Annotated in this window: 82 protein-coding genes, 2 tRNA genes and 3 rRNA genes (2 of these 87 running past the window's edge); 32 read left to right on the top strand and 55 right to left on the bottom strand. The window is 63.7% G+C overall.

Annotated features, from left to right (window positions below):
- Positions 1-433 carry the 5' portion of a thiopurine S-methyltransferase gene (tmpT, locus tag CLAM6_RS03165; protein ID WP_242007732.1) on the bottom strand. The gene continues 239 nt to the left of window position 1, outside the view, so only the first 433 of its 672 coding nucleotides appear in the window; the start codon lies at positions 431-433; its stop codon lies off the left edge, out of view.
- 40 nt (positions 434-473) lie between these two features.
- The gene (locus CLAM6_RS03160; protein ID WP_082388145.1) at positions 474-1172 is read right to left on the bottom strand and encodes a TIGR04211 family SH3 domain-containing protein; all 699 of its coding nucleotides are present in this window, start codon (positions 1170-1172) and stop codon (positions 474-476) included.
- A gap of 834 nt (positions 1173-2006) precedes the next feature.
- Between CLAM6_RS03160 and miaB the strand changes: the two genes are divergently transcribed.
- The 6 genes from miaB to CLAM6_RS03130 all read left to right on the top strand — a co-directional run bounded on the left by miaB (position 2007) and on the right by CLAM6_RS03130 (position 9058).
- Entirely contained in the window at positions 2007-3356 is a 1350-nt protein-coding gene (gene miaB, locus CLAM6_RS03155) for a tRNA (N6-isopentenyl adenosine(37)-C2)-methylthiotransferase MiaB (protein ID WP_153635137.1), read from the top strand.
- Positions 3357-3629: 273 nt separating this feature from the next.
- A complete protein-coding gene (locus tag CLAM6_RS03150) occupies positions 3630-4739 on the top strand; it encodes a PhoH family protein (RefSeq protein WP_153635136.1) in 1110 nt (369 codons plus the stop codon).
- Positions 4736-5545, top strand: a complete 810-nt coding sequence (ybeY, locus tag CLAM6_RS03145; protein ID WP_153635135.1) for an rRNA maturation RNase YbeY — start codon at positions 4736-4738, stop codon at positions 5543-5545. The genes CLAM6_RS03150 and ybeY overlap by 4 nt, the downstream gene beginning before the upstream one ends.
- Positions 5546-5673: 128 nt before the next feature.
- Positions 5674-6582, top strand: coding sequence for an HlyC/CorC family transporter (locus tag CLAM6_RS03140; protein WP_052384764.1), 909 nt, complete (start codon positions 5674-5676; stop codon positions 6580-6582).
- Positions 6583-6668: 86 nt separating this feature from the next.
- Positions 6669-8186 carry an apolipoprotein N-acyltransferase gene (gene lnt, locus CLAM6_RS03135; protein WP_054555146.1) on the top strand — a complete coding sequence of 506 codons (1518 nt, stop codon included), beginning with the start codon at positions 6669-6671 and terminating at the stop codon, positions 8184-8186.
- 119 nt (positions 8187-8305) lie between these two features.
- Positions 8306-9058, top strand: a complete 753-nt coding sequence (locus CLAM6_RS03130) for a YdcF family protein (protein WP_043335281.1) — start codon at positions 8306-8308, stop codon at positions 9056-9058.
- Between the two features lie 117 nt (positions 9059-9175).
- Here CLAM6_RS03130 and CLAM6_RS03125 read toward each other — a convergent pair whose 3' ends face one another.
- Both CLAM6_RS03125 and CLAM6_RS03120 read right to left on the bottom strand, forming a co-directional pair.
- Positions 9176-10399 (bottom strand): tetratricopeptide repeat protein, encoded by a 1224-nt coding sequence (locus tag CLAM6_RS03125; protein WP_153635134.1) that lies wholly within the window; start codon positions 10397-10399, stop codon positions 9176-9178.
- On the bottom strand, positions 10399-11079 hold the full coding sequence (locus CLAM6_RS03120) for a zinc ribbon-containing protein (protein ID WP_324691608.1): 681 nt from the start codon (positions 11077-11079) through the stop codon (positions 10399-10401). Before CLAM6_RS03120 ends, CLAM6_RS03125 begins: the two co-directional genes overlap by 1 nt.
- Positions 11080-11398: 319 nt before the next feature.
- Between CLAM6_RS03120 and leuS the strand changes: the two genes are divergently transcribed.
- From leuS to holA, 3 genes are all read left to right on the top strand, one after another.
- Complete coding sequence (gene leuS / locus CLAM6_RS03115) at positions 11399-13999, top strand: leucine--tRNA ligase (RefSeq protein WP_153635133.1); 2601 nt, start codon at positions 11399-11401, stop codon at positions 13997-13999.
- 185 nt (positions 14000-14184) lie between these two features.
- Positions 14185-14730, top strand: coding sequence for an LPS-assembly lipoprotein LptE (locus CLAM6_RS03110; RefSeq protein ID WP_153635132.1), 546 nt, complete (start codon positions 14185-14187; stop codon positions 14728-14730).
- Positions 14731-15052: 322 nt separating this feature from the next.
- Positions 15053-16111 carry a DNA polymerase III subunit delta gene (gene holA / locus CLAM6_RS03105; protein ID WP_153635131.1) on the top strand — a complete coding sequence of 353 codons (1059 nt, stop codon included), beginning with the start codon at positions 15053-15055 and terminating at the stop codon, positions 16109-16111.
- Positions 16112-16311: 200 nt separating this feature from the next.
- Here the strand turns inward: holA and CLAM6_RS03100 are convergent, their stop codons facing one another.
- The 3 genes from CLAM6_RS03100 to fadB all read right to left on the bottom strand — a co-directional run bounded on the left by CLAM6_RS03100 (position 16312) and on the right by fadB (position 20871).
- Positions 16312-17244 carry an amidohydrolase family protein gene (locus tag CLAM6_RS03100; protein ID WP_107335475.1) on the bottom strand — a complete coding sequence of 311 codons (933 nt, stop codon included), beginning with the start codon at positions 17242-17244 and terminating at the stop codon, positions 16312-16314.
- 204 nt (positions 17245-17448) lie between these two features.
- The gene (fadA, locus tag CLAM6_RS03095; protein ID WP_043335293.1) at positions 17449-18627 is read right to left on the bottom strand and encodes an acetyl-CoA C-acyltransferase FadA; all 1179 of its coding nucleotides are present in this window, start codon (positions 18625-18627) and stop codon (positions 17449-17451) included.
- A gap of 93 nt (positions 18628-18720) precedes the next feature.
- Entirely contained in the window at positions 18721-20871 is a 2151-nt protein-coding gene (gene fadB / locus CLAM6_RS03090) for a fatty acid oxidation complex subunit alpha FadB (protein WP_153635130.1), read from the bottom strand.
- 425 nt (positions 20872-21296) lie between these two features.
- Between fadB and CLAM6_RS03085 the strand changes: the two genes are divergently transcribed.
- Together CLAM6_RS03085 and slyA are read left to right on the top strand one after the other, a co-directional pair.
- Positions 21297-22409: a DUF5924 family protein gene (locus tag CLAM6_RS03085; RefSeq protein ID WP_043335301.1), complete on the top strand. Its 1113-nt coding sequence runs from the start codon at positions 21297-21299 to the stop codon at positions 22407-22409.
- Positions 22410-22626: 217 nt separating this feature from the next.
- On the top strand, positions 22627-23073 hold the full coding sequence (slyA, locus tag CLAM6_RS03080) for a transcriptional regulator SlyA (RefSeq protein WP_043335305.1): 447 nt from the start codon (positions 22627-22629) through the stop codon (positions 23071-23073).
- A gap of 141 nt (positions 23074-23214) precedes the next feature.
- Here the strand turns inward: slyA and CLAM6_RS03075 are convergent, their stop codons facing one another.
- Entirely contained in the window at positions 23215-23763 is a 549-nt protein-coding gene (locus CLAM6_RS03075) for a hypothetical protein (RefSeq protein ID WP_054555152.1), read from the bottom strand.
- A gap of 209 nt (positions 23764-23972) precedes the next feature.
- Here CLAM6_RS03075 and CLAM6_RS03070 point away from each other — a divergent pair, with 209 nt between their 5' ends.
- Positions 23973-24425: a universal stress protein gene (locus CLAM6_RS03070; protein WP_043335309.1), complete on the top strand. Its 453-nt coding sequence runs from the start codon at positions 23973-23975 to the stop codon at positions 24423-24425.
- A gap of 167 nt (positions 24426-24592) precedes the next feature.
- Here CLAM6_RS03070 and CLAM6_RS03065 read toward each other — a convergent pair whose 3' ends face one another.
- Positions 24593-26530: an ATP-binding cassette domain-containing protein gene (locus CLAM6_RS03065; protein WP_107335478.1), complete on the bottom strand. Its 1938-nt coding sequence runs from the start codon at positions 26528-26530 to the stop codon at positions 24593-24595.
- Between the two features lie 326 nt (positions 26531-26856).
- Here CLAM6_RS03065 and CLAM6_RS03060 point away from each other — a divergent pair, with 326 nt between their 5' ends.
- Positions 26857-27807 carry a TatD family hydrolase gene (locus CLAM6_RS03060; protein ID WP_153635129.1) on the top strand — a complete coding sequence of 317 codons (951 nt, stop codon included), beginning with the start codon at positions 26857-26859 and terminating at the stop codon, positions 27805-27807.
- 48 nt (positions 27808-27855) lie between these two features.
- A complete protein-coding gene (locus CLAM6_RS03055) occupies positions 27856-28422 on the top strand; it encodes a hypothetical protein (protein WP_225347560.1) in 567 nt (188 codons plus the stop codon).
- Between the two features lie 91 nt (positions 28423-28513).
- Here CLAM6_RS03055 and CLAM6_RS03050 read toward each other — a convergent pair whose 3' ends face one another.
- From CLAM6_RS03050 to CLAM6_RS03030, 5 genes are all read right to left on the bottom strand, one after another.
- The gene (locus CLAM6_RS03050) at positions 28514-30196 is read right to left on the bottom strand and encodes a DEAD/DEAH box helicase (protein WP_153635128.1); all 1683 of its coding nucleotides are present in this window, start codon (positions 30194-30196) and stop codon (positions 28514-28516) included.
- 216 nt (positions 30197-30412) lie between these two features.
- The gene (locus tag CLAM6_RS03045) at positions 30413-30949 is read right to left on the bottom strand and encodes an HPP family protein (RefSeq protein WP_043335366.1); all 537 of its coding nucleotides are present in this window, start codon (positions 30947-30949) and stop codon (positions 30413-30415) included.
- A gap of 113 nt (positions 30950-31062) precedes the next feature.
- Positions 31063-32871, bottom strand: coding sequence for an ABC transporter permease (locus CLAM6_RS03040; RefSeq protein WP_240548692.1), 1809 nt, complete (start codon positions 32869-32871; stop codon positions 31063-31065).
- Positions 32872-33012: 141 nt separating this feature from the next.
- Complete coding sequence (locus CLAM6_RS03035) at positions 33013-34059, bottom strand: Fe(3+) ABC transporter substrate-binding protein (protein WP_225347558.1); 1047 nt, start codon at positions 34057-34059, stop codon at positions 33013-33015.
- A gap of 236 nt (positions 34060-34295) precedes the next feature.
- Positions 34296-34868, bottom strand: a complete 573-nt coding sequence (locus CLAM6_RS03030; protein ID WP_242007731.1) for an elongation factor P hydroxylase — start codon at positions 34866-34868, stop codon at positions 34296-34298.
- A 378-nt stretch (positions 34869-35246) separates the two neighbouring features.
- Here CLAM6_RS03030 and CLAM6_RS03025 point away from each other — a divergent pair, with 378 nt between their 5' ends.
- Together CLAM6_RS03025 and CLAM6_RS03020 are read left to right on the top strand one after the other, a co-directional pair.
- A complete protein-coding gene (locus CLAM6_RS03025) occupies positions 35247-36686 on the top strand; it encodes an MATE family efflux transporter (RefSeq protein ID WP_242007797.1) in 1440 nt (479 codons plus the stop codon).
- A 317-nt stretch (positions 36687-37003) separates the two neighbouring features.
- Positions 37004-37738, top strand: coding sequence for a hypothetical protein (locus CLAM6_RS03020; RefSeq protein ID WP_052384769.1), 735 nt, complete (start codon positions 37004-37006; stop codon positions 37736-37738).
- A 41-nt stretch (positions 37739-37779) separates the two neighbouring features.
- On the opposite strand, the gene tusA is transcribed toward CLAM6_RS03020, so the two are convergent.
- Positions 37780-38025 (bottom strand): sulfurtransferase TusA, encoded by a 246-nt coding sequence (tusA, locus tag CLAM6_RS03015; protein ID WP_054555155.1) that lies wholly within the window; start codon positions 38023-38025, stop codon positions 37780-37782.
- A gap of 62 nt (positions 38026-38087) precedes the next feature.
- Here tusA and CLAM6_RS03010 point away from each other — a divergent pair, with 62 nt between their 5' ends.
- The gene (locus tag CLAM6_RS03010) at positions 38088-38372 is read left to right on the top strand and encodes an antibiotic biosynthesis monooxygenase family protein (protein WP_043335322.1); all 285 of its coding nucleotides are present in this window, start codon (positions 38088-38090) and stop codon (positions 38370-38372) included.
- 124 nt (positions 38373-38496) lie between these two features.
- On the opposite strand, the gene rlmM is transcribed toward CLAM6_RS03010, so the two are convergent.
- The 15 genes from rlmM to CLAM6_RS02935 form a co-directional block, all read right to left on the bottom strand.
- Positions 38497-39570: a 23S rRNA (cytidine(2498)-2'-O)-methyltransferase RlmM gene (gene rlmM / locus CLAM6_RS03005; protein WP_131431318.1), complete on the bottom strand. Its 1074-nt coding sequence runs from the start codon at positions 39568-39570 to the stop codon at positions 38497-38499.
- A gap of 210 nt (positions 39571-39780) precedes the next feature.
- Positions 39781-39896: ribosomal RNA gene (gene rrf / locus CLAM6_RS03000) — 5S ribosomal RNA — on the bottom strand.
- 136 nt (positions 39897-40032) lie between these two features.
- A 23S ribosomal RNA gene (locus tag CLAM6_RS02995) occupies positions 40033-42918 on the bottom strand.
- 232 nt (positions 42919-43150) lie between these two features.
- Positions 43151-43226 (bottom strand) — tRNA-Ala (locus CLAM6_RS02990).
- Positions 43227-43265: 39 nt separating this feature from the next.
- A tRNA-Ile gene (locus CLAM6_RS02985) sits at positions 43266-43342 on the bottom strand.
- Positions 43343-43418: 76 nt separating this feature from the next.
- Positions 43419-44959: ribosomal RNA gene (locus tag CLAM6_RS02980) — 16S ribosomal RNA — on the bottom strand.
- Together the 16S, 23S and 5S rRNA genes with 2 tRNA genes alongside form the textbook arrangement of a ribosomal RNA operon.
- Positions 44960-45442: 483 nt before the next feature.
- Positions 45443-47347 (bottom strand): M48 family metallopeptidase, encoded by a 1905-nt coding sequence (locus tag CLAM6_RS02975; protein ID WP_153635126.1) that lies wholly within the window; start codon positions 47345-47347, stop codon positions 45443-45445.
- A gap of 70 nt (positions 47348-47417) precedes the next feature.
- Complete coding sequence (locus tag CLAM6_RS02970) at positions 47418-48011, bottom strand: LemA family protein (RefSeq protein ID WP_054555402.1); 594 nt, start codon at positions 48009-48011, stop codon at positions 47418-47420.
- 186 nt (positions 48012-48197) lie between these two features.
- Complete coding sequence (locus CLAM6_RS02965; protein WP_153635125.1) at positions 48198-49856, bottom strand: bifunctional 2-methylcitrate dehydratase/aconitate hydratase; 1659 nt, start codon at positions 49854-49856, stop codon at positions 48198-48200.
- Between the two features lie 205 nt (positions 49857-50061).
- Positions 50062-51315, bottom strand: a complete 1254-nt coding sequence (gene prpF / locus CLAM6_RS02960; RefSeq protein WP_153635124.1) for a 2-methylaconitate cis-trans isomerase PrpF — start codon at positions 51313-51315, stop codon at positions 50062-50064.
- A complete protein-coding gene (acnD, locus tag CLAM6_RS02955; protein WP_153636765.1) occupies positions 51312-54014 on the bottom strand; it encodes a Fe/S-dependent 2-methylisocitrate dehydratase AcnD in 2703 nt (900 codons plus the stop codon). Before acnD ends, prpF begins: the two co-directional genes overlap by 4 nt.
- 67 nt (positions 54015-54081) lie before the next feature.
- Positions 54082-55224: a bifunctional 2-methylcitrate synthase/citrate synthase gene (prpC, locus tag CLAM6_RS02950; protein WP_153635123.1), complete on the bottom strand. Its 1143-nt coding sequence runs from the start codon at positions 55222-55224 to the stop codon at positions 54082-54084.
- Between the two features lie 182 nt (positions 55225-55406).
- Positions 55407-56318: a methylisocitrate lyase gene (gene prpB, locus CLAM6_RS02945; RefSeq protein ID WP_043333964.1), complete on the bottom strand. Its 912-nt coding sequence runs from the start codon at positions 56316-56318 to the stop codon at positions 55407-55409.
- Between the two features lie 73 nt (positions 56319-56391).
- Complete coding sequence (locus CLAM6_RS02940) at positions 56392-57171, bottom strand: GntR family transcriptional regulator (RefSeq protein ID WP_043333965.1); 780 nt, start codon at positions 57169-57171, stop codon at positions 56392-56394.
- 370 nt (positions 57172-57541) lie between these two features.
- Entirely contained in the window at positions 57542-58414 is an 873-nt protein-coding gene (locus CLAM6_RS02935) for an alpha/beta fold hydrolase (RefSeq protein ID WP_153635122.1), read from the bottom strand.
- Positions 58415-58657: 243 nt separating this feature from the next.
- Here CLAM6_RS02935 and pabB point away from each other — a divergent pair, with 243 nt between their 5' ends.
- Both pabB and CLAM6_RS02925 read left to right on the top strand, forming a co-directional pair.
- Positions 58658-60109 carry an aminodeoxychorismate synthase component I gene (pabB, locus tag CLAM6_RS02930; protein WP_153635121.1) on the top strand — a complete coding sequence of 484 codons (1452 nt, stop codon included), beginning with the start codon at positions 58658-58660 and terminating at the stop codon, positions 60107-60109.
- 215 nt (positions 60110-60324) lie between these two features.
- On the top strand, positions 60325-60951 hold the full coding sequence (locus CLAM6_RS02925; protein WP_054555396.1) for a phosphoadenosine phosphosulfate reductase domain-containing protein: 627 nt from the start codon (positions 60325-60327) through the stop codon (positions 60949-60951).
- 121 nt (positions 60952-61072) lie between these two features.
- Here CLAM6_RS02925 and cysB read toward each other — a convergent pair whose 3' ends face one another.
- Positions 61073-62044: an HTH-type transcriptional regulator CysB gene (gene cysB / locus CLAM6_RS02920; RefSeq protein ID WP_043333969.1), complete on the bottom strand. Its 972-nt coding sequence runs from the start codon at positions 62042-62044 to the stop codon at positions 61073-61075.
- Positions 62045-62220: 176 nt separating this feature from the next.
- Here cysB and CLAM6_RS02915 point away from each other — a divergent pair, with 176 nt between their 5' ends.
- Together CLAM6_RS02915 and trxA are read left to right on the top strand one after the other, a co-directional pair.
- Complete coding sequence (locus CLAM6_RS02915) at positions 62221-62997, top strand: sulfite exporter TauE/SafE family protein (protein ID WP_043333970.1); 777 nt, start codon at positions 62221-62223, stop codon at positions 62995-62997.
- Between the two features lie 250 nt (positions 62998-63247).
- Complete coding sequence (gene trxA, locus CLAM6_RS02910) at positions 63248-63571, top strand: thioredoxin (RefSeq protein ID WP_043333971.1); 324 nt, start codon at positions 63248-63250, stop codon at positions 63569-63571.
- A 134-nt stretch (positions 63572-63705) separates the two neighbouring features.
- Here trxA and CLAM6_RS02905 read toward each other — a convergent pair whose 3' ends face one another.
- The 5 genes from CLAM6_RS02905 to CLAM6_RS02885 all read right to left on the bottom strand — a co-directional run bounded on the left by CLAM6_RS02905 (position 63706) and on the right by CLAM6_RS02885 (position 71093).
- Positions 63706-64926 carry an AI-2E family transporter gene (locus tag CLAM6_RS02905; protein ID WP_225347551.1) on the bottom strand — a complete coding sequence of 407 codons (1221 nt, stop codon included), beginning with the start codon at positions 64924-64926 and terminating at the stop codon, positions 63706-63708.
- Positions 64927-65307: 381 nt separating this feature from the next.
- Complete coding sequence (locus CLAM6_RS02900; protein ID WP_153635120.1) at positions 65308-67119, bottom strand: acyl-CoA dehydrogenase C-terminal domain-containing protein; 1812 nt, start codon at positions 67117-67119, stop codon at positions 65308-65310.
- A gap of 453 nt (positions 67120-67572) precedes the next feature.
- A complete protein-coding gene (locus tag CLAM6_RS02895; RefSeq protein ID WP_153635119.1) occupies positions 67573-68337 on the bottom strand; it encodes an SDR family NAD(P)-dependent oxidoreductase in 765 nt (254 codons plus the stop codon).
- 155 nt (positions 68338-68492) lie between these two features.
- Positions 68493-70157: an AMP-binding protein gene (locus tag CLAM6_RS02890; protein ID WP_153635118.1), complete on the bottom strand. Its 1665-nt coding sequence runs from the start codon at positions 70155-70157 to the stop codon at positions 68493-68495.
- Between the two features lie 315 nt (positions 70158-70472).
- Positions 70473-71093: a TetR/AcrR family transcriptional regulator gene (locus CLAM6_RS02885; RefSeq protein WP_153635117.1), complete on the bottom strand. Its 621-nt coding sequence runs from the start codon at positions 71091-71093 to the stop codon at positions 70473-70475.
- 117 nt (positions 71094-71210) lie between these two features.
- On the opposite strand from CLAM6_RS02885, the gene CLAM6_RS02880 reads away from it, so the two are divergent.
- Positions 71211-72431, top strand: a complete 1221-nt coding sequence (locus CLAM6_RS02880; protein ID WP_153635116.1) for an acetyl-CoA C-acyltransferase — start codon at positions 71211-71213, stop codon at positions 72429-72431.
- Between the two features lie 145 nt (positions 72432-72576).
- On the opposite strand, the gene pstB is transcribed toward CLAM6_RS02880, so the two are convergent.
- The 5 genes from pstB to CLAM6_RS02855 form a co-directional block, all read right to left on the bottom strand.
- On the bottom strand, positions 72577-73419 hold the full coding sequence (pstB, locus tag CLAM6_RS02875) for a phosphate ABC transporter ATP-binding protein PstB (protein WP_153635115.1): 843 nt from the start codon (positions 73417-73419) through the stop codon (positions 72577-72579).
- 81 nt (positions 73420-73500) lie between these two features.
- A complete protein-coding gene (gene pstA, locus CLAM6_RS02870) occupies positions 73501-74667 on the bottom strand; it encodes a phosphate ABC transporter permease PstA (RefSeq protein WP_043333976.1) in 1167 nt (388 codons plus the stop codon).
- Positions 74668-74681: 14 nt separating this feature from the next.
- A complete protein-coding gene (pstC, locus tag CLAM6_RS02865) occupies positions 74682-75938 on the bottom strand; it encodes a phosphate ABC transporter permease subunit PstC (protein ID WP_043333977.1) in 1257 nt (418 codons plus the stop codon).
- Positions 75939-76066: 128 nt separating this feature from the next.
- Entirely contained in the window at positions 76067-77083 is a 1017-nt protein-coding gene (locus tag CLAM6_RS02860) for a substrate-binding domain-containing protein (RefSeq protein ID WP_043333978.1), read from the bottom strand.
- 112 nt (positions 77084-77195) lie between these two features.
- The gene (locus tag CLAM6_RS02855; RefSeq protein ID WP_153635114.1) at positions 77196-78413 is read right to left on the bottom strand and encodes a Bcr/CflA family multidrug efflux MFS transporter; all 1218 of its coding nucleotides are present in this window, start codon (positions 78411-78413) and stop codon (positions 77196-77198) included.
- A 324-nt stretch (positions 78414-78737) separates the two neighbouring features.
- Between CLAM6_RS02855 and tal the strand changes: the two genes are divergently transcribed.
- On the top strand, positions 78738-79676 hold the full coding sequence (gene tal, locus CLAM6_RS02850) for a transaldolase (protein WP_043333980.1): 939 nt from the start codon (positions 78738-78740) through the stop codon (positions 79674-79676).
- A gap of 151 nt (positions 79677-79827) precedes the next feature.
- On the opposite strand, the gene CLAM6_RS02845 is transcribed toward tal, so the two are convergent.
- The 6 genes from CLAM6_RS02845 to CLAM6_RS02820 form a co-directional block, all read right to left on the bottom strand.
- Positions 79828-80382, bottom strand: coding sequence for an STAS domain-containing protein (locus tag CLAM6_RS02845; protein WP_043333981.1), 555 nt, complete (start codon positions 80380-80382; stop codon positions 79828-79830).
- The gene (locus CLAM6_RS02840; RefSeq protein ID WP_043333982.1) at positions 80375-81526 is read right to left on the bottom strand and encodes a PP2C family protein-serine/threonine phosphatase; all 1152 of its coding nucleotides are present in this window, start codon (positions 81524-81526) and stop codon (positions 80375-80377) included. Before CLAM6_RS02840 ends, CLAM6_RS02845 begins: the two co-directional genes overlap by 8 nt.
- Before the next feature lie 115 nt (positions 81527-81641).
- Positions 81642-82403: an MlaA family lipoprotein gene (locus tag CLAM6_RS02835; RefSeq protein ID WP_107335497.1), complete on the bottom strand. Its 762-nt coding sequence runs from the start codon at positions 82401-82403 to the stop codon at positions 81642-81644.
- A 135-nt stretch (positions 82404-82538) separates the two neighbouring features.
- Positions 82539-83723: a beta-ketoacyl-ACP synthase III gene (locus CLAM6_RS02830; protein ID WP_153636764.1), complete on the bottom strand. Its 1185-nt coding sequence runs from the start codon at positions 83721-83723 to the stop codon at positions 82539-82541.
- A 383-nt stretch (positions 83724-84106) separates the two neighbouring features.
- On the bottom strand, positions 84107-88273 hold the full coding sequence (gene hrpA / locus CLAM6_RS02825; protein ID WP_153635113.1) for an ATP-dependent RNA helicase HrpA: 4167 nt from the start codon (positions 88271-88273) through the stop codon (positions 84107-84109).
- A 232-nt stretch (positions 88274-88505) separates the two neighbouring features.
- Complete coding sequence (locus CLAM6_RS02820; protein WP_153635112.1) at positions 88506-90266, bottom strand: AMP-binding protein; 1761 nt, start codon at positions 90264-90266, stop codon at positions 88506-88508.
- A gap of 520 nt (positions 90267-90786) precedes the next feature.
- On the opposite strand from CLAM6_RS02820, the gene cysK reads away from it, so the two are divergent.
- Positions 90787-91752, top strand: a complete 966-nt coding sequence (gene cysK / locus CLAM6_RS02815; protein ID WP_153635111.1) for a cysteine synthase A — start codon at positions 90787-90789, stop codon at positions 91750-91752.
- A 136-nt stretch (positions 91753-91888) separates the two neighbouring features.
- On the opposite strand, the gene CLAM6_RS02810 is transcribed toward cysK, so the two are convergent.
- Genes CLAM6_RS02810 through CLAM6_RS02800 form a run of 3 tightly spaced genes read right to left on the bottom strand, consistent with a single transcriptional unit; the run spans position 91889 to position 95507 of the window.
- Positions 91889-92782: a class II glutamine amidotransferase gene (locus CLAM6_RS02810; protein WP_153635110.1), complete on the bottom strand. Its 894-nt coding sequence runs from the start codon at positions 92780-92782 to the stop codon at positions 91889-91891.
- The gene (locus CLAM6_RS02805; RefSeq protein WP_153635109.1) at positions 92775-94922 is read right to left on the bottom strand and encodes a VWA domain-containing protein; all 2148 of its coding nucleotides are present in this window, start codon (positions 94920-94922) and stop codon (positions 92775-92777) included. The genes CLAM6_RS02810 and CLAM6_RS02805 overlap by 8 nt, the downstream gene beginning before the upstream one ends.
- Positions 94923-94982: 60 nt before the next feature.
- On the bottom strand, positions 94983-95507 hold the full coding sequence (locus CLAM6_RS02800; protein WP_153635108.1) for a hypothetical protein: 525 nt from the start codon (positions 95505-95507) through the stop codon (positions 94983-94985).
- A gap of 267 nt (positions 95508-95774) precedes the next feature.
- Between CLAM6_RS02800 and CLAM6_RS02795 the strand changes: the two genes are divergently transcribed.
- Positions 95775-97895, top strand: a complete 2121-nt coding sequence (locus CLAM6_RS02795) for a S9 family peptidase (RefSeq protein WP_242007730.1) — start codon at positions 95775-95777, stop codon at positions 97893-97895.
- A gap of 163 nt (positions 97896-98058) precedes the next feature.
- Here CLAM6_RS02795 and CLAM6_RS02790 read toward each other — a convergent pair whose 3' ends face one another.
- From CLAM6_RS02790 to CLAM6_RS02775, 4 genes are all read right to left on the bottom strand, one after another.
- Complete coding sequence (locus CLAM6_RS02790) at positions 98059-99585, bottom strand: catalase (RefSeq protein WP_153635106.1); 1527 nt, start codon at positions 99583-99585, stop codon at positions 98059-98061.
- Positions 99586-100035: 450 nt separating this feature from the next.
- A complete protein-coding gene (katE, locus tag CLAM6_RS02785; protein WP_153635105.1) occupies positions 100036-102282 on the bottom strand; it encodes a catalase HPII in 2247 nt (748 codons plus the stop codon).
- 318 nt (positions 102283-102600) lie between these two features.
- Positions 102601-102846: a GlsB/YeaQ/YmgE family stress response membrane protein gene (locus tag CLAM6_RS02780; RefSeq protein WP_043333988.1), complete on the bottom strand. Its 246-nt coding sequence runs from the start codon at positions 102844-102846 to the stop codon at positions 102601-102603.
- A gap of 97 nt (positions 102847-102943) precedes the next feature.
- The gene (locus CLAM6_RS02775) at positions 102944-103549 is read right to left on the bottom strand and encodes a DUF924 family protein (RefSeq protein WP_153635104.1); all 606 of its coding nucleotides are present in this window, start codon (positions 103547-103549) and stop codon (positions 102944-102946) included.
- Positions 103550-103839: 290 nt separating this feature from the next.
- Here CLAM6_RS02775 and CLAM6_RS02770 point away from each other — a divergent pair, with 290 nt between their 5' ends.
- The 7 genes from CLAM6_RS02770 to CLAM6_RS02740 all read left to right on the top strand — a co-directional run bounded on the left by CLAM6_RS02770 (position 103840) and on the right by CLAM6_RS02740 (position 114857).
- Positions 103840-105567: an alkaline phosphatase D family protein gene (locus CLAM6_RS02770; protein WP_172978613.1), complete on the top strand. Its 1728-nt coding sequence runs from the start codon at positions 103840-103842 to the stop codon at positions 105565-105567.
- Positions 105568-105969: 402 nt separating this feature from the next.
- A complete protein-coding gene (locus tag CLAM6_RS02765) occupies positions 105970-107565 on the top strand; it encodes a solute:sodium symporter family transporter (protein ID WP_043333990.1) in 1596 nt (531 codons plus the stop codon).
- A 515-nt stretch (positions 107566-108080) separates the two neighbouring features.
- Positions 108081-109673 carry a solute:sodium symporter family transporter gene (locus tag CLAM6_RS02760; protein WP_153635103.1) on the top strand — a complete coding sequence of 531 codons (1593 nt, stop codon included), beginning with the start codon at positions 108081-108083 and terminating at the stop codon, positions 109671-109673.
- Between the two features lie 252 nt (positions 109674-109925).
- Entirely contained in the window at positions 109926-110717 is a 792-nt protein-coding gene (locus tag CLAM6_RS02755) for a DUF2927 domain-containing protein (protein ID WP_172978612.1), read from the top strand.
- 144 nt (positions 110718-110861) lie between these two features.
- On the top strand, positions 110862-112067 hold the full coding sequence (locus tag CLAM6_RS02750; RefSeq protein WP_153636762.1) for an MFS transporter: 1206 nt from the start codon (positions 110862-110864) through the stop codon (positions 112065-112067).
- A 115-nt stretch (positions 112068-112182) separates the two neighbouring features.
- Positions 112183-113670: a YcjX family protein gene (locus CLAM6_RS02745; protein ID WP_242007729.1), complete on the top strand. Its 1488-nt coding sequence runs from the start codon at positions 112183-112185 to the stop codon at positions 113668-113670.
- The gene (locus tag CLAM6_RS02740) at positions 113667-114857 is read left to right on the top strand and encodes a TIGR01620 family protein (protein ID WP_153635101.1); all 1191 of its coding nucleotides are present in this window, start codon (positions 113667-113669) and stop codon (positions 114855-114857) included. Before CLAM6_RS02745 ends, CLAM6_RS02740 begins: the two co-directional genes overlap by 4 nt.
- Positions 114858-114988: 131 nt before the next feature.
- Here the strand turns inward: CLAM6_RS02740 and CLAM6_RS02735 are convergent, their stop codons facing one another.
- A protein-coding gene (locus CLAM6_RS02735) for an oxidoreductase (protein WP_153635100.1) crosses the window boundary here: on the bottom strand, positions 114989-115343 show its final stretch. It continues 797 nt past the right edge of the window; only the last 355 of its 1152 coding nucleotides appear in the window; the start codon falls outside the window, past its right edge; the stop codon is at positions 114989-114991.

Here is a 115343-nt window from a genome sequence, read left to right as displayed (position 1 = left end):
GGGTGGCCGGCGGCAAGGCGATCAGCGCGGCGCGATCATAGAAGGCGTCGAGATGATCGACATGGTCGATATGGAAGTGGAAGAAGTCTCCGCACCACAGCTCGACCATGCCCTGGCGGAAGCATTCGAAGTGCTCCAGCCGATAGCGCGAGACATCCCCGGCGCCTTCGGCGACGAACTGCTCGCAGGCCTGACGTGCAAGCTCGATGCCCAGCACCGGATAGCCCTGCGCCGCCAGCCAGCGCATGTCGAGACTCTTGCCACACAACGGCACCAGCACCTTGGCGCCCGCCGCAATCTCAAGCCGCGGCCACCAGCGCTCCAGCGCCGAATGCGTGGCGGGCAGATGAAAGCCGATCCGCCCTTCCTGCCATCGCGCCAGCCAGGGGTCACTGGCCGGCGTCGCGTCCATCGTCGTGTCTTGTGCCGACATGAGCTGGCGCACTCCCTCTGCTATCGGTTACCGGGATGCCTTACAGGAAGCCGTGACGCTTCTTCTTGCGACGCGGCAGGTGCGGCACGATCAGGCCGACCAGCAGGCCGACACCCGCCACGCCACCGCCGTACATGAAGTAGCGCATCAGCAGGTCCTGCTTCTTGGTATCGAGCTTGGTTTCCATGTCCTGCATCTTGCTACGCGCCTGGGCAAGCTCGGCTGACTGGCTGTTGCTGGCCTGCTCAAGCTCCTCGATGCGCGCCTGACGCGTCTCGAGGCCGGTCTTCATGTCCTCGACACGGGTTTCCCACTCTTCATTGATGCCATCGAGCTTGGCAGTCAATTCCTTGACCCTGGCGCTCAGCTCGGGCACCCGGGCATTGACGCTCTGGGTGTCCTGCAGGTCAGCGGAGGGAATCCACACCACGTCGCCGCTGGCAGTGCGGATCTTGCTGTAGTCATTCTGGACCTCGAGCAGCTCGACCGGCTGGCCGGCTTCCACCGTGCCCACGATGCGGTAGCCATCCGTCGGGCCACTGCGCACGAAGGTGGTGAGGTCATCGGCGACCCAGCGGTCGGTGGCCGCATTGGCCAGCGGTGCGCCCAGCAGCAGGCTGCCGGCGACGCCAGCCCCCAGCACCACACGGCGCAGTGAGCGCGCAAGCGTCGAACACGGCGATCGGGGTGACAGGAGACCGAAAGATGAAGGGGTGCTGGTAATGGAGAATCGCGTCATATCGTGTTCTTCATGGCTGTCTAAGGGCGTAAGCCGACCGTGTCAGGCGTGTGGGCACGAGGAGCAAGCGCGCTGAATCCTGCGTCCCCACATGCCGTACATGATCGACCGCTTTTGGGCGAAGGAAGGCTCGCCCTGTCTGCCCATGCGGTGTCTGCCAGGTTGCGCAATGCAAGGCGTCCTGCCTGGCATCGCTGTCGCGCTTGGACGTACGGTAACGAAATTGCCGCGAGAAAAATCCGAGACTGTCATTTCAGTGTCTTCAGACATCCACACTTTCTGTGGATAAGTCTTGGGACAACCTCAAAGGGGCAGGTCTGCGCACGGCGAAATGCCTGCCCCGCCAACAAATCGATCAAATTTTAACCAGCTCAGGCAGCCGGGCTATCGGCATGAAAACCTCAACAAATCAAGCCATTGACAGCCTGATGTGCGTTGCGCAACACCTGCCTGATAACTATGAAACATGCCAAGCCCCTGTTGTAGCGTCAGGGCATGCGCGGGCTTTCTCGTGAGGATACCACAGCCACCATCAGGCTGAACCGGTGGTTGGCAGGCATCCTCCTCATTGCTGACAGCGATGCGACAGGGCTGGCCGCATGGCCGGCAGACTCCTATACTGTGCCGTCCCGATTTTGGCCTCGACCCGATCAGCGTGCCGCTTGGCACAGTATCGTCGCGCCCTCGATTCCCGGCCAGCCATCGGCGCCGGGGCTCATTCATTACAAGTCGCGCCCGCTTCTCCTGACCGCTGACGCTGCCCGCCGCCACCATGTGCCCGGGCGCGAGGCGCACGAAGCCCGGGCGCGCAGCTCAGAGCGTTCACACAAGGCAATGGCGAAGAAACTCTTCATCAAGACTCACGGCTGCCAGATGAACGAGTATGACTCCGCGCGCATGGCGGATCTGCTCGGCGAATCGCATCAGATGGAAGTCACCAGCGACGAATCCGAAGCAGACGTCATCCTGCTCAACACCTGCTCCATCCGCGAGAAGGCGCAGGAGAAGGTGTTCCACCAGCTGGGACGCTGGAAGAAGCTCAAGGAAAAGAACCCGGAGCTGGTGATCGGCGTTGGCGGCTGCGTGGCCAGTCAGGAAGGCGACAACCTGCGCAAGCGTGCCCCGCATGTGGACATGGTGTTCGGCCCGCAGACCCTGCACCGCGTGCCGAAGATGCTCGACACCCGCCGCGACAGCCTCAAGCAGATTTCCGTGGTCGACGTGACCTTCCCCGAGATCGAGAAGTTCGACAATCTGCCCGCGCCCAAGAGCGACGGTGCCAGCGCCTTCGTCTCGGTGATGGAAGGCTGCTCCAAGTACTGCACCTTCTGCGTGGTGCCCTACACCCGCGGTGAGGAAGTCTCGCGTCCCTTCGAGAAGGTGATGGATGAAGTCATCCACCTGGCCGACCAGGGCGTGCGCGAGATCAACCTGCTGGGCCAGAACGTCAACGCCTACGCCGGTCTCAACCAGCTGGGCGAGGAGATCGACCTCGCCGAGCTGATCAGCTGCGTGGCGCAGGTCGAGGGCATCGACCGCATCCGCTTCACCACCTCGCATCCGCTGGAGTTCAAGGACTCGCTGATCGAGGCCTTCGGTGAGATCCCGGAGCTGGTCAGCCATCTGCATCTGCCGGTGCAGTCGGGCTCCAACCGCATTCTGGCGGCAATGAAGCGCGGCCACGAGCGTGACCTCTACATCGACAAGCTCGAACGCATCCGCGCGCTGCGTCCGGACATCAGCTTCTCCTCCGACTTCATCGTCGGCTTCCCGGGCGAGACCGACCAGGACTTCATGGACACCATGGACCTGATCGGCCAGATCGGCTTCGATCACTCCTTCAGCTTCATCTACTCCGCGCGTCCGGGCACCCCGGCGGCGAATCTGGAAGATGACACTCTGGAAGAGGTGAAGAAGGAGCGCCTGCTCATCCTGCAGGAGCGCATCAACCAGCAGGCGATGCAGATCGGTCGCAAGATGGTCGGCACCACCCAGCGCATCCTGGTCTCCGGCTTCTCGCCACGTGACCCGGGCCTGCTGTCCGGGCGCACCGAGAACAACCGGGTGGTCAACTTCCGCGCCGCCAACCCGACCGAGCTGATCGGCTACCTGGTGGATGTCGAGATCACCGAGGCCTACCCCAACTCGCTGCGCGGTGAGCTCAGCTCGCCCTACCGCTATTGATCGCTCGTCGCTCACGACATTGACGAGGCGCCATCAGCCCCCACTATCAAGCAGATAGCCACGCTGGCCGTACAGGACAATTGCCCTGTACGGCCATCGCGCATTAAGCTCTCTTGAGACTTCGGCAACGCGTCACCATTGACACTGAAATGGCGCCGTCATGCGCCGTGGCGGGTAGAGCGCCCCGTGCATCACGCGCGTGCATCCGCCATCGCGGCTGCCCCTCATCGCCAAGCATCATCGTCACTCATCACTATCAGGATATTCGACGCCTTGAGCCACCAGTCACAGCAAGCCAATCGCATTCTCAACATGACGCTTGAGCCGGCAGACCCGCAGCGTCTGGCCAGCCTGACCGGCCAGCGCGACGAGCATCTCAAGCTGATCGAATCCCGGCTCGGTGTCACCCTGCGCAACCGCGGCAACGACTTCCAGGTCGCAGGCCCCGCGGCCGCCGTGAAGGCGACCGCCAACGTGCTGGAGCATCTGTATCGCGAGACCGGCGCCGGCGAAGTCGATGCCGAGACCGTTCATCTGTTCCTGCAGGAATCCGGCGTCGAGGCGCTGGTCGAGGCCGCCGAAGACCAGGGCGCCACCTACGGTGATGTGGTGATCCGCACGCCCAAGGTGCTGGTGCGCCCGCGCGGCTTCAATCAGCAGGGCTATGTCACCGAGATGCGCAACCACGACATCAACTTCGGCATCGGCCCGGCCGGTACCGGCAAGACCTATCTTGCCGTCGCCGCTGCCGTGGAAGCGCTCAACAACAACGAAGTGCGACGCATCCTGCTGGTGCGTCCGGCGGTCGAGGCCGGCGAGAAGCTCGGCTTCCTGCCGGGAGACCTCGCCCAGAAGATCGACCCCTACCTGCGCCCGCTCTACGACGCCCTGTACGAGATGCTCGGCTTCGAGCACGTCAACAAGATGATCGAGCGCCAGATCATCGAGATCGCGCCGCTGGCCTACATGCGCGGCCGGACGCTCAACAACGCCTACATCATTCTCGATGAGTCCCAGAACACCACGCGCGAGCAGATGAAGATGTTCCTGACGCGCATCGGTTTCGGCTCCACCGCCGTCATCACCGGTGACGTCTCGCAGGTCGACCTGCCACGTGGCACCCAGTCAGGCCTGGCGCACGTGATGGAGGTCCTCAAGGACACGCCGGGGATCAGCATCACGCGCTTCCTGGCCAAGGACGTCGTGCGTCACCCGCTGGTGCAGCGCATCGTCGAGGCCTACGACACCTTCGAAGCCGCGGAAGAGCAGCAGGAAGGTGAGCGTCGCGAGCAGCGTCAGGCCGAGCGCGAAGCCCGCATGGCGGCCCTGAATGCCCAGAGCAACGTGCCGCCTGCCAGCACCCCGACGGGAGGTAGCCAGTGAGCGAAGCCCCTGCGGTCGTCGTGGACCTGCAACTGGCCATCGGCGAGAGTGAATTCGATGGCCAGCCGCTGCCGGCCAGCCATCAGCTGGAAGCCTGGGTGGCGGCTGCGCTGCTGGCCGCCGCGGAAGATGGCGCGCTGGAGCGCGATGCCAGCGCCGCCGCGGCGCCGTACGAGCTGACCGTGCGTCTGGTGGAAGAAGCCGAGAGTCAGGGCCTCAATCGCGATTATCGCGGCAAGGACTCCCCGACCAACGTGCTGTCCTTCCCGCATGAGCCGCTGGATCTCGATGACTTCGACCTGCCGCCGGAACTGGCCGCGCGCTTCGCCGAGGAAGGCGATGACGACAGCCTGCCGCTTGCGGGCATGCCGGAGAGCGATCTGGATGCCGGCGAAGAGGAAGGTCTCGACGGTCACAACAGCGACGATGTCATGCTGGCGTCAGACGCCATGAGCGAAGCTGATGAGGCAGACGCCACTGACGCCGTGTCTTCTGGCTTCTCGACTTCTGCCCTCGGCTCTGCGGCTCCCGAGACCGCGGCTGAGCAGGCTCTTGATGAACAAGCTCTCGATGAGCAGCGCTTTCTGGGCGACCTGATCATCAGCGTGCATGTCGTCGCCCGCGAAGCGCGGGAACAGGGCAAGTCGCTGGAAAATCATTTCGCCCACATGCTGGTCCATGGCACCTTGCACTTGCTCGGCTATGACCATATCGAGGACGATGAAGCCGAACGCATGGAAGCGCTCGAGCGTCATGTGCTGGCAGGGCTCGGCATCGCCGACCCCTACCGGGAAGAGAATCACTGATGCCGGCGCCCCTGCGCATCGGCAGCACCCGCCGTCGGGCGACTCGGGGCTTGTCCCCGGGTCGCTCGGCTGCCCCGATACCACCACGACGATGGGGTATCGCCACCGAGGAAAAGAGAAACTAACGCATGAGCGAAGACCGATCGGGAAGCCAATCGAAAACCTGGCTCGATAAGCTGTTCGGCGCCTTCTCAAGCGACACCGACGAACCCAGCTCCCGTAGCGAGCTGCTCCAGTTTCTGGCTGAGGTAGGCCCACGCCTCAACCTCGATCAGGACGCCATCGCCATCATCGAAGGCGCGCTGGAAATCAGCGACCAGCAGGTGCGCGAGGTGATGATCCCCCGCTCCCAGGTGCAGGCCATTCAGGTCGATCAGCGCCCGGAGGAGTACCTGCCGCTGATTCTCGAATCGGCTCACTCCCGCTATCCCGTCATCGACGAGAACCTCGACGAGGTGCTCGGCATCCTGCTGGCCAAGGACCTGCTGCCGCTGATTCTGCAAAATGACAGCGAGCGCAAGCGCTTCGATCTGCGCGAAGCGATCCGTCCGGCGATGTTCATCCCCGAATCCAAGCGCCTCAACAGCCTGCTCAAGGAATTCCGCGAGACCCGCAATCACATGGCGGTGGTCATCGACGAGTACGGCGGCACGGCAGGCCTTGTCACCATTGAGGATATCCTCGAGCAGATCGTCGGGGATATCGAGGATGAGCACGACACCGATGAGGATGAGGACATCCGCGAGCTGGGCGATGGTCAATTCGCCGTCAGCGCGCTGACCACCATCGATGACTTCAACGAGCATTTCGATACCGACTTCTCCGATGAGGAATTCGACACCATCGGCGGTCTGATGATTCAGCGCTTCGGTCACATGCCGCGCCGTCAGGAATCCACCGATTTCGCCGGCTGGCGTTTCACGGTGCTCAATGCGGACAATCGTCGCATTCGTCAGGTACAGGTATGCCGTCTGGAAGATGCCACCGGTGACGCGCCGCCCTCGGCCGAGCATCGTGCGCACATCAGCGGCGAGTGATTCATGGCCTGATCACAGGCTGACCCGATAGAGGACAATGCCAGACACATCCGCCGATGTGTCTGGCATTTTACAAGGAGAGCGGCATGTCAGATTCCCCCCGCGCGAGGAGCTTCCCGGGCGCCTCGTTGCTGGCCAATGTACTGGCGATCATTGCCGGGGTACTGGTCACCCTGAGCTTTGCCCCCTTCGAGCAGTGGTGGCTGGGCCCGATCGGCGCAGGCCTGCTCTACGGGGCGCTGCGCATGGAAGGCGGTGGCTTCCTGCGCGCCTGGTGGTTCGGGGTCGGCCTGTTCGGCAGCGGAGCCAGCTGGGTCTACGTCTCGATCCATGATTATGGCTATACCGGCATGCCGCTGGCGGTGCTGCTGACGATGCTGTTCGTGGCTTGCATGGCGCTGTTCCCGATGCTGTGGATGGGCCTGTGGCAGCGCTTCTGCTCACGCAAGCTCGATGTGCTGTCATTCGCTGCGGTGTTCGTGCTCAGCGAGCTGTTCCGCACCTGGGCCTTCACCGGCTTCCCGTGGCTGCTGCTGGGCAACAGTGCCGTGGGCTCGCCGCTGGCCAGCTGGGTGCCGGTGCTTGGCGTCTACGGTATCTCGCTGATCATCGCGCTGTCCGGGGCGTTGCTGTGGAATCTGGCGCTGCGCCGCCGCTGGTGGGCCATCGCGCCGCTGCTCGTGCTGTGGAGCGCGGGTCTGCTGCTGCCGACCGGCTGGACACAGTCCGGCGGCCAGCCGGCACGCGTCGCCCTGCTGCAAGGCAACCTGCCGCAGTTGATCAAGTGGAGTGCTGAAGGTCAGCGCCGTGCGGCCAATACCTACGCCGCGATGACGCGCGCCGTGCAGGACGATGCCGACCTGATCGTCTGGCCGGAGACGGCACTGCCGATGCTGCGCGACCAGGCCGAGCCCTTCCTCGAGCGCATCCAGGCAACTCTGCCGCCCAAGACAGGTCTGATTACCGGGATCGTCGAGCGTGACGCCGACAATCGCTTCTACAACAGCGTGATTCCCATCGATGACCCGTCGGCCCAGTATCGCAAGGAGCATCTGGTGCCCTTCGGCGAGTATGTGCCGCTGGAAAGCTGGTTGCGGGGCATCATCGGCTTTTTGGACCTGCCGATGTCGAGCATGCAGTCAGGCGACAGCCAGCAGCCGCCACTGATGGTCAGCGGTCTGCGTATCGGCGTGGCGATCTGCTATGAGATCGTCTATCCGGAGCTGGTCCGCCAGCGCGCCTTGAGCTCTACCGTGCTGCTGACCGTCTCCAATGACACCTGGTTCGGTCACTCCATCGGCCCGCTGCAGCACCTGCAGATGGCTCAGCTGCGCGCGCTGGAAAATGGCCGCTATCTGCTGCGGGCCACCAGCAATGGCGTCACGGCGATCATCTCGCCGCAGGGTGAGATCATCGCCCAGGCACCCCAGTTCGAGGAGGCCACCGTCACTGGCGATATCCGTCTGCAACTGGGCATGACGCCCTGGATGCACTACGGCCTGCTGCCGGTGTGGATCCTGATCGCGCTGCTGCTGGCGCCGGGCCTTGTGCTGGGCATCAACGAATGCCTCAAGTCGCGCCGTCAACGCCCGCAGGACGCCTGAGGGCCAGAACGTCTGAGGGCCAGAACGTGTGAGTCCCCAGGGCCTCAGACGCTTGAACGCTCAACCTTACCCGTTGCCGGGCCGATGCCCGGCACTGCCTCTGCACAAGCGAGACCACAATGGGCATCACCGAGTTACTCGGCATCATCAAGGACCTGGTATTGCCGCCCGGCGGGCCTCTCCTGCTGCTGTTTCTGGCCATGCTCGTTCTCAAGCGCTGGCCGGGCCTGGCACGCGCCATGATGGTCGTGGCCATCCTGGGCATGTGGCTGCTGTCCTCGCCGGTCGTCTCCACGCGTCTGATGTCAGGGCTGGAGCGCATTCAGCCCAGTGAACCGGCAGAGTGGATCCAGGCGCAGGCCGTGGTGGTGCTTTCCGGCGGACGCTACTACGACGCCCCGGAACTGCAGGGCCGCGATCGCATCAATGGCGAGACGCTCAGCCGCCTGGACGAAGGCGTCCGCGTGGCCCGCAACGCGGAGCTGCCGATTCTGCTCACCGGTGGCAAGGTATCGTCCTCCGATGACGGCACCCTCGCCGAGCTGATGCAGCGCTCGCTGATCGATGAATTCGACTACCCGGCGCGCTGGCTGGAGAACCGCAGCGAGAACACCCAGCAGAATGCGCTCTTCACCCGCGAGATGCTCGAGCAGGACGACATCAACAAGATCGTGCTGGTGACCAGCGCCTGGCACATGCCGCGCGCGATGCGCAATTTCCAGAACCAGGGCTTCCGCACCATCATCCCGGCGCCGGTGGGCTACACCACGGTCTCCGGGCTGGGCATCGATGCCTGGATCCCCAACAGCTCCGCGCTGACCCAGTCACGCTGGGCACTGCATGAATGGATCGGCTGGCTGGTGGGTCGCTAGACCCGACAGCGCTGTTGGCAAGACAGCGAAGGACTGCTGGCAAGACACACGAAGGGCTGCCCATGGGCAGCCCTTCGTGTGTCTATATAACCCGTTCATCGGGAGCTTATCGCAGGATTACGCTAAGTCGTCGCTGTCACGCATCCAGCTGGCCTCCTTGAGCCATGGCCCCAGCTGGCGGAGCTGGAAGGCGCGATCACGCGTCCACTCGTCACTGCCGACATGCGCCGTGCCGCCAGGCGCTTCTCCCAGCACGTCGTCCGGGAACTTCAGGCTGTCGCGGCCCTTGATCTGCAGCGAGTAACACCGGTCGTGGCTGACCAGGCTTTCGCGCAGGTAGCGCCACACGCATTCCTTCATGAACCACTGATCGATATTCGGCGTCTCGACATGCTGTGGCTGCCACTGGGCCAGCAATGTCTCGAGTGGCGGCAGGACTCCGGCCACCCCGCCCCACAGCCCCGCCAGTACCAGATCGGTATGACTCCACCAGTCACGCATGACATGGAAGAAGCGCCCGGAGGTCAGCCACATCTGCACCGCGCGCACTTCGCGCAGGCTGATGACGCTGTCGCAGTCGCGAACCACGAAGTAACCCACCGTCGGGTCATCGGCGACCGCGAAGCGCCAACACAGCCGCTGTCTCAGGGTGTCACTGGAGGGACGCTCGATCAGCTCGGCGTCCAGTTCCCGCGCCAGGGCCAGGAAATCATCGGGCACGCTGTCATCGTGATAGAGCCGAACCCGCCACCCCGGATACAGCACCGGCGCCAACAGCAGGTTATGCAGCATGCCGTTCAAATAGCGCGGCCCCTTGCCCCAGAGGCCAAAGGACAGCACACGCGTCTTGCCGGCGGCGACTGCCGAGGGGGATTCAGCGGGCAGCCGCCAGCCCTTCGCCAACGCCAGGCCCCCATGCTGCTCGTCCTTGAGCGCCAGGGCGCGACTGCCATGCTCGCGTGCCTCGTCATGGCGCTTGAGTCTGGCCGCGCTGCTGGCCAGCGAGTCGAACAGCACCGGATTGAGACAGCCTCGTGCGGCCAATGCCTCACCGGCCGCCAGCGAGCCGGCGGCATCATTGGCGCGCGACAGACACACTACCTGATTGAGCGCGATCTCTTCATCGGCCGGACACTCCACATTCCCCTGGGCCAGAACCTGGCTGGCCGAGCGATAATCCGCGAGCAGAAACAGGTAATAGGAGATCTGCTTGAAGAGGCCCGCCTCACGTGGACGCGGGCGCTGGTTGAAGTGCTCGATCAGCTGTTGCAACGCCTTGTGGCGCTGCCCGGCGCTCCAGGTGGCATGCGCCGGGGCGAACCAGTCTGACGGTGTCGCCATCAGCCCTGATCACTCTCATCGGCCGCGGGAGGCTGACGAGTGACGGGCGGCGCGCCACGCGAGAAGAAGCGATGTCCACAGGCATGGCAGGGTTCCAGCACGCTGGGCCGCGTGAGCGTGGTGGTCGACTCACAGTGCACGCAATGCAATAGCCCCGGCGCGATGACCTCGCCGCTGGTGTAGTCGGCGCGCGCGGCCTCGAGGTCTTCCTCGAAGTGGGCGCGGTCCACCACGGTGCGGTCCGCGATCGACATCAGCGCGGAACTGACACTGCGCGACAGCACCGAGAGATCGATCCCCAGCCAGCTGGCGATCCCTTCTCCACCGGTCGCTAGATGGCGGCGGAATTCGCGCATGTCACGCTCGACCCAGGCACGCAGCAGCGCCAGCTCGTCGAGCGTGAATTCCTCGACCTCGGCCTCGAACTTGACCGCCTCATCCAGCTCGGCCTTGAGGCCATCCCACGACAGCTCACCACTGCTGTCTTCCAGCCGCGTCAGGATTCGCCCATAGGCATCGCCGAGACGCCCTTCACCTTCGCCCTGCGGCTGACTGGAGGCTGAGCGCGAGGGCATCGGCGTATCTTCAAAGCCACTGTCGTGCGAGGACGTGGCAGCCGTATCACGATCCGTGGCGCTGATCGGCTCATGGGGATCGCGGGGTTCACGTGGTTGGCTCATGGACTCTCCTTGTGTCTTCACCTTCTCCCGTACTGCGGGAGGGCATGGCGCTCTACCTTCAGCATGGTGGCGTTGGCGTTGCGACACAAGCCACACTCTTCCACTCCCTGACACGCATCAAGCGCGTGGCACTGGCAGCATGAAGCGCATTCGCCTGGCGCCACAGCACTCGCCTCCCCTACCTGAGTCCTGGCGTCTGGGGTAGACTTGACCCCATCGCAGACAGCGGCGGCCCATCCCGATGTGACCGCCCACCTCTTCACGCCCTGCCTGTCCCTGGTGACGGGTAGCGGCCAATGCCAAGGTAGTGACGGACCCGATGGATTCACAGGATACTTCTCAACAGTACGCTCCCGATCAGATCGAACAGGCTGCCCAGCAGTACTGGGAGAAAAATCAGTGTTTCAAGGCGGTGGAAGATGCCAACCGCGAGAAGTTCTACTGCCTGTCGATGTTCCCCTACCCCAGCGGCAAGCTGCACATGGGTCACGTGCGCAACTACACCATCGGTGACGTGATCTCGCGCTTCCAGCGCATGCAGGGCAAGAACGTCATGCAGCCGATGGGCTGGGACGCCTTCGGCCTGCCGGCGGAAAACGCCGCGATGAAGAACAACGTCGCGCCGGGCAAGTGGACCCACGAGAACATCGCCTACATGCGCGATCAGCTCAAGGCGCTGGGCTTCGCCTACGACTGGAGCCGTGAGTTCGCCACCTGCGACCTGGAATACTATCGCTGGGAGCAGTGGTTCTTCGCCAAGCTGGTCGAGAAGGGTGTCGTCTACAAGAAGAGTTCCATCGTCAACTGGGACCCGGCGGACCAGACCGTGCTCGCCAATGAGCAGGTCATCGACGGCCGTGGCTGGCGTTCCGGCGCGCTGATCGAGCGCAAGGAAATCCCGCAGTGGTTCCTGCGCATCACCGATTACGCCGAAGAGCTGCTGGCCGACCTCGACAAGGTCGAGTGGCCGGAGCAGGTCAAGACCATGCAGCGCAACTGGATCGGCAAGTCGCGCGGTGTCGAGCTGAGCTTCGGCCTCGATGCCAAGGCCAGCCAGGTGCAGGAATCCCTGACCGTCTTCACCACCCGTCCGGACACCCTGATGGGCGTGACCTACGTCGGCGTCGCCGCCGCTCACCCGCTGGCCAAGGCCGCGGCGGAGCACAATGCGGAGCTTGCCGAGTTCAACGCCGAGTGCGCGCGTGGCGGCACCAGCGAAGCCGACATGGCGACCATGGAAAAACGCGGCATGGATACCGGCTTCAAGGCCATCCACCCGCTGACCGGCCGTGAAGTGCCGGTCTTCGTCGCCAACTTCGTGCTGATGGAATACGGCACCGGTGCCGTGATGGCCGTGCCGGCCCACGACGAGCGTGACCACGAATTCGCCACCAAGTACGACCTGCCGATCGAAGCCGTGATCGCCGATGCCGACGGCAATGCGCCCGACGTCAGCGAAGCCGCCTTCACCGAGCACGGTGTGCTGATCAACTCCGGTGACTTCAATGGCCTCGACTTCGAGAGCGCCTTCGATGCCATCGCCGCGCGTCTGGTCGAGCAGGGCCGTGGTGAGGTCAAGACCAACTTCCGTCTGCGCGACTGGGGCGTCTCCCGTCAGCGCTACTGGGGCGCGCCGATTCCGGTCAAGAATGGCCCGAACGGTGAATCCATCCCGCTGACCGACGACGAACTGCCGGTCGCTCTGCCGCTGGAAGTCGAATTCGACGCCTCTGGTGGCTCGCCGATCAAGAAGATGCCGTCTTTCAGTGACCTGGGCGATGGCTGGCAGCGCGAGACCGATACCTTCGACACCTTCATGGAGTCCTCCTGGTACTACGCGCGCTTCTGCTGTGCGGACAACGCCGATGCCATGCTGGACGAGCGCGCCAACTACTGGCTGCCGGTCGATTACTACATCGGTGGCATCGAGCACGCCATCCTGCACCTGCTCTACTCGCGCTTCTTCCACAAGCTGATGCGTGACTTCGGCCTGGTCGACAGCGACGAGCCGTTCAAGCAGCTGCTGACCCAGGGCATGGTGATCGCGGACACCTACTACCGCATCAACGCCAAGGGCGGCCGCGACTGGTTCAACCCGTTGGATGTGGACGTCGAGACCGACGACAAGGGCCGAGCCATCAAGGCCGTACTGAAGTCCGATGGTCTGCCGGTGGAAATCGGTGGCACCGAGAAGATGTCCAAGTCCAAGAACAATGGCGTGGACCCGCAGTCGATGATCGACCGCTTCGGTGCCGACACCGTGCGCCTGTTCATGATGTTCGCCGCGCCGCCGGAGCAGTCGCTGGAATGGTCCGATTCCGGTGTCGAGGGCGCACACCGCTTCGTCAAGCGCGTCTGGCGTCTGGTCCACGAGCATGTCGCCGCCGGCACTCCGGGCGCGCTGGACGTGACTGCCCTGAACGATGATCAGAAGGCGCTGCGTCGCAAGACACACGAGACCATCGCCAAGTGCAGCGATGACATCGGCCGCCGCACCACCTTCAACACCGCCATCGCGGCCGTGATGGAGCTGGTCAACGCCATCAGCCGCTTCGAGGACACCTCAGAGCAGGGTCTGGCCGTCAGCCGTGAAGCCGTCGAGGCCTGCGTGCTGCTGCTGTCGCCGATCATCCCGCATGCCAGCCACTCGCTGTGGGCGACACTGGGCCACGACGAAGCCGTGATCGACGCCAGCTGGCCGGCCGCCGATGCCGAGGCGATGAAGAAGGACAGCATCGAACTGGTCGTGCAGGTCAACGGCAAGCTGCGTGCGCGTCTGTCCTTCGCCGCCGATGCCGATCGCGACGCCATCGAAGCCGCGGCGCTGGCAGATGCCAATGTCACCAAGCACACCGATGGCAAGACGGTGCGCAAGGTGATCGTGGTGCCGGGCAAGCTGGTCAATATCGTCGCCAACTGATAGCGACTCGACCAGACCGAGCAAGATACCGGCGGCCCGAGTCGCCGGTCCCGTCAGAGACCGACAGGCACCTGGAAGGATGTCGGTCTCTGACGGCCATATTCCGTGCGCTGCGTGATGCTGACAGGCACCACGCAGCGCTCTCGCAAGATATTCATGACACTCGTTCATGACAGGAGGTCACGGTGACGCAAGCGAAGTCTTCCAGTGTTTCAGCAGACACATCAGAGCATGCATCCCGCGGCCTCGGCCGCCGTCGTGTGCTGGCCGCCCTCGGCGTCGGCCTGGCGCTGACACTGAGCGGCTGCGGCTTCCAGCTGCGCGGCGTGAACGATGCGCCGATGGCCATCACCGAGCTGGACGTCCAGGCACCGATCACCAAGACCCACGACGCCCTGCGCGACGCCCTCGAGCGTGCCGACGTCCAGTTGAGCGACAGCGCCCCGCTGACCCTCAACCTGGGCAAGGTTCGTGAGAACGTGCAGCAGATCACCTACGGCGATGCCGGCAGCATCAAACGTGAACTGACCTATCGCCTGACCTACTCGCTGCAGCGCAAGTCCGATGGGGCCTATCTGGCCAATCAGCAGGAGCTGCAGGCCAGCAGCCTCTACTACACCAACGATGACGACCTGCTCAACACCGATGACCTGCGTGAGCGCGCGGCCAGGGAAGTCAATCGTGACCTGAGCCGTCAGTTGCTGGAGCGCCTGCGCGCGATCAAGCCCTGAGCTCCACGCTCCCGCACTGAGGCGCCCCGTTCGTAAGTCATGAATCGTGATCCATGAGTGCTGAAAGGCCAGACGATTGACGACAAGACGATTGACGACAGGCGAAGCCGGGAGAAGTGGAAGGAAGCAGGCAGCAGTTGGTAGAGATTGGAAATCGCAACGTTCGCCAGGCACGGCTCCACGATATCGGGCAACCGATCATCATGGGGCCGTGCCTGTTCAGGGCCACCATCACGCCGGGGCTAGCACCCTGCTCGTGACTGGCCGCCCGAGCCTTTAGGCGCACTTGCCCACCAGACCCGCGCAGTATCGAAGGACATTCATGAAGGTCTATCCCGACAAGCTCGACGAGCAGCTCAACAAGCGCCTGTCTCCCGTCTACATCGTGGCCGGTGATGAGCCGCTGATTCACCAGGAAAGCTGCGACGCCATCCGGCGTGCGGCGCGCGCTGCCAGTGTCGAGGAGCGCGAGGTACTGCATGTCGAGAACGGCTTTCAGTGGGGCCGTTTGACCGAGTCTGCCGCCAGCATGTCTCTGTTCGCCTCGCGCAAGCTGATCGAGCTGCGCATGGGCACCCAGAGTGCCGGCCAGGAAGGCAGCAAGGTCCTCAAGGCCTACGCCGAGCGCATCGAGAAGGATGGCGACATCCTGCTGATCACCGCAGCGCGCCTCGACCGCAAGGTGCAGCAGACGGCGTGGTTCAAGGCATTGGAGAAGGTCGGCGTCTTCATCGCGGTGTGGCCGGTGGACCATTCCCGCCTCGGCTTCTGGATTCGCGATCGCGCCCGTCGTCACGGCCTCGAGCTGAATCAGGACGCCGCTCGCCTGCTGGCCGAGCGCATCGAGGGCAATCTGCTGGCCGCGGATCAGGAGCTGCAGAAGCTGGCGCTGCTGCACCCGCCGGGCGCACGCCTGGATGGCAATGCCATCGTCCAGGGCGTCGAGGACAATGCCCGCTATGATGTCTTCACGCTGGCCGATGCGTGTCTGAAGGGGGAAGTCGAGCGCAGTGGCCGCATCGTGCTCGGGCTGCGGGGAGAAGGCGTCGAGCCGCCGGTGATCCTGTGGGCACTGACCCGCGAGCTGCGTACCCTGCTCTCGCTGCGCCAGCACCTCGATCAAGGCCAGAGCTTCGAGCATGCCTGCAAGGCGCAGAAGCCGATGATCTTCGACAAGCGTCGCCCCTTCTATCAACAGGCGCTCAACCGTCTGCCCCACAAGCGCCTGCACAAGCTGCTGCTGTTCTCGCAGCGACTCGACATGGCGATCAAGGGGGGGATGACGCTGCCCATCTGGGACGGGATGGTCGATCTCGCCCTGACACTCGCCGGCGGACGCGGCCCACTGGCCGAACTGCCTCACGCCTACAAGGTGGTGTGATTCAGGCACCCGGGAGAACGCATGCAGACTTCCTCCAGCACGCTTGTCTTTCCCCCTGCTCCCCTCTTGTCTTTCTTCGCCAATCATCAAGACGCCCCCACCAGCAGGCTGATGGGGGCGTCTTGTCATTCGGCTTATGCGGCTTATACAAGTGATGCCGCGTCACTCAATTGCGCCCTGCAAGCGTGGCAACTCTTCGCTCAGTGCGCCGCATCCGCCTTGGACTTCACGAACGCCTTGTAGCCATAAAGCTTGCGCGGATTGTCGCGGAAGATCTTCTCGCGCATCTCGCGCTCCGGCAACCAGCGCTGCATCAGCTCGGCCAGGGTGTCCTCTTCCGGCATCTCGACGCCGATATAGGGATGCGGCCAGTCACTGCCCCACACCACGCGCTCCGGATTGGCCGCCACCAGCGCCCGCACCAGCGCCGTGACATCGGAGTAAGGCAAGCGACCACGCGTGGTCAGTCGGTAAGGCGCCGACAGCTTGACCCAGGTGCGCCCCTGCTTGAGCAGTCGACAAAGCGCGGCAAAGCCGGGACATTCAGGGCCACGCGTGGCCGCCAGATGGCCCATGTGGTCGATCACCACCGGCACCGGCAAGCTGCCGAGGCGCGCTTCCATGTCACGGAAGGTCGAGACATCGATCAGACATTCCAGGTGCCACTTGAAGCGTGCCAGACGATCCGCCAGCAGCACCACATCACGCCAGCGCAACCCACCGGCGAAGATCAGGTTGAGGCGAACGCCACAGACTCCAAGCTCGGAGAGCCGCTCAAGCTCGGCATCACTGATGTCGGGGGTGACAACCGCCACGCCACGGTAATCCAGCCCACGCTCACGACAGCTCTGCAAACTGTCGCACAGCAGGCGATTGTCGTAGCCATAGACACTGGGCTGTATCAGCACGCCATGGCTGGCACCCAATGCATGATGCATCTCGAGTGCTTCATTGAGCCCCACGGGGGCCGGGTCATAGGTTCTGTCCGCCGCCAATGGGTAACGCACCGGGTCACCAAACAGGTGAAGGTGACAATCAATACTGCCCGCCGGCAACCGGAAGGTCAGGGGGTGTGGCAAGGGTCTGGGCGGCGTGGCGCGCGGCAGATCCTGCTCGACATGATTCCAGTCCATCGATGCGACTCCCTCGCGTAACCTCAATCATCAAGCCCGGGGCGACGTCACGCTCGATCGCCCACTGCCACGATACTGCGCCGCCCCTCTCGTTTCCAGACAAAAGCCTGCCGACGAAAAAGCGGCATGTCCGAAGACATGCCGCTTGAGGTATCAGGCGAGGCCTGATCGCTTATCGAAGACGCTGACCAAAGGCGCTGACGCTCAGTCGAGGCGCTCGAACACGGTCGCGACGCCCTGGCCCATGCCGATGCACATGGTCGCCAGACCCAGGCGCGTGTTCTGCTGCTTCATGACGTTGAGCAGCGTGGTGCAGATACGCGAACCGGAGCAACCCAGCGGATGGCCCAGCGCGATGGCGCCGCCGTTGAGGTTGACCGCCGTATCGACACGCTCCAGCAGGCCAAGGTCCTTGAGTACCGGAATCGACTGCGCCGCGAAGGCCTCATTCAGTTCGACGGTCTGGATGTCCTCGATGGTCAGGCCTGCCGCCTTGAGCGCCTGCTTGGAGGCCGGCACCGGCCCGTAGCCCATGATGGAGGCGTCACAGCCTGCCACGCCAGTGGACAGCACACGAGCGATGGGCTTGAGGCCCAGCGCTTCGGCGCGCTCGGCGCTCATCACCGCCATGCCCGAGGCGCCCACCGACAGCGCGGAGGAGGTACCCGCCGTCACGCTGCCGCCCTTGGGATCGAACACCGGCTTGAGGTTGCCCATGGATTCCATGCTGGCATCGCCACGGATGACCTCATCGCGAGTCACCATCACGCGACGCCCCTCGGCATCATGGCCCTCGACGCCGATGATCTCGTCATCAAAGCGACCTTCATCAGCGGCGGCCTGGGCACGCTGATGAGAGCGCACACCGAACTCATCCTGCTGCTCACGACTCACGCCATGCATCTTGCCGAGCAGTTCCGCGGTCAGGCCCATCATCATCGCCGCCTTGGCCGCATGCTTGCTGGCCGCCGGGTTGACGTCGACCCCGTGTGCCATCGGCACGTGCTCCATGTGCTCGACACCGCCGATGATATAGAAGTCGCCCATGCCGGCCTTGATGTTGGCGGTGGCGATATGCAGGGCGCTCATCGAGGAACCACACAGGCGGTTGACCGTCTGCGCCGGTACGGTGCGCGGAATGCCGGTCATGATGGCGGCATTGCGCGCGATGTTCATGGACTGCTCCAGGGTCTGGTTGACGCAGCCCCAGATGATGTCGTCGACCTCGGCCGGCACCAGGCCGGGATTACGATCGAACAGCGCCTGCATCACCGCGGCGGACAGATTCTCGGCGCGCACGTGCCGGAAGGCGCCGTTCTTGGCCTTGGCCATGGCGGTACGCACGCCATCGACGATTACCACATCTCTTGGATTCAGATTCATTGTCTGGCTCCCTCATGGCCCTCGCTGTCGCGAGAGCCGAAAATTCTGGTCGGATAGTGCTGGCGGCCACTCGGGCGCTCAGCCATCAAAGGCTCAGGAGTAGAAGGCTTCACCACGCTTGGCGCGCTCGCGCAGCGCCTCGGTCGGGCGATACAGCGGCCCCAGCTCATCGGCCAGGCTGTCGGCCAGCGCGACGAACTCGGCCACGCCCATGGCATCGACATAGCGCAGAGCGCCACCACGGAACGGCGGGAAACCGATGCCGTAGATCAAGGCCATGTCGGCCTCGGCCGGGCTGCCGACGATGTCGTCTTCCAGGCAGCGGATGGTTTCCATGCACAGCGGCACCATCATGCGCGCGATGATGTCTTCATCGGAGAACTCGCGCGTCTCGCTGACGACCTGGGCCACCAGCGCCTGAGCCTCATCATCCGCCAGCTTCTTCGGCTTGCCCTTGCGGTCTTCCTCGTAGCGGTAGAAGCCCAGATCGTTCTTCTGGCCGAGGCGCTTGTTGTCGTACATCACCTGGATGGCGGTCTTGCCGTCTCGCGCCATGCGGTCCGGGAAGCCTTCCGCCATCACGGCATTGGCGTGCACCGCGGTATCCATGCCGACCACATCCAGCAGGTAGGCCGGGCCCATCGGCCAGCCGAACTTCTCCATCACCTTGTCGACGCGCTGATAGTCGGCGCCCTTCTCGACCAGCAGGCTGAAGCCACCGAAGTAGGGGAACAACACGCGGTTGACCAGAAAGCCCGGGCAGTCGTTGACGACGATCGGCGTCTTGCCCATCTGGCGGGCATAGGCGACGGTCGCGGCGATGGCCGCATCGCTGGACTTCTCGCCACGGATGACCTCGACCAGCGGCATGCGGTGCACCGGGTTGAAGAAGTGCATGCCGCAGAAGTTCTCGGGACGCTTGAGCGACTCGGCCAGCCGCGTGATGGAGATGGTCGAGGTGTTGGAGGTCAGGATGGCGTCCTCGGCGACGTTGTCCTCGAGCTCGGCCAGCACCGAGGCCTTGACCTTGGGATTCTCGACCACCGCCTCGACGACCAGGTCCACATTGCCGAAGTCACCGTAGGACAGCGTCGGGCGGATGTTGGACAGGCCCTGCGCCATCTTCTCGGTGGTCAGCTTGCCGCGCTCGACACCCTTGCCGAACAGCTTGCGAGCCTCCTTCAGGCCCAGTTCGATGGCCTCGCCGTTGATGTCCTTCATCAGGATCGGCGTGCCCTTGCTGGCGCTCTGATAGGCGATGCCGCCGCCCATGATGCCGGCCCCCAGCACGGCGGCCTGCTTGATCTCGCTGGCCTGCTTCTCGTAACCCTTGGCCTTCTTCTTGACCACCTGATCGTTCATGAACAGGCCGACCAGATTGAAGGCCACGTCGGTCAGCGCCATCCTGGCGAAGGTCTTGGCCTCGATGGCCTGGGCACGCTCACGCGATTCCCCCGCGCCCTTCTGGATGACCTTGATGGCCTCCACCGGCGCCGGATAGTGCGGACCGGCCTTGCCGGCCACGAAGCCCTTGGCGGTCTCGAAGGCCATCATCTGCTCGATGGCATTGAGCTTGAGCGGCGAGGTCTTCTCGAGACGACGCGCCTGATAGTCCAGCTCGCCGGCATTGGCACGCGCCAGAATGTCGAGTGCCGCCGCGTCCAGCTCGGCCACCGGCAGGACGGCATCGACGGCGCCCACTGCCAGCGCCTTGTCGGCACGGTTCTCGGTGCCACCACAGATCCACTCGATGGCGTTGTCCGCCCCGATCAGGCGCGGCAGGCGTACACAGCCCGCCCAGCCCGGGATGATGCCGAGCTTGGTTTCCGGCAGGCCGATCTTGGCGCTGTCAGCCATGACCCGGAAATCGGTGGTCAGGGTGATCTCGCAGCCGCCGCCCAGCGCCAGCCCATTGATGGCAGTGACTGTGGGGAACGGCAGGTCCTCGATGGCGTTGAAGATGCCATGGATGTTCATGTTCATGTCGATGAGGAAGGCTTCATCCTTCTCGAACATCTGATGGAACTCGGTGATGTCGGCACCGACCACGAACGCCTCCTTGGCGGAGCGGATGACCAGCCCCTTGAGATCGGCCGTCGCCTTGATGGCCTCGACCGCCTCTCCCAGCTCCTTGAGTACGTAGCTGGCCAGCTTGTTGACCGATTCGCCTTCAAGGTCGAGGGTCAACAGGGCGATGGCGTCCTGATTGGCCTCGACGGTTAGCGTTTTGCCTGAATAGATCATCCACGGATCTCCACAAGAGAAAGAGGTGAAGGGGCTGCCCGGCGCTCGAGGGTCACTGCCATTTGGCGTTGACCATGAGGGCGCTGGCAACCGGCCTCGCCGGACTCGCCGCTGGCAGAGGCACCGCACGAGAGTCATCTCTCATCACAGCGCTTCATACAAGCGTTTGAATACAGCCAGCTTGGGCCAGTGACGGACAAAGATCAAGCCTGCGGACATTAGCGAAAGGTCGGGGGTCACGGGGCGTCTGTATACTGGCCCGGGCTGACTGGCGCACGCTATCGACAGCCGATGTAGGCAAAGATCGACGCTACACCGCGCAAGGCAGCCGCGTTACCCTGAACGCTTTCCCAACCCGCAGGCTGGCCGCGACACCTCCTCGCGCGCCAGCAGGCTTTCAAAGGCCTCATCGATATCATGCTTTCATGAGCAGCACTCTCACCGCCCTGTATCTGCGCCTGACCGGCCTTGTCGAACGCACCAAGCGCTGGCACTGGCTATGGCCGCCCATCGGCTTCGCCGCCGGCATCTGCAGTTTCTTCCTCGTCAATCGTCAGCAATGGCTGGGCGGCATGCTGGCGCTGGGCATGATGCTGGCCTGGTTGATCCTGATCGCCGAAGGCCTGTGGAGCCGTCTGCGCCGCCATCGCGGCCAGAATGCCCTGCCCCGCAAGCTGGCGACCTTCGTGGCCCAGCTGATCCAGCAGGAGACACTGTGTTTCACCTTGCCGTTCTTCCTGGCGACCACCGACTGGGCCAGCGGCCAGGCGGGCTTCACGTTGCTGCTGTGCGGCGCGACCCTGCTGTCGATTCTCGACCCCTTCTACTACCGGCTGGCCGAGCGCCATCGCTGGCTGTACTTCGGCTTCCACGCCCTGTGCGTGTTCGTGGTGGTACTGGTCACCCTGCCCCTGCTGCTGGAACTGACCACGGGCGAGAGCCTGCTGGCCGCCTGTGCCGCCATGAGCCTGTTCGCGCTGCCCAGCGTCGCCAACCTGCGCATCGCACGTGGGGTGGTCGGCGGTCTGGCGATGATCGGCATCAGCGTGATGCTCGGGGTAGGCGCATGGGGGGCACGCGCCTGGATTCCGCCCGCCACGCTGTGGATCAATGCCAGCAGCCTGTCGCCGGACTTCGATACCGCGGCGCGCGCACCGCGTGGCGAGATGCAGCTGACGCCTGCGCAACTCTCCGCCCGAGGCCTCTACGCCTTCACGGCCATCCGCGCGCCGCGCGGCCTGTCGGAGAAGGTCTATCACGTCTGGCGGCATGACGGCGAAGTCGTCGATCGCATCGCCCTGAACATCAATGGCGGGCGCAGCGAAGGCTACCGCGCCTGGACGCACAAGACCGCCTTCCCGCAGGGCAGCGAGGGCGAGTGGCGCATCGATGTCGAGACGATGAACGGACAGCGCATCGGCAGTCTGCGCTTCGTGGTCAGCGATGATCCGCAGCAGGCCACCCTGGCCGACAGCACCATCAGCCAGCCACCCGGCATCCCCGGCTGGCGTATCACCAACCTGATTCCGGGTTTGTGACAGTCGCCATCATGAGTCACTTTGCAAGCGGGAACGCTGAGTTACTCGACCTTGGACGTAAAATTCGTTCGCAGGCTTGTAATTATCCAGACTGCCTAGCATGCTGATGTGAAGGGCGGCGCGCGCAAGGAATCAGTCTCATTCAGGTTTGAGTGATGCCGGACGCGCGCCAATGACAAAAGCCCCTTCACATTTGCACTCAGCGGACGACCTATCCATGCATGAAGATATCGGACTCAAGCTTTCCCGCCTGCCGCGCCTGTGGCGCGCCATTCTGGACCAGCGACTGTCCCCACTAGGGCTGACCCAGACTCGCTGGATGACGCTGGTACACCTGTGGCGCATGGGCGATGGTCAGCCCCAATGTGATCTGGCTCGCTCCATCGGTATCGAAGCCCCGTCGCTGGTTCGCACCCTGGACCAACTGACCGAACAGGGCCTGGTCGAGCGCCGTGCCTGCGAGGAAGACCGCCGCACCAAGCGCATCTTCCTGACCCGCAAGGCGCTGCCACTGATCGAGAAGATCGATGCCATCGCCGAGCAGACTCGCATCGAGATGCTCGAGGGCCTGAGCGAGGCGCAGGTCGATCAATTCTGTGAATGCCTGCGCGTCATGGAGCGCAATGGCCTGGAAATCTCCGAGAAGGTGCCGGAGAGCGCCTGAGCCTATACGCCGACCGGAAGTGGCCGGCCGCGCCAGCAGGACATGAACGCAAGCGAGACATGAACGCAAGCGAGACATGAAAAAGCCCCCATCGAGTGACTCGATGGGGGCTTTTTTCTGCAGGCGGGCAGGCTGCGCGTGTCAGGCGTCCGGCATCTTCGGCTCGGTGCCCACCAGCGGTCGACGCTTGTGCGAGATAGGCGCCTTGTCGATCAACAACGCATGCAAGGCCTCGAATTCGCGCCGCCAGTCGTGGCAGCTCTCCACATCCAGACTCTCGCCCCACCACAGCGTCAGGCCGGAGAGCGACGACTCCAGCATCAGGGCATCCTCCGGCAGCGTGCGCGTGAAGCGCAGCAGCGCCGCGGCGACATCAGGGTCATCCGCCAGGCGACTCTCTTCGCGCCAGCGATAGCCCGGCACCGCCTCACGCAGGGCATCACTGGCCCATTCATCCTGCACCAGAATGAAGGGCGTGACATCGCGCTCGGTCGGCCAGGGGCGGCGGTAACCGACGATGCCCTTGGGCGCGTCAGAAAGCGCCGGCGCCTTGAGATCCACCCGCATGCCATCGGCGATCACCGCCTTGCGGACCAGTGAAGTGCGCGTCTCGCGTTTGCTGGGGCGTAACCAGGTCAGCGGCGACAGCATCGCCAGCACGACAAAAATGATGATCAGCGCAGTCGTCATCGTCTATCCAACGGTTGTCTATTCAAGGGTTTCATCAAGCAGGACGTGGCGTGAAAGCGCAAGATAGGCTATGCAGCCCCGCAGTGTTGCGTATCACGCACTGCCATTACGTTGATGTAAGTCATTGTGTTCAAGGGGGCGGCAAGCCTAGCATGGAAGCAGGTGCACGACGCCACTCGAATGGCCAACCTCTGCGGGAGGACCTCAGGATGAGCAACGAATACAAGCATGTACTGGTCGCTGTCGACCTGACCAAGGATTCCCATCTGGTGCTGGAGCGGGCACTGCCGATCGCCAAGCGCAACGGCGCCAAGATTTCCATCATCCATACGCTGGAACCGTTGGGTTTTGCCTATGGCGGTGATATCCCGATGGATCTGACCAGCATCCAGGACCAGCTGGATTCCCACGCCCGTGAACGGCTCGGCGAGATCGCCTCCCCTCATGATATCGCCGCCGAAGACCAGTACGTGGTGGTCGGCATGCCGGACAGCGAGATTCATCGCTTCGCGGCCGAACACGACGTGGACCTGATCGTGGTCGGCTCGCATGGTCGACATGGCTTTGCGCTGCTGCTGGGCTCCACCTCCACGGGTGTCCTGCACGGTGCCCAGTGCGACGTGCTGGCGGTGCGCGTCGGCGCGGATGACAGCGAGGAATGATGACGGCCGGCTAGACGACACCTCATGCCAGACGACACCTCACGTCGATGACATGTGAGGGACGACAAGAGGGCTGCCCATGGGCAGCCCTCTTGTGTGTTCAGCTGACGGGCTTTCTGCACCGCACGGTCATCAAGCATCGTCACTCATGACCGTCACTTGCGGCTTCAGCCTTCCTGCATGGCTTCAAGTTCCATCCAGCGTTCCATCGTCTCTTCCAGCACCTGCTGCTTGTGGCTGAGCTTCTCCAGCGTGTTCTTCACCGCCTTGGCATCCCCGGTGTAGAACTCCGGCGCCGCGATCTCGGCTTCCAGCGTCGCGATCTCCGCTTCCAGCTTCTCGATGGTCGCCGGAATCAGGTCCAGCTCGCGCTGGAACTTGTAGGGCAGCTTGACCTTCTTGTTGGCCTGCTGCGCCTGGGCGGCCTCACGCTTGCGGCGCTCGTCTTCTGCCTGGGCATCACGACGGTGCTTTTCCTCACGCTCACGCTCGACTTCCCACGGTGCCGGCGGCAGATGCCCGCCCTGACGTATCCAGTCACTGTAGCCCCCGACATACGGCTTGACGACCCCGTCGCCCTCGAAGGCGAGGATGTTGGTGACCACGTTGTCCATGAAGGCACGGTCGTGGGAAACCAGCAGCACGGTGCCGTCGAAGTCGAGCAACAGCTCCTCGAGCAGCTCCAGCGTCTCGACATCCAGGTCGTTGGTCGGCTCATCGAGCACCAGCACGTTGGCTGGCATGGTGAACAGACGCGCCAGCAGCAGACGGTTGGACTCGCCCCCTGACAGGGAGCGAACCGGCTGACGCGCGCGGTCCGGCGTGAACAGGAAGTTCTGCAGGTAGCTCATCACGTGCATGTCACGCCCGCCGACCGTGACACGGTCGCTGCCGCGCGCCACGTTGTCGTAGACGGTGGCTTCCATGTCGAGGCCCTTGCGCAGCTGATCGAAGTAGGCGATCTGCAGCTTGGTGCCTTCGATGCGCTTGCCTTCGCTGGCTTCCAGCTGACCTAGCAGAATGTGCAGCAGCGTGGTCTTGCCCGCGCCGTTGCGCCCCAGCAGGCCGACCTTGTCACCGCGCTGGATCTCGACGCTCAAGTCACGGATGACCCACTGCTCCTGCGCCTCGTCGTAGCGATAGCTGACGTTCTCCAGCTCCACGACCCGCTTGCCGCTGCGCTCGGCGGAGTCGACGGCGATACGCGCACGGCCCTGCACTTCACGCCGCTGGCCACGCTCGGCACGCATCTTCTCTAGCGCACGCACACGGCCTTCATTGCGGGTACGACGCGCCTTGACCCCCTGGCGGATCCAGGTCTCTTCCTGGGCCAGTTTCTTGTCGAACTCGGAGTTCTCCTTGGCCTCGACATCCATCTCGTGCTGCTTCTGGGCCTGGTAGGCCGCGTAATCGCCCGGGTAACGCCCGAGACGGCCACGGTCCAGCTCCAGAATCTGGGTCGCGAGGCGCTTCAGGAAGGCCCTGTCGTGGGTGATGAACAGCACGGCGCCTGAGAAGGCCGCGACCTGCTCTTCCAGCCAGGCGATGGTATCGAGATCCAGATGGTTGGTCGGCTCATCGAGCAGCAGCAAGTCCGGGTCGGAGACCAGCGCACGCGCCAGTGCGACACGACGGCGCCAGCCGCCGGACAGGTCTTCCATCATGGTGTCTTCCGGCAGGCCCAGGCGGGTCAGCACGGTATCGATACGCTGCTGGAACTGCCAGCCATCGACGCTTTCCAGCGCGACCTGCACATGCTCGAGACGCTTGAGGTCCGGCTCGGGGTCGCTGATCAGGTGATGATATTCCGCCAGCAGCGCGCCCGCCTTCGGCAGGCCTTCAGCGACGATATCGAAGATGGTGCGTCCTTCGGCGGCCGGCAAGTCCTGCGAGAGCACGCCGATCTTGAGGCCCGGTGCCTTCCACAGCTCACCGGCATCGGCCTGGAATTCGCCGGTGATCAGCTTGAGCAGGGTCGACTTGCCGGTGCCGTTGCGGCCGACGAGCGCCAGACGCTCGCCGCGCTCGACGACAAGGTCCGCGCCGTTGAGCAAGACGTGATGGCCATAGGCCAGCTGAAGATTTTCCAGTCGTAACAATGCCATGTGCAGCAGCAACTCGTGACGGGTCCACGGCCGGGAAGGCCACGGAGGAAGTGGGAGTCAGGCGGACAGGCCGCCGCCAGCGACGCGCGCCGGAGAATGCTGCCATTCTACCCGAGGCGCAGCGTGCAGGCGATGGAAGACGCCGCAAGGGCTGAAAGACGCCGGCGCCTTGGGTAGAATGGCCGACCGCTTGAAATCACGTCACGTGCCCTGCACTGCCAAGACCCGCCTGGCATGCAGCGCTATCGAGTGCCAGGCCGACGGGCTGTCGCCCGGCCTTGCGCTGTCACGTGTCTTCTCCCTCACCGCGATCCCAAGGGTGTCCGATGTCCGCGCTTCCCCCGCATGCCGATCCTGCCTCCCTGCCTTACTATGATAGCGAGCGGCTGTCCGACGAGACGCTTGCCGCCTTGTGTGACGACCTTGAACTCGGCGAGGCCGATATCGCGGCCGCGCTGACGCTGCTGGCACCGGAGCTGCGTTTCGCCAGCCCCTCTGCGCTGGTCGACATCGGCGTCAACCTGACGCATGAGAGCTACGCGCGCGACATCGAGGGCACCTTGCTGCGAGCACGCGCGGCGGGCGTCAGCCAGCAGATCCTGACCGGCACCAGCCTGGATGGCTCGCGTGAGGCCCAGGCGCTGGCGGCACGCTATCGTGGCCTTTCTGCCACCGCCGGCGTGCATCCACATGATGCCAGCCAGTGGAACGACGGTGTCGAACGCGGCATCCGGGAGCTACTGGCGCAGCCGGAGGTCGTCGCGGTGGGGGAATGTGGCCTCGACTTCAATCGCAACTTCTCGACGCCCGCCGAACAGGCCCGAGCGTTCGAAGCGCAGCTGACGCTGGCCGCCGAGACAGGCCTGCCGCTGTTTCTGCATGAACGTGACGCCGGTCGCCAGATGCTCGAGATGCTCAAGCACTGGCGCGACGATATCAGTCACGCCGTCGTGCACTGCTTCACCGGTGAGCGCGAGACGCTCTACGGCTATCTGGATATCGATCTGCACATCGGCCTGACCGGCTGGCTGTGTGATGAGCGCCGAGGCGAACACCTGCGCAGCCTGTGCCGCGAGATTCCCCTCGAACGCCTGATGCTGGAAACCGATTGCCCCTATCTGGTACCGCGCAATCTGCCCGCCAAGCTCAAGGGGCGGCGTCATGAACCCTCTCTGCTGGTGTGGATCATGGCGGAGGTCGCGGCGCTGCGTGGTATCGACATGGAAGAACTCGCAGAGGCCACCAGCGCTACTGCCACACGCTTCTTCCGCCTGTAATCGGCATCAACGACTTTCCCTGCACGCTTCCCTGCTCTGGACATCACCATGCACGAATATGAACCCGAAACAGGGGACTTCCCCGCCTTCATCGCCGTCGAGACCGGCGAGGACTCCAGTCTGCCGCTGGCCATCGCCTGGGCGCTGCCCGATGGCCAGATGAAGCATGTGCTGATCCAGCCGGATGACGAATGGCTGGATGGCGAGATGCTGGAGCTGGGCGACTACAGCCTGGACGACCTGCGCAGCTTCGGCGTCAGCCCCCTCGATGTGCTCAAGGAGCTGGAGCAGGACTACTACCAGACCACGCTCTATACCACCGGCGTCATGGATGACGAGCAGGCACTGGCCCGCCTGTTCGACGCCTACAACATGGACCCGTTCATCGAGTTCGCGCCGGCGGAAGGCCTCTACCCTGAGCTTGCCCCGGGTGACTGGGCGCGCGAGCGCAACAACATGCTGTTCGAACAGGGCCTGCAGCCCTTCCGCCCGGACAACGAGGTGCTGGTGATGCTGGCCATCCATACCCGCCTGCGCGGTGATGGCGTGCGTGGCGAGCAAGACATCCAGGGCACTGGCCCGGATTACGAGATCGACTGGGAAGAAGACGTCTGATCAGTCGCTACCGCTCCTGACACGCAAACGCCCCGACAACCTTGCGGTTGTCGGGGCGTTTCTGTTCAAGCCTTGGCCTCTACGACGCGGCTCAGCCGTTGGAGCGGCCGCCACCGTTGCCACCGCTGGAGCGATTGCGGCCACCACGCGAGCGGCGACGCGGGCGCTCATCATTGCTTGGCGCATTCGGCGCACGGTTGCCGTTCACCTCCGGCTGCGGCGCGACGCGATTGCCATCGACTTCACGCTGCACCGGTGCACGGTTGCCGCGGTTGTCATCATCGACACGCGCGGTCTGCTGAGGCTGACCACCAGTGCGCTGACCACCCGAGCGCGCGCCGCCAGAACGCTGACCTTCAGAGCGCTGCCCGCCAGAACGCTGGCCGCCATTGCCACGACCTTCACCAGCAGGCTTGCCGCCAGTGCGCTGGCCGCCAGAACGCTGGCCGCCATTGCCACGGCCTTCACCGGCAGGCTTGCTGCCAGTACGCTGGCCACCAGAACGCTGGCCGCCATTGCCACGGCCTTCAGCGGCAGGCTTGCCGCCAGTGCGTTGGCCGCCAGAGCGCTGGCCACCACGCGGCTGACGCGGTTCACGTTCCGGCTCGACATCGACTTCCGGCACGAAACCTTCCACTTCGACGCGCTTGAGCTTGCCCTTGAGCAGACGCTCGATGCCGCCGAGTTCCTTGCGCTCATCGCTGGAGACCAGCGAGATGGCACGCCCACTGGCGCCGGCACGGCCGGTACGTCCGATGCGGTGCACGTAGTCTTCCGGCACGTTGGGCAGTTCGTAGTTGACGACCTGCGGCAGCTGCTCGATATCCAGACCACGCGCCGCGATGTCCGTCGCGACCAGCACGCGCACTTCGCCGTTCTTGAAGCCGGCCAGTGCCTTGGTACGCGCATTCTGGCTCTTGTTGCCGTGAATCGCCGCGGCACTGATGCCGGACTTCTCGAGCTTGGTCGCCAGACGGTTGGCACCGTGCTTGGTACGGGTGAAGACCAGCACCTGGTGCCAGTTTTCCTTGATGATCAAGTGCTTGAGCAGCGAAGGCTTGTGGCTCTTCTCCACGGTGTGGATATGCTGCTCGACCTTTTCGGCCGTGGTGTTGCGCGGGCTGGCTTCCACCGCCACCGGGTCATTCAGCAGCTTGTTGGCCATGCCGCGAATCTCATCGGAGAAGGTCGCGGAGAACAGCAACGTCTGGCGCTTGGTCGGCAGCAGCTTGAGCAGACGGCGGATGTCGTGGATGAAGCCCATGTCCAGCATGCGGTCCGCTTCATCCAGCACCAGCGTCTCGAGATCGGAGAAATCGATGGCCTTCTGGGAGTGCAGGTCCAGCAGGCGGCCCGGCGTGGCGGTCAGGATCTCGACGCCAGAGGACAGGCGGCTGATCTGCGGGTTGATCTTCACGCCACCGAATACCACGGCATTGCGCAGCTTCAGGTGACGAGAATAGGCAGTGACGTTCTCGTCGATCTGCGCGGCCAGTTCACGCGTAGGCGTGACGATCAGGGCCTTGATCTTGCGGGCACCCGCGGGAGCGCTCTGTGAGAGGCGCTCGACCAGCGGCAGGGCAAAACCGGCGGTCTTGCCGGTACCGGTGCGCGCGGCAGCCATCACATCACGGCCTTCCAGCACGGCAGGAATCGCACCTGCCTGGACGGGAGACGGCGTGGAATAGCCCATCTCGGCGATCGCTTTCAGGACAGGAGCGGACAGCCCCAGGGAGGCAAACGCCGGGACGGAATTGGCAGTAGTCTCAGTCATCAATATCTCTTCGGCTGACCGGCCACGTGCTGGTCGATCATTAAGGAATGGCGCCTGGCCGGGCACGTGCCGGGAGAGGGAGCGAGGCGTATCAGGCGCAGAGAAGAAAGAGTCGGTCAGAGGGACCTCATCAGGCTGCTGCCAGTCGCTCGCGTCAGGCGATGGCCCAGTCTACCATCTTCCGCCGTCGCCTGCAGAAACGCGCATCCGATGGGCTCAATGCCAGTGCAGCGGATAGCGACGATGACGCGCCAGATTGTTGATCAACACCGCCAGCACCAGCATCGCCAAGCAGCCAAGCCCCACCGGCAACAGGGCGTACCAGTAGCCCAGCTCGTGCAGCGGCTGACCGCCGATCACCGCGATCAAGGCCGTGGCGCCGCCCGGCGGGTGCAGGGTGTGCGTCAGCTGCATGACCAGCAGCGCCACCGAGACCGCCATGGCCGCCGCCAGCCAGCCATCGCCCAGCCAGTGATAGCAGGCGACACCGACCAGTGCCGACAGCATGTTGCCGCCCAGTACATTGCGCGGCTGGGCCAGCGGACTGTGCGGCGCGCCGTAGAGCAGCACCGAGGTCGCGCCGAAGGACCCCACCAGCAACAGCGAGCTGACCGCCAGATAGTGCGAGGACAGCCAGCCGATCAGCGCCATGCCCAGAAAGGCCCCGAGCCATGACCACAGGGCATCGGCAACATGCGGCCTGCCCCGCTTCAGGGGGCCACCACGCATCTTGGCTACGTAAGGCTTGAGCATCGTGCGAACCATCTCCGGCGTTGTCCTGTCAGTGTCGAGCGCTGCACCCTAGGCGATCTCCACACGAGGAACAACTCTCATATGGCAATAAGCTGATGCCGACGCTGTCTTCATCATGACTCGCTGCGCGAGGCCACGATGGTGCGCGAGATCACGATCACCGGCAGGATGCCGACCACCACGATCACCAGCGCCGGCAACGCCGCCTGCTCGAGCATTTCATCCGAGGCGTACTGATAGACGTGGGTGGCGAGCGTATCGAAGTTGAAGGGCCGCAGCAGCAAGGTGGCCGGCAGCTCCTTCATGGCATCGACGAAGACCACCAGCGCCGCGGTCAGCAAGCCGGGGCGGATCAAGGGCAGGTGCACCCGGCGCAGTGTCGAGAAGGTGTTCTCGCCCAGCGAACGCGCCGCCATGTCCATCGAGGGCGTGACCTTGTCGAGGCTCGATTCGATGGAACCCGCGGCGATGGCAAGGAAGCGCACCACATAGGCAATGATGATCGCGCCCATCGTCCCCGTCAGCAGCAGGCCGCTGGAGAACCCGAAGTTGGCGCGCAGGAAGCTGTCCAGCGCATTGTCGAAACCCGACAGCGGCACCAGCACGCCCAGCCCCAGCACGGCGCCCGGCATGGCATAGCCGAGACTCGAGAGCTTGAGCGCCTGCTGTACGCTGGCGGTGCGATCCAGCCGCTTGGCGTAGGCCAGCAGCACCCCGATGATCAGCGTCAACACGGCAGCACTCACCGACAGCATCAGGCTATTGAGCGCGTAACCGGCGAAGTCCGGCGTCCACGACTCCTCGAAGTAGCGAATGGCATGCCGCGTCAGCAGCCCCACCGGCAACAGGAAGCCGAACAGCAGCGGCAGCAGGCAGGCCAGTGTCGCCAGTCCGGCGCGCCAGCCATGCAGGGTCGGACGACGATAGCGACGATAGCGATCGCCCTTGCCGAACTGACGCTGCCGGCGCCGGGCATGCCGTTCCAGCCAGATCAGCGTGACCACGAAGATCATCAGACACAGCGCGATCTGGGCCGCACCGCGCAGGCTGCCCATGTTGAGCCACACATTGAAGATGCCGGCGGTCAGCGAACGCACCGCGAAGTAATCGACGGTGCCGAAATCATTGAGCGCCTCCATCATCGCCAGCGCCAGACCGACGGCGATCGCCGGGCGTGCACTGGGCAACGCCACGCGCCAGAAGCTCTGCCAGCCATTGCAGCCCAGGGTGCGGCTGGCATCGCGCAATGACGGTGATTGATCGAGAAATGCCGAGCGCGCCAGCATGAAGACATACGGAAACAGCACCAGCGACAGCATCAGGATGGCGCCACCCAGACTGCGTATCTCGGGGAAGTAGTAATCCTGCGGCGAGTCCCAGCCGAACAGCGCACGCAGCGCGCCCTGGAAGGGCCCGGCATACTCGAAGACATCGGTGTAGATGTAGGCGATGACGTTGGCGGGAATCGCGAACGGCAGCAGCAATGACCACTCGAAGGTGCGCCGCAGCGGGAACTGATACATGGTGGTCAGCCACGCCGACACCACGCCCATGCTGCCGCTGAGCACCGCCACACCGGCCACCAGCGCCAGACTCGTCATGACGTAGTCAGGCAGCACGGTGGAGACGAGGTGCGGCCAGATGCCGTCACCGGCCTGATCACTGCCATCATCGCCGAACAACGCCAGCCAGATGACGGCCAGCACCGGCATCACCACCAGCGCGGCGACCCCCCAGGCCGTCGCGAACCACCCCATGTGCGTGCCCAGGCGCCGCTGACGGCGTCTTATCGCCGCGTCTTCGGCGCCTGACGTGCTGTGAGTCGCGCGCTCCAGGGCGAGCTCCGTCGCGCTGGTTGCCGTGCAGGCTTCCTCTTCAAGGCTCGCACCTCGCTTTGCCAACAGCCGCTTGCCTTGCGTCATCTGTTCTTCCTCACTGACCTGCCAACTGCAATTGCGTCTATTTTACATTGTTCACTCAAACGAAGAGGGGCTGTCGCATCGCGACAGCCCCTCTTCGTTCACGACATCCCACCCGATGGCTTACGCCAGCGGTGAGTGCCGTTACTGGTTGAAGCCGACTTCATTGACCATCTGAGCAGCACGCTTGCGGTATTTGGCGACCTCGGTCAGCGAGAGGTCATCCTGCTTGAACTCGCCCCAGGACGTCAGCAGCTCCGAGCTTTCGGCAGCCGGGTTGGCCGGGTACTCGAAATTGACCTCGGCATACATGTGCTGGGCGGTCTTCTCGGTCAAGAAGCGCATCAGCTTGAGCGCATTCTCTTCGTGCGGCGCGTACTTGGTCATCGCCATGCCGGAGATGTTCATGTGCGTGCCGACACCGTTCTGGTCCGGGAACTCGATGCGTGCCTTCTCGGCCCACGGACGCTGCTCGTCATTGTCGAGCATCTTGCCGTAGTAGTAGCTGTTGCCGATGGCCACGTCACAGACGTTGTCACGAATCGCCTTGATCTGATCGCGGTCCCCGCCCTGCGGCTTGCGCGCCAGGTTGTCCTTGAAGCCTTCCAGCCATTCGCGGGTCGCTTCCTCGCCGTTGTGGGCGATACGCGAGGCGATCAATGCCACGTTGTAGGGGTGATCACCGGCACGCGAACAGACACGGCCCTTGAGGCTCGGGTCCGCCAGGTCGTCATAGCTTGCGACCTGACCGGCCTCGAGACGCTCGACGCTGGTGTAGAGCACGCGGGCACGGGTGGTGATACCGAACCACTGGTTGTCAGGACCGTGATACTGCTCGGGCAGGTTGGCTTCGATGACGTCGTCATTGACGCTCTTGACCAGCTCTTCGTCGACCAGCTCCTGCAGGCGACCGATATCCACCGTCAGCAGGACGTCAGCAGGCGTGTTGCGACCCTCACGCTTGAGGCGCTCGGCCAGACCCTGCTTGGCGAATACCACGTTGACCTTGACGCCGGTCTCCTCGGTGAACTCCTTGAGGAACGGCTCGATCAGATAGGCCTGACGATAGGAGTAGACGTTCACCTCTTCCTGGGCTTGCGCCGGCATGGCCGTGACAGCCGTCACGCCGACCAGCGCACTCAACAACAGCTTGCGAGCGGAGGATGCAGAAATCATGGATACAGCAGTCATCGAATACCCCTGTTCAAGGTGTCCTGCCCTGACGAGGACTGCCATGAGCAGACCTGCAGGCCAGTAAAAGCGGAACCATTGTGTCAATGCGAATCATTCTAATCACAAAGCCCTGACACCTGCAACGTGAGTGCAACGCTGATTTGCAGATAATGCAATCCCGCTCAGGGAGGTGAGTTCCGGGAGGCACGCCCAGCGGGCGACGCCACTGCCGGCTGGCATGCTCAGACAAGGCATCACGCCAGCCGGCCGTCCTCCCCCACCGCAGGCAACAGGGGCCTGGCATGGGCGATGGCCTGCTCAAGCGGCATCCCCTGCTGCCAGACACCGGCGAGTGCGTGGCGGAAGGCAGCGGCGCGGGCGGGCAGGCCGCGCTGCTCGACATCGGCGGCGCGCTGCATCACACGTTGCGCGAAGGCGTCTCGATCCACCTCCAGCTCAAGATTGTCGACGCTGACATGAAACGGCTTGCCCACCGCCCGGTGAAACAGCAGCTCCAGCGCTTGCGGCGCGACCTCGACACTCTCGAAGGCGCGCTGCTGCTCGGCGTCGCGACCATCCGGCGCATACCAGTAGCCGTAATCTTCCTCGAGCCGCCGTCTGGCGCCTGCGATGCACCAATGACTGATCTCATGCAGCGCGCTGGAAAAGAAGCCACGTGCCAGATAGAGGCGGTGATAGCCAAGCTCTGATTCCGGGACATGCCTGCCTTCCCCCTGCATGCCGGCCGGAAGGTACAGCGGCTCTTCGGGATCACAGCGCAGCAAGGTGTTGAAGGTGTCGCCGAACAGGCCGTCGAACAACGCCATCAAGGTGGCGAGGTCATGCGCACGACGGGGGCTCCCGCAGGCGGAATCAGAGGAAAGGACGGCAGGTAGGGACTCATGGGACGACACGGCAATTCTCGGCAAGCGCTGGCAGTGTGTGGGCATTCGATGGCGACAGGAAAACCTGCTCTGTCGGATGGCTCATTGTACGTGGCTAGCGTATAGCGCGTCATTTCAGCTGACAGTGTCGCTCACAGCCGTGATAATTCATCAGCTTGCGTTCATGAAACCTGCTTATCTGCTAGGATGGCGCGCCAAGCAAGAATGATTCTCGATTACTAGCAGGAGCCTGCCGTGCCCCCCGCCGATTCATCCACCCCCTCCAAGCCTCAGACGGCCCCCGGTTCTCCGCCTCCGCCACTGATTCCCCGCGTCAGAGCGGAAACCTCACGCCTGCTGACCCTGGCGCTGCCGATCTGTGGCGCGCAGCTGGCTCAGGCAGGCATGAGTGCCGTGGACGTGTTGATGACGGGGCGTTCCTCGGCCACGGACCTGGCAGCCGTGTCGGTGGGCTCAAGCCTGTGGGTGCCTCTGCTGCTGCTGATGGCGGGCACCCTGATGGGTCTGACGCCGGTGGTCGCGCAATTGATGGGGGGCAATCGCAGCGGTGAGGTGCGAGGCAACGTGCATCAATCGCTGTGGATCTCGCTGGTGCTCGGCAGCCTGTCCGGGCTTGCGCTGTGGTATCTGGCCGCGCCGATCTTCACCCTGATGGAGGTGCCTGAGGCCGTGGCCGAGCAGGCGACCCTCTACCTGATGGCCATCGCCTGGGGCATGCCGGGTGCCGCCTTCTATCAGGTCCTGCGCGCCTACTCGGACGGCATGAACCATACCCGCCCGGCACTGATCATCAGCCTGATCGGCCTGATATCGAACATCCCGCTCAATTACGTGCTGATCTACGGGTCTGCGGGCGTGGATGACCTGCTGGGGATCACCCTGCCGGGACTGTTGGGCGACATCCCCGCCATGGGCGCCGCCGGCTGCGGTATCGCCACTGGCCTGGCGATGTGGATCATGTGCCTGAGCATGTTCGCCTACACGCGTTACAGCAGCGCATATCGCGCCGTGGCGCTGTGGTGCCAACCCAGCGCTCCCCATTTCAAGCAGATGGGCGAACTGCTCAAGGTCGGCCTGCCGATCGGGATCGCGATCTTCTTCGAGGTCACGCTGTTCACGGTCATCGCCCTGTTCGTGGCCAGCTTCGGCGAGATCAAGGTCGCGGCCCACCAGGTCGCGCTCAACTTCACCTCGCTGCTGTTCATGCTGCCGCTGTCGATGGCGATGGCCCTGACCGTGCGCGTCGGTCACACCATCGGCCGTGGCGACATGCGCGAAGCACGCTTCGTGGCCTGGAATGGCGTGGCCTTCTCGTTGGTGGTGGCGCTGGTGAATGACATCGTGATCTGGGTACTGGCCGAGCCGGCCGTGGCGCTCTACACCAGCAACCTCAAGGTCCAGGCCCTGGCCATGTCACTGATCACCCTGGCGATGCTCTATCAGGTCTCGGATTCCCTGCAGGTCGCCATGGCAGGCGCACTGCGCGGCTTCAAGGACACACGCATCATCATGCTGATCACCATGTTCGCCTACTGGGTGGTCGGGCTAGGAGGCGGACACCTGCTGGGTGTCGGCAGTGAGGCCTTCCCGATCTCGCCCTGGTCCATCGAGCAGATGGGCGTCTATGGCTACTGGATCGGCATGGTGGCCGGTCTGACCGTGGCGGCGCTGCTGCTCGGCTGGCGCCTGTGGATCATCGCGCGCCGTGGCGTGCGTGACGAGGCAATGGCGAGTCAGTGACGCCTGGCGGATAGCGCCTGCATCTCAGCCTGCATCCCAACAGGAAGCTCGGCCTGGATACTGGGCTGACAGCTGCCTGAAACGCCTTGATGAGCAAGCCCCGCGACACCCGACAGGGTGACGCGGGGCTTTTGCGTTTAAACACGAAAAAGCTGATAGACGGTCATTTCGTCCAAGGAGGGGTTACCGTCAAGGCTCTGGCTGTGCTAATGGTTATTCAAGGCAGTGCTCTCTCGCTGACGACACACATGGCAGAAGCGAGAGAACGCACCAGCACACGCCGAGGACGATCGACAAGCTGCTGAGGAGGGTTCGTCATGGGCGTACCAGTATCTTCCCCCCGCTCCGCCAAGGTCATCGACCTGAGTGTCATGCGTGACAGGATGCGTGCACGACGTCGTATTCTCCGGCTGGCGCCGGAACACGACGGGTTGGAAATGCTCTACCAGCTCGACAGCGATCCGGACAGCTATTACAGCATTCCGGTACTGGCCTGGGGGCTGCGCGAGGATGGTGAAGTCGTCGGCATGGTGCCGTGGATGGAGGGACTGATGCCCTGCCACGAGCTGGAAGACCCGCAGCAGGGGCATTTCGTCGGCTATCGCGACCCGGAAACCGACGAAGTCTTCATGCTGGCGCCTGACCACAAGGTGTTCGAGCTCGAACATGCCGCGGCCTATTACGACTATGAAGTCTCGGACAAGACGACGCTGCTGCAGCAACTGCCGGACACGCTGGGTACCCACGCGCTGTGCATGACCAACGGCGAGACACAGTGGCAGCTCAAGCAGGTCTTCGGCTGGCGTCTCTACAGCGATGGCAACATCGAGGCCTTGCTGGTCGATGAGGCTCGCGTCACCCAGACACCCGTGCTGGCCGGCGACGACTGCCTGTACCCGGGGCGCAGTCGGCATGATGTGGTCTATTTCTTCCAGCGCGCCATCGCCAATCAGATACGCGAGCAGGACCCGGCGACGCTGGAGGCTCTCGCGCTGATGATGACTGGCGAGAGCGACCAGGTCTGCGTCGAGGTCCATGACCGCGAAGCCTGAGGGCCAGTCTTGGCCAACGACTCAGCGGCTGCGGATGGAGCTCAACTGATGCGGATGTAATACAGGAACTGTTCCGGCGTCTCGTGGCTCAGTTCCAGGGTGTGGCCGAGAAAGGCGCAGAACTTGGGCACATCACGGGTGGTGGCAGGGTCGGTCGCCACCACCCGCAACAGATCACCCGAGGCAAGCTCACGCACCTTGTTGTGCAGCATCATGATGGGTTCCGGGCAATACAGGCCACTGGTTTCCAGTTCGGCATCGGCCTCGGGCAATGTGATATCGGTCATCGAAGACTCCTGACAATCCTGCCGCCCTGGCTGGCGGCACGTACAAAAAAGGGGAGACAGGCATGATCAAGGTTCTGATCGAACGGCATATCATGCCGGGACTGGAACAGGATTACGAACAGGCCTCGCGTGAAGTCGTACGCGAGGCCACGCATGTCCCGGGCTTCATCTCAGGCGAGAATCTGATGGAAACCGGCCGCGCGGGTCACCGCATCCTGATCACCTCATGGCGCGATGCACGAGCATGGCAGGAATGGTCGGTCAGTCCGGCCAGAGATCGCATGATGGCGCGCCTGGCGCCCATGCTATCCCAACCGGAGCGGATAATCCTGCTGGAGCATACCTGAGCGCGCCTCTCCGGCGAGCGAAGGCATCAGACGCCCCCATACAAGAACCCCACGGCCTGGGCAGGCCGTGGGGTTCTTGTATGGGGCATGTGCCACTCGTGCATGCTGATTGAGCAACAGCCAATCAGTGCGTGATGCGCACGTGCACAGTGACCTCTTCACGGTCGTGATACAGATGACGACAGCGAATCTCGGCACCGACGTTGGAACGCTCGAGACTGGCGGCCAGATAGTCGAGGCAGCGAGAGACTTCCTTCCAGCGCTGCTTCATCGGCAGCTTGAGGTTGAAGACGGCCTCGTTGCACCAGCGCTTCTTCAGCCAGCGCTCGACCATCTCGGTCACACGAATCGGCTTGTCGACGATATCGCAGACCAGCCAATCCAGGCGCAGCGGTGGCTCCCAGGTGAAGCCATCTTCCTTGAGATGCTCGACCTGCCCTGTCGCCATCAGGTCCTTGTTCATCGGGCCATTGTCGATCGCGAACACGAACATGCCCTTCTCGACAAGCTGGAAGGTCCAGCCACCCGGGGCGGCACCAAGATCCGCTGCCTGCATGCCAGTGGCGATGCGACGCTCCCACTGATCGCGCGGCACGAATTCGTGCCACGCCTCTTCCAGCTTGAGCGTGGAGCGGCTGGGCGCACGACTCGGCGAACGCAGGTGACGAATGCCATTGGCATATTCGCTGCGGTTGCCCGGGAAGCTCATGCCCAGCTGGACTTCATCGCCATCCGTCCAGAAGACATGCAACGCCCGACCACCGGCCTTGCGGCGCAGGGCGCCCCGCTTCTTGAGCGCGGACTCCAGCGGGCGACCGACGGCCTTGCCCAGCCCCGACAGCGCCTTGCCATCATTGGTATCCGGCATCTCGTGGCGGATCTCCTCGAAGCTCCAGCCGGCGTCGACCACCTGCTGCAGAATCGGCGAGACACGATTCTCCCGCGACATGCCGACCAGCGGCTCCAGTGCCACCAGTGTCTGACGAGCGAAGACCAACGCCTGTAGCGGCATGTCACGATGCAGGGCGTTGGCGGGCTCATCACCCGTCACCACATAACGCACGAAGCCACTGTCGCGTGCCGCAATCGGATAACCCGGCGTGCCGATATACGCCGCTTTCTCGCTGACTTCTGCGGCCAGGTCGGCCTCGAAGCCAGGGCGGCAATACAGCAACAGTTCTTGAGGTTGCATCATCATCTCCAATACAGAAGGCTGGGGAGTCTAGCTTCTCGCCGCTGCCTTCTACAAGCGTGCATGTACGTGATGGGGCTGTGACAACGCTCAGGCCGTCGTCATGGGCGCAGCAGACGCCTCACGAAGCGCGTACGTCTCTTGCTTTGCGCAACTTTTCTCACCACAAAGAGAACCGCCCCTGCAGCAAGGCTACAGGGGCGGTTCAGTATAAGTGCCTGACGATGACCTACTCTCACATGGAGAAACTCCACACTACCATCGGCGCTAAGCGGTTTCACTTCCGAGTTCGGCATGGGATCGGGTGGTTCACGCTCGCTATGGTCGTCAGGCGAAACGGTGGCATCTTGCGATGCCTGAGTCCCGAGGCTTGTGGCCTCGTGACTCGCAATATGAATCATGCTGACCGATATGTCTCGATCCTGTCGCAATCCCGGCGTTTGCCGAAGCAAACCCCTTGGGTGTTATATGGTCAAGCCTCACGGGCAATTAGTACTGGTTAGCTCAACACATTGCTGTGCTTCCACACCCAGCCTATCAACCTTGTAGTCTTCAAGGGCCCTTCAGGAGGCGCAAGGCCTCAGGGAAGTCTCATCTTGAAGGGGGCTTCCCGCTTAGATGCTTTCAGCGGTTATCCCGTCCGAACGTAGCTACCGGGCAATGCCATTGGCATGACAACCCGAACACCAGAGGTTCGTCCACTCCGGTCCTCTCGTACTAGGAGCAGCTCTTCTCAAACTTCCGACGCCCACGGCAGATAGGGACCGAACTGTCTCACGACGTTCTAAACCCAGCTCGCGTACCACTTTAAATGGCGAACAGCCATACCCTTGGGACCGACTTCAGCCCCAGGATGTGATGAGCCGACATCGAGGTGCCAAACACCGCCGTCGATGTGAACTCTTGGGCGGTATCAGCCTGTTATCCCCGGAGTACCTTTTATCCGTTGAGCGATGGCCCTTCCATACAGAACCACCGGATCACTAGAACCTACTTTCGTACCTGCTCGACGTGTCTGTCTCGCAGTCAAGCACCCTTATGCTCTTGCACTCAATGCACGATTTCCAACCGTGCTGAGGGTACCTTCGTGCTCCTCCGTTACTCTTTAGGAGGAGACCGCCCCAGTCAAACTACCCACCATACACTGTCCTCGATCCGGATAACGGACCTGAGTTAGAACGCCAATGATGTCAGGCTGGTATTTCAAGGTTGGCTCCACCGCATCTGGCGACGTGGTTTCAAAGCCTCCCAGCTATCCTACACAGACAACATCAGCATCCAGTGTAAAGCTATAGTAAAGGTTCACGGGGTCTTTCCGTCTAGCCGCGGGTACACAGCATCTTCACTGCGATTTCAATTTCACTGAGTCTCGGGTGGAGACAGCGTGGCCATCATTACGCCATTCGTGCAGGTCGGAACTTACCCGACAAGGAATTTCGCTACCTTAGGACCGTTATAGTTACGGCCGCCGTTTACCGGGGCTTCGATCAAGAGCTTCGCGTGAGCTAACCCCATCAATTAACCTTCCGGCACCGGGCAGGCGTCACACCCTATACGTCCGCTTGCGCGTTTGCAGAGTGCTGTGTTTTTAATAAACAGTTGCAGCCACCTGGTATCTTCGACCGGTAAGAGCTTACGGAGCAAGTCCTTCACTCGAACCGGTGCACCTTCTCCCGAAGTTACGGTGCCATTTTGCCTAGTTCCTTCACCCGAGTTCTCTCAAGCGCCTTGGTATTCTCTACCTGACCACCTGTGTCGGTTTGGGGTACGGTCGCATGTGATCTGAAGCTTAGAGGCTTTTCCTGGAAGCGTGGCATCAATGACTTCCTGACCGTGGTCAGTTCGTCTCGCATCTCGACCTCAGAGGAACCGGATTTGCCTGATTCCTCGGCCTACATGCTTTCACCAGGACAACCAACGCCTGGCTCACCTAGCCTTCTTCGTCCCCCCATCGCAACCACATCCGGTACGGGAATATTAACCCGTTTCCCATCGACTACGCGTTTCCGCCTCGCCTTAGGGGCCGACTCACTCTGCTCCGATTAACGTAGAACAGAAAACCTTGGTCTTCCGGCGGGGGAGTTTTTCACTCCCCTTATCGTTACTCATGTCAGCATTCGCACTCGTGATACCTCCAGCAGACTTCTCAATCCACCTTCATTGGCTTACACGACGCTCCTCTACCGCTCATCCAGAGGATGAACCCGTAGCTTCGGTACCTGATTTAGCCCCGTTATATCTTCCGCGCAGGCCGACTCGACTAGTGAGCTATTACGCTTTCTTTAAAGGATGGCTGCTTCTAAGCCAACCTCCTAGCTGTCTGAGCCTTCCCACATCGTTTCCCACTTAATCAGGATTTTGGGACCTTAGCTGACGGTCTGGGTTGTTTCCCTTTTCACAACGGACGTTAGCACCCGCTGTGTGTCTCCCACGCTGCACTCACTGGTATTCGGAGTTTGCCTCGGGTTGGTAAGTCGGGATGACCCCCTAGCCGAAACAGTGCTCTACCCCCAGCGGTGATACGTGAGGCGCTACCTAAATAGCTTTCGAGGAGAACCAGCTATCTCCGGGCTTGATTAGCCTTTCACTCCGATCCACAGCTCATCCCAGCATTTTTCAACATACTTGGGTTCGGGCCTCCAATTGATGTTACTCAATCTTCACCCTGGCCATGGATAGATCGCCCGGTTTCGGGTCTATACCCTGCGACTGGTCGCCCAGTTAAGACTCGGTTTCCCTACGCCTCCCCTATACGGTTAAGCTCGCCACAGAATATAAGTCGCTGACCCATTATACAAAAGGTACGCGGTCACACCACGAAGGTGCTCCCACTGCTTGTACGCATACGGTTTCAGGATCTATTTCACTCCCCTCGCCGGGGTTCTTTTCGCCTTTCCCTCACGGTACTGGTTCACTATCGGTCAGCCAGGAGTATTTAGCCTTGGAGGATGGTCCCCCCATGTTCAGTCAAGGTTTCTCGTGCCCCGACCTACTCGATTTCACGTGACTCAGACTTCGACTACGGGACTATCACCCTGTATCGTCAAGCTTCCCAGCTTGTTCGTCTGTCAGTTGTCACGCTTAAGGGCTGGTCCCCGTTCGCTCGCCGCTACTTGGGGAATCTCGGTTGATTTCTTTTCCTCCGGGTACTTAGATGTTTCAGTTCCCCGGGTTTGCCTCTATAGGTTATGTATTGGCCTATAGATACTCACCTGATGGTGAGTGGGTTTCCCCATTCGGAAATCGTTGGGTCGCAGGGTATTTGCCACCTCGCCAACGCTTATCGCAGGCTATCACGTCCTTCATCGCCTCTGGCTGCCAAGGCATCCACCGTATGCGCTTAATCGCTTGACCATATAACCCCAAGGGGTCTGTCAAGGATTACGAATCTGTCGGACCTCTCCGACATATCGTTTGATAGACATGCGCTTGGCGCACATATCTATCGTCAGCATGATTCACATTGTTAAAGAGCGGCTGTTCAGAGAACAGTGAGAAGTCACACAACCTTCACGAGGAAGGCGATATGCTTGTCACTGTGGACTGTGCAGCGTTATCAGGTAGTAGAAGCTGAACCGGACTTTCATGGTGGAGCCAAGCGGGATCGAACCGCTGACCTCCTGCGTGCAAGGCAGGCGCTCTCCCAGCTGAGCTATGGCCCCAAAGTCGGCAAAACCGTGTCGACAAAAGCATGAAGCTTTTGGTGGGTCTGGGCAGATTTGAACTGCCGACCTCACCCTTATCAGGGGTGCGCTCTAACCAACTGAGCTACAGACCCGACACTACTACTCGATAAACTAACTTGATCAGGTAATTCGTTGTGAGCACTTGCCGCGAGCAGTAGACAGTGTCGATAAGGAGGTGATCCAGCCCCAGGTTCCCCTAGGGCTACCTTGTTACGACTTCACCCCAGTCATGAACCACACCGTGGTGATCGCCCTCCCGAAGGTTAGGCTAACCACTTCTGGTGCAGTCCACTCCCATGGTGTGACGGGCGGTGTGTACAAGGCCCGGGAACGTATTCACCGTGGCATTCTGATCCACGATTACTAGCGATTCCGACTTCATGGAGTCGAGTTGCAGACTCCAATCCGGACTGAGGCAAGCTTTATGGGATTGGCTCCACTTCGCAGTATTGCAACCCTTTGTACTTGCCATTGTAGCACGTGTGTAGCCCTACCCGTAAGGGCCATGATGACTTGACGTCGTCCCCACCTTCCTCCGGTTTGTCACCGGCAGTCTCCTTAGAGTTCCCGACATTACTCGCTGGCAAATAAGGATAGGGGTTGCGCTCGTTACGGGACTTAACCCAACATTTCACAACACGAGCTGACGACAGCCATGCAGCACCTGTCTCAGAGTTCCCGAAGGCACCAATCCATCTCTGGAAAGTCCTCTGGATGTCAAGGGTAGGTAAGGTTCTTCGCGTTGCATCGAATTAAACCACATGCTCCACCGCTTGTGCGGGCCCCCGTCAATTCATTTGAGTTTTAACCTTGCGGCCGTACTCCCCAGGCGGTCAACTTATTGCGTTAGCTGCGCCACTAAGTCCTCAAGGGACCCAACGGCTAGTTGACATCGTTTACGGCGTGGACTACCAGGGTATCTAATCCTGTTTGCTACCCACGCTTTCGCACCTCAGTGTCAGTGTCAGTCCAGAAGGCCGCCTTCGCCACTGGTATTCCTCCCGATCTCTACGCATTTCACCGCTACACCGGGAATTCTACCTTCCTCTCCTGCACTCTAGCCAAGCAGTTCCAGATGCCGTTCCCAGGTTGAGCCCGGGGCTTTCACACCTGGCTGACTTAGCCACCTACGCGCGCTTTACGCCCAGTAATTCCGATTAACGCTTGCACCCTCCGTATTACCGCGGCTGCTGGCACGGAGTTAGCCGGTGCTTCTTCTGCGAGTGATGTCTTTCCTCGAGAGTATTAATCCCAAGGCGTTCTTCCTCGCTGAAAGTGCTTTACAACCCGAAGGCCTTCTTCACACACGCGGCATGGCTGGATCAGGCTTTCGCCCATTGTCCAATATTCCCCACTGCTGCCTCCCGTAGGAGTCTGGGCCGTGTCTCAGTCCCAGTGTGGCTGATCATCCTCTCAGACCAGCTACGGATCGTCGCCTTGGTGAGCCATTACCTCACCAACAAGCTAATCCGACATGGGCTCATCCGATAGCGCAAGGTCCGAAGATCCCCTGCTTTCTCCCGTAGGACGTATGCGGTATTAGCCTGAGTTTCCCCAGGTTGTCCCCCACTATCGGGCAGATTCCCATGCATTACTCACCCGTCCGCCGCTCGACGCCTCCTAGCAAGCTAGGATCGTTTCCGCTCGACTTGCATGTGTTAAGCCTGCCGCCAGCGTTCAATCTGAGCCATGATCAAACTCTTCAGTTGAAAGCTTGATAGTCTGTTAAGCAGACCAAACTTGGTTCAGAGTCAAACTTCTCGTGAGAGGCTTGCTCCGATATTTGGTGACCTTGTCACCACTCATCGGCAAGCGCTCACACGAATTACCTGATCAAATTTTTAAAGAGCGTCGCTGTTAAGCGAGGAGGCATATTCTACCCGGAACGCTTGAGAAGTCAAGCACTTGATGATGAGTCAGTCGACTGCCTCTAAGCATCATCAAGCGGTGAGGAGCGTTGCTCGATCACCTGTTCCGTAAGGAGTGCGGCGCATTCTAGCGAATCGCCCGGGATTGTCAATCGATGATTTCGAAGCGGACTTCAAAAACATCAAGCAAAACAATCACCTGCAAACCTCTTTCACCGCTGGCAACGCCATGCGTCCCCAGCAGCGGATGCGTACTTTACGCAGGAATCGGCTTGATGGCAAGGGCTTTTTGACGCAAAAAACAGCCACTCGCCTGATCGATACTCAGACCGCCTTGCCGTCCGCGGGTCGTGACACTGGGCGCGCCTGCCAGCCACCACGCGAATGCGACTGTGCCTCAAGCGCCGCTTCCAGGCGCGCCTCCGGCAGCTGCATGACGCGAGCCAACAGTGTCAGCAGGGCCACCTCCTCATCGGCCAGCGTCTGGTCGGCATGCACTACCTGGGCAAGCGCCGTGAACCAGCGCTGCTTGTCCATCGGGCGCAGGTGAGCCAGCTGCGTGAGATGACGGCAGCGCAGCGCAGGATTATCCCCATCCGGCTGCGACTGCGGATACGCAAGCGCCAGACCAAGTTCCGCACTGGCGTCCAGGAAGATGTTCTCGCGCAGCGCTTCATCGTCGATGAGTCCGACCATCAGCATGAGCCAATGCTGACAGGCCGGCTGGCATTGCTGCAGGGCCAGCGAGTCACTCTTGCGATCGATTCGCGGGTCCAGTGATTCCAGCAGCAACTGCCACAGACACCAGATGAACATGTCCTGCGGAGGTGTCTGCGCCTTGAGCATGCGATGCGCGCGCTCATCCGCTTCCCGCCAGCGCGGTATCAACCGGTTGAGCAAGGGGATCCACTCGACCCGCGGCAAGGACTCGAGCTTGCGCCGCGCCTCGCGCACGCGTTTGCCATCCAGCCAGTCATGCTGACGCTCAAGCTCGGTGAGCCAGACCCCACGCCGGGTGAGCTCCGAAGGCGCGATCATCGCCACCACCAGCTGCGGGCAGAGAAAGCGCGACAGCGTCAGGTTCTCGAGCTCACCCCGGGAACGCGACAGCTCGCCCATGACGGCCGCGCCGGCGATACCCGCCATGACCCCGCCAACCACTTCTGCCCCGATGGGCCCCTGCTGCTCGAAGGTATGCACCGGTTGCTGGCGCGCGCTCAGATATTGCCTGTCCCAACGGGGTTCCAGGCGCTTGATGCGTTCATCCAGCGGCGGATGCGAGTCGAACCAGCCCGTCAGCCATGGCGGACGCGCTTCGACGAAGAAGAGATGGTTGTAGGTCATGGCGCGCGGATGCTGGATACGCCCCTGCCAGCCCATGCCACCGATACGCTTGAGGGCCGAGGCGATGCCATCCGGGAAACGCGTCAGGCGCACTGCACTGGCATCGGCGAGATATTCGCGTGAGCGCGCGACCCCGCGCTGCAACAGCCTGCCGCCCAGCCCGCCGAGACTGCCGAGCAACCACAGCGCCACACCGACCAGCATCAGCTGTGGCATGCCGCCTTTCCTGTCGGAACCGGAGGAGCGCGCCCTGCCCAACACGAAGCCGATGCGCCCCGCCCCCATCAGGAAGCGCCCCGCCTCGGAGAGAAACACCAGGCCGTGGACCGCACTCGCCAGACGCAGGTTGAGGCGGATATCGCCATTGGCGATATGGGCGAACTCGTGAGCGACCACGCCCTGCAGCTCGTTGCGATCCAGCTGCTCCAACGCCCCGCGACTCAGCGCGATCACCGCATCATGGGGCCGATAGCCCGCCGCGAAGGCATTGATCATCGCCTCATGCGGCAGCAGGAACAGCTGCGGCGTGGGCAGATTGGCGGCGATCGCCATTTCTTCCACGACATTCAGTGCCCGCCGCTCGCGCGAGTCCTGGGTCTCGACATCCACCAGCTTGCCACCCAGGCGTGCGGCCACGACCGCACCGCCCTGCTGCAGGCGCCGCAGCTCACGCGCCGCGACCAGTGCATTGCACAGGAAGATGATGCTCGCCACTGGCCAGACATATTCAAACGTCGTGGCGGCCGGGCGCCCCAGGAAACTGCTGATCGCGACATGCACCACGGCGCCGGCGGCAAGAGACACCACCAGCGACATGGCCGTGAAGGCCAGCAGCAATAGCCGCGTACGACGCCGCGCACTGTCCTGCTCATGATAGAAATTCATTCGCGCTCGCCATCTACACAGTGAGGGTCACAGCGCAAGGCCGCTGCGAGAGAAGCATCAGCCGGTCGACTCACGAGAAGCTGACATCCGGCGCCTGGCGGATCTTCACGCTGTCATCGAAGGCCAGCAGGCCTGCATCACTGCGATGACCGAAGGTCGGCGCGAACACCACCTGCGGGAAGCTCTGGCGATAGACGTTGTAGTCGGTGACGGCATCGTTGTAGGCCTGACGCGCGAAGGCGACGCGGTTCTCGGTGGCGGTCAGCTCTTCCATCAGATCGCTCATGGTCTGGTCCGCCTTGAGCTCCGGGTAGGCCTCGACCACCACATCCAGCTTGCCCAGGCTCGCCGCCAGCCCCTGCTCGGCACCGGCCAGGCTAGCCAGCTTGTCCATGCTGCCGGGATGCGCCGCTGCGGCATTCAAGGCGGCCATCGCCTTGTTGCGGGCATTGATCACTTCTTCCAGGGTGCCACGCTCATGGCTCAGATAGCCCTTGGCCGTCTCGACCAGATTGGGAATCAGGTCATAGCGCCGCTTGAGCTGCACCTCTATCTGCGCGAAGGCATTCTCGAAGCGCGCCTTGAGACTGACCAGCTTGTTGTAGATCGAGATCACGTAGATGACGATCAGCGCGATGGCGCCCAGCAGCAGAAATGTTTTCATGATGAGTCCCTTGTGATGAAGCCTTTGCAATGAAGGCCCGGCAGGCGTTGTCCCGCTCTCCGGCGAGTCTTTGCAAGCGCCCCTGTCGATCTTCCTGTGCAATCCGCTTCCAGTTTACCCATACCGGATGACGGCACCAGTCAATTGGATGACTGATTGCCAACGGGGCATCATGCGGCCGGCACCTCACGGCACCCAATGCGCCATGAACTCGTGCACCGGCAGTGCTTCGAGTCGCTCGTGATCGCCCAGCAACGCCATCAAGGTGTCGCACCGCGAGGGCGGGAAGCAGGTGGCCAGATTGGCCCGACACTTGTCCTCGAGCGGGACGAGTGACTCTTCACGCCGCCGACGATGTCCCAGCGGGTATTCCACCGTCACCTGCTCGGTGGCACTGCCATCGCAAAAGACCACCCGCAGGGCATTGGCGATCGAGCGCTTGTCGGCTTCCAGATACTCGCGGGTGAAGCGCGCCTCTTCCTTGACGACCATCCTGTCTCGCAGCCGGTCGATCTCCGGGTGAGCGGCATGGAAGCCATCTTCATAGTGGTCCGCTTTCAACTCGCCGAAGATCAGCGGCACCGCGACCATGTATTGCAGGCAGTGATCGCGGTCCGCCGCATTGGCGAGCGCGCCCTGCTTGGAGATGATGCGGATCGCCGATTCGTGGGTGGTGATCTCGATGCGCTCGATCTCCTCGAGCCGGTCGCGCACCTCGGGATGGAGCTGGACGGCCGCCTCGGCGGCGGTCTGGGCATGGAATTCGGCCGGGAAGGAGACCTTGAAGAGCACGTTCTCCATCACGTAGCTGCCCAGAGGGCGCGCCAGTGTCAGGTGCCGTTCGTCTTCAGGCTTGAGCGCGAGATCGCTATTGCCGTGACTGAAGGAGACATCATTGAAGCCCCACTGCGGCGCGCTGAGGGCACCGGGGACGCCCATCTCACCACGCAGGGCGATGTCCGCCAGCCGCACCCCGCGTGAAGTGGCGTCCCCCGCCGCCCAGCTCTTGCGCGAGCCCGCATTGGGCGCATGACGATAGGTGCGCAGACTCTGGCCATCGACGAAGGCGTGCGACAGCGCCGACAGCAACTGCTCGCGATTCGCCCCCATCAAGCGCGCCGTCACGGCGGTGGTCGCCACCTTGACCAGCATGACATGGTCGAGCCCGACGCGATTGAAGCTGTTGTCCAGCGCCAGCACGCCCTGGATCTCGTGGGCCATCACCATGCTCTCCAGCACATCGCGCATCACCAGGGGTGGCTTGCCCTGTGCGACACGCTGACGCGAGAGGTGATCCGCCACCGCCAGAATGCCGCCGAGATTGTCCGAGGGATGCCCCCACTCCGCCGCCAGCCAGGTGTCGTTGTAATCCAGCCAGCGAATGGTGCAGCCGATATCCCACGCCGCCTTGACGGGATCGAGACTGAAGGCGGTGCCGGGCACCCGCGCACCATGCGGCACCACGGTCTCGGCCACCAGCGGGCCAAGATGCTTGGTGCATTCCGGGAAGCGCAGCGCCAGGATGCCGCAGCCGAGGGTATCCAACAGACACAGACGAGCGGTGTCCATCGCCTCTGCCGAGGGACCTGAGCGCACGCTCTTGCCGGCCAGGCCATCCGTATCCGTATCCGTATCCACATTCGCGACATGAGGATCATCGCAATACCCCAGCAAATAGTCGGCGATCTGCTGCAGCTCCGGGTCATAGTCTGGGCGCTGGTTGGCGCTGGCCTGATTGGTACTGGCTTGATTGGTGCTGGCCTGGTTGGTACTGGCCTGACTTGTACTGGCTTGAGTGGCGCTGAGACGGCTGTCGCCCGTCTGATCAGAGGATGGCGTGCTCATGTGTGACCTCCTGTCGTGGATCGTCTTTGCTCGCATGCATCTCCCGCGATGCCGGCACATCCCACGAAATACCTGTGTCCGCACCACAGATACACAAAAGCCGGCCCTCTGCACTTGCATGCCAGGCCGGCTTTCATCGGTATGCCGCAAGAGGGATATCAAGAGGGATATATTGACAGTAGACCATCGCCTGCCAATACCGGCGCTAGCGCATCAAGGTCTCCGCCGGCACCCGCACCCAGCCTTCCATCAGGATACGCGCGCTGCGACTCATCACGGCCTCACTGACGGTCCACTCGCCCTCGCCTTGCTGGCCCTGACCCGAGGGTGACTGACGATGGGCACTCGCACCGACCCTGAGCGTGCCGGAGGGATGCCCGAAGCACACCGAGTCACGCGCGCTGCCAGTCTGCTCGGCTTCGGCCTCGGCCCCGCCACCGGCGGCAAGATTGACCAGCGTGCCGGGTACCGCAGCCGCCGCGGCGATGGCGACGGCCGCGGTTCCCATCATGGCGTGATGCAGCTTGCCCATCGATACGGCGCGAATCAGCACGTCGATCTCGTCGGCCTTGATCTCGCGACCACTGGAGACGACGTGATCCACCGGCGGCGCCACGAAGGCGACCTTGGGGGTGTGCTGACGTCTGGCGGCCTCGCCCAGCTCCTGGATCAGCCCCATGCGCAGTGCGCCGTGGGCGCGCAATGTCTCGAGGCGCGCGAGGGCCTCGCCGTCTGCATTGATCGCTTCCTGCAGCTCGGTGCCCTGATAGCCGAGATCGCGGGCAGCGACGAAGATGGTCGGGATGCCGGCATTGATCAGGGTCGCCTGGATCCGCCCGCCCGCGACCACCGATTCCGGCACTTCCAGCGTATCGACCACATTGCCGGTGGGGAACATGCTGCCCTCGCCAGCGGCGGGGTCGCGGAAGGCGACCGCCACTTCGGCGGCCGGGAAGGTCACGCCATCCAGGGCGAAGTCACCGCTTTCCTGGACGCGCCCCTCGCACATCGGCACCCGAGCGATGATGGTCTTGGCGATGTTGGCCTGCCAGATGCGCACCTCGGCGATGCCATCACGCGGCAGGCGCTCGGCCGGCACCAGGCCCTTCTCGATGGCGAAGGGCCCGACCGCCGCCGAGAGATTGCCGCAGTTGCCGCTCCAATCGACGAAGGGCGAGTCGATGGAGACCTGACCGAACAGATAGTCGACGTCGTGGTCCGGCTGTTCGCTGCGACTGATGATCACCGTCTTGCTGGTGCTGGAGGTCGCGCCCCCCATGCCGTCGATCTGCTTGGCGTAGGGGTCGGGGCTGCCGATCACGCGCAGCAGCAGGGCATCACGCGCTGGGCCCGGCACCTGCGCCGCTTCCGGCAGCTCATCACGCAGGAAGAACACGCCCTTGCTGGTGCCGCCACGCAGATAGGTGGCGGGAATCCTGAGCTGTGCCTGCTGGCTCATGCTGATACCTCCGCCGCCGTCTCGCCCGGCGCCTGCGAGTTCAGGAAGTCTTCGGCGAAGCGCTGCAGCACGCCGCCCGCCGAGTAGATGGAGACTTCCTCACGGGTATCGAGGCGGCAGGTGACCGGCACGCGCTCGAGCTTGCCTGCCTTGTCGCCGGCGGTACGCTCGATCACCAGCGTGAGCTCTGCCCCCGGCGCCGGCTCGCCTTCGACGGCGTAGATCTCGCTGCCATCCAGCGCCAGCGTCTTGCGCGTGGTACCGGCGGCGAACTGCAGCGGCATCACGCCCATGCCGACCAGATTGGTGCGGTGGATACGCTCGAAACCTTCCGCGACGATGGCCTCGACACCCGCCAGCCGCACGCCCTTGGCCGCCCAGTCACGCGACGAGCCCTGGCCGTAATCCGCGCCCGCGATGATGATCAACGGCTGCTTGCGCTGCATGTAGGCCTCGATGGCCTCCCACATGCGTACCACCTTGCCTTCTGGCTCCAGGCGCGTGAGCGAGCCCTGCTTGACCTCGCGCTTGCCGTCCGCCCCTTCCACCACGGCCATCTCGTTGATCAGCTTGGGATTGGCGAAGGTGGCCCGCTGCGCGGTGAGGTGATCGCCACGGTGAGTGGCGTAGGAATTGAAGTCCTCCTCCGGCAGGCCCATCGCGGCCAGATACTCACCCGCCGCACTGCTGGCCATGATGGCATTGGAGGGCGACAGGTGATCGGTGGTGATGTTGTCCCCCAGCACCGCCAGTGCCCGCATGCCCTTGAGCGTCGGTGCGCTGGCCAGGCCGCCTTCCCAGTACGGCGGACGACGGATGTAGGTGCTCATCTCGCGCCAGTCGTAGAGCGGACTGGTCGTGTCGTCGCGATCCTGACGAGCCTCGAACATCGGGATGTAGACCTGACGGAAGTGGTCCGGCTTGACGCTGGAGCCGACGATGGCATCGATCTCCTCGTCACTCGGCCACAGGTCCTTGAGCATGATCGGCGAGCCGTCCGGCGCATGCCCGAGAACATCCTTCTCGATGTCGAAGCGGATGGTGCCGGCGATGGCGTAGGCGACCACCAGCGGCGGCGAGGCCAGGAAGGCCTGCTTGGCGTAGGGGTGGATACGGCCATCGAAGTTGCGGTTGCCGGACAGCACCGCGGTGGAATAGAGATCACGCTCGACGATTTCCTGCTGGATCGTCGGGTCCAGCGCACCGCTCATGCCATTGCAGGTGGTACAGGCGAAGCCGACGATACCGAAGCCGAGCTGCTCGAGTTCCGGCAGCAGTTCCGCCTCTTCCAGATACAGCTGCACGGCCTTGGAGCCCGGCGCCAGCGAGGTCTTGACCCACGGCTTGCGCGTCAGCCCCAGCGCATTGGCGCGCCTGGCCAGCAGACCGGCGGCGATGACATTGCGCGGATTCGAGGTGTTGGTACAACTGGTGATGGCGGCGATGATCACCGCGCCATCCGGCATCAGGTCGCGCCCGTCCTCGTCCTGCTCATGCTCGATCACCCCGGAGATGCCACGCGCGGCCAGCTCGCTGGTCGGCACGCGACTGTGCGGATTGGAGGGGCCCGCCAGGGTGCGCACCACCGAGGACAGGTCGAAGGTCAGCTCGCGCTCATATTCCACCGCGCCTTCGATATGGCCGCTCTCGTCGGCCCACAGCCCGGTCTCACGCGCGTAGCGCTCGACCAGCGCGATGTTCTCCGGCTCACGCCCGGTCAGGGTCAGATAGTCCAGCGTCTGCTGGTCGATGTAGAACATCGCCGCCGTGGCGCCGTACTCCGGCGTCATGTTGGAGATGGTGGCGCGATCGCCCAGGGTGAGGCTGGCCGCGCCTTCGCCGAAGAATTCCAGATAGGAGGAGACGACCTTCTCGGCGCGCAGGAATTCGGTCAACGCCAGCACGATGTCGGTGGCGGTGATGCCCGGCTGCGGACGCCCGGTGAGGCGCACGCCGATGATGTCCGGCAGACGCATGTAGGAGGCACGCCCCAGCATCACGCTCTCGGCCTCGAGCCCGCCGACGCCGACGGCGATCACGCCCAGCGCATCGACATGCGGCGTGTGGCTGTCGGTGCCCACCAGGGTATCCGGGAAGGCGACCTGATGGCCCTTCTCATCGGCGCGCGACTCGATCACCGGCGACATCCGCTCCAGATTGATCTGGTGCATGATGCCGTTGCCCGGCGGGATCACGTCGATGTTCTCGAAGGCCTGACGCGTCCAGTCGATGAAGTGGAAGCGGTCTTCGTTGCGCCGCTCCTCGATGGCGCGATTCTTGGCGAAGGCGTCCTTGTCGAAGCCGGCGTGCTCCACCGCCAGCGAGTGGTCGACGATCAACTGGGTCGGCACCACCGGGTTGACCTTGGCCGGGTCTCCGCCGCGCTCGGCGATGGCATCGCGCAGGCCGGCCAGGTCGACCAGCGCGGTCTGACCGAGGATGTCATGGCACACGACGCGCGCGGGGTACCAGGGGAAATCGAGATCACGCCGACGTTCGATCAATTGCACGAGGCTGTCGCGCAGCTGATCCGGCGGGCAGCGACGCACCAGGTTCTCGGCCAGTACGCGTGAGGTATAGGGCAGACCGGCGTAGGCGCCGGGGGTGATGTCTTCCACGGCGGCACGCGCATCGAAGTAGTCGACCGGGGTACCCGGTGACGCCGTGCCAGGCAGGGGTTTGCGATACTCGGTATTCATGGGCATCCGGACTCATCAGGCGGTCAAGAAAACGATCGGCCAGCACGCTGACTGGCCGAGGAAAGGGTCAGTCGCGCTGCTCGATGGGCAGCCAGTCGCAATGCTCCGGGCCGGTGTAATCGGCGCTCGGGCGGATGATGCGATTGTTGGCGCGTTGCTCGAAGACATGCGCCGCCCAGCCGGTCAGGCGTGAACAGACGAAGATCGGCGTGAACAACTTGGTGGGAATACCCATGAAGTGATAGGCGCTGGCATGGAAGAAGTCGGCATTGCAGAACAGCTTCTTCTCGCGCCACATCACGGCTTCGACGCGCTCGGAGACGGCGTAGAGCTGAGTGTCGCCCACATCCTCGGACAGCTTGCGTGACCATTCCTTGATGATGGCGTTGCGGGGGTCACGTTCACGGTAGATGGCGTGACCAAAGCCCATGATCTTCTCGCGGCGCTCCAGCATGCCGAGAATCTCGCGCTCGGCTTCCTCCGGTGAGCGCCAGTGCTCGATCATCGCCATCGCCGCCTCGTTGGCACCGCCATGCAGCGGACCGCGCAGCGAGCCGATGGCCCCGGTCACGCAGGAATGCAGATCAGAAAGCGTCGAGGCGCAGACACGCGCGGTGAAGGTCGAGGCATTGAATTCGTGCTCGGCGTAGAGGATCAACGAGGTATTCATCACCGCGGCATGCAGCTCGCTGGGGGCCTCACCGTGCAAAAGGTGCAGGAAGTGCGCGCCGATGGAGTCGTCATCGGTCTCGGTGTCGATGCGCACGCCATCATGGCTGAAGCGATACCAGTAATTGATGATCGACGGGAACACCGCCAGCATGCGGTCGGCCTGATCGGACTGCTCATCGAAGCTCTCTTCGGTCTCCAGATTGCCGAGCATCGAGCAGCCGGTGCGCATCACGTCCATCGGATGGGCGCTGGCCGGAATCTGCTCCAGCACCGCCTTCAGGGCATCCGGCAGACCACGCAGGCCCTTGAGGCGCGCGATGTAGGTATCCAGCTCCGAACGATTGGGCAGCTTGCCCTTGAGCAGCAGATAGGCGACTTCTTCAAAGCTTGCGTGGGCGGCGAGATCCTCCAGATCGTAGCCGCGATAGCGAAGGCCGGAGCCGGTCTGGCCGACGGTGCACAGGGCGGTCTCGCCGGCACTCTGGCCGCGCAGGCCGCTGGAGGCACTAGGGCTCGGGGTAGCGGTGGTATCTGACATGGCGCGATCTCCTTGGCAGTGACGTCATTGAGTTGTTCTTTTTCTTGTAGGGCATAAAGCGTCAAGCCCCTCGCCGGCCAGGCGTTTGCCAGCGAGGGAGAAACGGTCGGGCCGGAAGTGCCGGCCCGTGAAGCCAGTGGCCTCCTGATACGAGACATGGCGTCCGTCTCGAGCGTCTGGCATCAATCCTTGCGGCTTTCGGCCTCGAACAGGGTGTCCAGCTTCTGCTCGAAGGTGTGGTAATCGAGGAAGTCGTAGAGCTCCATGCGGGTCTGCATGTCGTCGACCACGTCCTTCTGGTCACCCTTGTCGTGGATGTTCTGGTAGACCTTGAGGGCGGCGGCGTTCATGGCGCGGAAGGCGGACAGCGGATAGAGCACCATCCGGCAGCCGACATCGCCCAGCTCGCGCTGATTGAACAGCGGCGTGGCGCCGAATTCGGTGATGTTGGCCAGAATCGGCGCGTCGACGCCCTCGCAGAAGGCACGGTAGTCCTCGAGGGTATGCACCGCCTCGGCGAAGATGGCGTCCGCCCCGGCCTCGACACAGGCATTGGCACGCGCCACGGCGGCCTCGAGCCCTTCCTTCTGGAAGGCATCAGTACGCGCGATCAGATAGAAGTCGTCGTCACGGCGGGCATCGGCGGCCGCCTTGATGCGATCGACCATTTCCTGGCTGGAGACGATGGCCTTGTTGGGACGATGCCCGCAGCGCTTCTGGGCGACCTGGTCTTCCAGGTGCACGGCCGCCACGCCGGCACGCTCCATCTCCTGAATGGTGCGCGCGATGTTGAAGGCGCCGCCCCAGCCGGTGTCGATGTCCACCAGCAGCGGCAGCTCGCTGGCGGCGGTGATGCGGCGTGCGTCTTCCAGCACGTCATTCATGCTGGTCATGCCCAGGTCCGGCAGCCCGTAGGAGGCGTTGGCCACGCCGCCACCGGACAGGTAGATCGCCTGATGCCCGACGCGCTCGGCCATGATGGCGGTATAGGCATTGATGGTGCCGACGATGGGCAGCGGACGATTGGCTTCCAGCGCCGCGCGGAAGCGGGCGCCGGGGCTTGGCAAGGCGGTGGAACTCAGATGGCGTGACATGACATCTCCCGGGCTGGGCCCATGACGGGGTTGGAATTGTTGGGGGTGATCCGGTCGCAAGCGGTGTGGCAGTTCACTCCTCGCCCTGCTCTTCCTTGAGCGTGGCGGCATAGCGGCGGGCGACGTTCTCCCGCGAGGCGCTGACGTGGCGCCGCATCAGCAGCTCCGCCAGCTCCTCGTCACCGGCCTCGATGGCATCGACGATACGGTGGTGTTCGACGAAGGCCTTCTGCGGACGCGAGCCACTGGCGCTGAACTGGGTGCGATACATGCGCACCAGGTAGTAGAGGTCGTCGCAGAGAATCGTCATCAGCATGTGGTTATGGCTGCCGAGGACGATCTGATAGTGGAAGTCGAGATCGCCTTCCTTCTGGAAGTAGGCGGTGCCGGTCTTGAGGTCCGACTGCTGCTCGTGGGTCTTGAGCACGCTGCGCAGCCGCGTGACCTCCTCCTGCGTCATGTGCCGCGCCGCCAGACGCGCGGCCATGCTCTCCAGCGCCTCACGCACGTCGAACAGCTCCAGCAGCTCGGTCATCGAGAGCTTGACCACCCGCGCGCCGACGTGGGGCACGCGCTCGATCAGGCGATGGACCTCGAGACGACGCATCGCCTCACGCAACGGGCCGCGCGAGATGCCATAGGCCTGCGCCAGCCCCGGCTCGGTGATCTTGCTGCCCGGTGCCAGCTCACCGCGCACGATGGCGTCCTGCAGCTGGTGGAAGACGCGCTCGGCCAGGGTGCGCACCTCAGGCGTCGGAGCACTCGCGGAGGCGGTGTGGCCTGCCTGCTCGGCAGTGGCGCCGCGCGCGAGGCTTCGAGCGGTGGTGGCATTGTGAAAGGCATCGGTGGTCATGGCGGTCAGGCAATCCGGCTGGACAAGGGGCTGAGACAGGACAATGGCGATGAGGGACTTTCAGCACCATTGTCGACAATCATTCAATGACTGCCAGACTAGCCAGCGAGCCTGAGTGGGTCAAGATGCAATCCGCCAAATCCTCTACACCTTTGGCGTAAGAGAGCTGGCATGCGCTGGACAAAAGGCTGCCAGAACAAGGCCGAACCGCCTGAGACGCTGCCATGCCAGTCTTCACACACCGACAGGCCAGAGGCACTCCAGCCGGTAGCGGCCGAGACGAAAGACGCCCCGCCAGCACAGGCTGACGGGGCGTCTTGAGTCTCAATGCCAGACCGTTCATCGGTCGGCTTGTCGACAATCACGCGATTTATGTGAAGCTGAGCTCCGCGCCGATGCGGCGGGGTTTCTGGAAAGGCAGCGAGTGATCGGTGCCGGGGATTTCCAGCGACTGCCAGCCCGCATGACGCTCGGCCAGCAGGCTGTGATAGTCGCGCAGGGTCTGCGGGCTCTTGCCGCCGACCAGGCTGCGCACCTCGGTGCCTGAGGCCAGCACGTCGGCCAGCAGCGCCTCGCGGTCGATCTCGCGCACGGCATGCGTGACACAGTCCAGCGCATTGGCGAATCCCAGATGGCGATGCGCCAATCGCGCCACCATCATGCGCTCGGCGCGCGGGTTGCGCGTGCGATGCGGCGAGATGAGGTCGAGGAAGGCGGTGATGCCCGCCTCGGGGCTTGAGGCTTCGCGCATGGCGCGCGCCGCCTCGGCGTAGCCTTCACGCACCTTGAGCATGGTGGCGTGGCATTCGCGCTCCAGCAGCGCCGGTTCCAGCAGGCTGATGTCGCCGACCTTCACCTCCGGGCGCTCGGCGCGCAGACGCTGGACGAGGCGCATGGCGACCAGCCCGCCGAAGCTGTAGCCGATCAGGTCGAAATGCGTGATGCGCTGCGTCTCGATCAGCGCCATCACGTCCTCGACCACCTGCTCGAGAGTGAAAGGAGGCTCGCCACCCTGCGGCGCCAGCGTCTGCCCCATGCCACGCAGGTCCGGGATGATCAGTTCATCATGGGCCGTGAGATGCCCGACCAGCGGTGCCCAGGTCAGCGTGCCGGCCACGCCCGCGCCGTGCAGCATCAGCAGTCGACGCCCGCCCTGGGCGTCATGCCGCTTGAGACGCTGCCAGAAGATGTTCTGATCGGGACGTGACAGCAGATGTTGGCCATGTTCGAACTCGGGATGCATGCAGGGGCTCCGGTGGAGTGCCAGGGGCTGGTCAAGAGACTGGGCTAGAGGGCTGGGCGAACGTCAGCACGCGCGTCAACGCCGTCATCGATGACGGCGCAGGGCGTTCAGAGGCAGGCACCTTAATCAGCGCACGGGAGAACGGCAAGCCGACAAGGCCAGCCCCTCACCGGAATCCGCACGCATGGGCGGACAAAACGCCTTCGGATGCCTAGAATGCCCTGTCCGCCAACGGAAGCTGTCATGACCATCTCGCTCGAAATCAACGCCCTGCCCTACGCCCTCGTCGCCGAGGATGAAGCCTCCACGCTGTCGCGCTTCGCACGCCTGCGCTCACGTCCCGACGCCGTGCTGCTCGACAGCGGCCAGCCGTCGCTGGCCGGTGGCCGCTTCGACATCATCAGCAGCGACCCGCTGGCCGTGCTGGAGCAAGGCCCACACGGCGGCAAGCTCACTGGCCCGCTGCCGGAGTCGATGCGTGACCTGAGCCAGTTCAGTGAAGCGCTGGAGCGCCTCGCCCGCCTGCCGGTGATCGAGGCCCAGCGCCAGCTGCTGACTTTGCTGCCACAGACGCTGGCAGGCGAAGAGCTCGCCCGGCATGACCTGACAGCCGAAGACCTGCCATTCATCGCCGGCCTGCTGGGCTACTGGAGCTACGACTTCGGGCGCGCGCTGGAAGACCTGCCCGCCACGACCGAGGACGATATCGCGCTGCCCTGGGCGCGTCTGGGTCTCTATGACTGGGCATTGATCAGTGACCATCAGCGCCAGCAGAGCTGGCTGATCGCCTCGCCCCAACGGCGCCGGCAGGTGCTTGAGTGGCTGGAGCAACCGGCGCCGCGCAGCGCCGACTTCGCCCTCGACACCCCCTTCGCACCGCTGCTGGACCGCGCGAGCTACGGCGAACGCTTCCGCCAGGTGATGGAGTATCTGCATGCCGGTGACTGCTATCAGATCAACCTGACCCAGCGCTTCTCCGCCGACTGCAGTGGCGACAGCTGGGATGCCTACCTGCGCCTGCGTCAGGCCACGCCGACACCCTACGCCGGCTATCTGAGCTGGCAGGACGCCCAGGGCGAGGAGATGGCGATCGTCTCCGTCTCGCCGGAGCGCTTCGTCGAGGTCAATCATCGTGCGGTCGAGACCAAGCCGATCAAGGGCACCCGCGCACGTGGCGCGACGCCGGAAGAGGACGCGCGGCTGGCTGCCGAGCTGCTGGAAAGCCCCAAGGACCGCGCCGAAAACGTGATGATCGTCGACCTGCTGCGCAATGACCTGGGCCGCGTCTCCGCGCCCGGCAGCGTCAAGGTGCCCTCACTGTGCGCGCTGGAGAGCTACGCCAACGTGCACCATTCCGTCAGTACCATCACCAGCACCCTGGATGAAGGGCGCGATGCGCTGGATCTGCTCGGCGCCGCCTTCCCCGGCGGCTCCATCACCGGCGCGCCCAAGATCCGCGCCATGCAGATCATCGAGGAGCTGGAGCCGGTACGCCGCAGCGCCTATTGCGGCAGCCTCGGCTATCTGGATATCCGCGGCCACATGGATACCTCCATCGCGATCCGCACGGCGGTGATCGCCGAGGGACAGGTGCATCTGTGGGGCGGCGGCGGTCTGGTCGCCGACTCCGAGGAAGAGGCCGAATACCGCGAGAGCCTGGCCAAGATCCAGCGTCTGATGGAAGCGCTTGGCTGACAGGCGGCGTTATAAGGCGTCATGAGCGCCATAACTCGATGGCATATAACGTTCGAACGAATTCGTATTGGGGAAGCAGTGCCTGCCTTTGATAGGGTAGGCGCATTCCTGCACGTCTCCTTGAGCGCTACCCGCCTCTGCTGATGACCTTTCCTGGTCATTGATCAGCCCTGCGCCCCGCTCCATCGGACGTGCCCTCGTTCTGGAGACTCCTCATGTCCGATACCTTCGATCTCGCCCGCATCAATGCCGAATTCGGCAACGACCCGGAAGCCCTGACCCGCTGGGCCCTGTCGCTGGACAAGCACGCCATCTGCACCACCAACTTCCGTCCCTTCGAGGCGGTGATCCTGCATATGGTGACGCGCTTCCGTCCTGACATCCCGATCGTGTGGATGGACAACGGCTACAACACCGATGCCACCTATCGCTTCGCCGATGAGGTGACGCGCAAGCTGAACCTGAACCGCATCATCTATCTGCCGCAGCGCACGCGTGCCCACCGTGAAGCCGTCGATGGCCTCACCCCGCATATCGATGACCCGCGCCACGAAGCCTTCACCCGTGAAGTGAAGCTCGAACCCTTCGAACGTGCGCTGCGCGAGCTGAACCCCGAGATGTGGTTCACCGCCGTGCGCGCCAGTGACACCGCCTTCCGTGCCGGCATGCAGCCGGTCTCGCTGAACGGCGATGGCCTGATCAAGGTCGCCCCGGTGCTCAACTGGTCTTCCAAGCAGATGCACGAGTATCTGGTCGCCCACGACCTGCCCAACGAGTTCGACTACGTCGACCCGACCAAGGCGGAAGACAACCGCGAATGTGGCCTGCACCTGGCACACTGAGCCCTGTGGTTGACGCTGTGCGCTCGAACCGCCCAGCCAGCAAAAAGCCCGCCTCTCAGGAGGCGGGCTTTTTCATCTGCGCTGTGGCAGATCTGGCGAGCGGCACTCAGTCCACCGACACTCAGCGCACCGGCAGCTCGATGTCGTGGAAGATCTCGTGCTCGTGGCGCGGGCCGGCGGCCAGTGCCGCTTCGACACGCTCCCGCGTCAGGTGCGGCGCGAAGCGCTCGACGAATTCGAACATGTAGCTGCGCATGAAGGTGCCGCGACGGATGCCGATCTTGGTCGTGGAGCTCTCGAACAGATGCGTGGCGTCCAGCGCGACCAGGTCCTCGTCGGCCACCTCGTCCACCGCCATGTGCGCGACGATGCCGATGCCCATGCCGAGGCGCACATAGGTCTTGATGACATCGGCGTCCGAGGCGGTCAGCACCACGTTGGGCGCCAGGCCATGGGACTTGAAGGCATCATCCAGCTGGCTGCGCCCGGTGAAGCCATAGGTGTAGGTGACCAGCGCATAACTGGCCAGCGACTCGAGGGTCAGTTCCTCGCCATTGGCCAGCGGATGATCCTTGGGCACCAGCACGCAGCGGTTCCAGCGATAGCACGGCAGCAGGATGAGGTCGTTGAACAGCTCCAGCGACTCGGTGCAGATGGCGAAATCGGCCTGACCTTCACTGACCATGTTGGCGATCTGCTTCGGCGTGCCCTGCTGCATGTGCAGCGCGACATCCGGGTACTTGCGCGTGAAATCGGCGATCACCGGCGGCAAGGCATAACGCGCCTGGGTGTGCGTGGTGGCGATCGACAGGCTGCCGCGACGGTCGTCACTGTGCTCCTGGGCTACGTGCTTGATGTTCTCCACCGTGCGCAGCACCTGGCTTGCCAGCTCGACGATGGACTCGCCGGCCGGGGTCACCCGCGTCAGGTGCTTGCCACTGCGTGCGAAGATTTCGACGCCAAGCTCATCTTCCAGCAGACGAATCTGCTTGGAAATGCCCGGCTGGGAGGTATACAGACTTTGCGCGGTGGCGGACACGTTCAGGTTGTGGCGGGTGACTTCCCAGATATAACGCAACTGCTGGAGTTTCATGCGGCTTCACTCTCCTGAGAAGCACCATCGACGCGACGCGGCGTGACAGTGGCCCGGACATGGCCGGTCACCTTGCTAAGATGATCGGGCGATAAAATCATGAATAATGATTCCTTTCGGGAATATACGCTCAAGAGTAGATTGGCGACAGTAACCTGACAAGGGGGTAGGTAGGGATGGAAGTCACACAACTGCTGCTATACGTGCTGGCAGGCGCCGGAGTGGGTTTCGCGGTCGGTGTCACTGGCGTGGGCGGCGGCTCGCTGATGACGCCCCTGCTGTTGATGTTCGGCTTCCCGCCGCACATCGCCGTGGGCACTGACCTGCTCTATGCCTCCATTACAAAGGCGGGCGGCGCCTTCGCGCACCATCGCCAGGGCCATGTGGACTGGACCATCGCCCGGCGCCTGGCCATCGGCTCGCTGCCGGCGGCACTGTTGACGATTGCGGTCCTGCATACCTTCTTCACTGACCCCACCGCCTACGCGGGCCTGATCAAGGGCATGCTGGGCGTGATGTTGATCCTCACCGCCGGCGTGCTGCTGTTCAAGAAGCGCCTGCTGGGGCTGATCAGCCCGGAAAGCTTCATCGTACGCCACGCGGCACCGCTGACCGTGCTGTCAGGCATCGTGCTTGGCGTGTGCGTCACCCTGTCCTCCGTGGGTGCCGGCGCCTTCGGCGCTGCCGTGCTGATCATGCTGTTCCCGCTGTTGAGCACCGCGCGCATCGTCGGCACCGATATCGCTCACGCGGTCCCGCTGACCCTGGTCGCGGGACTGGGCCACCTGTGGCTGGGCAATGTCGACTTCCTGTTGCTCGGCGCATTGCTGGTCGGCTCACTGCCCGCCATCAGCCTGGGCGCACGCCTGACACGGCACATGCCCAGCGGCCTGCTGCAGGGCCTGCTGACGACACTGCTGCTGGGGCTGGGCATCCGTTACGCCTTCTTCTGAGCTCTCCTTGCTGCGGGATCCTTCGCACAGGCAATACCAAAGTCGGGGCAGGCAATCCACATTGCCTGCCCCGTTGCTATTCCCTCAAACCAATAAAACAGCTATAAAAACACTAGCGATCATAACCCCGTGCTATTGAGCCGATGGACAATGCCCATTTGTCAGTGATGCAAAGTGGCGCTACCATCGGACGCAGCCTGCATGTCCGGCAATGCCGCAGACAGCGAAACGAATCCCCTGGAGAAACAAGATGTCCAATCACGTCGATGTCACCGGCGCCAACTTCGAACAGGAAGTTCTCAACGCTGAAGCCCCGGTCCTGCTGAAGTTCTGGGCCCCGTGGTGTGGTCCGTGCAAGATGATGGCGCCGGTCGTCGAAGAAGTCGCCAACGAGAAAGGCGAAGGCCTGAAGATCGTCAACGTCAATGTCGATGACGCGCCGGAAATCGCTGCCGAGCAAGGCGTGCGTGGCGTGCCGACCGTGATCCTGTTCAAGTCCGGCGCCAAGGTCGCCTCTCTGGTCGGTGCCCAGTCCAAGGGTCAGCTGAGCCAGTTCATCGAGCAGAACCTCTGAGTCGACTTGCTGACAGGTGACTGCCCCGCCAGTCACTGCGCACTGATTCGATAACCAAAGGCCCCGTCACGCACAGCGTGACGGGGCCTTTGGCATTCTGACAGCGGGTCATCCACGCAGAGCTGGCTCGCGGGTCATTCCTCCGCCATGCGTCGACGACGGCGGATCCGGCGCACGGAGGGGCCCAGCAGGCGCGCCGCCCAGCGCGTGCCCGGGTGCGAGTCGAAGGCGATCTTGAGCGTCATGGTGATCGGCACTGACAACAGCATGCCCACCGGCCCGAACACCCAGCCCCACACCACCAGCGACAGGAAGGCGGCCAGCGTCGACAGCCCCAGGGTGCGCCCCATCACGCGCGGCTCGATCAAGTTGCCGAGAATGAAGTTGATCGCCAGATAACAGCCGCCCAGCATCAGCGCCTTGACCGCGCCACCCTCCGGCATCACCAGCGTCAGCAACACCGCAGGCACCGCGGCCAGCGCCGAGCCGATGTTGGGAATGTAGTTGAGGCAGAAGGCCAGCGTGGCCCACAGGAAGGCGAACTCCACATCGAGCACCAGACAGCTGATCGCGACCAGTCCCCCGGTCACGAGGCTGATCAAGGTCTTGACCGCCAGATAGCGGCGCAGCGTCAGCGAGAACAGCGTGAAGCGGCGCAGACTGACATGCGGGCTGCGCAGCGTGCTGACCAGCTTGTCGCGCAGTGACAATGCCTCATAGAGCAGGAAGGTGGCCGTCAGCACGATGATCACGCTCGAGGACAGAAGCCCCCCCAGCCCGGTCAGCAGGTTCGGCACCCACTGGGTCAACGAGGCCGGGTCGACCAGCTCGCTGAAGCGGGCCGGCGCGATGGATACGCCGCTGTCCGCCAGCCATTCCAGCATGCTCTGATACTGTTCGCGCAGGCTCTCCTCAAGCTTGGGCATCTCATCGCTGAACAGGGTGAAGCGCGAGACCAGCAGCGCCGTCAGCGACGAGAACAGCACGCAGACCGTCAGGATGACGATCGGCACCCCGAAGCGTTGCCCGATGCCGTGACGGGCCAGCCAGCGCACCGGCGCATCGCAGACCGCAGCGACGAACACCGCCAGCAGTAGCGGGACCACCAGGTCCGCCGCCAGCTTGAGGCCGCCGATGATGATGACCACTGCGGCCATGCCGACCAGCAAGGGGTGAATCTCCAGCGCGCGGCGCACATTGGGCGCATGGCGAGAACGCCCGGAGCGTTCGAGCGCCTCCTGCTGACGCTCGTCGCGTGGCACCTGCATGCGTGTCACGGCCTCCTCGATGGAAGTGCCCTCACTGACGCTGCGTGGCTCGCCAACGCTATCGTCAGGCGCTTGCGCATCGGCCATCTGCGCCTCGGGCGGCATTTCCTCGTGTCGCGATCTTTCCTCAGGCGTATCGTTCGCGTGCATCCTGCGCCACCTATCCTGTCAGTGCTTGCCATCAGTACTTGCCATCAGTACATGCGCGTCGCTGTCCCGAGGAAACCGCGGGGCAGCATTCGATGCGCCTATCTTGGGCGCATGCCTGTCACAAGCCAAGACTGAAACGAGATTGATTGCTCGTGTCGGGAAAACTCCTGACTGACACCAAGCGCACAAAAAATGGGGAGACCGAAGTCTCCCCAAGGGTACCGAGTCAGAGCGCACTGACTGGAGGCATAAGACACGACTGTTGCCGATACATCGAACTGCTGAGCCTTGAAACTGCTGTCAGGCTTGAAACCGTCATCAGATCTCGAAGCCGCTGCCGAAGCCTTCCACCGTCGGCGCCATCAGCGTCTCGCCACCGGCGCGAATCATCGCGGCGTGGCCTTGCGTGCGCGGCAGGATGCGCTGGAAGTAGAAGCGCGCGGTATCCAGCTTGGCCTGATAGAAGGCAGCGTCCCCTTCGCCGGCCGCCAGCGCGGCCTTGGCCGTCTCACCGGCCCGCGCCCACAGGTAGCCCAGCGTGACGTAACCGGCGTACATCAGGTAATCGACACTGGCCGCGCCGACCGCTTCGCGGTCCTGCATCGCACCCATGCCCACCGCCATGGTCAGCTCGCCCCATTCGCGGTTGAGCTCAGCGAGCGGATTGGCAAACTCGCTGCCTTCGCTGGCCTGGCAGAACTTGTGGATCTCCTTGGTGAAGACCTTGAGCGATTCGCCCTGGCTCATCAGGATCTTGCGGCCCAGCAGGTCCAGCGCCTGGATACCGGTGGTGCCTTCATAGAGCAGGGTGATGCGTGCATCGCGCACGAACTGCTCCATGCCCCATTCCTGAATGAAGCCGTGGCCGCCATAGACCTGCACGCCATGGTTTGTCGCCTCGAAGCCGGTCTCGGTCAGGAAGGCCTTGACGATGGGCGTCAACAGGCCGAGCAAGGTATCGGCACGTGCCTTGTCTTCGCTGTCCGGAGCATTCTCGACGATGTCATTGAACTGGGCGGCGTACATCACCAGCATGCGCCCGCCCTCGGCGATGGCCTTCTGGGTCAGCAGCATGCGGCGCACGTCCGGATGCACGATGATCGGGTCGGCCGCCTTCTCAGGCGCCTTGGCGCCAGACAGGGCACGCATCTGCAGACGGTCACGCGCATAGCTCAGCGCATTCTGGAAACTGGCCTCGGCCAGCGCCACGCCCTGGATCCCCACCCCGAGACGCGCGGCATTCATCATGGTGAACATGCAGGCCAGCCCCTTGTGCGGCGGGCCGACCAGATAGCCTGTGGCGGAGTCGAAGTTCATCACGCAGGTCGCGTTGCCGTGAATGCCCATCTTGTGCTCGATGGAGCCACAGCTGACGCCGTTGCGCTCACCGGCCTCGCCATTGGCGTCGGGCAGGAACTTGGGCACCACGAACAGCGAGATGCCACGCGAGCCTTCCGGAGCATCCGGCAGCTTGGCCAGCACCAGGTGCACGATGTTCTCGGAAAGATCATGTTCACCGGCCGAGATGAAGATCTTGGTGCCGCTGATGCGGTAGCCCTTGCTGCCATCGCTGTCATCCAGCGGCACGGCGCGGGTCTTGATCAGCCCCAGGTCCGTGCCGCAATGCGGTTCGGTCAGGCACATGGTGCCGGTCCAGCTGCCTTCGACCAGCTTGGTCAGATAGGTCTGCTTGAGCACCTCGCTGCCGTGATGTTCAAGCGCATTCATCGCGCCATGCGACAGGCCCGGATACATGCCCCACGACAGGTTGGCGGAGGCGACCATTTCCGAGAGCACCATCGCCAGTGACGGCGGCAGACCCTGACCGCCATGCTCCGGTGAGGCAGCCAGACTCGGCCAGCCGCCCTCGACATACTGCTGATAGGCAGCCTTGAAGCCGCTCGGCGCCTTGACCTCGCCGCCCTCGAAGGTACAGCCCTCGCGGTCGCCCGACTGGTTCAGCGGCGTCAGCACCTCGTGCGCGAAGCGTGCGCCTTCCTCGAGGATGGCGGTCACGATATCGTCGCTGGCCTCATCGCCACCCGGCAGGCTGGCATAGTGCGCGGGATAGTCGAGCAGCTCATTCATCACGAAGCGGATGTCGCGCAACGGCGCCTGATAGTCCGGCATGCTTTACTCCTTGAGCCGTCGCGACGCGGCGGCGCTGACCTGAACAACGACAGGTGGCGGCAGGACGCTTGTCAGGCGGCGCAACACTCACTCGAGCAATGAAGAAGCGAGTCGCTGGCGGCGAACAGGTCTGACGCAACACTATCAAACATGTGTTTGAAATTAACGCCTCCTTCGCCATACCGTCAAGCGGTCGTTTGATTTCTGACCTGCGACATTGGTGGCAAGCCCTGTCTCATCAGTGGCAAGCCCTGCCTCCAGGCCGCGCCGCGCGCACGGCAGACACAAAAGAAGACACAAAAAGCAGACACAAAAAAGCCCGACCGCAGCCGCGATCGAGCAATATCTCCCCCAGAGATAACCTGTCCTGCAAGATTCCTTGTGTACCGTGCTCTCTCCCCAGAGCCGATCCAGAGAGCCCGATCCAGACGTTGAAAGCCTTGCTCGCCAGCCTCAGGCCATGCGAATGCTGCCATCGAGGCGGATCACCTCCCCGTTGAGCATGCTGTTGGTGATGATGTGCTCGGCCAGACGCGCGAACTCATCGGGCTTGCCCAGACGCTTGGGAAACGGCACCGCCTCGCACAGCGCTTCGCGGGCCGGCTCCGGAATGCCGGCCATCATCGGTGTCTCGAACACGCCGGGCGCAATCGCCATCACGCGAATGCCATGGCGTGCCAGCTCACGCGCCATCGGCAGCGTCATGCCGGCGACCCCGGCCTTGGAGGCGCTATAGGCACACTGCCCTACCTGGCCGTCGAAGGCCGCGACCGAGGCGGTATTGAGAATGATGCCACGCTCGCCGTCCTCGCCTTCGGCGGCATTGCGCGCCATGCGTGCCGCCGTCAGGCGCGCCACGTTGAAGGTACCGCTCAGATTGATCGCCAGCGTCTTCTCGAAGCCCTCCAGCGGGGCAGGCTCGCCGTCACGATCCACCAGCTTGGCGACGCTCACCACGCCGGCGCAATGGATCACCCCATGAATGGCACCGAAGGTCTGCTCCGCGACATCCAGTGCGGCCTCGACACTGGCGCTGTCGGTGATATCGCAATGACAGAAGCGTGCCGCCTCCCCCAGCGCCTCGGCCTGTTCACGTGCGGCCTCGGCAAGGTCCGCCAGCACCACCTGGCCGCCGGCCGCGACGATACGTGACGCCGTGGCGGCCCCGAGGCCGGATGCTGCGCCAGTGATCAGAAAGCAGTGGTCAGCGATCTTCATGAAACGAGTCTCCCGTAAGGTGATGGCAGGAAAGGTGATGAGAGCCAGGTGATGACAGACCTGTGGTGACAGGCCGGTGGTGACAGGCGCGTGGTAACACACAAGCCCCGCCGGATAGCCGACCATGCCTGAAAGCCAGGTATATGGCTCGGTGTTCAGCTCTCGCGCGCCTGTGCCCGCAGCAGGAAACGCTGGATCTTGCCCGATGGCGTCTTGGGCAGGCTGTCGACGAAGTCGATCTCGCGGGGATAGCTGTGCGCCGAGAGTCGCTGACGTACGCTGGCGCGAATTTCCTCCGCCAGCTCGTCACTGCCGACATGGCCATCGCGCAGCACCACATAGGCCTTGATGATCTCGCCACGCAGCGCATCCGGCTTGCCGACCGCCGCCGATTCCGCCACCGCCGGATGAACCAGCACAGCGTTCTCGACATCCGCCGGGCCGACGCGATAGCCCGCAGTGGTGATGATGTCGTCGTCACGCCCGGCGAAGGTGAAGCGGCCATCGGGCTCTGCCACCACCACGTCTCCGGTCAGGTAATAGCCCTCGATGCAGGGCTGCTTCTCCTGCCAGGTGTAACCGGCGAAGAAGTGTGCGGGCGAGCGGGCGATATCCACCGCCAGTACACCCGGCTCGCCCGGCGGCAGCTCACGATACTCGGCGTCGAGCACGGCCAGCCGATAGCCGGGCAACGGGAAGCCGACACTGCCGACCACGACCTCATGGGCCAGCGCGTGATGATTGCAGCAGGTCATGCCGGTCTCGGTCTGGCCGTAATGGTCCATCACCGCACAGCCCAGCTCCCGCGCGACCCAGCCCACCACCTCGGTGTTGAGGGGCTCACCGGCGGAGCTTGCGACCCGCAGGTTCAGGCGCTCGAAGGCGCCTTCACCGAGCCCGGAGGCCTTGAGCATGCGATAGGCCGTGGGCGCGGCCGCGAAGTTGTCGATGCGATGACGCTCCATGAATGCCAGCCCGCCTTCTGCACTGAACGGCGCCTGCATGAAGTAGGTGGTGGCACCCAGCAACAGCGGGCCGGTGATGGCGTAGTAGAGGCCGTAGGCCCAGCCGGGGTCGGCCATGTTCCAGAAGCGCTCGCCGGGGCGCAGGTCCACCGCCAGGCGTTGATAGAGCCAGAAGGCGGGCAGCGCATTCAGTGCCACCGCCACGCCCTTGGGCTTGCCGACCGTGCCGGAGGTGAACATCTGCAGGAAGGGCGCCTCCGCCGGAAGCAATACCGGCGGCTCGGTCAGTGGCTCGCTCTGCATCAATGTCTGCCAGTCGAGATCGCCCGCCTCCAGCGCATCTTCCTCACCGCGCACGCAGATGATCACGGGATGACGGGCAAGCTCTGTGAACTTGCTGCGCTGGCTCGTCTCGGTGATCACGATCTGCGTCTCGGCGCGCGACAGGCGATAGTCGAGCGCATCGGTGCCGAAGGCGGTGAACAGCGGCTGATAGACGGCGCCCAGTCGCCAGGTCGCGGCCAGCGCGATCATCAGCTCCGGCGTACGCGACAGCATGCAGGCGACCCGCTGCCCCGCCATCACACCCTGTGCCTTCAAGGCAGCCGCCATCCGCGCGCTCTGCTCATCGAGCTGTGCGTAACTCAGCTCACGCACCCGGCCCTGTTCGTCTTCATGGACCAGCGCGATACGCTCGCCCTGCCCGGCGCGCAGATGACGCCCGACACACGCCTCATAGGCATTGCCGAGCTCGCCCTCGCCGTCGAGCGGCGTGGTGAACAATTCATCGCGCAGCGCCTGGATATCGAAGGCGGCCAGATAATCGCTCAGCGTCTGGCTGGCGGCGGGTTGCATGGCGTGTGAATTCGCAGGTGCGACAGATGCAGCAGAGGCGGCGCGTGACGTGCGGTTTGTTGTTGTATCGCTTGGCGTCATGGCGTGACTGGCTCCTGAGTGGTGCTCCGGGGCGATGTGAGATGACTGGGCGCCATCCATCTACAGTTAACGTAAACGTCAAGTTAGCGACAAGCCTGTCGGGCAGCAAGCATTGTGACGCTCGACTGGCCAAAAGTTGCAGAGGCCGTGTAACGGACGCCGTGTAACGCACGCCGTGTAACGCACGCTGCGTAGCAGAGGCCGTGTAACGCACGGCGTGTAGCAGACGCTGGCTCAGGACAGACGACACAGGCTGTCGACCAGCGCCTCGGCCAGCTCATCGGGGGAGCGCTCTCCCTCGGGGCGATACCAGCGTACCGTCCAGTTGAGCGCGCCGAGCATGAACTGGCGCAGCAGCGCGGCGTCGCCCTTGAGCAGCCCTGCGGACACGGCGGAGGCGATGGCGTCACGCCACAGGTCTTCGTAGTCATCGCGCAGCTGGACGAGATGCTCGCGCGCCAGGCCCTCCAGCCGCCGCCACTCATAGAGCGCGACCACATGGGCATTGCGATCGGTTAGCAGCGTGTCCAGATGTGCACGCGCCAGGGCCAGCAGTCGCTCACGCGCCTGCTGCTGCTGCGACGCCGCCGAGGCGGTCACTTCGCTTGCCTGGTACGGCTCGCAGCGCGCCAGATGCTCACGGGCGATGGCCAGCGCACTGAACATGCCCTCTTCGATCACGGCGCACAGAATTTCCTGCTTGTCGGCGAAGTGATGGAAGAGACTGCCGGACTTGATGCCCATTTCCTGGGCCAGCATGCGGACGGTGGTGCGATCGAAACCCTCCTCGACGAACAGGCGGGCAGCGATACGGACCAGCTCCTTGCGACGGGGTGAGGCGGTGGCTACATTCATCGTATAACTAGCGCTTGCTTGGTTTATGGGATTGAATGGATCAAAGCATAGCCACGCAGTGATCACAACGCCGACTGCACGACTCGATCTTCCAATAACAAGACACAGGAGACCGTCATGACGACCGCTTCCCGCACTACGCCAAGCCCCGCCGCCAGCGCCGATGACATCGTGATTCTCGCCGGCGCCCGCACGCCGATGGGGGGCCTCAAGGGCTCACTCTCGACGCTGAGCGCGCCACAGCTCGCCGCCGTGGCCATCAAGGCGGCCATCGAACGCGCTGGCCTCACGCCTGCCGATGTCGACGAGGGCATCTTCGGCTGCGTGCTGCCCGCCGGCGTCAAGCAGGGCCCGGCGCGGCAGGCCATGCGTCAGGCCGGCGTGCCGGACAGCATCGGCGCCACCACCATCAACAAGCTGTGTGGTTCCGGCATGAAGGCCACCATGCTGGCGCATGATCTGATTCGCGCAGGCACCAACCGCATCATGCTGGCCGGCGGGATGGAATCGATGTCCAACGCCCCGCACCTGCTCACCCAGGCGCGTGGCGGCTATCGCCTCGGTCATGGCGAGCTGAAGGACCACATGTTCTTCGATGGGCTGGAAGACGCCGAGACCGGCAAGCTGATGGGCATGTTCGCCCAGGAAGTGGCCGATGCCCGCGGCTATGACCGCCAGCGCATGGACGACTTCGCCATCGAATCGCTCAGGCGCGCCATGACGGCGACCGAGTCGGGGGATATCGCGCCGGAAATCGCCGCCGTCACGGTCAAGAGCCGCAAGGGCGAGAGCGTGGTCGAGCAGGACGAGCAGCCCTTCCAGGCCAATCTCGACAAGATTCCCACCCTGCGCCCGGCCTTCGCCAAGGACGGCACCATCACCGCCGCCAATGCCAGCTCCATCTCCGACGGCGCCTCGGCACTGGTGCTGACGCGCCGTGATGAAGCCGAACGACGCGGGCTGGCCGTCAAGGCGCGTATCCTCGGACACAGCACCCACTCCCAGCACCCCAGCGAATTCACGCTGGCGCCCATCGGCGCCATCGACTCGCTGATGAAGCGCCTGGAGTGGACCACAGAAGACGTCGACCTGTTCGAGATCAACGAGGCCTTCGCGGTGGTCACCCTGCTGGCGATGGATGCCCACGACATCCCGCATGACAAGGTCAATGTCTTCGGCGGCGCCTGCGCCCAGGGGCACCCGGTGGGCTCCACCGGCTCGCGCATCATCGTCACCCTGATCAACGCGCTGGAGCGCCGCGGCAAGAAGCGCGGCATCGCGGCGCTGTGCATCGGCGGCGGTGAGGCCACCGCGATCGCCGTCGAACTGGAAGGCTGATCCGCCAGCAGACACTGAACCAACCTGATGCTTGAAACGACACGAGGCCCGGATCATTGATCCGGGCCTCGTGTCGTCGTGCGACCTGCAATGCTCTCAGGCAGCGATCAGGGGCTCAGCCTCCGAGCCCTGACGCTGGCGCCGCTTAGCCATAGCGACCGGTGATGTAGTCCTCGGCCTTCTTGGTATTCGGGTTGGAGAACATGGTCTTGGTGTCGTTGTACTCCACCAGCTCACCCATGTGGAAGAAGGCGGTGTAATCGGCGACACGTGCCGCCTGCTGCATGTTGTGCGTCACGGTGACGATGGAGAACTGGGTCTTCAGCTTGTCCATCAGGTCTTCGATGGTCGCGGTGGAGATCGGGTCGAGTGCCGAGGTCGGCTCATCCATCAGGATGACGTCCGGCTTGACCGCGATGGCACGCGCGATGCACAGACGCTGCTGCTGGCCACCGGACAGCGAGGTGCCCGGCTGGTCGAGAATGTCCTTCACTTCTTCCCACAGACCCGCATCACGCAGCGCGCTCTCGACCAGATCATCCTTGTCGGCGCGACGGCTGACCAGGTCGTGCATGGTCGGCGCGTAGGCGATGTTGTCGTAGATGGACTTGGGGAACGGGTTCGGCTTCTGGAACACCATGCCGACGCGACGACGCAATGCCACTTCATCCATGTTGCGCGCGTTGACGTCACGGCCATCCATCTCGACCAGACCTTCGATGCGCACGCTGCGGATCAGGTCATTCATGCGGTTCAGGCAGCGCAGGAAGGTCGACTTGCCACAACCGGACGGGCCGATCAGGGCGGTGACGTTCTTCTGGAAGACATCGATGTTGATGTTCTTCAACGCCTGCTTCTCGCCGTACCACAGGTTGAGGTCTTCCACGCGAATGGCCAGCTCATGGTTGGCATCTTCGTTGATGACGACCGGGCTACCGGGACGAGTGGCGGCGGCAGGCTTGGCGGGAGTGGCGACGGTGCTGTTCATGTCTCGTATTCCTTGATGAGTCGTGGGCCAGGGCTAAGGGTGGAAGGCGACCGGCCAATCGGCGGGCCGCCTCGCAGCTGCCTACCAGCGACGCTCGAATTTCTTGCGCAGCATCACGGCTGCGGCATTGAGTAGGATCAGCACTGACAGCAGCACCAGGATGCCCGCCGCAGTACGTTCAACATAGGCCTGCTCCGGCTCGCCCGCCCAGGTGAATATCTGGGCCGGCAGCACGGTGGCAGCCTGGGTGATGGCGGTCGGCGCATCCGGAATGAAGGCCACCATGCCGACGATGATCAACGGTGCGGTCTCGCCCATCGCCTGTGCCAGGCCGATGATGGAACCGGTCAGGATCCCCGGCAGTGACAGCGGCAGCACGTGGTCACGCACCACCTGCCAGCGGGAGCAGCCGACGCCGAAGGCGGCCTGGCGAATGGTGTCCGGTACGCTGCGCAGCGCCGAGCGCGTGGTGATGATGATCACCGGCAAGGTCATCAGACCCAGCGTCAGACCACCGACCAGCGGGGAGGAGCGCGGCATGCCGAAGAAGTTGATGAAGATCGCCAGACCCAGCAGACCGAACAGGATCGACGGCACCGCCGCCAGGTTGTTGATGTTGATCTCGATTGCCTGGGTGAAGCGGTTGTCCGGAGCGAACTCCTCCAGATAGACCGCCGTCAGCACGCCGACCGGGAAGGCGAAGGCCAGCGTGACCAGCAGCGTCAGGATCGTGCCCATCGCGGCCGACCATATACCGGCGTATTCCGGCAACTTCGAGTCACCGGTGGTGAAGAAGTTGATGTTGAACTTGAGCTCGGCCGTGCCGTTCTCGATCATGCGGTCCAGCACGGCGGTCTGCTTGGGCTTCAGGTGTGACTTGTGGCCCTTGAGGTACTGATCGACCTGGTCATCGGCGATCACCCAGCGGTCGATCGTCTGCCCCATCAGGCTGGCGTCAGCGGCCATGTCGCGCGGCAGCTGGCGCAGCCAGCCGCGGCTGACCAGGTCACGCACGTCTTCTTCCACCGCTGCCAGCGGGATTTCCTGCGACTGCTCGCTGTAGGTGACCGGCACGTGCAGTTCTGCCTGCTGGAAGGCCGGGTAGCCGCGCATGACCATGTCGCCGATGAAGACCACCAGGAAGGTGGCGGCCAGGGCGAGTGCGCCCATGGACATGAATTTCAGGCGCTTGGTGCGGCGATGACGGCCCTTCAGCTGGGCCGAGATATCGTCGAATGAATGGCTCATGTCTAGTCTCGGCCTCAGAGGTTGTTGGCGCTGTACTTCTCACGGAAGCGGCGGATCAGGACCACCGAGACCATGTTCAGCAGCAGAGTGACAACGAACAGCACCAGACCCAGCGCGAAGGCCGACAGTGTCTCGGCACTCGCGAATTCCTGGTCGCCGGTCAACGCGGCAACGATGCGCACCGTGACGGTGGTCATGTCTTCCAGCGGGTTGGCGGTCAGGTTCGGACGCATGCCCGCCGCCATCACCACGATCATCGTCTCGCCGAGGGCGCGTGACATGGCCAGCAGAGACGCGGAGATGATGCCCGGCAGCGCGGCCGGCAGAATGACGTTGCGGATGGTCTCGCCGTGGGTCATGCCCAGCGCCAGAGAGCCCTGACGCATGGTGTCCGGCACGGAGGTGATGACGTCATCGGACAGTGAGGAAATGAACGGAATGATCATGATGCCCATGACCAGACCCGGCGCCAGCGCGTTGTTGTAGGACGCCTCGATGCCCAGTGGCGAGAAGATGTCGACGATCAGCGGCGCGACGGTGATGGCGGCGAAGAAGCCGTAGACCACGGTCGGGATACCGGCGAGCACTTCCAGCACCGGCTTGGCGACGGTACGCACGCTCTCGGGGGCGAACTCCGCCATGTAGACCGCGGCGAGCAGGCCGATGGGAATGGCCACCAGCATCGCGATCAGGGTGATCATGAAGGTACCGGCGAACAGCGGTACGGCACCGAAGTTGGCGGTGCTCTCGACGCCTTCACCACGGCCGGCCGCCATCTGGAAGCTGTTGCCCGGATCCCAGGTGGTGCCGGTGATGAAGGTCCAGAAGCTTTCCATCTGGAAGAAGCGGATGGCCTCGAAGATGATCGAGACCAGAATGCCGAACGTCGTGACGATGGAGATCATCGCCGCGCCGATCAACACATAACGAATGAGGGTCTCGATGGCATTGCGCGCATGGAAGTCAGGCTTCACCAGGGCGAGGCCGATGACCAGGCCGACGGCTGCGACGACCAGACTGGCGATCAGCAGCTGCATGCCTTCGATATCGATATCTGCGGTGGCAATCGCAACGACGGCTGCCAGACCGACCAGCAGAGCAGGCCCTGCGCTGGAAATTGCCGTGAACCAGCCGTACTGATCCGGCTGGGCGTACATTTCAGCACCGCTGGCACGCACACGCTGTGCCTTGCTGCGGCCGCTGAAGAAGGCCACCAGGCCAGCCAGCGCCACGATGCCTATGAAGAAGAGAAAGATCTGCTGAGTCTGCATCTTTCGGGTCCCGGAGTCGCGTTGTTCACAGGGGGAAGGCTTCATGCCTTGCGAAACCCTGCGACCAGTCAAGCAAACGGGCCGGCTGCCAAGGGCAACCGGCCGCGTCAGAGGGTCAGCTGCGTTGCTTACTTCTGGAGATCGGCCAGAGTCAGCTTGGTGCGCTCAGCGACCTGCTCGCGAAGCGTGGCGCGCTCTTCCTTCGGCAGCGGGATCAGACCGATGCCCTTCAGGTAGCCCAGCTCACCGATCATCTTCTCGCTCATGAACAGGTCGTTGTAGGCCTGCTGAGCCGGCACGTCATCCTTGTGCTGGTTCTTCACGTAGTAGAACAGGGAGCGGGAGACCGGGTACTCGCCAGAGGAGATGGCATCGGCTTCCGGCTGCACGCCATCGATGGAAGCACCGACGACCTTGTCAGCATTCTCTTCGAGGAAGGAGTAGCCGAAGATACCGAAGGCTTCGGTGTTCTCGACCAGCTTCTGGATGATCAGGTTGTCATTCTCGCCGGCAGCGATGTAGTGACCGTCCTGACGGATGTTGGTGTAACCCTCACCGCCGTAGCCTTCCATCTCTTCGGTGGAGACTTCCATCACCAGCTCTTCGAAGGCATCACGGGTACCGGAAGTGGAAGGCGGCCCGTAGACGGTGATCTTGCGGTCCGGCAGGGAGGAGTCGATCTCGGACCACTTGGTGTAGGGGTTGTCGACCAGCTTGCCGTCGACCGGCACCTGAGCGGCGACCGCCAGGGTGATCTGCTCACGGGTCAGGTCGATGCTGCCATCGCGGACAGACTGGGCGAAGGCGATACCGTCGAAGCCGATCATGGCTTCGGTGATATCGGTCACGCCGTTCTCTTCACAGCGCTCGAATTCAGACGTCTTCATGCGACGAGAGGCGTTGGTGATGTCCGGAGTGCTGTCACCGACACCTTCACAGAACAGCTTCATGCCGCCGCCGGAACCGGTGGATTCGATGACCGGAGTCGGGAAATCGCTGGTGGCACCCAGCTCTTCAGCGACGTAGCTGGAGAACGGATAGACCGTGGAAGAACCCACGATGCGCAGCTGTTCACGGGCTTCTGCAGCACCAACTGATGCAGCGATGACAGCCACTGCGAGACCGGACTTGAGGAACGCCTTCATGCCTGAAACTCCTTGCGATAGGAATGAGCCAGTGAGGTGGCTTCTTGTCTACAGGGAGTACCTTGCCAAGCATTCATGACAACTGTGTGACAGTCGCCGGCTCAAGCCTTTCTCAGTCGGACGGCGTCTCATGGCGCGCCAGGGCGCGGCGCCCTGCCAGCACCCGCAGCAGAATATTGCTGACCAGCGCCGTGCCCAGCATGCCGAGAATCATCGGCCACAGGCTGTCCACCGCCAGACCTGCGATCAGCATGCCGATCACGGCGCCACTGGCAAACTGCATGCTGCCGATCAGCGCATTGGCCGTGGCGCTGATGCGCGGGAAATACTCCAGCGCCGAGGAGATCGCGTTGGGCGCCACCATGCCGTTGGCCCCGACGAACACCATCAGCAGCGGTGCGATGACGTAGAGCAGGTCCAGCCCCAGTGCCAGCGCCGATACCAGCAGGATGGCGGCAGACAGCTGGATACCGATGCCGATGCGCAGCAGACGCGGCGGCGACAGGCGTGACAGCAGGCGCACGTTGAGACGGTTGGCGGTGAACATGAACAGGATGTTGGCGCCGAACAGCACCGGGTACCAGGCCGCCGTCACTCCGAAATGCTGCATATAGACGTAGGGCGACGCGGTGATGAAGGCGAACATGCCACCGAAGCCCATCGCCTGCGTCAGCGCATAGCCCATCGCCGGCCCGTGGCGCAGCACGCTGGCATAGTCACGCGCGACCTGCAGGAGACTGGCCGGCGGCTCGTCCGCCTCGCGCTTGCGTCGGGTCTCGGGCAAGCGCAGCGGCAGCACTATCAACAGGAAGGCGGCATAGGCGGCCAGGAAGGCGAAGATCAGCCACCAGCCCGCCATGCCCAGCAGCAGACTGCCGATGGCAGGCGCGATCAAGGGCGCCAGCATCATGATCACCGCGACGGTGGACAGCACCTTGGCCGCCTCGCGGCCACTGAAGCAATCGCGCACGATCGCCGAGGAATTGACCACCGAGGCGCCGCCGCCCAGCGCCTGCAGGAAGCGCAGCGCATAGAGCCCCTCGAGACTCTCGACCTGGGTGATGGCCAGACTCGCCAGCAGGAAGACGAAGATGCCTGACAGCAGGACCGGCTTGCGCCCGATACGGTCTGACAGCGGGCCGAAGATCAGCTGCCCCAGCGAGAAGCCGAGCAGGAAGACCGACAGCGACAGCTCGGTATGGTGCACCGTGGTCGCCAGGTCTTCTGCCATGGCCGGCAATGCCGGCAGATAGGCATCGATGGCCAATGGAGCCAGGGCCGTATTGGCCGCGACCAGCAAGGCCAGCTGACGGGTTTGACGCTTGTCCACATCCCCTCCTGCAATCGTTTGTCGATGGTATGTCCACGTGCCGAAAACGCCACGCCCTTGCCGTCAGATGACGACAGTGGGCGCGCCGCCGCACAATTGATACAGTTGACCTACACAGGTGACGAATGTCACATCACGCTGATGAAATCCCCGCGGATCATCCACTTGGGGCGATCGGCCCGAGATGTCTTCACAGCCGGCAGGCGTGGGTGCACACTCGGTGGCAGCGCTCGCTCCGGCGGCCCCTGCCCTTCACCTCTTGCCTTATTCATGAGGGCCACTCACCCCTTCGGGTGGCTCACGCTCAGTACAGGAAACTCTTGCATGGCACAGGACAAGCTCTCCCAACTCAAGGAAATGACCACCGTCGTCGCCGACACCGGTGACCTCGAGGCCATTCGTCGCTTCGCGCCCACTGATGCTACCACCAACCCGTCACTGATCCTGCAGGCCGCTCAGGACCCGTCACGTCGCGAGCGCCTGACCGAAGTCGCGCGCAAGGCCACCGACATCGATGATGCCGTCGACGCCGTGGCCGTGGATATCGGTACCGAGATCGCCGGCCTGGTGCCGGGCTATGTCTCCACCGAGGTCAGCGCCCGCCTGTCCTTCGATGCCGACGAGACCATCCGTCGCGCGCATCGCATCATCGAGCGCTACGCCGCCAATGGCGTCGGTCAGGAACGCATCCTGATCAAGACCGCCTCCACCTGGGAAGGCATTCGCGCCGCCGAGAAGCTCGAGCGCGAAGGCATCCGCACCAACCTGACGCTGCTGTTCAGCTTCGCCCAGGCCCAGGCCTGTGCCGATGCCGGCGTGACGCTGATCTCGCCCTTCGTCGGTCGTATCCTCGACTGGCACAAGGCCAATCAGCCGGACGCCGACTTCAGCGGCGACAACGACCCGGGCGTGAAGTCCGTCAAGGCCATCTACGAGCACTACAAGGGTCACGGCTACAAGACCATCGTGATGGGCGCCAGCTTCCGCAACACCGGCGAGATCGAAGCGCTGGCCGGCTGTGACCGCCTGACCATCTCGCCGGCACTGCTGGGTGAGCTGGCCGAGAGCACCGGCCCGCTGGAACGTCGCCTGCTGGCCGCCGATGCCGAGCAGAACGTGCCGGAAGTGCTGACCGAGTCCAACTTCCGCTGGGACATGAACGAAGACGCCATGGCCACCGAGAAGATGGGCGAAGGTATCCGCAAGTTCATGGCCGATCAGCGCAAGCTCGAGACTCTGCTGGCCGAACTGCGCAGCCACTGAGCCAACCGAGCATAGCGCCGATGATGAGCTCTTGTTAAGCAAGAGCTCATTGAATGGCCAAGGCAACAAAAAGCGCCTGCCGTGAAATACGGCAGGCGCTTTTTGTGCTTTCAGCGGTGTGCTGTCAGGCTAAAAGCCCCAGCGCGCGCCTTCAGTGCGGCTGGCGATGCTCCTCACTTTCCAGCAGCTCGATCAGCGGCTGGAACTCCAGGCGGTTGTGGCCGTTCAGGCACATCAACAGCCGGTGAGCCTCGAGAATGCGTCCGCGCAGCTCCTGTTCCTGCTGGGGCGAGGCATCGGCGTCATCCTGAGACTCGTTCAGCGCTGGCGCATTGCAGCAGGAAGCCCCGTCCAGATCGGCCTGGTCCGCCTCCGGCAGGCTGCCGGCGTCCACGACACTGGCCACCTCGTCGAACCCCATCACCTTGAGCATGGTCAGCACGTCGGGATGGGCAGCCACCACCTGCGCCGGCATCACCAGCCGGTCGCGGACCGCCAGCGCCAGCTTGGCCAGAAAGCCCAGTGCGGTGGAATCGACATTGGTCGCTTCGCGCAGATCGATGATCACGCTTTCCAGTCCCTCAACCGCAGCCACGCGCTGTACCTGCTGATCCAGCGTGGCACACAGCGTCAGGCGTACATCACCGGATAGCTTGAGCACGAACAGGCCGTCTTCGAACACGGCCTGGATACGTCCTTCATCCATCATGGAATCCTGTCAGCGTCATCAAGGTAAGGTCATCCGGCAGCTCGCCATCCAGCGCCAGTCCACGACGCAATCCTTGCACATCCTCACTGCTCAGAATCCGTTGATGCAGTGCTCGAGTCCTGTCCTCCAGCGCCTCGCCCGGCAGGCATTCCAGTACACCATCACTGGCCAGCCACAGACGGAAGCGCTCAGGAAGCGCCACACGATACGCTGGATAGCGGGTGTCTGGGAAGAGCCCCACCGGCCGACCGCTACCTTCCAGCTCACGCAGTTCGCCATCGGGCGTGACCAGTACCGGCATCGGCAGCTGGGCGCCCAGGGTGTAATGCAGCGTGCGCGTGTCACGGTCCATCACACCACACATCACCGTGGCATGCTTGCCGATACCACTGTCGATCAGTTCACGGTTGAGCAGTGCCAGCCACTCGGGGCCGAAGGTTTCCGGCGTATGTTCCTCCCAGTGGCGGATCGCGCGTGCGAACAACAGCTTGAGCAGCACGGTCACGAAGGCCGACGAGGCGCCATGACCGGAGACATCCGCAAAGTAGAACAGGCTGAAGCGTTCGTCGATCGCCTGATACTCGAGGAAGTCACCCGACAGATACAGCGACGGCGACAGGCAGTACTCGTAACTGACGCCATTGATGTGCTGCCCGCTCTGGGGCAGCAGACGCTGCTGGATCTGGCCACCGGCCTGCTGGTCCTGACGCAGCAGCGCCAGATGCGTCTCCAGGTGCTCGTTGAGCTCCTCGAGGCGCGCGCGTGCCTTGGCGTGCTCATGGGCCAGCTGGTGATGCTCCGCCGCCCGCTTGAGCAGACTGCGCAATACCGAGCCATGCTCGCGCGGCGAGATGAGGTAATCGACCAGCCCGGCCTCCACCGCCGGCAGCAGGCATTCATCGCCACGGCTCTCGGCCACCACCACCGTCGGCAGGCGCTCGGCCAGACGCGCCCACTCATGACTGGAAACGGCCTCGACATGCGCGACCACCACCGCCACCCCGCTGGGCAGTGTCGCGATGCCATCACAGGCCGCCACCGCACAGCGTTCATCCGTCAACAGGTTCGCCAGCGCATCACGCCGCGAGCCGGGAAGATCAATCAGACCGATCAACAGACGCTTGCCTTGCTCATCCGCCATGCCAACCCCTCATTCCCGTCCTTACTGCCATCCACTCGCAGTCTTGATGCTGCTTGCCCTCGCGACCGGCACCACTGACCCTTCACGGTACCGGTCGCCTGCTGCGGGTGACGCGTTACTGGCTGTCGTCTTCCGGTGCGAAGGCACCGTCGAGATCGGCATCATCGAAGCTGTCGCTGGCGAAGGGATCATCGCCCAGCTTGCCATCGTTGATCTCGAAGTTGCGGCGCTGCAGGTAGGCATCACGAATGAAGCTGTAGCGATCGCCCTGGATCAGCTTCTCCTGCTCGAGCAGACCGGCACGGGTATCGACCAGATCCAGCGCCTTCAGGCCGTAACGCACCTTGTCGTCTTCGACGTAGTTGACGGGATCAGCGAAGTAATCCACCGGCATGCCCGCGGTATCACGCACGGTACTCGGACCGAACAGCGGCAGCACCAGATACGGCCCCTGCCCTGCCCCCCAGACGGCGAGGGTCTGACCGAAGTCTTCCTCATCCACTGTCCAGCCAAGCTCGCTGGCCGGGTCGAACAGGCCGCCGATGCCGACGGTGGAGTTGAGCAGCAGACGGCCGGTGGAGACACCGGCATTGGCCCACTTCCACTGCAGCACCGAGTTGAACATGGTGCGGACCTCTCCCAGATTGGAGAAGAAGTTGCCCACGCCATCCTGTACCAGCTCCGGCGTCACATAGTCATAGCCCTGCGCGACCGGCTTGAGGGCATAGCGATCCAGGGTGTCATTGAAGGTATAGACGTTACGGTTGAAGCCCTCCCAGGGGTCCTGAGGGTTCGGCTCGCTGTCTCCGGTGCTGGCGCAACCCGCCAGCAGGGACATGGCCAGCAGTGCCGGCAGGGAAGTCTTGATCGTGTGCATCTCGTCACCTGTAAGTCTATTGGATTCCTGCAGCGGTCCTTGCCACATCCCTGGCTGTCAGGTCCGGTCTTCTTTATACGTTCCGCGCCCGCCAAGAGCCAGCACAGGCCGCGTGGATTCGCGCAATGTCCTGCTTCAACCGCAGCGTTTCAGCAGCACGCTGCCGGCACTGTAGCCTGCCCCGAAAGAACACAATACCCCCAGGCTCCCCGGCGCCAGATCAGCGTGATGGAGATGGAAGGCGATCACCGAGCCCGCGGAGCTGGTATTGGCGTAGCGATCGAGAATGATCGGCGCTTCCTCGCTCGACGGGTCACGCCCGAGCACGCGACGCGCGATCATGTCGTTCATGTGGCGGTTGGCCTGGTGCAGCCACATGCGATCAAGATCACCGCCGTCTGCCTCGATCTCGCCCAGATGGGTGGTGATCAGCTCGGCCACCATCGGGCAGACCTCGCGGAAGACGCGCCGCCCTTCCTGGATGAACAGCTTGTCATCGGCCTGTTCACGATGGCTTGCACTATCGAGTGTCATCGCGGATGCCACGTCGTCCTCAAGCACCGCCGTGCGATTGAGGAAGCCGAAATTGTTGCGTATCGCGTTGGAGAAGCGCGTCACCAGACGCGTGCCGAGCACCTCGAAGCCATCGGTGCGCGTGGCGACATCCGCCGCCTCCAGCACCACGGCCGTGCAAGCATCCCCGAAGATGAAGTGGCTGTCACGGTCGCGGAAGTTGAGATGCGCACTGCAGATCTCCGGATTGACCATCAGCACACGCCTGGCACTGCCGCTGCGAATCGCGTTGGCGGCGGTCTCGATGCCGAAGGTGGCGGAGCTGCACGCCACGTTCATGTCGAAGGCATAGCCACCGGCCTCGAGCGCGGCCTGCAGTTCCACCGCCACCGCCGGATAGGGGCGCTCGAGGTTTGAACAGGCCACGATGACCAGATCCAGGTCCGCGGCGTTGACGCCCGCCGCCGCCAGCGCTTCACGCGCGGCCGCCACGCCCATCTCGCACTGCACCGAGGGCTGGTCATTGGCGCGCGCCGGCAGGCGTGGGCGCATGCGCTCCGGGTCGAGAATGCCCTCGGCATCCAGCACGTAGCGGCTGTGGATACCCGAGGCCTTGACGATGAATTCGGCGCTGGACTCGGTGCGCGCCTCTCGCTCACCACGTGCGATGGCGTCGGCATTGGCGGCATTGTCCGCCGCCACCCAGGCATTGAAGGACGCCACCAATGCCTCGTTGCTGATGGCATTGGGCGGCGTGTAGAGCCCGCTGCCGGTGATCAGTACGCGATGATTGCCGCTGGCGCTCATGGACTGACCGGCGTTGGCGTGTTGCGTATCGGCAGCGTGATCATTGTCATTGTTTGGCATGCATCCACTCCTGACAGTGCTATCCCGTGGGATATCACCAGAATTGAGCGGGGCACGACCCGGCGCCGCGTCGTCATGCCCCATGTTCAGTGTACGCTGTCTCGGCGATTCCAGACGCCCGAGTCAGCATTTGTCGGGCGATCACAGTGAATGCTTAAACAGCAATTCCTGTCTGCAGCTTGGGCCATCCCGCCGCGGCACGCCTCCACGTACCGGTCACGCAAGCCCCTGATGCCACGCACAGCGCCCTGGAATGGCTCCCGACAAGGCAGAGCTTCAGCCATGACAGAGCTTCAGCCAGGACAGAGCCCAGCCTCAGGACATCAGCGGCGCGCCATCAGCTCCTGCCAGCGCTTCTCGAGGCGCTTGGCGGAGACGGTCTCCAGGGTGCCGAGCTGCTGGGCAAACAGCGAGACGCGCAGTTCCTGCAGCCACCAGCCGAACTCTTCCAGCTCCGCATCCGGCAGCCCCTGCTCGCGCGCCTTGCTCAGGCGGGCATCAAGGCGTGATTCGAAGCCCTTGACCTCCTCCATGTCACGCTGGTCGCGCATGCGCTCACGCGGCGCCTTGTCGAGACGGATCAGCATCGCCTCCACATAGCGCGGCAGCTGATGCAGCCATTCACCGGAGGCCTGGATGAAGCCCGGCGTGATCAGGCGCGCCTGCTGGGCCTTGAGATCAGCCACCACCAGCGCCATCGAGAAGTCGATCTTGCCCTTGAGGCGCTTGGATAGCTCCAGATGCTGCTTGAGCGCGGCTTCCAGCGGCTTGAGCAGCGCCTCGGCGTGCGGCACCAGCTCGGCCCGCCTGTCATCGAGACGCGCCTGCAGTTCGCTGCGCGAACGCGGCAGCGGCTCGACGGCCATCACCTGCTCGAAGACGCTGTAGATGAAGTCATCCGCCAGCTGGCGACGCGTGCCGACCTTGGCGAACAGCAGCGCACAGCGCTCCAGCGCCTTGAGGTCACGGTCCAGATAGCGCACCTGGTCCGGCAGGCGTGCCATCGCCAGACGCGTGATGCCATCACGGTGCGCGGCGGCGGCCTTGGCCGGGTGATCGAACAGCTCCACGCTCAGATTCTGCTCGACCTGAGCCGTCGCGCTGGCAGGCGCATGGCTGGACGGCGCGCTGTTCTTGCCGGTCTTGCGCGCCAGCTTGCGCTGCTTGGCACTCATGCCGCTGTCGGCAGGCGCCGCCGCCTTCACCACCAGCGCCGGATAGGCCTCGACGCGGATGCCCGCCTGGGTGGTGCTGTGCGAGGTGGCGATCGGCGTCTCCGGCAGATCTTCCAGCACTTCGCTGTCGGCTTCACGACTGCGGTTGGCCATCGCCCGCGCGGCGGCCGCGGCCGAGTCCTTGAAGCGCGCTTCCAGCGCTTCGAGATCACGCCCTTCGCCCAGCACCTTGCCGTCCTGATCGACGATGCGCAGGTTCATCTTCAGGTGCGGTTCCAGCGTTTCGGGCGCCCAGGCATCCTGCGGCAGGCGCAGGCCAGTCTTGACGCGCATGAACTCGGCCAGCGCATCGGTCAGCGGCACGTCGTCCGGGGTCAGCGCCTCAAGTGCGGCATCGACCCAGTTGGGAATCGGCACCACCTGCTTGCGGTACTGCTTGGGCAGCGACTTCATCAGCGCGATGGCCTTGTCGCGCAACAGCCCCGGCACCAGCCATTCGATGCGATAGCGCGGCAGCTGCGACAGCATCGCCGCCGGCACGATCATCGTCACGCCGTCATCCACCGCACCGGGCGCGAAGTGATAGCTCAGCGGGTAGGCGACGCTGTTGTGGTGCAGCTGTTCGGGGTAGCGCGCGACGGTGACTTCCTCCGCGTCACGCGCCATCAGGTCGTCGAGATTCAGATGCAGGACATCGGGGTTGTCGCGCTCGGCCTCCTTGCGCCACTTGTCGAAGCTGCGCCCGTTGTAGATGCCTTCCGGAATGCGCTCGGCATAGAAGGCGAACAGCGTCTCTTCGTCGACGAGGATGTCACGCTTGCGCGCGCGGTCCTCAAGCTCACCGACCTCATCCATCAGGCCGCGATTGTGGGCGAAGAACGGCGCACGGGTCTGGAATTCGCCCTCGACCAGCGCACGGCGAATGAACAGCTCGCGGGATTCTTCCGGCGCCAGCGGCCCGTAATGCACCTTGCGCGCGGTGACGATGGGCAGCCCGAACAGGGTCACCTGCTCACTGGCGACCACCTGGGCACGCTTCATCTCCCAGTGCGGCTCGCTGTAGCTGCGCTTGACCAGATGCTCGGCCAGCGGTTCGACCCACTCGGGCTTGATCGCCGCGACCTGACGCGCGTAGAGCTTGGTGGTCTCGACCATCTCGGCCGCCATTACCCACTTGGGCGACTTCTTGGCCACACCGGAACCCGGGTGGACGAAGAAGCGTCGGTTGCGCGCCCCGAGATACTCGCGATTTTCCTGCTTGAGGCCAAGATTGGAGAGCAGCCCGGTCAACAGCGCGCGATGCAGTGATTCGTGATCGATGGCCACCGACGGGCGGCGGCCCTGCCCCGGTGAGGCCAGTACCCGCGCGGTGACCTCGGCCTGCGCCTCGGCGTCGCGCTCATGCTGGGCGCTGGTCATCTCCAGCCCCAGGTCGCGCGTCAGCTGCTTGAGCTGGCGGAAGGTGTCATGCCACTCGCGCAGGCGCAGATAGTTGAGGAAGCGCGCCTTGCACCAGCGGCGCAGCGGGTTGGCACCCAAGGCATCACGCGCCAGTTCGAAGCCTTCCCACAGATTCAGCCAGCTGACGAAGTCGGAGTTGTCGTCATCCCACTCGTGGTGGATCTGATCGGCCTGCTGGCGCTTGTCGGCGGGACGCTCGCGCGGGTCCTGGATCGACAGCGCGCTGACGATGATCAGCACTTCACGCAGGCAGCCGCGCGAGGCGCCCTCAAGCACCATGCGCGCCAGACGCGGGTCGATGGGCAGACGCGCCAGGGTGCGGCCATCACGGCTCAGACGGTTGTGTTCATCCACCGCGCCCAGCTCGCGCAGCAGGCGGAAGCCATCGGTGACGAAGCGCGAATCCGGCGCATCGACGAAGGGAAACTTCTCGATATCGCCCAGCTTGAGCGACAGCATCGACAGGATCACCGATGCCAGGTTGGTGCGCTGGATTTCCGGCTCGGTATATTCCGGGCGCGCGAGGAAGTCCTCCTCGCTGTAGAGGCGGATGCACAGGCCTTCGGCGATACGCCCGCAGCGGCCCTTGCGCTGGTTGGCACTGGCCTGGCTGATCGGCTCCACCGGCAGACGCTGGATCTTGGAGCGATAGCTGTAGCGGCTGATGCGCACCAGACCCGGGTCGATCACGTAGCGGATACCCGGCACGGTCAGCGAGGTCTCGGCGACATTGGTGGCCAGCACGATGCGGCGACCACGATGCGGCTGGAAGACGCGGTTCTGCTCTTCGTTGGAGAGGCGCGCGTACAGCGGCAGCACCTCGGTATCACGCAGCTGGGCGCGACGCAGGGTGTCCGCGGTGGCGCGGATCTCGCGCTCGCCGGGCAGGAAGATCAGCACGTCACGCGGGCCCTGCATCCAGCCCTTCTCGCGCTCGATCACCGACAGCTCTTCCACCGCGCGCAGGATACCCTCCTGCAGGCTGAGGTCTTCCTCATCCTCGGCATCGCGCACCAGCGGCAGGTACTGGGTCTCGACCGGGAAGTTGCGCCCGCTGACCGAGACGATGGGCGCCGGCGTGCCATCCTGGGCCGCGAAGTGCTGACTGAAGCGCTCCACGTCGATGGTCGCCGAGGTGATGATGATCTTGAGGTCCGGGCGGCGCGCGGTGAGACGCTTGAGGTAACCGAGCAGGAAGTCGATGTTCAGACTGCGCTCGTGGGCCTCATCGATGATGATCGCCTCGTAGCGGCTCAGGTCCGGGTCATGCTGGGTTTCCGCCAGCAGGATACCGTCGGTCATCAGCTTGATCAGCGTCGACGGGCCGGTGGTGTCGTTGAAGCGCACCTGATACCCGACCGTCTCGCCGAGTGTCGTCTCGAGCTCCTCGGCCAGACGCGCCGCCACCGAGCGCGCCGCCAGACGACGTGGCTGGGTGTGGCCGATCAGGCCATTGCGCCCCAGCCCCATTTCCAGGCACAGCTTGGGCAGCTGGGTGGTCTTGCCCGAGCCGGTCTCACCGGCGACCACCACGATCTGATGCTCGGCGAGGGCGGCGAGGATGTCTTCGCGACGCTCCACCACCGGCAGTTCCGGCGGATAGTTGAGCGCGGCGGGTGTCTGCCAACGTGCCAGTGCCGTCTCGCGCGCGGCGCGCTGGGCGATGCTCGCCTCCAGGCGGCTCTCGATATCGTTGATGGCACGATCGACCGGCTTGCCTTCCTTGAGACGCCGCCGCAGGCCAGCCAGGCGCTTGCCAAGCTCGCGCTGATCACGGCTCAGGGCGCGTTCAAGGCGAGCCGCGAGGGCTTCAAGACGCGCATGTTCGGACGGTGCGGTAGCGGTGTCGCTCAAGGACTGCCTCTTCTCAACCAGCGACCACACGCCACGCGCGCAGCCGGAAACTCTCGGGAATTCAGCCTCACGCTCGCCTGCACGAGGCAGCAAGCCATGACACCTGAATGACAAAACGGCCCGTCAACAAGTGACGGGCCGTCCATTGTAGCCCTGCGCGTAGCCGCGCCCAACCTTGGTGGCGCTTGTCCTCTACCACGCCGCCGGCTCAGCGCTGCCCTCAGTACTGTCCTCAGTGCTCGCGTAGCGGCGTATTGCCAGCGCTCTCTTCGCTGTCGCGCAGCTCACGGCGCAGCACCTTGCCGACGTTGGTCTTGGGCAGTTCATCGCGGAATTCGACGAAGCGCGGCACCTTGTAGCCGGTCAGCTGCTCCTTGCACCAGCTGCGCAGGCTGTCGCGATCCAGATCCGGGTTGCTTGAGACCACGAACAGCTTGATCGCCTCGCCGCTCTGCTCGTCCGGCACGCCCACTGCTGCCGCCTCGACGATATCCGGATGGCCGCTGACCACGTCCTCGATCTCGTTGGGGAACACATTGAAGCCGGAGACGATGATCATGTCCTTCTTGCGATCGACGATGCGCACGAAGTCATCTTGCTGGATGACCGCGATATCGCCGGTGCGGATGAAGCCCTCGTCATCCATCGCCTCTCGCGTGGCGTCGTCACGCTGCCAGTAACCCTTCATCACCTGGGGGCCGCGCACGCACAGCTCGCCCGGCGCATCACGCCCCAGCGTCACGCCATCGGCGTCCACCACCTTGAGCTCGGTGCCCGGCACCGGCTTGCCGATGGTGCCCAGCTGCAGCTCGCGCGGCGGATTGAAGCTGACGATGGGCGAGGTCTCGGTCATGCCGTAGCCCTCGGCGATCGGGCAGCCGGTGACGGCTTCCCAGCGTTCGGCCGCGCTGCGCGTCAGCGCCATGCCGCCGGAGATGGTCAGCTTGAGACTCGAGAAGTCCAGCGCCTTGAAGTCATCACGCTGACACAGCGCCGAGAACAGCGTGTTGAGGCCGACGAAGGCGGTGAACGGTGTCCTGGCCAGTGTCTTGATGAAGCCATCGATATCGCGCGGATTGGTGATCAGCACGCTGTGGTTGCCGCTCTCCATGCTGTAGAGGCAATTCACCGTGAAGGTATAGATGTGATAGACCGGCAGCGGCGCGATCAGCACCTCCTGGCCTTCATTGAGCACATCACTGATCACGCCGCGCGCCTGCAGCATGTTGGCGACCAGATTGCGGTGGGTCAGCATGGTGCCCTTGGCAACCCCGGTGGTGCCGCCGGTGTACTGCAGCGCGGCGATGTCCACGGGCTGGCGCGTGACACGCGTGTGCGAGAGCCCCGCCCCGCGCTTGAGCACGTCACGTAGGCCGTGTGCGTCGGGCAGGTGGTACTTCGGCACCATCTTCTTGACGTAGCGCACCGCCAGGTTGATCAGCGGACGCTTGGGGAAGTCATGCAGGTCACCGATCTCGGTGATGATGACCTCCTCGATGTCGGTGCGCTTGAGCACCTTCTCGAGCTTGTCCGCCATGTTGGCCAGAATCACGATGGCGCGGGCGCCGGAGTCATGGAACTGGTGCTGCATCTCGCGCTCGGTGTAGAGCGGGTTGGTGTTGACCACCACCAGACCGGCGCGCAGCGCGCCGAATACCGCCACCGGGAACTGCAGCAGATTCGGCAGCTGAATGGCGATGCGATCACCGGGCTCAAGGCCGGTCTCGTGTTCCAGCCAGGCGGCGAAATTGCGCGACAGGCGGTCCACATCGGCGTAGCTGAGCGTCTTGTCCATGCAGCTGAAGGCCGGACGCTCGGCATAGTTGGCGCAGCTGGCCTCGAAGACCTCGAGAATCGAGGGGTAATCCTCGAGACCGGACAACGGCTCACCACTGACGATCAGGTTGGCGTCCCCGGTCACGGGGCCAGCGTGATCAGACGCCTTGTCGGCTTCCGGGTCTGCCGAGGCGTTGGCAGGATTGGCATCATGCATGGCTTGGGCTCCATGACTGCATTCGTCTGCTGGATCGTGGCCGGGCGCGGAGTCTTTCACTGGCAGCCACAGGCGAGAATTCAGCACTTGTTGTTATCAGGGCGTCACGCCCACATGTGAACAATGACATGAATGACGGCGTGATGGGGAAAAGGACGGCGCGACAACGCGCGCGCAGGTGCCGGCAATACACCGACGACACCCCGGCAAGAACCTCCAGGGCCGCCGCGCTTCACCTTAACCAGTCAGGCCAATGATGTAAAACGACCGATTGAAACCATCGTTCACATCCGAAAAAGTCTCGTTAAATCAGATCACTACTCTTGTACGACCTTGGTCAGAGGCTAGCCGCGACTGCCAACCTTGCCATGTCGTTATGCGCTTCAGGCCTTTGAGTCGCGCTCGGCTAGCCCTTAACCTTATGCTCATACAGTCGCGACAGCCGCTGCTGAGCGTCATCACTTCACTCAAGCAGCGGGCATGCTCGCTGTCTAGCCGCCAGATACCCAGAGGACCTCGCATGGCCAAGATCTATCAGGACAACTCGCAAGCCATCGGCAATACGCCGCTGGTCAAGATCAACCGCCTCAGCAGCCATCCACGCCTGTACGCCAAGGTGGAAGCCCGCAACCCGGCGTTCTCGGTCAAGTGCCGTATCGGTGCCAGCATGGTGTGGGACGCCGAAGAGCGCGGCGTGCTCAAGCCGGGCATGGAAATCATCGAGCCGACCTCCGGCAACACCGGTATCGCGCTGGCCTTCGTCGGCGCGGCGCGTGGCTACCCCGTCACGCTGACCATGCCCTCCTCCATGAGCATGGAACGCCGCAAGGTGCTGAAATCCCTCGGCGCCAACCTGGTGCTGACCGACTCGGCCAAGGGCATGCAGGGCGCCATCGACAAGGCCTGCGAGCTGCAGAAGGCCGAGCCGGAACGCTACTTCCTGCCGCAGCAGTTCTCCAACCCGGCCAACCCGCGCATCCACGAAGAGACCACCGGCCCGGAGCTGTGGGACGCGCTGGATGGCGAGATGGACGTGCTGGTGGCGGGCGTCGGCACCGGCGGCACCATCAGCGGCATCGCCCGCTACTTCAAGACGGTGCGCGGCCAGTCACTCGAAGCCGTTGCGGTGGAACCGGCGGAATCCGCCATCATCACCCAGCGCATGCAGGGCGAGTCGATCACGCCGGCCCCGCACAAGATCCAGGGCATCGGTGCCAACTTCATTCCCGACAACCTGGACCTGGCGCTGATCGACCGCGTCGAGCCCGTCGCCAGTGAAGACGCCATGGCCATGGCGCGTCGCATCATGCAGGAAGAAGGCATCATGTGCGGCATCTCCTGCGGCGCGGCGATGACCGCGGCGCTGCGTCTGGCGGAAGACCCCGCCTACGCCGACAAGTCCATCGTCGTCATCCTGCCGGACAGCGGCGAGCGCTACCTGTCCTCGCCGATGTTCGCCGGCATGTTCGACGACGTCGAAGGCTGAGCCTGACGCATTGACCAGGCAAAAGCCGCAAACACGAAGGGCCGCGATTGCGGCCCTTCGTGTATCTGGCGTTCAAGCTCTTTCTGCGTCGCTCAGCGTCAGCGACTCAGCCAAACGTCAGCGACTCAGCCAAACGTCAGCAGCTCAAGTCAGAAGCCAGCCAATCCGGCTTGCGGCGCGCGGTCGCGGTGCGATCGACCGCCCCACTCTCGGCCTGCTCCTGCCCTGACTCTTCCTGGCTCAGTGGCAACTCGCCACCAAGACTGGCGACCAGCTCGCCTTCGCGGAACACCACCAGCTGCCCCGGCAGCAGGCGCTGCCATTGCTCGTTGTCGGTCAGCGGATCGGTGGCGATCACCGAGACCACATCGGCATCGGTGGTGTGCTGCTGGAAGTCGACGCTCATCTCGAAGTCGGTGAGGCTCGCCTGCCCGAAGGGCGCGCGACGCGTGATGTGCGCCAGCTTGGTGGAGCAGTAGGTGTAGAGATGCACGCCGTCGGAGAGCAGCAGATTGAAGACGCCAAGCCCGCGCAGACGCTCACACTGGGCGTGCAGATGCCGCCACAGGTCTTCGCACCGCGCCGGCGGATTCGGGAAGGCGCGCCGGATCTCGCCGAGCAGGAAGCAGGCGGCGTGCTCGCTGTCCGTACTGCCCACCGGGCGATAGTACGGCAGGGGCAGTGCCTGCCAGTCCGCCAGCTGACCGTTGTGGGCATAGCACCACTGACGGCCCCACAGCTCGCGCGTGAACGGGTGGGTATTGGCCAGTGTCACCTGGCCGACATTGGCCTGACGGATATGGCTGATGACCATCTGCGACTTGATCGGATAGTCGAGAATCATGCGCGCGATGGGTGAATCCACCGACGGATGCGGGTCACGGAATTCGCGATAACCGCCCTCTTCATAGAAGGCGATTCCCCAACCATCGCGGTGCGGACCAGTACCCCCGCCTCGCTGCAGAAAACCGGCGAAGCTGAAGCAGATATCGGTCGGCACATTGGCACTCATGCCGAGCAGTTCACACATGGGGTTCCTCCCGCTGAGTCGGCTTGCGCGTCATGCGACGCACCAGCATGATCACTACCAGCAGGCCGATCACACCGGCCACGGCGTAAGCGATCATGCGGCTTTGCGGTGATTCTGCCTCACGCTGGGCAAAGTCCGAAGCTCCTTCGAACCACTGACTGATCAACGCAGGCACCTTGTCGATGGGCAGGCGGCCCTTCATCAGCAGATCATTGAGGTCTTCCTTCTCCTCCACCGCCTGGTCCAGGCCCTGAATCTCACCGAAGGACTCACCCTCGATGGGCGAGCGATCCAGGTTGGCGGCACGCCGCGCCGCATTCTCGTTGAGGGTATAGGGCGCCAGATCGATCACCCGCGAGCTCCCGCCCAGCGCGATGCGCGCACTGATCTGCACATCGGCACTGACGTCACGTTCCAGCGGCGGCAGTTCGATACGCCAGCGACTCTCGCCCGCTTCCGCCACACTCAACGGCTCGCCCTGCAGCGTCGCGTCCAGCTGGGTATTGGCGGTGTTGAGCAGCGGATGACGCGCGCTGACCTCCAGCGCGCTCGGCGGCGTCGCATTCTGCGCATTGCCACCGATCGGCTCGACCAGCAGCGGGTCGACCACGCTGGTGCGCTGGCTCAACTGACGTGCAAAGGGCGCGCCATCGCGCTGGCCCTCGATGGTCAGCGTCAGGCGAGCGCCACCCGGTTGCTGCGGTGGCGGCATGTTGACGCTGAACTGCGCGCCGTCACGCTCGAGGCCGCGCTGCTGGGCGCTGGTCACGGCTGCCGTTTCTGCTGACATGCCACCCTCGTCTTCCGGCACCAGACGCGCATTGCCGTCCAGCGTCGCCAGGAAGTCCTGCTCGTCGACATCACGTGCGCCGTCGACCAGCGAGGCCGCGAGGGAATAGCCAAAGCCGCGATACAGCGTGGCCGGCAGCGGGCGCGACACCAGCGCCAGGTCTGACACCACGGTGATGCGGCTGTCGACGCCGACCTGCCCTTCGATACGCCACTGTCCGGCCTCGGGGTCGGTCACGGTGATCAGGTCATAGCGCGGCTGATGTTCCCAGCGCACGCCCTCGGGCAACGACGCCTTGTCGGCCAGCGAATAGCGCTGACCATCCGGCGCGATCAACACCGGCGCGCTGTCATCGGGGCCATGGAAGACCAGCGCCGTGAATTCCTCGACACTGCCATCGATGGTGAAGCGCTTGTCCTCGAGCGGCACCAGCTCGCCGGGCACGATACGGTCGAGCGCCCCGAGGAAGGCACGCAGCAGGTCTTCCGGGGTCTCGGCGACCGTCGCCAGCCCGCCGGTGCCATCGGCGACCTGCTGCAGCAGATCGATATCGGCGTTGCGCGACAGCGCGACGGTATGCACCGTGATGTTGTGCGCTGCCAGCTGTGGCGTCAGCTCATCGGTGATGCGCTGACGCGAGGCGCTGTCCGAGGCGGCCTTCTCGCTGCTCGGCTCACGCAGGTCGACCATGCCATCGGAGAGCAGAATGACCTGACGCGGCCCCTGGCCATCGATGCTCGCATCGGCGCCTTCGGCGGCGGCACGCAGGCCCGCCTCGAGATCGGTGTACTGCTCGTAATCGTCCAGCCGCCCTTCCAGCCCACGGGCCGCCTGCTTCCAGCCCGCATCGACCGCGCCCAGTGCCAGCAGGGGCTGGACCTGCTCACCGAAGCCCCACAGCCCCGCACGCGAGCGCTCCGGCAGCAAGGTGACCAGCAGGTCCAGCGCACTGGCGCGCAGATTGGTCGGGTCGTTGTGCTTCATGCTGCCGGAGACATCGATCGCCATGCGCAGGTCAGGCGCAATGTCGCGCGCCGAGCCACTGCTTGCATTCACTTCACTCGCGACATCGCGGGCCACGAACGGCATCTGCTCAGCCTGTTCGCTTGACGACTCATCTACCGGCTCACTCACCGACTCGCTCATCGGCTCACTTGCCGAAGCGTTGGCCGCTGACGATGCCTGCTCGGCGAAGGCCGAGGGCGAGGCGAGGCTGATGCCCGCCAGCATCAGGGCCGCCAGCCAGCGCGCTCCCGCGCCCTTCGCTAGAGGGCCGGATGAAGAGCCGGACGCAAGCCCAGGTGAACGGACTGGCTCAAGAGACGAAGTGACAGCTACATCACGGGGCATGACAGATCCTTAGTCCACGCTCGGACAATGCACGGCTGGCGCTGATCGAACGACGCTCGATCAGAGCGACGGTTCCTGACGGTCACGGCCTGCGCGGGTACGCGCCGACGCACGTGCCGGGGTGCCACGTTTCTCGCTACGCAAGCTGGCGCCTGCGGCGTGGCCCTCGCGCACTTCCTCATCTTCCTGCTCGTGGGCATGAGGCTCGCGGCGCTGCTGAGCGGCGCGGCGACGCTGTTCACGTCCGCGTCCCAGCCACCAGATCACCAGGCCCAGCACCACGCCGGCCCCGATGCCCAGTACCAGCATGCCGAAGGCCGAGGCCATGCCACCACCATCCTTCTGTACCACGCTGACGGCAAAGGCCACGATGGCCGGTGCAAGGCCGGTGTAGGCATCTTCCGCGACGCTGGCCGTGACGTGAAAACTGGTCGGCACGGCGATCATGCCGGCGATACCGCCGACCAGGATCCAGCGCAGGAAACGCGGCAGTATTCGCACCGCCATATAGCCGGTAAACAGCACTACCGCTGCCAGGCCAAAATAGATCAGCCACATCTGCGGCAGCGAATCGGAAATCATCATGCCCTTCACTCCTGTCATAACATCCTGTCGAGACTGACATTCTGAGGGGTGCCTGTCCTGTGCAGAAGCAGCCGGCACCTCAGTTCAGCCATCGAGTCATCCCATCATCGGGGCCACACGTTGCGTGGCACCAGAGGCTGCGCATTCATCTCTCACGGCGGCGATGCCTCCCATGAGGCAAGGGCTTGCGCACGCTGTGGGACAGGCTCAATGTTACACTCCATGCCCGCCCGACACACTCGAGCACCCCACTTTCAAGAGGTAGCCATGCCCGATAGCCCCGTCCAGCGCCATTATCGTGCCGATGACCCCGAATGGCACTGGCTTGAAGAACGCGACACGCCAGAGGTCACCACCTTTCTCACGGCGGCCAACGCCGAGAGTGATCACTGGTTCGCCCCGCTCGCGCCGCTGAGCGACGCCCTCTATCACGGCCACCTTGCGCGCCGCGAACTGGCCGTCTCAAGCCTGGCCGAGGCACTGGATCACTACGTCTATTGGAGCGAGACCGCCGCTGACGCCGACTATCCGGTCTGGTGGCGCCATGCGATCGGCGCCGACCCCGCCGATACCCGCCAGCTCGAATGCCTGCTGGACCTGCAGAGCCTGTCGCGCCATCACGATTTCGTCGAGCTGGGCGATATGGCCATCTCCCCGGATGAACAGCAACTGGCATGGACTCTGGACACCAGCGGCGACGAGGTGTTCAGCCTGCGTCTTGCAACACTGAACACGACGAATGGCGACTCACGCAACGCCGGTCACGATGACGAGTGTCTGCTGGAGGATATCGGGCCGGACCTGGTGTGGGCCGAGGACGGCCAGCACCTGCTGTTCACGCGCTATGACAGCACCCAGCGCCCCTTCGAGATCTGGTGTCTGAATGTCGCGAGCCGCGCCGAGACGCTGCTCTATCGCGAGGAAGACAGCGAATTCTGGGTCGGCATGGGCAAGACCCGCTCACGCGCCTGGCTGATTCTGGAGACCGCCTCCAAGGACACCAGCGAGACCTGGTTGCTCAAGGCCGATACCCCGCTGGGAGAGATGCGCCTGGTGCGCGCCCGCGAGACCGGCGTCGAGTACGGCGTCGATCACCGTCCAGGCCACTTCTATGTGCTGCACAACAGGCAAGCGCCGCACTTCCAGCTCGATATCGCCTCCGAGCATGCGCCCGGCGACTGGCAGCCGCTGATCGCCACCCGCGATGAGGTGACGCTGGAAGGCGTCGAGGCCTTCAGCTGGGGACTGATGGTCGATGAACGCGATCACCGTCAGGCCCAGGCCTGGCTGCGGGTGATCGAATTCGAGGGCACGGCACCGACACAGACGATCTGCCGCGACGAGCGCCTGGCGATGCCGGAGCAACCGCTGAGCCAGGGGCTGGGCGACTGCCCGCATTTCGACGCTCGCCGCCTGCGCATCCGCGAGGAGAGCTTCACCACGCCGCCGAGCTGGATCGAGCTGGACCTCGACACGGGAGAGCGCCGCCTGCTCAAGCGTCAGACCGTACATGGCGATCTCGCGCCCGAGCAGCTGATCAGCCGCCGCCTGTGGGCAACCTCCGACGATGGCGAGCAGGTGCCGGTCTCGGTGGTCATGCGGCGCGATCTGTGTGATGACGCAGGCCATCCCCACGCCCCGTTGCCGGTATTGCTCTACGGCTATGGCGCCTACGGCGAGACGCTGGACCCCTGGTTCTCGATCGCCCGCCTGGAACTGCTGACGCGCGGCGTCGCCTTCGCGGTCGCCCACGTGCGTGGCGGCGGAGACCGTGGCGAGCCCTGGTATCTGGCCGGCAAGCTGGAGCACAAGGAAAACAGCTTCAACGACTTCCTCGCCGCGCGTGATGCGCTGGTCGAGCAAGGCGTCGGGGCCGCGGATCGCATCGCCGCCTACGGTGCCAGCGCCGGTGGCCTGCTGGTCGGCGCCAGCCTCAACAAGCGTCCCGAGGCCTTCTGCGCCGCGGTGCTCGATGTGCCCTTCGTCGATGTGCTGCGCACCATGGAAAATCCGGAGCTGCCGCTGACCACCGCGGAATACACCGAATGGGGCAACCCGCACGAGAACGAGGCGCGGCGTCGCATCCGCGCCTATTCGCCGCTGGACAACCTGAGTGCCGCGCCCTATCCGCCGCTGTTCCTGCAGGGCAGCTGGCATGATACCCGCGTACCCTACTGGGAGCCGGCCAAGCTGTATGCGCGTCTGCGCCAGATGGACTGCACGCCGCATCCGGTCCTGTTGCGCACCGACATGAGCTCCGGACACGGCGGTGCCTCGGGTCGCTTCAAGGCGTGGCGTGACAATGCGCGCCAGGACGCCTTCCTGCTGTGGGCGCTGGGCGTGTGCGAGAAAGCCGACTTTGATGAGGCCATGCGCGACAACGACTGAGGTGCCCGTGCTTGCGTGTCTTTCGCACAGCGCTGTGACTGTCGGATAGCACCCTGACAGCCGCATACGACAAGGCCCCCGCCGGTTACCCGGCGGGGGCCTTGATGTTTTCGTCAGCTCAAAGGGTCACGCTTGACCTGACGAAGGGTGCGGCATGACTGACTCAGCGCGGATCGAGCTTGGCCAGTTTGGTGGCGATACGATCACCATAATCGGCATCCGCCTGACGGAAGTGCGCGATCATCTTGTCCTGGACCACGTGGCTGACGCCTACCATGGTGCCGGCGATGACGTCGGTGATGCGCGTCTTCTGGCCTTCATCGAACAGACGATAGAGGTTGCCGGCCTGGCTGTAGTTATCCTCATCGCTGTTGTCGTGATAGCCCATCCAGGCGTTCTGCTCCAGCGGCATCGCCGGCTCGGCGACGGTAGCGTCCGGCACCGGGGCGCCCTGATCGGCACGCTCGTTGGGGTAGAAGTTGGTGCGTGAGTACTGGCCACCTTCCTTCGTTTCTCCCGGTACGCCCTGACCGACCTGGCCGCCCAGCGGGCCGCCACCGTGACCGGTGACCGGGCACATGCCCGCCATCACGCCATCACGCTGGTAGTGGTTGACCGGGCAGACCGGACGGTTGACCGGCAGCTGCTCGGCGTTGGCACCGACACGGTAGCGGTGTGCATCGGCGTAGGCCCACAGACGGGCCTGCAGCACGCGGTCCGGCGAGGCGCCGATACCCGGCACGAAGTTGGACGGCGAGAAGACGGACTGCTCGACTTCCGCGAAGTAGTTCTCCGGGTTGCGATTGAGCTCCATCTTGCCGACTTCCATCAGCGGGAAGTCACCGTGCGGCCACACCTTGGTCAGATCGAACGGGTTGATGTGGTAGTCACGTGCCTGGGCTTCGGTCATCACCTGCAGGTTGACGGTCCAGCTCGGACGCTCGCCACGCTCGAGGCGGGTGAACATGTCGTGCTGGTGGAAGTCCGGTGCGACCTGCGCCGCTTGATCGTCGGTCAGCGTCTCGTGGCCCTGGTCGGTCTTGAAGTGCCACTTGACCCAGACACGCTCGCCCTTGTCGTTCCACAGGCTCAGCGTGTGCGAGCTGTAGCCGTTCATAGTGGTCAGCGACTTCGGGATACCGCGGTCGGACATCAGGATGGTGACCTGATGCAGCGCCTGCGGATGGTTGGCCCAGAATTCCCAACGGTTCTGCCAGTCGACCATGTTGGTGCGCGGGTCTTTCTTCTGGGTGTGGATGAAGTCAGGGAACTTGGACGGCTCGCGGATGAAGAACACCGGCGTGTTGTTGCCGACCATGTCCCAATTGCCATCCTCGGTGTAGAACTTCAAGGAGAAGCCGCGCACGTCGCGAGTGTTGTCGCCGCTGTCCTGGCCACCGGCCACGGTGGAGAAACGCGCCAGCAACGGGGTCTGCTTGCCGACACCCTGCAGGAAGCGGGCGATGGTCAGGTCAGACAGGTCACGGGTCAGGGTGAAGGTGCCGTAGGCGGCGACGCCACGGGCGTGGACGACACGCTCCGGAATGCGCTCACGGTTGAAGTGCGCCAGCTTCTCGAACAGACGCCAGTTGTCGAAGGTCAGTGAACCATTCGGGCCCGCTGTCTGGCTGATGTCATCGTGAGGCACCGGGGCGCCGTTACCTGTGGTATAGCGTGGAGTCTGGGACATGTAGACGTTCTCCTGTCAGGTAGAAAAAAGCGCTATCAAACTCGACTGGCAAGGCCAGATGCTGCTGATGTCACATTTTCATGCGCTGCTTGATGTGAAGGCCTGCAGCCCATTGTCGAATCGGGTCGGGGCCAATGCCTGCCCGGCATGTGCTGGCTTGTGGCCCCTTGATGCCTGCTTACCTTACGCACCTGGTGCTTCTAGCGATAATCAATTACCAGCATGCCTTCGATAATCAGCCTCTATCACTGAGCCTATCAGCCACCCTCAGCGGCGAGAACCGCAGGACGGCTCTCAACCCGGAGGTGTCACCAACCCTGTTTTCACCTTTCTCCGCCATCACATCTTCACGTCCGGAAATGACCGCATCATGACCATGAAAAAGCCCCCTGACCTTCGCAGGTCAGGGGGCTATATGGGTCACATCATACCTTGTGGGGCGTCAGCGCCTCATGCCGGCATCTGGTTGGCACGCGCATCACGCGACCATACACGGTGAGCCATCAGGGCATCACGCAGCGGCAGGCTGGCGGCGAGCACATCATCCACCAGGATGACGCCCTCCTCGACCGGCACGCGGGCGGCGGCCAGCAGCTCCTTGCCTTCGCAGATCGCCACGATGGGCTTCAGGTGCTTGTAGGCTTCCTGGACATAATAGAGTCCCAGGCCCGAGCCGCTCAGCGCCTCGACGCTGCCCACGCCGCCAGCGACGACGACGGCATCCACCGTCACGGACGGCAAGCCATTGAGCATCGCATCCGGCGACAGCATGGTGCCGTCTCCGGCCTTGATCGGCGCCATGCTCGGGGCGATCAACAGCCCTTCGGCACCCTCGGCGGCCAGCTGTTCCTTGATCGAGCGAACATCTTCCATGGCGACGCCATCGGCGGCCAGGATCGCGACCTTGCGGGTGGCGATGGAGTCCGGCAGGCGCGTCATCAGGCTCAGTGCCGGGTCGCTGTCGACCTGGCTGGTGCCCAGTTCACCGTCCGGCGCGGGCTTGCTGGTCGGTGTCTCGATGCCGTGATTCTCACCGACGCGACGTGCCAGCTCCAGATCGATATTGGGCAGGATCTCGGTGATCACCCGCTCACGGATCCACGGACGCTCGACCTTGGAAAGCTCGAAGGTGTAGGCCGCGATAATGTGCTCCTTCTCCACGTCAGTCTGGCTGTTCCAGAACAGGGTGGCCTGGGAATAGTGATCCCCGAAGGAGGCGCTGCGCGCACGTACCTTGTGCGCCTCGATGCGCTCATGATACGGCTCGAAACCGCCATGGGCGTCCTGGGACGGCGGTGTCTCGGCCGGCCAGCCACCATCGATGGAGTTCGGCTCGTAGGACGCCTGCCCCGTGTTGATGGTCTGACGATGCTGGGCATCGCGCTGGTTGTTGTGGAACGGGCACACCGGCTGGTTGATGGGAATCTCGTGGAAGTTCGGCCCACCAAGACGCAGCATCTGGGTATCCAGATAGGAGAACAGACGCCCCTGCAGCAGCGGGTCATTGGAGAAGTCGATCCCCGGCACGATGTTGGCCGGATTGAAGGCGACCTGCTCGGTCTCGGCGAAGTAGTTGTCCGGATTGCGGTCCAGCACCATCTTGCCGATCGGCACCACCGGCACCAGCGATTCGGGGATCAACTTGGTGGGGTCGAGAATGTCGAAGTCGAAGCTGTGCTCGTCCTTCTCCTCGACCACCTGGATGCCCAGCTCCCACTCCAGCGGCGCACCGCTCTTGATGTCATCCCACATCATGCGGCGGTTGAAGTCCGGGTCACGTCCCCACAGCTTCTGGGCTTCATCCCAGATCAGCGAGCAGGTACCGGCCACCGGCTTCCAGTGGAACTTGACGAAGCGCGACACGCCTTCACGGTCGATCAGACGGAAGGTATGCACACCGAAGCCTTCCATGTTGCGGTAATGGCGCGGGAAGGCGCGGTCCGACATGGTCCACAGCACGGTGTGAGTGGTTTCCGGCATCAGTGACACGAAGTCCCAGAAGGTATCGTGGGCTGACTGGCCCTGGGGAATCTCGTTGTGCGGCTCCGGCTTCACGGCGTGCACGAAGTCAGGAAACTTCATCGCGTCCTGGATGAAGAACACCGGGATGTCATTGCCGACCAGATCCCAGTTGCCGTCATCGGTGTAGAACTTGGTCGCGAAGCCACGCACGTCACGTACCGTGTCGTTGGAGCCACGCGAGCCCTGCACGGTCGAGAAGCGCACGAACACCGGCGTCTTCTTGGACGGGTCGCTGAACACGCCGGCCTTGGAATACCTGGCGGCATTGTCGTAAGCCTGAAAATACCCGTGCGCGGCCGCGCCACGCGCGTGAACGATACGCTCAGGAATTCGTTCATTGTCGAAGTGGTTCATCTTCTCGCGGAAGATGAAATCTTCCATCAGGGTCGGACCGCGTTCCCCCGCCTTCAGCGAGTTGTGGTTGTCCGCGATGCGCAGCCCCTGGTTGGTGCGCAGGTCATGCCCTTCGGCGTCGGCGCGATAGGTCTGCAGCGCCTCGTCCTTGGCATGGCCATCACCGGCATTGGGCTTGGTGTCGTGAGGCCCATTGCGGTTGGGATGGGTATAGGGGTTCTCTCCCTCCGCCGAGCGATTCTGGCCCTCGTGATAGGGGCACTTCGCGCTGTCGGCATTCGACTGGGAAGAAGGTGCTGAATCGTGCTCATTGCTCGCCATGCTCAAACGCTCCTGTTTTCGCTAGATCCGCAACGCGCCACTAGTGTGGCGCTGAAGGATGATTCGGCCTTGCCGCCTCTTGCCGGCGTACTTCTTGTCCAAGCACTTGTGGTCAAAGCACTTCTCGAACAAGGCACCTCTCGGCGCCGTGATAGATCACCGGGCAGTCAGGTGCCCCGGGTGACAAGAGGCGTTGCTGCGGCGGGTGTCTACATCGAATCCATCCAGACACCCGCGAGGGACTTCACTTGCTGTTGACGACTGCACTTGCTGCTTGCACTTGCTGACAACCGCCTGACGGGGCTCGATACCGCGCCGTCAGGCCTTGGACTTGACCTTCGAGACGATCCACAGCAACACCACCGCCCCCACGACCGAGACGACCAGCGAGCCGATGATGCCGGTGGAGGCCAGCCCCAGCAGCTTGAAGATGACGCTGCCCAACAGGCCGCCAACGACACCGACGACGATGTTGCCAAGAATGCCGAAGCTGCCGCCGCGCATAATGTTGCCTGCGATCCAGCCGGCCAGACCACCGATGATCAACCCAAGAATGATACCCATCTGCTGTCTCCTTCCTTGCTGATGTACAGGCGCTTGGCGCCGCTGTACAAGTCTTGGAGACGACGTCACACAATTAAAAGGGGGGATTTTTCATTTGTCAGAATGAGGAGCCGGGCTGGCCCAGGAAGGCGATCTCTTCCGGCGTGGACTCGCGACCGAGAATCGCATTGCGATGCGGATAGCGGCCGAATCTACGCACGATGTCCGCATGCAGATGCTCGTAGCGCAAGGTGTGCTCGAGACCGGGGCGTGCGAACAATTGTTCGGCATGTTCATGGATGCGCAACGATTCGCTGTGCATCCACGGCATGATCGCGAAGGGCTGCCAGGCCAGCGGAAGGCGGTCCAGGTCGCCCAGCGCGACGGCCTGCTGGGAGAGCGCGAGTGCCAGGTTGTCGCCACTGAAGGCGCGCGGAGTATCGCGATGGATATTGCGCGCGAACTGGTCCAGCAGCAGGATTTCCGCCAGCCGCCCACCGACACTTGCTCGCCACTCCCACAGCTCACAGGCGAGCGCCTGCTCAAGCCGCGCGGCGAATCGCTCACGCAGCTGGCCATCGAGGGCATCGCTCTTGCGAAACCAGTCCTTGGGCGTCAGCTGAGTGAACCAGTAATCGAGCACCTGCCGTGCCTGGGGATGGCTGTCCGCGATCAGCCTGGCGGCGTCAGGTTGCGCGGATTCCGAGGGGTTTGAGGGGGGCATTGAGGGGGGCATTGAGGGTGTCCTTGCGTGGAGTCGGGAAGAAAGCCGCGCGACAGGCCTGGCTGATCGCAACATCTTTCACTGCGAGTGCCGGGCCTGAGCGGCGCGGGGCGATCATGGTTCTGACACCGGATCTTCATCTTGAGCGTGGAAAGTAGCCTCTCCCATCAGCGCTGTCAGCCTTTGCGGCATGCCCCGCGCTGGCTGGTGCCCTGATGTCACTTGTGTTGCCACTTATGTTGCCACTCTCTATCTCAACCTGACGCCAGACCGTTACAAGGAAGCCCGTCATGTCCCGCCGTCTGTCTGATCTGCTGCCTTTGCGTTCCTCTCGCAAGTCCCACGCCGCTCAAACCACCCCTACATCCCCCGCTTCGCCAAGCGCTGCGCCAGCCGGCAATGGTGCTGCGACAGTCACCCCCGCCGGCGCCCCGTCACGGATGGACCGCCGCCAACTGCTGGGGCGTGGCCTGCAAGGTGCCGGGGTCGGGCTGCTGGCGACCACGGGCCTGCTCGGCGCTCCCGCGATCGTGATGGCCGAAGGACGGCGCCCACGCATGCCCTCCGGCGTGATGAGCGGCGACGTGACCGCCAGCCGCGCCATGCTGTGGAGCCAGAGCGACAAGCCGGCACGCATGCTGATCGAACTGGCCGACAATCCCGAGATGCGCGGCGCCTTCCAGATGCGTGGCCCGGTGGCCCTGCCGACGGACGGCCTGACCAGCAAGCTTGACCTGACCCGCATCGGCACTCGCGCCAACGCCAGCGGCGAGGTCTTCTACCGGGTGCGCTACGCGGCGCTGGATGACCACCGCGCCATCAGCGAGGCCACTGCCGGTCGCCTGGTGTTGCCGCCGAGCGTGCAGGCACCGCGTGCACTGCGTTTCGTGTGGTCCGGTGACACCGTCGGTCAGGGCTGGGGCATCAACCCGGACTTCGGTGGCCTGCGCCTCTACGAGACCATGCGTCAGGTCAAGCCGGACTTCTTCCTGCACTCCGGCGATACCATCTATGCCGATGGCCCGCTCGAGGAGAGCGTCACCCAGCACGACGGCAGCCTGTGGCGCAATATCGTCACGCCCGCCAAGTCCAAGGTGGCAGAAACGCTGGATGAGTATCGTGGCCAGTACGCCTACAACCTGATGGACGAGAACCTGCGCCGCTTCAATGCCGAAGTGCCGATGTTCGCCCAGTGGGACGACCACGAGACCACCAACAACTGGTACCCGGGCGAGATTCTCGAGGATGATCGCTACACCGAGAAGAATCTCGACGTGCTGTCCGCCAATGCGCGTCGCGCCTTCCTCGAGAACATGCCGCTGCGCACCGGCCCAGCCGCGCCGGAGCGCATCCACCGCAACTTCAGCTTCGGGCCGGGGCTCGAGTTGTTCATGCTCGACATGCGCAGCTTCCGCGGCGCCAATTCCGCCAACCGCCAGACGGGGCGTGGGCCACAGACCGACTTCCTGGGGCGCGATCAGCTGGCATGGCTCAAGCAGTCGCTCAAGGCCAGCACCGCCACCTGGAAGGTCATCGCCTCCGACATGCCGATCGGGCTGCTGGTGCGTGACGGCGACAACTTCGAGAACGGCGCCAACGGCGATGGCGAGGCGCTGGGGCGCGAGCAGGAGATTGCCGAGCTGCTCAAGTTCGTGCGCGATCACGACATCCAGAATCTGGTCTGGCTGACCGCCGATGTGCACTACACCGCCGCGCACCACTACTCGCCCGAGCGCGCCGTCTTCAAGGACTTCACGCCGTTCTGGGAATTCGTCAGCGGCCCGATCCACGCCGGCACCTTCGGTCCCGGTGAGCTGGACAACACCTTCGGGCCGAGACTCGAATTCGTGAAGGCACCGCCTGAGGGGAGGGCCAACATGTCGCCCAGCGAGGGCTTCCAGTTCTTCGGCCAGGTGGATCTCGACCCCGAGAGCGAAGCGCTGACCGTGACGCTGAAGGACATCCACGGTGCCTCGCTCTACCAGCAGGTGCTGACCCCCGCCGACGCCAGCGCCTGACAGCGGTGCCTGTTTCTGGCACTCGCTTCTGATGTCGGCATGTGGCACTCGCTGCTGACTATCGGCTTCTGAAACCGACTTCCGATACCAGCTTCTGACAACGACAACGCCCCGCCTCCTGCTGTCGATCGACACGCAAGAGGCGGGGCGTTCTGGTCATGGCGACAGGTCGACAGCCGCTGGCAGGCTATGTCTGCACGAATCAGACAATTGCAGAAAAATGTCAGACAAATTGTCAATGGTGAGGGTCAGGCATTTCTTTGACACTGATCGGCACGCTAGATGTCGGTCGCTGACAGCGTGTCTCGTGGTACCGCGCGCCAACGGTGAGGCATGGTCTGCAGACGATGGGCAGCTGAGCAAGCAGGCCTCCGAGCCCTGTTGTTCAACAAGGATAATGCCATGAACGCCCTCACCCTGAGCTCCTTCGTGTTCTTCACGGGGCTGGTCGCCGTGATCACCTGGTGGCTGACCCGTCGTGACGACCATCAACATTCCACCGGCTATTTCCTCGCCGGGCGCAGTCTGACCTTCCCGATCATCGCAGGCTCCCTGCTGATGACCAATCTGTCCACCGAGCAGATGGTGGGCCTCAACGGCGCCGCCTTCACCGATGGCCTTTCCGTGATGGCCTGGGAAGTGGTGGCCGTGGTCTCGCTGGTCGCGATGGCCATGTTCTTCCTGCCACGCTTCCTCAAGAGCGGCATCACCACCCTGCCGGAACTGCTGGCACTGCGTTTCGATCGCACCACCCAGCTGCTGGCCAACCTGATCTTCATGCTGGCCTACGCCATCATTCTGCTGCCCAGCATTCTCTACTCCGGCGCCCTCGGCCTGATGGGCGTGCTCGACCTGCGCGCCCTGACCGGCATCGACTCGCAGATGGTGCTGCTGACTGGCACCGTGATCGCCGTCGGCATCGCCGGTGCCATCTATGCCCTCTTCGGTGGGCTGCGCTCCATCGCCATCTCCGACACCCTGAACGGCATCGGCCTGCTGATCGGCGGCATGATCATCGTCTACTTCGGGCTGGACCGTGTCGGTGACGGCAATGGCATTCTCGCCGGCTGGGAGACGCTCAAGGAGACCCACCCGGAGAAGCTCAATTCGCTGGGCGGGGATGACCAGTCAGTGCCGGTCTCGACCCTGTTCACCGGGGTGCTGCTGCTCAACATGTTCTACTGGTGCACCAACCAGCAGATCATCCAGCGCACCTTCGCCGCCAAGACCCTCGCCGAGGGCCAGAAGGGCGTGCTGCTGACCGGTGCCCTCAAGCTGCTGGGCCCGCTGTATCTGGTGCTGCCGGGCATCATCGCCTTCCAGCTCTACGCTGGTGACGGCATCAAGGCCGACGCCGCCTATGGCCGGCTGGTCTTCGATGTGCTGCCCGCCCCACTGACCGGCTTCTTCGCCGCGGCGATGGTCGGCGCGATCCTGTCGTCCTTCAACTCGGCGCTCAACTCCACCGCCACCCTGTTCAGCCTCGATGTCTACAAGGCACGCCTCAAGCCGCAGGCCAGCGATGAAGAGGTGGTCAAGGCCTCCAAGTGGGCCGGCTGGATCATGGCCGCCGCCGCGATGGCCATCGCGCCGCTGCTGGCGACCCAGGAAAGCCTGTTCGTCTACGTGCAGAAGGTGAACTCCATCTACTACATCCCGCTGCTGGCGGTGATCGTGGTGGGACTGATGTCCAAGCGCGTGCCGGCCATCGCCGCCAACCTGGCGCTGGTGCTCGGCTGCGCGGTCATCGGCCTGTTCTACTTCGTGCCGACGCTTTCCGAGCTGGTCGATCGGGTGCACAACTTCCACTTCATCGCCATCGTGCTGGTGCTGTTGATCGCCATGATGCTGGTGATCGGCAAGCTGTCACCGCGCGCCGAACCCTGGATCCAGCAGGACGTCGGTGCCATCGACATGACCCCCTGGGCCGGCACGCGTATCGCCAGCATCATTCTGCTGGTACTGGTGATGGCGATCTATCTGGCCTTCGCCGGCTGATCGCCCCACTCGCCCAGCGCGTTCGCACGCCACATGTCATCGTCATCGCCATGACCTCACGACATGAGTGCACGACATGAGCGTATGAAATGAGTACGCCAGCGCCCCGCCATCTTCACCGATGGCGGGGCGCTGGCGTCTCTGATAGAGCATCAAAGATGACCCGCAATGCGTGGTGAAAGCCGCGACATGCGTCTTTTTACGACACTGCGATCAAGACCTGATACCAGAGACTGAGAAGCAATGACCGCCTGTTCATTCTCAACGATCAGTCGACGCCAGCTGCACCTCAAAACCTACGTATATTCTACAAATGGCGGATAGCGAGAAAGCGGGAGATACCTACACTAGCGCCAGTCTTGCCGTGAATGTTACCGGTGAGTCTCTTCACGGACGATGACACAGCTTGCTGTGTGCATTGCATCGCCACGGCTGGATCGGCGTCGAATCGCCACCCGGGCCACCTGCCCACCGCCTCATGATTCGCCGCCGCACGCCTAAAGGAATCCTCCCCCATGCATGCCCTGACACTTGTTTCTTTCGTGTTCTTTACCGGCCTGGTCGCTGCCTTGACCTGGTGGTGGACACACCGCGATGACACCTCGCATTCCACCGGTTATTTCCTCGCCGGACGCAGCCTGACCTTCCCGCTGATCGCGGGTTCCCTGTTGATGACCAACCTGTCCACCGAGCAGATGGTCGGCCTGAATGGCGCCGCCTTCACCGATGGCCTGTCGGTGATGGCCTGGGAAGTCATGGCGGTACTGGCCATGGTGGTAATGGCGATGTTCTTCCTGCCACGCTTCCTCAAGAGTGGCATCACCACCCTGCCCGAGCTGCTGGCCCTGCGCTATGGCCGCAGCACCGAGCTGATCACCAACCTGATCTTCCTGTTCGCCTACGCGGTGATCCTGCTGCCGATCATCCTCTACTCCGGTGCCATCGGCCTGCAGGGCATGCTGGATCTGCCCTCGCTGACCGGCATCAGCTCACCCAATGCGCTGCTGTGGATGACCATCTGGGTGGTCGGCATCATCGGCGCCATCTATGCCCTGTTCGGCGGCATGCGCTCCATCGCCATCTCCGACACCTTGAACGGCGTGGGCCTGTTGATCGGCGGCATGCTGATCGTCTATTTCGGCCTCGACGCCGTCAGTGATGGCCAGGGCGTGATGGCCGGCTGGGACACGCTGACCGCCGCCAATCCGGAGAAATTCAACTCCATGGGCGGTGAAGACCAGTCGGTGCCCTTCTCGACCCTGTTCACCGGCGTGATGATCATCAACTTCTTCTACTGGTGTACCAACCAGCAGATCATCCAGCGCACCTTCGCCGCCAAGACCCTCGCCGAGGGCCAGAAAGGCGTACTGCTGACCGGTGCCCTCAAGCTGCTGGGCCCGCTGTATCTGGTGATTCCCGGCATCATCGCCTATCACCTCTACGCCTCTTCCGGCGTCAAGGCCGACAGCGCCTACGGCCAGCTGGTCTTCGATGTGCTGCCCGCACCGCTGACCGGCTTCTTCGCCGCCGCGATGGTCGGCGCGATCCTGTCGTCCTTCAACTCGGCGCTGAACGCCACCACCACGCTGTTCTCCACCGGCATCTACAAGGCGCATCTGCGTCGTGAGGCCAGCGACGAGGAAGTGGTCAAGGTCTCCAAGGGCTTCGGCTGGGTGCTGGCGATCGCCTCCATGACCCTCGCGCCGCTGCTGGCCGGTCAGGAAAGCCTGTTCGGTTACCTGCAGAAGATGAATGCCATCTACTTCATCCCGATCTTCGCCGTGGTGCTGATGGGGCTGCTGACGCGTCGCGTGCCGACCATCGCCGCCAACCTGGCGCTGCTGATCGGTTGCAGCGTGATCGGGGTGGTCTACTTCGTGCCGGCCTTCTCCGGCGTGCTCGACGTGATCCACGAGTTCCACTTCGTCGGTCTGGTGTTCGTGCTGCTGATCGCGATGATGCTGATCATCGGCAAGCTGGCGCCGCGTGACGAGCCGTGGATCCAGCAGGATGTCGGCGCCATCGACATGACGCCCTGGAAAGGCGCCAAGGTCTGCGCGCTGCTGCTGGTCGTGCTGGTGATCGCCATCTATCTGGCCTTCATCTGACGCCTGAAAGTCGCCGCTTCAAAACGACAAATCGTCATCAATTGAGTATCACGCCCCGCGTTGCCCTCTCGGACACGCGGGGCGTGTGCATTTCAGGCATGCTGGACTGCATGTTCCCTGAAGAGGTCGCCCATGCCCTGCTTACCCCATCGCCAGCTCACGGGGCTGTTCTCCTCTTCGCTGAGGGCTTCTTTCTCCTCTTCGCTGAGGGCTCCTTTCTTTTCCTCGCTCAGGGCGCCTTGGGCGCTCAAGGTGCTGGGCATCGCCCTGCTGCTGTCCAGTCTGGCCACAGTCAGCCCGAGCCAGGCCGCCGAGCGCTGGCAGCGGGCCGCTGTGCTGACGGACAGCTTCATGGAAGTGGCGCTCAAGCGTGAATACCAACCCGGCAGCAGCGCCTCGCTGGTGCGCTGGCAGGCGCCCATCAAGGTGCGGGTCGATTCGCAGCTGGGCAATTCGCGCATGCAGCGCCAGATGAGCGAGGTCCAGTTTCGTCATCTGGCCGCCATCACCGGCCAGCCGCTGAGTTTCGTGTCCACCGCCAGAGAGGCCAACCTGCGCATCGCCTTCATCGCCCGAGACCACATGACGCGCGAGGCCACCGCCTACGTCGGCAAGCAGCAGGCCGCCACCCCGGGCATGCGCAAGGCACTGCGTGAAGGCGTGTGCCTGACGCTGTTCAAGACCGGGCCGGATCACGCCATCGCCAGCGGCCTGATCCTGATTCCCGCGGACTATGCCCGCCAGAAGGCGCGCCTGGTGGACTGCGTCGTCGAGGAGAGCGCCCAGTTGATGGGGCTGCCCAATGATTCGGATAAAGTCTTCCCCTCCGTCTTCAGTGACGTCACGGTGGATACCTGGCTGAGCCCGCTGGATTACGTACTGCTCAAGATGCTGTATGCCCCGGAACTTTCCCCCGGCATGTCAGCCGCGCAAGTCCGCGCTGCGCTGCCTACGGTCATCCAGCGTCTTGCCGAGCAGGGCGAGCTGTCACACGCCATTCGTCGCGTGCGCCAGGGCAGCCTGCGGGAATGGGCGGGAGACTAGGCTCACCGAGAGCGCAATTCTAGGCATGGAGTTGGAACGCCTGAGCGGAGCACAGGCATAATCAGGTCAGGCGCGCCGGGCGCCGACATCCGACGGAGCTGCGCCTTCATGCCACTCTCTTCTCCCGCTGCCGACCGGGCACGCCTGCCGCTGGCCGTCACGCTGCTGTCGCTGTGTCAGGCCTTGCTGGTCAGCGGCAACATCCTGCTGATCGCGGTCTCACCGCTGATCGGTGCCCAGCTGGCCTCGAGCAGCTGGTCGACCGCGCCGGTCGCCACCCAGTGGCTGGGCCTGATGTGCGCCACCATTCCCGCCTCGTTGATCACCGCCCGTCTCGGGCGGCGGCGCGGCTTCGTGCTCGGCAATCTGTGCGGGTTGGCTGGCGCGGGGCTGGCCGTGCTGGCGCTGCATCTGCAGCATTTCGGACTGTTCCTGCTTGCCACCTGGCTGGTGGGCATCGGTATCGGCTTCGGCCAGCTGTATCGCTTCGCCGCGATGGAAGCCGCCCCGGAGGAGCAACGTGAGCGCGCCATCGGGCTGGTGATGGGCGGTGGCGTGCTGGCGGCCTTCTTCGGGCCCTGGCTTGCACGCACCAGTCATGCATTGGCCGACACGCCCTTCCTGGGCAGCTTCATCGGGCTGGGGGCGCTCTATCTGCTGGCGCTGTTGCTGCTGGCCTTCATCCGCCTGCCCCGCGAAGGCAACGCCCAGTCAGCCGACCATGATGCAGCGGCGCCGGCACGCCCATTGGGCGTGATCCTGCGTCAACCGACCTTCTTGCTGGCCGTGCTCAGCGCGATGGTCGGCTACGGGGTGATGAATCTGGCGATGACGGCCACACCGCTGGCCATGGCCCATGCCGGACACGGCTTCGATCACGTCGCCACCACCATTCAATGGCACGTGGTCGCCATGTTCCTGCCGTCCTTCTTCACCGGGCGGCTGGTCGCCCGCTTCGGGGCGGGCACCATGATCGTGACCGGCTGCGGCTTTCTGCTGGCAAGCCTTGCCACCGCACAGCTGCTGGCCGCCGACTACCTGACGGGAACCCAGGGGTTCTTCCTCGGTCTCATCCTGCTCGGCATCGGCTGGAACTTCACCTTCCTGCCCGCCACCACGCTGCTGACCCACTGCCATCGCCCCAACGAGAAGGCCCGCACCCAGGCCGCCAACGAGTTCCTCGTCTTCACCACCGGGGCGGTCACGGCGCTGCTGGCCGGGCCCCTGGTCAGTACGCTGGGCTGGGCGCTGCTCAACCTGCTGCTGATCCCCGCCTGCCTGCTGCCCATCGCCCTGCTGGCGTGGCGTCAGCTTGCCTTGCGCGCCGATCGCCCGCAGATAGAGGGATGATGGCGAGCCGTGCGGCGCACGCTGACAAGTGCCGGCCATCACCCAGCTCATCATCAGCTGCCAGGACGCCATCACGTCGCGCCGCCGCCTCGCCCCCACTGACAGGGAATGCCTGATGTTCAACACCATGACCCGCAACGCCCGCCAGCTTGCCCGCGATGTGGGCCGCGAAGCACATGACCTGCTGGAGCGCGGTCTCGACCGCCAGCTGCGGCTCGCCGTCACGGGCCTGTCCGGTGCCGGCAAGACCGCCTTTCTCGTCTCGCTGATCGAGCAGCTGCGCCATGCCGGACTCGGTGCGCGTCTGGAACTGCTGCCTGCTGCACGCGATGGCCGCCTGCTCGGCGCGGAACGTGTCAGTCAGCCGGACCTCTCCATCCCGCGTTTTCCGCTGGAAGCCGGCTTGCGCTCGCTGTCCGGCCAGCATTCACCCCACGGCTCCGAATGGCCGACACCGACCCGCAGCATCAGCGAGCTGCGCCTCAAGATCGGCTTTCGCCCCACCTCGCGTGCCGCGCGCATGCTCGACAGCCAACGCGCCACCCTGACGCTGGACCTGATCGACTATCCCGGCGAATGGCTGCTGGACCTGCCGATGCTGGAGCAGGACTTCAGTGGCTGGAGCAGCGAGTGCGAGACCCAGCTAGCCGACGGGCGTGGCGACTGGGCGCATGACTGGATGGCAACCATCGAGGGCCTGACACCGGACAGTGAGGTGGATGAAGACCGCCTCGCCGAGATCGCGAGCCTCTATACCGACTATCTGCACGCCGCGCGCCGCAAGGGTGGCTTCGTCGACCTGACACCGGGCCGTTTCCTGCTGCCTGGCGAGCTGGACGAAGCGCCGGTGCTGCAGTTCTTCCCGCTGCCGGGACTCGGTGACTGGACACCCGACGCGCTGGCCGCCCTGCCGGAAGCCAGCCTGTATCGCACCCTCGCACGCCGCTTCGATCACTATCGCCGCCGCGTGGTGCGCCCCTTCTATCACGACCACTTCCGGCGCTTTGACCGCCAGATCGTGCTGATCGACGTGCTGGGCGCGCTGAATGCCGGCCCGGCGCCATTCCGCGACCTGAGCCGTGCGCTGGACAAGCTGTTCGACAGCTTCGCCTATGGCCGCCGTCATCTGCTGGCGCGCCTGATGGACCGCCGCATCGACCGCCTGGCCATCGCCGCCACCAAGGCCGACCACGTCACGCCAGAGCAGCATGGCGCGATGCGTGACCTGCTCGAACAGCTGCTGGCGGACCCGCTCAAGCGCCTGCGCTATCGCGATGTGCCACTCAAGGCCTTCACCATCGCCGCCATCCGCGCCAGCGAGGCGCGCGAGGTGGTCGAGAATGGTCAGCGTCATCCGGCGCTGGCGGGACAACTGCTCGCTGAGCACGAGGGAGCGGGCGACTCGGACACGCAAGGCGCCGGCCGCGAGTCCGTGCTGCTGTTCCCGGGCGAGGTGCCCTCACGGCTGCCCGACCCGAATTTCTGGGCCGAAAGCCGCTTCGACTTCCCCCACTTCGCGCCGCCGAAGATCGACGGCAATGCGCCACCTCACATTCGCATGGACGCCGTGCTCGACTGGCTGCTGGGAGACCACCTGAAATGACCACCGAATCCCGCCATCCGCGCCCGGGCAAACGCTTCACGAGCCCCGACTCGGCGCAGGCCGATGACGCCTCGACCACCTATGCCGAGCGTCCCACCGAGAGCGCGTCAGAGAGCGCGGCAGAGGCCCTGCGCGGCGCACGTCACTTCTCCCCGGAGATGGAAAGCCAGCCCCTGGCGGCAGCCGAACCGGAGCCCGCCACGCCGGGACTGGATGCGACGCTGAGCGCCCGGCCACGTCATCGCGGCCTCAAATGGCTGCTGCTCGGCACCCTGACCCTCGGGGGTGTCGAGGCCGGTCATGCGCTCTATCAGGCGGCCATAGGCGGTGATCTGATCGCCGGTGCCTGGGGCCTGCTGGGCCTTGGTGCCATCGGGCTTGGCGCCCGCGCGCTGGGCAAGGAGCTCTTCAGGCTGCGTCACCTGCGCAAGCACGTCGCGCTGCGCGCCGAGCTGGAAGAACATCAGCAGGATGACTTTGGCCAAGAGAGCTTTGGTCAAAAGGGGTTTGGCCAGCGCGGTGATGCGCTGGCCACGCCTGACGAGGACGCGGGCAAGGCAGACGGCAAAGCCGACAGCCAGCAGGAAGACCTGCTCGAACAGCTGCGTCGCCAGATGAAGCTCGGCGATGATGATGCCGGCGTGCGCGCCTGGCGCGCCGCCTGTGAAGCGCATCACTCCCCGTCGGAGCGCCGCGAGCTGTTCGCCTTCCACGTGCTGGGGCCGCGGGACCGTGAGGCGCGGCGTCTGATCTCGCGCATGAGTGGCGAGACGGCGGTGATGGTGGCGGTCTCGCCGCTGACCTGGGTCGACATGAGTCTGGTGGCCTGGCGCGGGCTGCGCATGATGGAGCGCCTGTCGCGCCTCTACGGGCTGGAGCTGGGCTATGCCAGCCGCCTGCGGCTGTTCAAGGAGGTGCTGGCCTCGATGGCCTTCGCCGGTGCCAGCGAACTGGCCGCCGAGGCCAGCATGGACCTGCTGTCGATGAATCTGGCCGGCCGGCTCTCCACCAAGGCCGGTCAGGGGCTGGGCAGCGGCCTGATGAACGCACGTCTCGGCCTGCGCGCCATGCGCCTGCTGCGCCCCATCCCCTTCCATGCCGAGGAGGTACCACGCATCGGTGAGCTGCGCGCGGAGCTGTTCTCGCGCATGCGCAAGGCCGACAAGGGCGAGGACGACGCGAACTGAGCAGGCCGCGACCTCCCCTGCCACTGCCTCGAAAACAAGACGCGCGCCTCTGATAGCTGGCCATTCGGGCCTTCAGGGCGCGCGTCTTTCGTGAGTCATCTCACCTTCGATAGTTTCAGCCTTCGATGGTTTCAGCCTTCGCTGGCGATGCCGGCCTCCAGCCACTTCATCACGCGCAGCGCCTCATGGGGCGAGGTCGGATTGTCGCCCTGACCGCGAATGCAGTCGCGCAGCCCCGCATACCAGGCAGGATAGTCGCCATCGCGACCCTGATGGGTGCCGCCCACCAGCACCTGCTCGCCTTCGGCGCCGTCCGGGTCGGCCTCCAGCACGGTCAACATTCCAGGACGCGCATCCCGCCCCCACTGGCGCGTCTGGCGCTCCTGCGGGTCACGCGAGGGCCAGTCACCGGCCTTGAGGCAATCCTCCTGAGGGTCGAGCCCGAATACCACGTAGCTGCCACGAGTACCGTGCGCGGCGAAGCGT

Source organism: Cobetia sp. AM6 (assembly GCF_009617955.1).
GTDB lineage: Bacteria > Pseudomonadota > Gammaproteobacteria > Pseudomonadales > Halomonadaceae > Cobetia > Cobetia amphilecti.
The sequence above is the reverse complement of the archived record's forward strand: the minus strand, read 5'-3'. Positions and strand labels throughout refer to the sequence as shown.

Excerpts from the sequence above, each read along its gene's own strand:
- pstA (WP_043333976.1), bottom strand. The coding sequence starts at position 74,667 with ATGAGCCATTCATTCGACGATATCTCGGCCCAGCTGAAGGGCCGTCAT.
- CLAM6_RS03030 (WP_242007731.1), bottom strand. The coding sequence starts at position 34,868 with ATGGCGTTGTTCGACGGCCTGTTCGGCGACACCTTCAACACCTTGCTG.
- acnD (WP_153636765.1), bottom strand. The coding sequence starts at position 54,014 with ATGAATACCGAGTATCGCAAACCCCTGCCTGGCACGGCGTCACCGGGT.
- CLAM6_RS02965 (WP_153635125.1), bottom strand. The coding sequence starts at position 49,856 with ATGAGCACGCCATCCTCTGATCAGACGGGCGACAGCCGTCTCAGCGCC.
- CLAM6_RS02770 (WP_172978613.1), top strand. The coding sequence starts at position 103,840 with ATGTCCCGCCGTCTGTCTGATCTGCTGCCTTTGCGTTCCTCTCGCAAG.
- CLAM6_RS02900 (WP_153635120.1), bottom strand. The coding sequence starts at position 67,119 with ATGCCGGACTATCAGGCGCCGTTGCGCGACATCCGCTTCGTGATGAAT.
- CLAM6_RS03045 (WP_043335366.1), bottom strand. The coding sequence starts at position 30,949 with ATGCTCAAGCCTTACGTAGCCAAGATGCGTGGTGGCCCCCTGAAGCGG.
- CLAM6_RS03070 (WP_043335309.1), top strand. The coding sequence starts at position 23,973 with ATGAGCAACGAATACAAGCATGTACTGGTCGCTGTCGACCTGACCAAG.
- pstC (WP_043333977.1), bottom strand. The coding sequence starts at position 75,938 with ATGCAGACTCAGCAGATCTTTCTCTTCTTCATAGGCATCGTGGCGCTG.
- prpF (WP_153635124.1), bottom strand. The coding sequence starts at position 51,315 with ATGAGCCAGCAGGCACAGCTCAGGATTCCCGCCACCTATCTGCGTGGC.
- CLAM6_RS02905 (WP_225347551.1), bottom strand. The coding sequence starts at position 64,926 with ATGGCCGATGCGCAAGCGCCTGACGATAGCGTTGGCGAGCCACGCAGC.
- katE (WP_153635105.1), bottom strand. The coding sequence starts at position 102,282 with ATGGCGAGCAATGAGCACGATTCAGCACCTTCTTCCCAGTCGAATGCC.
- CLAM6_RS03055 (WP_225347560.1), top strand. The coding sequence starts at position 27,856 with ATGCACGAATATGAACCCGAAACAGGGGACTTCCCCGCCTTCATCGCC.
- CLAM6_RS02795 (WP_242007730.1), top strand. The coding sequence starts at position 95,775 with ATGCCCGATAGCCCCGTCCAGCGCCATTATCGTGCCGATGACCCCGAA.
- CLAM6_RS03035 (WP_225347558.1), bottom strand. The coding sequence starts at position 34,059 with ATGACTGCTGTATCCATGATTTCTGCATCCTCCGCTCGCAAGCTGTTG.
- CLAM6_RS02935 (WP_153635122.1), bottom strand. The coding sequence starts at position 58,414 with ATGCATCCCGAGTTCGAACATGGCCAACATCTGCTGTCACGTCCCGAT.
- CLAM6_RS02845 (WP_043333981.1), bottom strand. The coding sequence starts at position 80,382 with ATGGATGAAGGACGTATCCAGGCCGTGTTCGAAGACGGCCTGTTCGTG.
- CLAM6_RS02830 (WP_153636764.1), bottom strand. The coding sequence starts at position 83,723 with ATGAGCGCCAGCGGCAATCATCGCGTACTGATCACCGGCAGCGGGCTC.
- prpB (WP_043333964.1), bottom strand. The coding sequence starts at position 56,318 with ATGTCACGCCATCTGAGTTCCACCGCCTTGCCAAGCCCCGGCGCCCGC.
- CLAM6_RS03020 (WP_052384769.1), top strand. The coding sequence starts at position 37,004 with ATGGGCGTACCAGTATCTTCCCCCCGCTCCGCCAAGGTCATCGACCTG.
- CLAM6_RS02780 (WP_043333988.1), bottom strand. The coding sequence starts at position 102,846 with ATGGGTATCATTCTTGGGTTGATCATCGGTGGTCTGGCCGGCTGGATC.
- CLAM6_RS03050 (WP_153635128.1), bottom strand. The coding sequence starts at position 30,196 with ATGACTGAGACTACTGCCAATTCCGTCCCGGCGTTTGCCTCCCTGGGG.
- fadB (WP_153635130.1), bottom strand. The coding sequence starts at position 20,871 with ATGATCTATTCAGGCAAAACGCTAACCGTCGAGGCCAATCAGGACGCC.
- holA (WP_153635131.1), top strand. The coding sequence starts at position 15,053 with ATGAAGGTCTATCCCGACAAGCTCGACGAGCAGCTCAACAAGCGCCTG.
- CLAM6_RS03065 (WP_107335478.1), bottom strand. The coding sequence starts at position 26,530 with ATGGCATTGTTACGACTGGAAAATCTTCAGCTGGCCTATGGCCATCAC.
- CLAM6_RS03060 (WP_153635129.1), top strand. The coding sequence starts at position 26,857 with ATGTCCGCGCTTCCCCCGCATGCCGATCCTGCCTCCCTGCCTTACTAT.
- CLAM6_RS02895 (WP_153635119.1), bottom strand. The coding sequence starts at position 68,337 with ATGAAGATCGCTGACCACTGCTTTCTGATCACTGGCGCAGCATCCGGC.
- CLAM6_RS02840 (WP_043333982.1), bottom strand. The coding sequence starts at position 81,526 with ATGGCGGATGAGCAAGGCAAGCGTCTGTTGATCGGTCTGATTGATCTT.
- pabB (WP_153635121.1), top strand. The coding sequence starts at position 58,658 with ATGACCATCTCGCTCGAAATCAACGCCCTGCCCTACGCCCTCGTCGCC.
- CLAM6_RS02885 (WP_153635117.1), bottom strand. The coding sequence starts at position 71,093 with ATGAATGTAGCCACCGCCTCACCCCGTCGCAAGGAGCTGGTCCGTATC.
- CLAM6_RS02790 (WP_153635106.1), bottom strand. The coding sequence starts at position 99,585 with ATGTCCCAGACTCCACGCTATACCACAGGTAACGGCGCCCCGGTGCCT.
- CLAM6_RS02740 (WP_153635101.1), top strand. The coding sequence starts at position 113,667 with ATGACCACCGAATCCCGCCATCCGCGCCCGGGCAAACGCTTCACGAGC.
- rlmM (WP_131431318.1), bottom strand. The coding sequence starts at position 39,570 with ATGATGATGCAACCTCAAGAACTGTTGCTGTATTGCCGCCCTGGCTTC.
- CLAM6_RS02975 (WP_153635126.1), bottom strand. The coding sequence starts at position 47,347 with ATGAATTTCTATCATGAGCAGGACAGTGCGCGGCGTCGTACGCGGCTA.
- CLAM6_RS03085 (WP_043335301.1), top strand. The coding sequence starts at position 21,297 with ATGAGCAGCACTCTCACCGCCCTGTATCTGCGCCTGACCGGCCTTGTC.
- CLAM6_RS02890 (WP_153635118.1), bottom strand. The coding sequence starts at position 70,157 with ATGCAACCCGCCGCCAGCCAGACGCTGAGCGATTATCTGGCCGCCTTC.
- CLAM6_RS03140 (WP_052384764.1), top strand. The coding sequence starts at position 5,674 with ATGAGCGAAGACCGATCGGGAAGCCAATCGAAAACCTGGCTCGATAAG.
- fadA (WP_043335293.1), bottom strand. The coding sequence starts at position 18,627 with ATGAATCTGAATCCAAGAGATGTGGTAATCGTCGATGGCGTGCGTACC.
- CLAM6_RS02775 (WP_153635104.1), bottom strand. The coding sequence starts at position 103,549 with ATGCCCCCCTCAAACCCCTCGGAATCCGCGCAACCTGACGCCGCCAGG.
- CLAM6_RS02940 (WP_043333965.1), bottom strand. The coding sequence starts at position 57,171 with ATGACCACCGATGCCTTTCACAATGCCACCACCGCTCGAAGCCTCGCG.
- cysB (WP_043333969.1), bottom strand. The coding sequence starts at position 62,044 with ATGAAACTCCAGCAGTTGCGTTATATCTGGGAAGTCACCCGCCACAAC.
- CLAM6_RS02915 (WP_043333970.1), top strand. The coding sequence starts at position 62,221 with ATGGAAGTCACACAACTGCTGCTATACGTGCTGGCAGGCGCCGGAGTG.
- lnt (WP_054555146.1), top strand. The coding sequence starts at position 6,669 with ATGTCAGATTCCCCCCGCGCGAGGAGCTTCCCGGGCGCCTCGTTGCTG.
- tusA (WP_054555155.1), bottom strand. The coding sequence starts at position 38,025 with ATGACCGATATCACATTGCCCGAGGCCGATGCCGAACTGGAAACCAGT.
- trxA (WP_043333971.1), top strand. The coding sequence starts at position 63,248 with ATGTCCAATCACGTCGATGTCACCGGCGCCAACTTCGAACAGGAAGTT.
- CLAM6_RS02805 (WP_153635109.1), bottom strand. The coding sequence starts at position 94,922 with ATGCCCCGTGATGTAGCTGTCACTTCGTCTCTTGAGCCAGTCCGTTCA.
- CLAM6_RS02745 (WP_242007729.1), top strand. The coding sequence starts at position 112,183 with ATGTTCAACACCATGACCCGCAACGCCCGCCAGCTTGCCCGCGATGTG.
- CLAM6_RS03010 (WP_043335322.1), top strand. The coding sequence starts at position 38,088 with ATGATCAAGGTTCTGATCGAACGGCATATCATGCCGGGACTGGAACAG.
- CLAM6_RS02835 (WP_107335497.1), bottom strand. The coding sequence starts at position 82,403 with ATGCACACGATCAAGACTTCCCTGCCGGCACTGCTGGCCATGTCCCTG.
- tal (WP_043333980.1), top strand. The coding sequence starts at position 78,738 with ATGGCACAGGACAAGCTCTCCCAACTCAAGGAAATGACCACCGTCGTC.
- CLAM6_RS03100 (WP_107335475.1), bottom strand. The coding sequence starts at position 17,244 with ATGGACTGGAATCATGTCGAGCAGGATCTGCCGCGCGCCACGCCGCCC.
- CLAM6_RS02860 (WP_043333978.1), bottom strand. The coding sequence starts at position 77,083 with ATGAAGGCGTTCCTCAAGTCCGGTCTCGCAGTGGCTGTCATCGCTGCA.
- CLAM6_RS02925 (WP_054555396.1), top strand. The coding sequence starts at position 60,325 with ATGTCCGATACCTTCGATCTCGCCCGCATCAATGCCGAATTCGGCAAC.
- miaB (WP_153635137.1), top strand. The coding sequence starts at position 2,007 with ATGGCGAAGAAACTCTTCATCAAGACTCACGGCTGCCAGATGAACGAG.
- leuS (WP_153635133.1), top strand. The coding sequence starts at position 11,399 with ATGGATTCACAGGATACTTCTCAACAGTACGCTCCCGATCAGATCGAA.
- prpC (WP_153635123.1), bottom strand. The coding sequence starts at position 55,224 with ATGTCAGATACCACCGCTACCCCGAGCCCTAGTGCCTCCAGCGGCCTG.
- CLAM6_RS02820 (WP_153635112.1), bottom strand. The coding sequence starts at position 90,266 with ATGCATGATGCCAATCCTGCCAACGCCTCGGCAGACCCGGAAGCCGAC.
- CLAM6_RS02810 (WP_153635110.1), bottom strand. The coding sequence starts at position 92,782 with ATGTGTGAACTGCTCGGCATGAGTGCCAATGTGCCGACCGATATCTGC.
- CLAM6_RS02880 (WP_153635116.1), top strand. The coding sequence starts at position 71,211 with ATGACGACCGCTTCCCGCACTACGCCAAGCCCCGCCGCCAGCGCCGAT.
- CLAM6_RS03130 (WP_043335281.1), top strand. The coding sequence starts at position 8,306 with ATGGGCATCACCGAGTTACTCGGCATCATCAAGGACCTGGTATTGCCG.
- CLAM6_RS03120 (WP_324691608.1), bottom strand. The coding sequence starts at position 11,079 with ATGAGCCAACCACGTGAACCCCGCGATCCCCATGAGCCGATCAGCGCC.
- CLAM6_RS02970 (WP_054555402.1), bottom strand. The coding sequence starts at position 48,011 with ATGAAAACATTTCTGCTGCTGGGCGCCATCGCGCTGATCGTCATCTAC.
- CLAM6_RS03125 (WP_153635134.1), bottom strand. The coding sequence starts at position 10,399 with ATGGCGACACCGTCAGACTGGTTCGCCCCGGCGCATGCCACCTGGAGC.
- cysK (WP_153635111.1), top strand. The coding sequence starts at position 90,787 with ATGGCCAAGATCTATCAGGACAACTCGCAAGCCATCGGCAATACGCCG.
- CLAM6_RS03075 (WP_054555152.1), bottom strand. The coding sequence starts at position 23,763 with ATGACGACTGCGCTGATCATCATTTTTGTCGTGCTGGCGATGCTGTCG.
- CLAM6_RS03040 (WP_240548692.1), bottom strand. The coding sequence starts at position 32,871 with ATGACGCAAGGCAAGCGGCTGTTGGCAAAGCGAGGTGCGAGCCTTGAA.
- CLAM6_RS02765 (WP_043333990.1), top strand. The coding sequence starts at position 105,970 with ATGAACGCCCTCACCCTGAGCTCCTTCGTGTTCTTCACGGGGCTGGTC.
- slyA (WP_043335305.1), top strand. The coding sequence starts at position 22,627 with ATGCATGAAGATATCGGACTCAAGCTTTCCCGCCTGCCGCGCCTGTGG.
- CLAM6_RS03160 (WP_082388145.1), bottom strand. The coding sequence starts at position 1,172 with ATGACGCGATTCTCCATTACCAGCACCCCTTCATCTTTCGGTCTCCTG.
- CLAM6_RS02800 (WP_153635108.1), bottom strand. The coding sequence starts at position 95,507 with ATGATGATTTCCGATTCGCTGCCGCAGATGTGGCTGATCTATTTTGGC.
- pstB (WP_153635115.1), bottom strand. The coding sequence starts at position 73,419 with ATGAACAGCACCGTCGCCACTCCCGCCAAGCCTGCCGCCGCCACTCGT.
- CLAM6_RS02760 (WP_153635103.1), top strand. The coding sequence starts at position 108,081 with ATGCATGCCCTGACACTTGTTTCTTTCGTGTTCTTTACCGGCCTGGTC.